Source organism: Marseilla massiliensis, from assembly GCF_016899955.1.
Classification (GTDB): domain Bacteria; phylum Bacteroidota; class Bacteroidia; order Bacteroidales; family Bacteroidaceae; genus Prevotella; species Prevotella intestinigallinarum.
On the sequence record NZ_JACJJL010000017.1, the window covers coordinates 1 to 94,243 of the forward strand.

62 protein-coding genes and 1 tRNA gene are annotated in these 94,243 nt (G+C 59.0%); 43 read left to right on the top strand and 20 right to left on the bottom strand.

All coding sequences use genetic code 11. From position 1 onward, the window contains the following. Nucleotides 1-100: 100 nt before the first annotated feature. From H6B30_RS10420 to H6B30_RS10475, 12 genes are all read left to right on the top strand, one after another. On the top strand, nt 101-1,246 hold the full coding sequence (locus H6B30_RS10420) for a leucine-rich repeat domain-containing protein (protein WP_205110343.1): 1,146 nt from the start codon (nt 101-103) through the stop codon (nt 1,244-1,246). A 40-nt stretch (nt 1,247-1,286) separates the two neighbouring features. Next, nucleotides 1,287-2,471, top strand: a complete 1,185-nt coding sequence (locus H6B30_RS10425) for a hypothetical protein (protein ID WP_205110345.1) — start codon at nt 1,287-1,289, stop codon at nt 2,469-2,471. Between the two features lie 255 nt (nt 2,472-2,726). Continuing rightward, nucleotides 2,727-3,602: a hypothetical protein gene (locus H6B30_RS10430; RefSeq protein ID WP_205110347.1), complete on the top strand. Its 876-nt coding sequence runs from the start codon at nt 2,727-2,729 to the stop codon at nt 3,600-3,602. Between the two features lie 602 nt (nt 3,603-4,204). Further along, the gene (locus H6B30_RS10435) at nt 4,205-5,608 is read left to right on the top strand and encodes a DUF6242 domain-containing protein (RefSeq protein ID WP_205110349.1); all 1,404 of its coding nucleotides are present in this window, start codon (nt 4,205-4,207) and stop codon (nt 5,606-5,608) included. Between the two features lie 12 nt (nt 5,609-5,620). Beyond that, nucleotides 5,621-6,304 (top strand): type IX secretion system protein PorG, encoded by a 684-nt coding sequence (gene porG / locus H6B30_RS10440; protein ID WP_205110351.1) that lies wholly within the window; start codon nt 5,621-5,623, stop codon nt 6,302-6,304. A 4-nt stretch (nt 6,305-6,308) separates the two neighbouring features. Then, a complete protein-coding gene (locus H6B30_RS10445; RefSeq protein WP_205110353.1) occupies nt 6,309-7,049 on the top strand; it encodes an isoprenyl transferase in 741 nt (246 codons plus the stop codon). A 28-nt stretch (nt 7,050-7,077) separates the two neighbouring features. Then, nucleotides 7,078-9,699 carry a BamA/OMP85 family outer membrane protein gene (locus tag H6B30_RS10450; RefSeq protein ID WP_205110355.1) on the top strand — a complete coding sequence of 874 codons (2,622 nt, stop codon included), beginning with the start codon at nt 7,078-7,080 and terminating at the stop codon, nt 9,697-9,699. 74 nt (nt 9,700-9,773) lie between these two features. Continuing rightward, entirely contained in the window at nt 9,774-10,286 is a 513-nt protein-coding gene (locus tag H6B30_RS10455) for an OmpH/Skp family outer membrane protein (protein WP_205110357.1), read from the top strand. Between the two features lie 127 nt (nt 10,287-10,413). Next, nucleotides 10,414-10,911: an OmpH/Skp family outer membrane protein gene (locus tag H6B30_RS10460; protein WP_205110359.1), complete on the top strand. Its 498-nt coding sequence runs from the start codon at nt 10,414-10,416 to the stop codon at nt 10,909-10,911. Between the two features lie 185 nt (nt 10,912-11,096). Further along, entirely contained in the window at nt 11,097-11,690 is a 594-nt protein-coding gene (locus H6B30_RS10465; RefSeq protein ID WP_205110361.1) for an OmpH family outer membrane protein, read from the top strand. 48 nt (nt 11,691-11,738) lie between these two features. After that, on the top strand, nt 11,739-12,578 hold the full coding sequence (gene murI, locus H6B30_RS10470; protein ID WP_205110363.1) for a glutamate racemase: 840 nt from the start codon (nt 11,739-11,741) through the stop codon (nt 12,576-12,578). Between the two features lie 245 nt (nt 12,579-12,823). Then, entirely contained in the window at nt 12,824-13,864 is a 1,041-nt protein-coding gene (locus H6B30_RS10475) for an alcohol dehydrogenase (protein ID WP_205110365.1), read from the top strand. Between the two features lie 234 nt (nt 13,865-14,098). Here the strand turns inward: H6B30_RS10475 and H6B30_RS10480 are convergent, their stop codons facing one another. Genes H6B30_RS10480 through rbfA form a run of 4 tightly spaced genes read right to left on the bottom strand, consistent with a single transcriptional unit; the run spans nt 14,099 to nt 17,898 of the window. Further along, nucleotides 14,099-15,031, bottom strand: coding sequence for an MBL fold metallo-hydrolase (locus H6B30_RS10480; RefSeq protein WP_205110367.1), 933 nt, complete (start codon nt 15,029-15,031; stop codon nt 14,099-14,101). 56 nt (nt 15,032-15,087) lie between these two features. After that, nucleotides 15,088-16,314 carry an FtsX-like permease family protein gene (locus H6B30_RS10485; RefSeq protein ID WP_205110369.1) on the bottom strand — a complete coding sequence of 409 codons (1,227 nt, stop codon included), beginning with the start codon at nt 16,312-16,314 and terminating at the stop codon, nt 15,088-15,090. A 55-nt stretch (nt 16,315-16,369) separates the two neighbouring features. Next, on the bottom strand, nt 16,370-17,566 hold the full coding sequence (locus H6B30_RS10490) for a DNA cytosine methyltransferase (protein WP_205110371.1): 1,197 nt from the start codon (nt 17,564-17,566) through the stop codon (nt 16,370-16,372). Further along, nucleotides 17,563-17,898, bottom strand: a complete 336-nt coding sequence (rbfA, locus tag H6B30_RS10495; RefSeq protein WP_205110373.1) for a 30S ribosome-binding factor RbfA — start codon at nt 17,896-17,898, stop codon at nt 17,563-17,565. Before rbfA ends, H6B30_RS10490 begins: the two co-directional genes overlap by 4 nt. Nucleotides 17,899-18,028: 130 nt before the next feature. Between rbfA and H6B30_RS10500 the strand changes: the two genes are divergently transcribed. From H6B30_RS10500 to H6B30_RS10525, 6 genes are all read left to right on the top strand, one after another. Further along, nucleotides 18,029-18,100, top strand: a tRNA-Arg gene (locus H6B30_RS10500). 237 nt (nt 18,101-18,337) lie between these two features. Continuing rightward, entirely contained in the window at nt 18,338-22,750 is a 4,413-nt protein-coding gene (locus tag H6B30_RS10505; RefSeq protein WP_205110375.1) for a choice-of-anchor J domain-containing protein, read from the top strand. Nucleotides 22,751-22,777: 27 nt separating this feature from the next. Further along, nucleotides 22,778-24,469: a hypothetical protein gene (locus H6B30_RS10510; protein WP_205110377.1), complete on the top strand. Its 1,692-nt coding sequence runs from the start codon at nt 22,778-22,780 to the stop codon at nt 24,467-24,469. 659 nt (nt 24,470-25,128) lie between these two features. Further along, nucleotides 25,129-25,317 (top strand): hypothetical protein, encoded by a 189-nt coding sequence (locus H6B30_RS10515; protein ID WP_205110379.1) that lies wholly within the window; start codon nt 25,129-25,131, stop codon nt 25,315-25,317. Nucleotides 25,318-25,552: 235 nt separating this feature from the next. Then, nucleotides 25,553-27,403: a 2-oxoacid:acceptor oxidoreductase subunit alpha gene (locus H6B30_RS10520; protein WP_205110381.1), complete on the top strand. Its 1,851-nt coding sequence runs from the start codon at nt 25,553-25,555 to the stop codon at nt 27,401-27,403. Between the two features lie 181 nt (nt 27,404-27,584). Further along, nucleotides 27,585-28,589 carry a 2-oxoacid:ferredoxin oxidoreductase subunit beta gene (locus H6B30_RS10525; RefSeq protein WP_205110383.1) on the top strand — a complete coding sequence of 335 codons (1,005 nt, stop codon included), beginning with the start codon at nt 27,585-27,587 and terminating at the stop codon, nt 28,587-28,589. A gap of 279 nt (nt 28,590-28,868) precedes the next feature. Here H6B30_RS10525 and H6B30_RS10530 read toward each other — a convergent pair whose 3' ends face one another. Together H6B30_RS10530 and H6B30_RS10535 are read right to left on the bottom strand one after the other, a co-directional pair. Continuing rightward, the gene (locus tag H6B30_RS10530; RefSeq protein ID WP_205110385.1) at nt 28,869-29,519 is read right to left on the bottom strand and encodes an MgtC/SapB family protein; all 651 of its coding nucleotides are present in this window, start codon (nt 29,517-29,519) and stop codon (nt 28,869-28,871) included. Nucleotides 29,520-29,925: 406 nt separating this feature from the next. Further along, nucleotides 29,926-30,636 carry a Sir2 family NAD-dependent protein deacetylase gene (locus H6B30_RS10535; RefSeq protein ID WP_205110460.1) on the bottom strand — a complete coding sequence of 237 codons (711 nt, stop codon included), beginning with the start codon at nt 30,634-30,636 and terminating at the stop codon, nt 29,926-29,928. A 186-nt stretch (nt 30,637-30,822) separates the two neighbouring features. Between H6B30_RS10535 and bamJ (H6B30_RS10540) the strand changes: the two genes are divergently transcribed. The 4 genes from bamJ (H6B30_RS10540) to H6B30_RS10555 all read left to right on the top strand — a co-directional run bounded on the left by bamJ (H6B30_RS10540) (nt 30,823) and on the right by H6B30_RS10555 (nt 36,614). After that, nucleotides 30,823-31,428 (top strand): BamJ family beta-barrel-assembly machinery protein, encoded by a 606-nt coding sequence (gene bamJ, locus H6B30_RS10540; RefSeq protein ID WP_205110387.1) that lies wholly within the window; start codon nt 30,823-30,825, stop codon nt 31,426-31,428. A gap of 40 nt (nt 31,429-31,468) precedes the next feature. Next, nucleotides 31,469-32,341 carry a BamJ family beta-barrel-assembly machinery protein gene (bamJ, locus tag H6B30_RS10545; RefSeq protein ID WP_205110389.1) on the top strand — a complete coding sequence of 291 codons (873 nt, stop codon included), beginning with the start codon at nt 31,469-31,471 and terminating at the stop codon, nt 32,339-32,341. A 66-nt stretch (nt 32,342-32,407) separates the two neighbouring features. After that, nucleotides 32,408-33,385: a BamJ family beta-barrel-assembly machinery protein gene (bamJ, locus tag H6B30_RS10550; protein ID WP_205110391.1), complete on the top strand. Its 978-nt coding sequence runs from the start codon at nt 32,408-32,410 to the stop codon at nt 33,383-33,385. Nucleotides 33,386-33,623: 238 nt separating this feature from the next. Then, nucleotides 33,624-36,614, top strand: a complete 2,991-nt coding sequence (locus H6B30_RS10555) for a glycosyl hydrolase 2 galactose-binding domain-containing protein (protein WP_205110393.1) — start codon at nt 33,624-33,626, stop codon at nt 36,612-36,614. Between the two features lie 288 nt (nt 36,615-36,902). On the opposite strand, the gene pelA is transcribed toward H6B30_RS10555, so the two are convergent. Then, nucleotides 36,903-38,021, bottom strand: a complete 1,119-nt coding sequence (gene pelA, locus H6B30_RS10560) for a pectate lyase (protein ID WP_205110395.1) — start codon at nt 38,019-38,021, stop codon at nt 36,903-36,905. A gap of 766 nt (nt 38,022-38,787) precedes the next feature. Between pelA and H6B30_RS10565 the strand changes: the two genes are divergently transcribed. The 4 genes from H6B30_RS10565 (at nt 38,788) to H6B30_RS10580 (ending at nt 49,287) form a co-directional block, all read left to right on the top strand. Further along, complete coding sequence (locus H6B30_RS10565; protein ID WP_205110397.1) at nt 38,788-40,683, top strand: Omp28-related outer membrane protein; 1,896 nt, start codon at nt 38,788-38,790, stop codon at nt 40,681-40,683. Nucleotides 40,684-40,773: 90 nt separating this feature from the next. After that, on the top strand, nt 40,774-44,028 hold the full coding sequence (locus H6B30_RS10570) for a T9SS type A sorting domain-containing protein (RefSeq protein ID WP_205110399.1): 3,255 nt from the start codon (nt 40,774-40,776) through the stop codon (nt 44,026-44,028). A gap of 152 nt (nt 44,029-44,180) precedes the next feature. Continuing rightward, nucleotides 44,181-46,034, top strand: coding sequence for a T9SS-dependent choice-of-anchor J family protein (locus H6B30_RS10575; protein ID WP_205110401.1), 1,854 nt, complete (start codon nt 44,181-44,183; stop codon nt 46,032-46,034). Between the two features lie 22 nt (nt 46,035-46,056). Next, nucleotides 46,057-49,287 carry a T9SS type A sorting domain-containing protein gene (locus tag H6B30_RS10580; RefSeq protein ID WP_205110403.1) on the top strand — a complete coding sequence of 1,077 codons (3,231 nt, stop codon included), beginning with the start codon at nt 46,057-46,059 and terminating at the stop codon, nt 49,285-49,287. Between the two features lie 100 nt (nt 49,288-49,387). Here the strand turns inward: H6B30_RS10580 and asnB are convergent, their stop codons facing one another. From asnB to H6B30_RS10595, 3 genes are all read right to left on the bottom strand, one after another. Continuing rightward, nucleotides 49,388-51,052, bottom strand: coding sequence for an asparagine synthase B (gene asnB / locus H6B30_RS10585; protein ID WP_205110405.1), 1,665 nt, complete (start codon nt 51,050-51,052; stop codon nt 49,388-49,390). Between the two features lie 168 nt (nt 51,053-51,220). Beyond that, nucleotides 51,221-52,513: an ammonium transporter gene (locus H6B30_RS10590; RefSeq protein ID WP_239483904.1), complete on the bottom strand. Its 1,293-nt coding sequence runs from the start codon at nt 52,511-52,513 to the stop codon at nt 51,221-51,223. Nucleotides 52,514-52,787: 274 nt separating this feature from the next. Further along, the gene (locus H6B30_RS10595) at nt 52,788-53,144 is read right to left on the bottom strand and encodes a P-II family nitrogen regulator (RefSeq protein ID WP_205110407.1); all 357 of its coding nucleotides are present in this window, start codon (nt 53,142-53,144) and stop codon (nt 52,788-52,790) included. Between the two features lie 334 nt (nt 53,145-53,478). On the opposite strand from H6B30_RS10595, the gene dapF reads away from it, so the two are divergent. The 4 genes from dapF to H6B30_RS10615 are packed head-to-tail and all read left to right on the top strand — an operon-like array spanning nt 53,479 to nt 58,624. After that, on the top strand, nt 53,479-54,336 hold the full coding sequence (gene dapF, locus H6B30_RS10600; protein ID WP_205110409.1) for a diaminopimelate epimerase: 858 nt from the start codon (nt 53,479-53,481) through the stop codon (nt 54,334-54,336). Between the two features lie 55 nt (nt 54,337-54,391). Then, complete coding sequence (locus H6B30_RS10605) at nt 54,392-55,621, top strand: LL-diaminopimelate aminotransferase (RefSeq protein ID WP_205110411.1); 1,230 nt, start codon at nt 54,392-54,394, stop codon at nt 55,619-55,621. Between the two features lie 46 nt (nt 55,622-55,667). Next, on the top strand, nt 55,668-56,390 hold the full coding sequence (locus tag H6B30_RS10610) for a TorF family putative porin (protein ID WP_205110413.1): 723 nt from the start codon (nt 55,668-55,670) through the stop codon (nt 56,388-56,390). A gap of 44 nt (nt 56,391-56,434) precedes the next feature. Continuing rightward, nucleotides 56,435-58,624: a glutamine synthetase III family protein gene (locus H6B30_RS10615; protein ID WP_205110415.1), complete on the top strand. Its 2,190-nt coding sequence runs from the start codon at nt 56,435-56,437 to the stop codon at nt 58,622-58,624. A 167-nt stretch (nt 58,625-58,791) separates the two neighbouring features. On the opposite strand, the gene H6B30_RS10620 is transcribed toward H6B30_RS10615, so the two are convergent. From H6B30_RS10620 to H6B30_RS10630, 3 genes are all read right to left on the bottom strand, one after another. After that, nucleotides 58,792-59,175 carry a winged helix-turn-helix transcriptional regulator gene (locus H6B30_RS10620; protein WP_205110417.1) on the bottom strand — a complete coding sequence of 128 codons (384 nt, stop codon included), beginning with the start codon at nt 59,173-59,175 and terminating at the stop codon, nt 58,792-58,794. Nucleotides 59,176-59,689: 514 nt separating this feature from the next. Next, nucleotides 59,690-62,170, bottom strand: coding sequence for a TonB-dependent receptor (locus H6B30_RS10625; RefSeq protein WP_205110419.1), 2,481 nt, complete (start codon nt 62,168-62,170; stop codon nt 59,690-59,692). A 550-nt stretch (nt 62,171-62,720) separates the two neighbouring features. Beyond that, nucleotides 62,721-63,647, bottom strand: coding sequence for a hydrogen peroxide-inducible genes activator (locus tag H6B30_RS10630; protein ID WP_205110421.1), 927 nt, complete (start codon nt 63,645-63,647; stop codon nt 62,721-62,723). A 317-nt stretch (nt 63,648-63,964) separates the two neighbouring features. Between H6B30_RS10630 and ahpC the strand changes: the two genes are divergently transcribed. Continuing rightward, nucleotides 63,965-64,531 (top strand): alkyl hydroperoxide reductase subunit C, encoded by a 567-nt coding sequence (gene ahpC / locus H6B30_RS10635; protein WP_205110423.1) that lies wholly within the window; start codon nt 63,965-63,967, stop codon nt 64,529-64,531. A 423-nt stretch (nt 64,532-64,954) separates the two neighbouring features. Then, nucleotides 64,955-66,520, top strand: coding sequence for an alkyl hydroperoxide reductase subunit F (gene ahpF, locus H6B30_RS10640; RefSeq protein ID WP_205110425.1), 1,566 nt, complete (start codon nt 64,955-64,957; stop codon nt 66,518-66,520). Nucleotides 66,521-66,818: 298 nt separating this feature from the next. On the opposite strand, the gene H6B30_RS10645 is transcribed toward ahpF, so the two are convergent. From H6B30_RS10645 to H6B30_RS10655, 3 genes are all read right to left on the bottom strand, one after another. Further along, on the bottom strand, nt 66,819-68,168 hold the full coding sequence (locus H6B30_RS10645) for a glutamate synthase subunit beta (protein WP_205110427.1): 1,350 nt from the start codon (nt 68,166-68,168) through the stop codon (nt 66,819-66,821). A 157-nt stretch (nt 68,169-68,325) separates the two neighbouring features. Then, on the bottom strand, nt 68,326-72,795 hold the full coding sequence (gltB, locus tag H6B30_RS10650) for a glutamate synthase large subunit (protein ID WP_205110429.1): 4,470 nt from the start codon (nt 72,793-72,795) through the stop codon (nt 68,326-68,328). A gap of 239 nt (nt 72,796-73,034) precedes the next feature. Next, nucleotides 73,035-73,322 carry a hypothetical protein gene (locus H6B30_RS10655; RefSeq protein ID WP_205110431.1) on the bottom strand — a complete coding sequence of 96 codons (288 nt, stop codon included), beginning with the start codon at nt 73,320-73,322 and terminating at the stop codon, nt 73,035-73,037. A gap of 364 nt (nt 73,323-73,686) precedes the next feature. Here H6B30_RS10655 and H6B30_RS10660 point away from each other — a divergent pair, with 364 nt between their 5' ends. The 7 genes from H6B30_RS10660 (at nt 73,687) to H6B30_RS10690 (ending at nt 83,910) form a co-directional block, all read left to right on the top strand. Then, nucleotides 73,687-77,472, top strand: a complete 3,786-nt coding sequence (locus H6B30_RS10660; RefSeq protein WP_205110433.1) for a coiled-coil domain-containing protein — start codon at nt 73,687-73,689, stop codon at nt 77,470-77,472. Nucleotides 77,473-77,585: 113 nt separating this feature from the next. Beyond that, nucleotides 77,586-78,065 (top strand): hypothetical protein, encoded by a 480-nt coding sequence (locus H6B30_RS10665; RefSeq protein WP_205110435.1) that lies wholly within the window; start codon nt 77,586-77,588, stop codon nt 78,063-78,065. Between the two features lie 20 nt (nt 78,066-78,085). Beyond that, a complete protein-coding gene (locus H6B30_RS10670) occupies nt 78,086-79,192 on the top strand; it encodes an OmpA family protein (RefSeq protein WP_205110436.1) in 1,107 nt (368 codons plus the stop codon). Nucleotides 79,193-79,949: 757 nt separating this feature from the next. Continuing rightward, nucleotides 79,950-81,767, top strand: coding sequence for an AMP-dependent synthetase/ligase (locus H6B30_RS10675; protein WP_205110438.1), 1,818 nt, complete (start codon nt 79,950-79,952; stop codon nt 81,765-81,767). Nucleotides 81,768-82,076: 309 nt separating this feature from the next. Then, nucleotides 82,077-83,198, top strand: a complete 1,122-nt coding sequence (gene prfB, locus H6B30_RS10680; RefSeq protein WP_205110440.1) for a peptide chain release factor 2 — start codon at nt 82,077-82,079, stop codon at nt 83,196-83,198. A 44-nt stretch (nt 83,199-83,242) separates the two neighbouring features. Further along, complete coding sequence (locus H6B30_RS10685) at nt 83,243-83,386, top strand: hypothetical protein (protein ID WP_205110442.1); 144 nt, start codon at nt 83,243-83,245, stop codon at nt 83,384-83,386. After that, entirely contained in the window at nt 83,386-83,910 is a 525-nt protein-coding gene (locus tag H6B30_RS10690) for a CYTH domain-containing protein (protein ID WP_205110444.1), read from the top strand. The genes H6B30_RS10685 and H6B30_RS10690 overlap by 1 nt, the downstream gene beginning before the upstream one ends. Here the strand turns inward: H6B30_RS10690 and H6B30_RS10695 are convergent. Continuing rightward, nucleotides 83,855-84,250: a VanZ family protein gene (locus tag H6B30_RS10695; RefSeq protein WP_205110446.1), complete on the bottom strand. Its 396-nt coding sequence runs from the start codon at nt 84,248-84,250 to the stop codon at nt 83,855-83,857. The genes H6B30_RS10690 and H6B30_RS10695 overlap by 56 nt on opposite strands. A gap of 75 nt (nt 84,251-84,325) precedes the next feature. Between H6B30_RS10695 and H6B30_RS10700 the strand changes: the two genes are divergently transcribed. From H6B30_RS10700 to H6B30_RS10710, 3 genes are read left to right on the top strand one after another with little or no spacing between them, the layout of a single operon-like run. Then, a complete protein-coding gene (locus H6B30_RS10700) occupies nt 84,326-85,690 on the top strand; it encodes a sodium-dependent transporter (protein WP_205110448.1) in 1,365 nt (454 codons plus the stop codon). Nucleotides 85,691-85,720: 30 nt separating this feature from the next. Continuing rightward, a complete protein-coding gene (locus tag H6B30_RS10705) occupies nt 85,721-86,611 on the top strand; it encodes a ComEA family DNA-binding protein (protein ID WP_205110450.1) in 891 nt (296 codons plus the stop codon). Between the two features lie 2 nt (nt 86,612-86,613). Beyond that, nucleotides 86,614-87,813: an anaerobic sulfatase-maturation protein gene (locus tag H6B30_RS10710; protein WP_205110452.1), complete on the top strand. Its 1,200-nt coding sequence runs from the start codon at nt 86,614-86,616 to the stop codon at nt 87,811-87,813. A 275-nt stretch (nt 87,814-88,088) separates the two neighbouring features. On the opposite strand, the gene H6B30_RS10715 is transcribed toward H6B30_RS10710, so the two are convergent. The 3 genes from H6B30_RS10715 to H6B30_RS10725 form a co-directional block, all read right to left on the bottom strand. Next, entirely contained in the window at nt 88,089-91,331 is a 3,243-nt protein-coding gene (locus H6B30_RS10715; protein ID WP_205110454.1) for an alpha/beta fold hydrolase, read from the bottom strand. Nucleotides 91,332-91,540: 209 nt separating this feature from the next. After that, on the bottom strand, nt 91,541-91,975 hold the full coding sequence (locus H6B30_RS10720; RefSeq protein ID WP_205110456.1) for a DUF4405 domain-containing protein: 435 nt from the start codon (nt 91,973-91,975) through the stop codon (nt 91,541-91,543). A gap of 207 nt (nt 91,976-92,182) precedes the next feature. After that, on the bottom strand, nt 92,183-92,767 hold the full coding sequence (locus tag H6B30_RS10725; RefSeq protein WP_239483902.1) for a Crp/Fnr family transcriptional regulator: 585 nt from the start codon (nt 92,765-92,767) through the stop codon (nt 92,183-92,185). 264 nt (nt 92,768-93,031) lie between these two features. On the opposite strand from H6B30_RS10725, the gene H6B30_RS10730 reads away from it, so the two are divergent. Beyond that, nucleotides 93,032-94,189, top strand: coding sequence for a site-specific integrase (locus H6B30_RS10730; RefSeq protein ID WP_205110458.1), 1,158 nt, complete (start codon nt 93,032-93,034; stop codon nt 94,187-94,189). Nucleotides 94,190-94,243 lie beyond the last annotated feature (54 nt).

The following is a 94,243-nucleotide window of genomic DNA, read 5'->3' on the forward strand; positions in this document are numbered from 1 at the left end:
ATGCTCGTGCGCATATACTTTGATGACGGAACGGGGCAAGTGGTGAAACTAAGTCGTTGATCGACTGTTTATAACCGAAAAGAGAAGAAAGGAACTGATTATGAAGAAGATGATTACATTTATAGCGTTGGCATTCATGGCGTTGTCCATGACGGCGCAGGAGTCGACCACCGTGACCGTTCACGTCGACGGCAGCCGCCTTGAAGACCTTCTCACCGACGAGCAGAAGGCTGGCGTCACCAATCTGAAGATAACCGGCAGTCTCGCCGAAGAAGACTATGCCTACCTGCGCAACTCGCTTTTCTTGCAGCTGGACACACTCGACCTGCTTGACGCCGACATAGACACGATACCAAGCAATGTTTTCAACTGGAATAGGACAGGTGTATATACTGCTGATTTCAGGGTGATACTTCCAAAAACATTGAAGCATCTGGCCGACTCTGCCTTTAGCATGGGGGATGCGGATCTCGTATTTGAGCTTGCTGGCCCGTTCCCCACGTTGGACAAGTATGTATATGGCGGGGCTGGTGAAAGTCGATGTAACATTGATCTATCTGAGAGCAATGAGTCTTGTGTGATGGATGGAGAGTTTTTGTGCTCTGCAGATGGCAGTGTGTTGTTTTTTGTAAACGATATGGAACGTGACGGGCTTGGCGGCAGTTTGCCCGCTGGCGTTAGTACTATATACTCCAGTGCGTTTGCAAATTGTGTTATAGGCGATAAGTTGGTTATACCAGCCTCTGTTGATTCTATTGGTGACATGGCATTCTTGAATGCAGAACTTGCAATTCCTATCTCATTCCATTATTCTCACCATTTGCCCGGCCTGTTGTTTGAGGCCACAGTACCGCCGAGGTTGGGAGATGATGTTTTTATGGATGGTTCAGGGTATGGGGGTATTGACTGTGTCTATGTGCCCGAAGAGAGCATTGAGCTTTATGAGCAGGCTGAAGGCTGGAAAGATATTGGTATATTATCAATGGAAAATTATCTTAGTATCAAGGCCATTGAAGGTGAGAATGGCAGTGTGGATGTGTCAGACGGCGGCGAGGCATACACCCTTCAATCTTCCAAGCCCATCTCCCGCGTCGTGTGCTACAGCGTGGGCGGGCAAATGCTGAGAGACGTGCCCGTGATGGCAGAAACAGCTGTAATCGCAAAGAGCGAAATCCCTGGCCCGTATATGCTCGTGCGCATATACTTTGATGACGGAACGGGGCAAGTGGTGAAACTAAGTCGTTGATCGACTGTTTATAACCGAAAAGAGAAGAAAGGAACTGATTATGAAGAAGATGATTACATTTATAGCGTTGGCATTCATGGCGTTGTCCATGACGGCGCAGGAGTCGACCACCGTGACCGTTCACGTTGACGGCAGCCGCCTTGAAGACCTTCTCACCGACGAGCAGAAGGCTGGCGTCACCAACCTGAAGATAACCGGCAGCCTCGCCGAAGAAGACTATGCCTACCTGCGCAACTCGCTTTTCGACCGTCTGGACACTCTCGACCTGCTTGACGCCGACATAGACACGCTTCCTGCGCACGCTTTCCACTGCACTTTGCATACCCCAAAGGAAAATGGGCGTCGTGTGCTGTTACCTAAAAAAATAAAGCATCTGTCAGACTATTCGCTAAGCGTTGAGTGTGTAGGACGTTACAATGTCACTGGTTTTGAGTGTATATTTGAGTTGGCTGGCAAGTACCCTACGCTTGGACGTTTTGTGTATAATGGCAGAGATTGGTATGTACAAAATGAGAGGGTAACTCGTGTGGTTCCATCAATTGGCAACAAATATTGCAAGTATGATGATGGCCGTGTGTATTCGAAAGATGGCACCGTGTTGTATTTTTCACCGATATCCTATTATGAGGCTGGTACATACTCATATTTGGCTAAGGATGGAACCCGTACAATTTATGCAAATTGTTATGAAGGGATGCTCATGTCTGGCAAGTTGATCATTCCTGAGTCTGTTGATTCAATTGGTGACAGGGCTTTTGCCTATATTAAGTGGAACCTGCCAACGAGATATAGTAGGGAGTGGTATGCGCCTGAACCATCCTTGGTGTGTATGGCGTCAGTACCTCCGCGATTGGGAGACGATGTGTTCTTGACTGATGGCGACCCTCAGGCAGTCTATGTTCCCCTGGAGAGTATCGGTCTTTACGAGCAGGCTGAGGGTTGGAAGGAGCTTTCAATAAATCAAATAATATATGCAGATATTAAAGACTTGCAAGGTGATCCAGGTGATTTGTCTGTTGTTGACGGTGGCGAGGCATACACCCTTCAATCTTCCAAGCCCATCTCCCGCGTCGTGTGCTACAGTGTGGGCGGGCAAATGCTGCGAGACGTGCCCGTGATGGCAGAAACAGTTGTAATCGCAAAGAGTGAAATCCCTGGCCCGTACATGCTCGTGCGCATATACTTTGATGACGGAAAGGGGCAAGTGGTGAAACTAAGTCGTTGAACGACAGTATGGATGTTGCCCACAGGCGATTTATGTGATGAAATAATAGATGAAATAATAGCTGAATGTAAAACTTAAACTAATTTGTTTATGAAAACCAGACACTTAGTGCGAATTGTGGCTGTTGCACTATTCGCAAGTTTATTTACCGCTTGCAGCAATGACGATGCTGTCAGGGGAGTGGTAGAGATCGGAAAAATGGATGGAGTGGATTTAAGCTAGTCACAGTGCCGAACGACATTAAACGGCGAGGAGGTGGCAATAAAAGGCGTGGAATTTGCCTGCGACGGCGCCGGTGGGGCGGTGACCATGACAATAAGCGGGCTCACTGCCGAATTGGCGAAGAGTTTCACCGTAGACATCGATGCCGTGCCCGGCGAAAGGACTGTCGGCTTCACCGGCAAGAGCGATGCGCCGGGATACGAGATGACCGTGAGAGGCACATACACCCCCGCCGAGAAATATGTGACCGACGGCTATGTGGTCTTGGACATTGCCTATGCGCCGAAAGGCATTGAGACGGGCCGTACATTTGTGTTCAAGACGGGCGATGGATTTCTCAACGTGACCAAAGACATCTTGGGAACTACAAAGTATGACGGTATTGTTTACCCCAACGAGATGACCATAAGAAACGCATTGGTAAGCATAGGCAAATATCTTGGAACCAAGCACGACGAGATAGGCATGAGGTTTAACGAAGACCTCACGCTCGACATCTGGATAAAGCCCGCCGGCGGCGATGAACCGGCGCATTGGATGACAACGAGATACTGGTTTACGGAAAATGACGGCGAGCTGATACTGGAACTTACCGGCGAGCAATGCGACGCCTTCTGCGAGGCGTGGACGGGCATACCGCAAGGGCCTTATACCCCGATATTCATCTTTGGCCTCGACGACCGCGTGCCGTTGGCCATGTTTTATGAAATGGACGGCGGGCGATTGAGCATAGGCATTGCAAACACGCAGAATGCGGCTGCGCTCTCAATGTTTGCCGACGGCTTTGGGAGGACATGGCCCGAAAGCCAGGCCAAGACCGAGCTTATGGTGGCCAGGGACGCCATGTGGAATGCCATACGCGACGGGCAGCAAGTGGAGATAGCCATGACATCCGAGCCCGGAGATTGACGTGGGTTGCCGGCCCTATTGGCGTTAGTCAAGGCCGATTGCCTCCCCTTGGCGCAGACTGTGGCGCAGGCAGCCGTGCATCCGATTTTTGCGTTGATTTAAATCAATAAATTACGAGGGCGTCGAAAAAACATGCCCCGCAATTTTGTTTTCCCTTATATATATTGTATCTTTGCGCTACCATTGCGACAATGGTACTGTTATTCATTAGGTTAGTAGTTAATAGATTTAAGGTAAAGATTATGTTATTAGATTTTCATGACGACGGTTGTGCCTTTGTGGGCATTGATATTCAATGACTTCAACGGCATCCGTCCGAGGGAATAGCGCGGGGTGAGTGATTCATACCGCGCTGTTTCATTATGGGCTCGCCCCGCGCCGGCATGCGTTTGCCGTAACGATGCGGAGCACAGCCTTTTGCCGCTCTGCCTGCGGGTCGGCAAGGGGCCTTGGCCGGTACGTCGGCATAAAACGGCTATTTTGAACTAACAGAACTTAAAATGCCCCGTTTTAGTATGTTTTTTATTTAATAAAGACAGAAAGATGCCGCTATTTACGGAAATGTGATTAAATTTGCAGCTAAAAATAAAAATAAATACCGAATGAGTAAGAACATTGGTCATCTGTGCCTGCTGTTCGCGGCGGCAACATTACTTGTGTCGTGCTTAGACACCGACTATACCGATGATGTGACGCTTTATGATGATATTGCCATTACCCAGTTTCAGATAACAAGCGCTAAGATAACCAAGCACACCACTTCCTCGACGGGGGAGGACTCCACGTATGTGGTCGACGACCAGAGCGTGGCCGACTATCCGTTTTACATCGACCAGCTCAAGGGCGAGATTTACAATGTAGACTCGCTGCCCGTGGGGGTCGACGCCACCAAGCTGCTCTGCGGCGTTTATACCAAGAACAACGCCATGGTGTATATCGAGAACGCCGCCCGCGACTCGATGAAGTCGCTCTCGTCGACCGACAGCACCGACTTCAGCAAGCCCCGCTACCTGAGGGCATACGCCTCTGACGCCCGCTCGTACCGCCTGTACAAGGTGACGGTGAACATTCACCGCGAGGTGGCCGACGAGTTCCGCTGGACGCGTATGGCCGACAACGCCTCGCTCGCAGCCATGGGCGGCATGCGCCTTGTGGGGCTTGGCGGCAGGATGGTGCTCTTCGGGCTTGAGGGCGGCTCGACGGTGGTATACACCACAGAGGCCTCCGACGGCAACACGTGGACTGCTACGGGGGCGGCCTTCGGTCCCGACGCTTATAATAATGTGGCGGTGAAGGGCGACACGCTCTTCGTGCTCGACGGCGGCACGCTGCGCCGCACCACCGACGGCACTGCCTTCGAGGCAGTGGCGGCACAGGGGGCACCGCAGCGGCTCGTGGGGGCCAGCACTACAGAGCTCTATGGCATCGAAGCCAGCGGCGCGATGGTGGTGTCGGCCGACGGTGGGCGCTCATGGCGCAACGACGCCACCGACGCTCCCGGCACGCTGCTGCCCGCGCAAGACATGACATCGTGCACGGCGCCCTACGGCTATGTCGACAGCACCGACTACGTGATGCTCGCCGGCAACCGCTCGATAGAGGCCTACCCCGACGACTCTACGGCCGTGGTTTGGCGTAAGATAGTGGAATACTCGAATGGCAGCGAGCAGGGCAAGTGGGTGTACATGGACCAGGACAGCCGCAACAACTACCTGCTGCCGAGGCTCGCCGGCCTCACCGTCATTGCCTACGGCGACAGCGAGCTGGCCTTTGGCGGCGCCGGCATAGGCGGGTGCAAGGAGCAGCCGTTCTCGCGGATATACGAGAGCCGCGACGGTGGCATCACATGGAAGGCAAACTCTTCGTATGCCTACCCCGATGCGTTTGACGCCTCGGCCACGGCCTTTGCCGCGGCAACCGACGCCGACGGGCATATATGGATAGTGTGCGCAGGCACCGGCCAGGTGTGGCGCGGACGGCTCAACAGCATGGGCTGGCAGCAGTGACGGGAGGGGCCGATGAAGAAGCTGCTCGTCATAGCCATGGCCATGGCCGCCGCCATCACGGCGGGGGCGCAGACCGACCCCGAATACAGGGCCGAGATAGGCGGCGGGGTGGGGCTGCTATCTTACCAGGGCGACTTCAACGGCAGCATCCTGGCCAACAACCAAGTGGCCGGCGACCTGGTGGCCAAATATCGGTTCAACCCGCGCATGGCCCTGGGGCTCGACATTACATACGGCAAACTGAAGGGCTCGTCGGCCGATGTGAGCACGTGGTATCCTGGGCTGCAAGACTCGGTGGTGTCGTTCAGCAACACGCTGGTCGACGCCGGGCTGCGGTTTGAATACAACTTCTGGCCCTACGGCACCGGCCGCGAATACTTCGGGGCAAAGCGGCTCACGCCATACGTGGCCATAGGCCTCGGGCTGACATACGCCAAGACACCGTCGGGAAGCGTGGTGACGGGCAACCTGCCAATAGGCGTTGGCGTTAAGTACAAGGTGGCCACAAGGCTCAACCTGGCCCTGGAATGGGCCATACACTTCTCGCTGAGCGACAAGCTCGACGGCACCGACGACCCCTACGGCATCGACAGCAGCGGGATGTTCAAGAATACCGACAGCTACAGCATGTTGCGGCTATCGCTCACCTACGACGTGTGGGCAAAATGCCGGACATGCCATAACGATAGATTTTGACTCTATGACAGAACAATTGGATATGAAACGCATACCACGCCACATTGCCATCATCATGGACGGCAATGGGCGGTGGGCCTCGGAACGGGGGCGCCAGCGCAGCTACGGCCACCAGGCCGGGGTGGAGTCGGTGCGCCGCATAACGTCGGAGTGTGTGCGGCTCGGCGTTGAATACCTCACGCTTTACACCTTCTCGACCGAGAACTGGAACCGTCCTGCCGACGAGGTGGCGGCCCTGATGGGGCTGGTGCTGTCGTCGCTCGAAGACGAGATATTCATGAAGAACAACGTACGCTTCCGCGTCATAGGCGACATCGGGCGGCTGCCGCAGGAGGTGCAGGACAAGCTCAGGCAGACCGAGGAGCACACGGCGGCCAACACGGCCATGACCATGGTGGTGGCGCTGAGCTACTCGGCACGGTGGGAGCTGACCAAGGCCGCACGGCAGATTGCCGTCGACGCCATCGAGGGGCGCATAGATCCGGCGAGCATCACCGACACCGACATAGAGGCGAGGCTCGAGACGCGTTTCATGCCCGACCCCGACCTGCTGATACGCACAGGGGGCGAGTTGCGCATATCCAACTTCCTGCTGTGGCAGATTGCATATTCAGAACTGTATTTCTGCGATACCTACTGGCCCGACTTCGACGAGGCGGCCCTGCGCCAGGCCATTGCCAGTTACCAGGGACGGCAGCGCCGGTTCGGCAAGACCGAGGCTCAGGTTGAAGGGGATGAACATTGAACGAAACTCATACATTATCATATTTGGGATGGAATATATGAAGAGGATGCTTGGGCTGCTTGCCGCGGCTTTGTTGGCTGGGTTATACGCCACGGCACAGGACAAGATTGTCAAACCGGAGATATCGTACGCCGGCACACCGCGCTCGTGCGAGATAGGAGGGCTCACCGTCAAGGGGGTAGAGGGCTACGAGGACTATGTCCTCACGGGCATCTCGGGCCTGTCTGTGGGCCAGCGCGTGACAGTGCCCGGCTCGGAGATAACTGAGGCGGTGAAGCGCTATTGGAGGCACGGCCTGTTCTCGGATGTTTCCGTCACGGTCGACTCCATTGTGGGCTCCAAGGTCTACCTGTGCTTCAATCTGTCGGTCAGGCCCAGGGTGAGCACCATCAACTACAACGGCTTGAAGAAGTCGGAGCGCGAAGACCTCGAGGCACGGCTGGGCATCATGCCCGGAAGCCAGATCACGCCTAACGTGATAGACAGGGCTAAGATACTGGCCAAGAAGTATTTCGACGAGAAGGGATACAAGAACGCCGAGATAGACATACAGCAGCGCGACGACGTTGCTGCCAAGAACCAGGTGATACTCGACATCAATGTCGACAAGAAAGACAAGATGAAGGTGCGCCACATCTACCTCGTGGGCAACAAGAACCTGTCGGACAAGAAGATAAAGGGCAGCCTCTTCACCAAGGGTGCCTTCGCCAAGACGCACGAGGCAGGCAAGCTGTCGTCGTTCCTCAAGTCGAAGAAGTTTACCGAAGAGCGCTACGAGGCCGACAAGCAGAACCTGATCGACAAGTACAACGAGCTGGGATACCGCGACATGGTCATCGTCAAGGACAGCGTGTGGAACCACGACCACAACCATGTAAACATCTACGTCGAGATTGACGAGGGGCAGAAATACTACATACGCAACATAACATGGGTGGGCAACACCGTGGTGTCTACCGACAACCTCAACATGCTGCTCGGCATGAAGAAGGGCGATGTGTACAACCAGAAGCGCCTGAAGAAGCGCCTCGAGGAAGACGAAGACGCCGTGGGCAACTACTATTGGAACAACGGCTACCTGTTCTATCAGCTCACGCCGACCGAGGTCAATGTGGTGGGCGACTCCATCGACCTCGAGATGAGGATATCCGAGGGGCAGCAGGCCCACATCAGCAGCGTGCGCATATTCGGCAACGACCGCCTCTACGAGGAAGTGGTGCGCCGCGAGCTGCGCACAAAGCCCGGCGACCTGTTCTCGAAAGACGCCCTGATGCGTTCGGCGCGAGAGATTGCATCTATGGGATTCTTTGACCCGGAGAAGGTCAACCCCGACATAAAGCCCAACATCGAAGACGGTACGGTGGACATCAACTGGGAGCTCGAGCAGAAGTCTAACGACCAGGTGGAGTTCTCGCTGGGATGGGGACAGACGGGTGTGATAGGCCGTGTGTCGCTCAAGCTCAACAACTTCTCGATGCGCAACCTCTTCGGCAAGAACAAGATGCACCGTGGTATCATGCCGATAGGCGACGGCGAGCAGCTGGCGCTCAGCGCACAGACCAACGGTACTTACTACCAGTCGTACAGCATAAGCTATTCGGCGCCGTGGTTCGGGGGCAAGCGCCCCAACGCGTTCAACGTGGGAGCGTTCTACTCGAAGCAGACCGACGTGAACAGCAACTACTACAACAACAGCTGGATGAACTATTACAACTACTACGGCAGCTACAACAACTATTATTACAACAACTACGAGAGCTACCTCGACGACGACAAGTATGTGCAGCTGGTGGGCTTCTCGGTGGGATGGGGCAAGCGCCTGCGCTGGCCCGACGACTACTTCCAGCTGTCGGTGTCGCTGGCATACCAGCGCTACATGCTCAAGGACTGGCAGTACTTCATCATTACCAACGGCAACTGCAACAACATCAACCTCGGCGTGACCCTGTCGCGAACGAGCACCGACAACCAGCTCTTCCCGCGCCGCGGGTCGGAGTTCCTGGCCTCGGTGACGCTCACGCCGCCATGGTCGCTGTGGGACGGCAAAGACTATGAGCACCTGGCCACCGACGCCAACTCGGCCACGTTCCAGAGCGAGCAGGAAGACAAGTACAGGTGGATTGAGTACCACAAGTGGAAGTTCAAGTTCCGCAACTATACGGCCCTCACCAGCGGCCAGAAGTGCTTCGTGCTCATGTCGCGCGTTGAGTTCGGATTGCTCGGGTCGTACAACCGCTTCAAGAAGTCGCCGTTCGAGACCTTCTACATGGGAGGCGACGGCATGAGCGGATACTCGTCGGGATATGCACAGGAGACCATAGGCCTGCGTGGTTACGAGAACGGTTCGCTCACGCCATACTCGGCGCCGGGCTACGCATACGACCGCTTCACGCTCGAGCTGCGCTACCCGTTCATGCTCGGCAACACCACTATCTACGGACTGGCGTTCCTCGAGGGTGGCAATGCTTGGTACGACACCAAGAAGTTCAACCCGTTTGACATGAAGCGCTCGGCAGGCGCCGGCGTGCGCATCTTCCTGCCGATGGTCGGCCTGATGGGCATCGACTGGGCTTACGGCTTCGACGAGGCCCTGTCTACCGGCACCAAGGGCGGCAGCCAGTTCCACTTCGTGCTCGGCCAGGAGTTTTGACGCACGGGGCCTCGCGCCCCTTGGCTACAGCATATATCATAACAGCAAAAAGAAATGGAGGAAAGGAGATTCTTATGAGGAAAGTATTGGTGATGATGGCCATGGTGCTATCGGCCGTGGCCGCGAGCGCGCAGAAGTTCGCGCTTGTCGACATGGAATACATACTTAAGAACATACCTGCCTACGAGCGCGCCAACGAGCAGCTCAACCAGGTGTCGAAGAAGTGGCAGGCAGAGGTCGAGGCACTGTCGACCGAGGCGCAGACCATGTACAAGAACTACCAGAACGAGGTGGTGTTCCTCTCGCAGGAGCAGAAAAAGGAGCGGCAGGATGCCATCATGGAAAAAGAGAAGCAGGCAGCCGAGCTCAAGCGCAAATACTTCGGCCCCGACGGCGAGCTGTTCAAGAAGCGCACGAGCCTCATGACGCCCATACAGGAGGAGGTATACAATGCGGTGAAAGACATTGCCGACCTGCGCGGCTACCAGCTCGTGCTCGACAGGGCAAGCGACACGGGCATCATCTTTGGCAGCCCGAAGATAGACATAAGCAACGAGGTGCTGCAGAAGTTGGGCTATTCATACTGATGCGGCCCACGTTTGCAGCAGGCCTGTCGACGGCCGTCCCGAACGCCCTGTGGCGGCGTCCGGGGCGACCGGTTACGGCATTTGCACGGACAAACATAATTAACAACAATAAAAAGGACAAAGAACAATGAAAAAGTTATTCTTGGCGCTCATGATGTTTGCGCCATTGGCTTCATTCGCACAGAAGTTCGGACACGTTAACTCACAGGAGATAATACAGGCGATGCCCGAGTACAACAAGGCCAAGACAGAGGTAGACGCCCTGCAGAAGCAGTATGAGGACGACCTGAAGAGCATGCAGGACGAGCTCACCCGCAAGTCGCAGGCTTACGACTCCACACGCACCACGCTGCCCGAGAACATCCGCCAGCGCCGTGAGATGGAGTTGCAGGAGATGTACCAGAAGATACAGCAGAGCTACCAGGACAACCAGCAGGCTCTGGCCAAGGCTTCGCAGGAGAAGATGCAGGTAATCACCACCAAGGTGGTCGACGCCATCAAGCAGGTGGGCCAGGCCGGTGGATATGTCTACATCATGGACGTTGCCGGCGGCATACCTTACATCAGCACCACGCTGAGCACCGACGTCACTGCCGACGTGAAGGCCAAGCTCGGCCTGAAGTGACGCTGCCACGGCCGGCCCTCGCCCTTGCGGCAGACTGCCGGCAGCGGCCAGGCGCCCCGGTGCCCGGCCATGTGGCAGCCATCAGCCCCTTGGCGTGGCGCCACATATTATTTTCTGACAACTATGGGATAGCGCAACGCCCTCAGCGGCTGTTGCGCGCCCTTGTTTAAAAAGCGTAGTGACACATGACGATTATTTTCAAGACTGCATTGCGGTCGGCGCTTATGGCGCTGTTGGCAGCCCTGCCGCTCTGTGCGGGCGCCCAGGTAGAGGTAGACACGCTGGCCGTCGACTCAATGGTAGTGGTGACCGACGAGGGCCACGAGCCCCGGCCGGTGCTGCGCTTCGGCTACGTGAGCTATGAGACGGCCCTCAAGGCCATGCCCGACTATGCCACGGCAAGCAAGCGGCTGGCCGAGCTCAAGGCTAAGTACGACGATGAGGCCCGGCGCGTGGCCGACGAGTTCAACGCCAAGTACGAGGAGTTCCTCGACGGCCAGGCGGGCTATCCGGCCACCATCCTGCACAAGAGGCAGGGCGAGCTGCAGGAGCTGCTCGAGCGCAACGTGGCGTTCAGGCAGGAGAGCCGCCGTCTCATCGAGTCGGCCGAGAAAGACATCTTCGCCCCGCTCCACCGGCGGCTGCGCGCGGCCATACGCACCGTGGGGCGCCAAAACGGCTACGCCTTCGTAATCAACATCGATGGCAACGCCTGTCCCTTCATCGACAGCTCCATGGGTGACAACGTGACCCTGATGGTGATAGATATGCTAAAGTGAGCCCTTGGCGCGCATGAGCCGCGCCCGGGGCATGGAGGACCCACAGACATGGACAAACTGAATGCCGCCCCCGGCCCCATAGGCATATTCGACTCGGGCTACGGCGGGCTTACCATATTGCACGGAATACGCAAGCTGCTGCCGTGCTACGACTATCTTTACCTTGGCGACAATGCGCGCGCGCCATACGGGCCGCGCTCGTTCGACGTCGTCTACGAGTTCACGCGCCAGGCCGTGGTAAGGCTGTTTGAGCTCGGGTGCCACCTCGTCATACTGGGATGCAACACGGCATCGGCCAAGGCGCTGCGCACAATACAGCAGAACGACCTGCCTGGCATAGACCCCGACAGGCGCGTGCTGGGCATCATCAGGCCCACGGCCGAGGTCATTGGCTCGCTCACCGAGACGCGCCACGTGGGCATACTGGCCACCGAGGGCACCATCAAGAGCCACAGCTACGACCTCGAGATACACAAGCTCTTCCCAGACATCAGTGTGTCGGGCGTGGCCTGCCCCTTCTGGGTGCCGCTCGTGGAGTACAACGAGGCCGACAGCCCGGGCGCCGACTATTTCGTAAAGAAGCGCATCGACCAGCTCATGGCGCTCGATGCCGACATCGATGCCGTCATACTCGGATGCACCCATTACCCCCTGCTCATGCCAAAGATTGTGAAATACGTGAACCCCGGGGTGCGCATAGTGGCCCAGGGCGAGTATGTGGCCTCGAGCCTGCGCGACTATTTCGTGCGCCATCCCGAGATGGAGCGCAAGTGTACGAGAAACGGCAGCGTCCACTACCTCACCACCGAGAACGCCGACAAGTTCCGCGATTCGGCCCGGGTGTTCCTGCACGAGCATGTCGACGTAGAGACAATAGTGCTGCCTTAGGCCCCCGGTGGCCGCAGGCAGCGCGGATGTGTAGCTGTTCAAAATTAACCGATACAATATACCTTGCAGGTGTCCTCTATATCTTTGCCACCATCTTGTGTGCTCTTTCGGGCCGCATACCAAAGTCTCATCGGTCGCGTAGCCCGCTACGCTCTCTCTTCGGACTTTGGCATGCATCTCCGAAATAGCGCACAATTTGATGGCAATTAATTTTGAACACCTACTTATCCATAAATGTTACTGATATGTTAGCATATACTTATGTAGACAAGGGGCGTTTCGAGCTTCTCGATAAGCCGCGCCCCACCATCGCCGACGACCGCGACGCCATAGTCCGAGTCACCCTGGCCAGCATTTGCACGAGCGACCTGCACATAAAGCATGGCAGCTTGCCGCGTGCCGTGCCTGGCATAACCGTGGGCCACGAGATGGTGGGTGTGGTCGAAGAGGTGGGCACGGGCGTCTCGTCTGTTGACCCCGGCGACCGCGTGGTGGTCAATGTCGAGACGTTTTGCGGCCATTGCTATTTCTGCCGCCACGGCTATGTGAACAACTGCACCGACCCCAACGGGGGGTGGGCCTTGGGCTGCCGCATCGACGGAGGGCAGGCCGGGTATGTCAGGGTGCCTTATGCCGACTGCGGGCTTACGCCCATACCGCCGTCGGTGACCGACGAGCAGGCCCTGTTCGTGGGCGACGTGCTGGCCACAGGCTTTTGGGCTGTGCGCATATCCGAGCTGCGGCCGTTAGACACGGTGCTCATAATCGGTGCCGGGCCCACGGGCATTTGCACTCTGCTGTGCGCCCTGCTGAAGGGCCCGAGGCGCATAGTGGTGTGCGAGAACGATCCTGTGCGCCGCCGTTTTGTGGCTTCGCGGTGGCCCCATGTGGTGGTCACCGACTCTGCCTCGTGCCAAGCTTGCGTGCTGGCAGAGAGCGAGCATGGCGGTGCCGACGTGGTGTTTGAGGTGGCAGGCGGCGCCGACACGTTCCGGCTGGCCTGGCAGTGTGCCCGGCCCAACGCCGTGGTCACTGTCGTGGCGCTTTACGACGGGCCGCAGGTGCTGCCCCTGCCCGAGATGTACGGCAAGAACCTCACGTTCAAGACGGGTGGCGTCGACGGCTGCGACTGTGCCGAGATACTGCGTCTCATTGCCGAAGGGCAGCTCGATGCCACGCCGCTTATCACCCACCGCTTTGCGCTGAGCGACATAGGGCGGGCCTACAGCCTGTTTGAGAGCCATGCCGACGGGGTGATGAAGGTGGCCGTCGACTGTTCGCGCTGAGTGCCGCCATTAGGTCGCACCAGGCGACTGGCTTTTGGCCTGTCGGCGTCGGCCTGTGCCATACGGGCCATCCTGGCTTCCCGAATGGCCCGTGCTATTAACCGTTGCGCCCCGTTTCGCAATGCGAAACGGGGCGCAACGGTTTTTCTTTTCCCGCCTGCTGGGCTTGTGCCTGGGTGGCGCGGCGGTTCGGGCGAGCTATTGTCTGCCGTATGCAGCGCCAGGCTATGGCTGTCATCTTTTTGGCAAGTTGTGTTCGAAAGATTTGAGCTCCATGTCTCTCTCGTTCATCTTGAAGTCAACCATCCCTGTGCCGAAGAAGTGCATCCCGGCCGCCATCATTCCGTTGTGTACTGCCATTAAGGTGTATTTATTGCGCGACTCGATGGCCTTGGTGCGGTCCATGTCGTAGTCGGCGCACAGGTTGAGGTCTTGTATCTGCAGTGGCAGTCCGTGGAACAGGTCGCCCATTATCATTACCCTCCCTGCAATGTAGACAGTGTGGCCCGGCGTGTGTCCCGGTGCTGCCATGGGCTTGACACCGAGCGGCAGCTTGTCGCCGTAGCCGAAGCGGTGGAGCCTGTTCCCGTAGGCCCCTACGGCCTTAATGGCCGTGCTGCCTTTGCCGCCGGCCCCGGCCCAGTAGGCATATTCGGCCTCGGGCACGTAGAGCTGCGCCCGGCTGAATGCAGCCTTGCCGTTGTCGGTAAGGCCCCCTGTGTGGTCGTTGTGGAAGTGGGTTATGAATATGTAGTCTATGCTTTCCGGCTTTATTCCCAGGCTTTTCAGCCTATCCATGAGCACCCCTCCGTTGGCCTTGCCCACGCCGGTGTCGAAGAGAGCCCTCTTGCCTTGCGTCTCTATGATGAAGCAGCTCACCGACGACGGCACGCTGCCCTCGGGCGACAGTTTTTCAACCTCGGCCGAGTCGCCCTTGCCGTAGAACAGCCTGTTGGGCATTTTCTTCTCCGTGGCATTGTCGCGTATTGACACCAGGGCCATGGTCGAGTCGATGTTGATGCGTACGAAAGGCGACATCACCGCAGTCTGCCGACTGCTGTCGCCACTGTTGCCTCCGTCGCCCTTTTGGTGGTTGCCGCAAGCGGCCATTATTGCGGCCACGGCCGCTGCAGCGATTAGTCTGATGGTTGTGGTTGTCTTGCTCATGAGTTGTTGTTGTTTTATGTTGTCGGTTGGTGTGCCATGCCCGTGGGTGGCGGCGCTCACAGCAGTCTGCGGGCGAAGTAGTGCACCGGGTACCACACGGCGATGAAGCCCACGGCGAGCACGGTGACGAATATCAGCGCCACGTCTTCCGGATGTACGCTCACGGGGTAGGCGTCGATGATGAACGAGCCGCTCGAGCGGCCCAGCCCCACCAGTCCGTAGGTTTGCTGCAGCCAGCACAGCAGCAGTCCGACGGCAATGCCGAGCACTGCCCCTATGGCCGAAATCATTCGGCCCTCGAATAGGAATATGCGCACAATCTGCTTGTCGGATGCCCCGAGGTTGCGCAGCGTGGCCACGTCGGCCTTCTTGTCGATGATGAGCATCGACAGGCTCCCGATGATGTTGAAGCACGCCACGGCCAGTATGAACGTGAGGAAGATGTAGGCAATGAGCTTCTCAATCTTCATTATCCTGAACGTGTCTTCCTGTTGCTCGAATCGGTCTTTCACCGTATACTTGCCTCCGGCCATCTGCCTTATCTTCTCCTTTGCGGCATCGAAGTCGGTGCCGGGCTTGAGCCTTAGCTCGAGGGCCGACACCATTCCCTGCTGCCCGAACAGGTTGCGGGCAAAGCCTATCGACGTAACTATGTAGCTCTTGTCATACTTGGCTTGCTTTACGCTGAAGAGCACCCCCGGCGAGTAAAGCTCGTCTTCCACAAACCCGTCGGTGGGGTTGGCCATGTTGAGCTGCCCCTCGCGCTTCGGGGCGTAAATCTTGAGCGGCCGGTCGTAGCGGTATCCCGTGCCCAGCGCCTCGGCCAGGCGTATGCCCGGTATGCCGTAGTTCAGGCCGGCGGCGTGCAGCTCATACTCGCCCTCGCCCACAAGTATCTCGCGTATGTGTGTCAGGCTGTCGAAGTTGTCGTCAACCCCCTTTATTGTCACCATGGCCTGGCGGTCGCCGTAGATGGCCAGTGCCATGTCTTCAACGGTCTCCGTGGCCACCTCCACCTCGGGCAGGTGCCTTATCCGGGTTAGCACGGGGTCGTCGGCAGGGGCCGTCTTGCCCACTGCGGGCGTCACCTTAAGCTGCGGGTCGAAGGCCGTGAACAGCGATGCCACCAGGTCGTGGAAGCCGTTGAACACGCTCAGCGTCACCACCAGGGCCATCGTGGCCACGGCCACGCCCACCACGCTCACCCCGCTTATCACGTTGATGGCGTGGGTGCTTTTCTTCGAGAACAGGTATCGGCGCGCTATGTAGAATGGGAAATTCATTGTTGCTTTGTTCCAGAATTAAACTTGATTATGTCGCTCCATCTTATTGTACCGTCTACAGTGTTTTCGTGAGATTGTATGTTCGTTGTCCAAACATAATTGCAAAATCCCTGTATTTTGTGTTCTTGTACCTTGAATGAGGTATATTGTTGCGGGCTTCTTCGTTTGCGCTGGTCTGTCCGTTGATGAATCTCATTATCTGTTGCCCTACGGCCTGGCCCAATCCCACGTGCACGGCGTTGCCAATCTGTTTGTATATGGTTTCCAGGCGCCCATTGAAAGTCCATGAGTCGGGAAATTGCTGTATCCTTGCATATTCTTCTATCGACAGCGGCCTTAGCTGTGTGGGGTGGCACAGCAGTGTGGCGGGCATGGTCGGACTGGTGACAAGTGTTGGCGATGGCTCGTCGAATTTGAGCTGCCTTAGAAAGCCTGTCTTGCCCCCGGACAGGAAGTATGCCTTGCCCATGGCCTGCATGGCCATGTCTTCAGGCTGGTTGCGCCAGTTTTGGCCTTCTTTCAGTATTTTCATGTACGGCCGGCTCCGTTTGCGCAGCTCGGTGTAGTGCAGGTCTGTGCGGTGTTCCATGTCGCCGATGCAGCTGCGCAGCGTGTTCCACTTCTTTGTGCCTAACTCACCGTTTTCCGAGTGCGTGGGGCTCGGTATGGGCACTCTTTCGCCCCGGTGCCCTATCACCACTATTCGCTCGCGCTTTTCCGGCACACCGTAGTTTGCGGCGTTGAGCAGCGCGTGGCTTATGCTGTAGCCCAGTTTCCTGAATTCGGCTACCATAAAGTGGAACGCACTGCCTTTGACATCCTTTATCGGCTCGTATTCGGCATATTCTGCAGGCACGCTGTTGAGTTTGGCCGACTGCAGCCCCCTGACGTTTTCCATTATGAAAAACTCTGGCAAGATGTCTCTAACCACACGCAGGTATTGCAGCATCACGTTGCCCCTGAAGTCGGCAAATCCCTTTTGCTTGCCCGCTGTCGAGAATGTCTGGCATGGCGGGCCGCCGATTACGAGCGTCACGTCTTGCCTGCCAATGCCGGCAGCAGCCAGTATCTCGTCGGTGTGCACGTCGTTGATGTCTCGTTCTATTACGGGTATGCTTGTGTTGGCCCTTATTGTCTGGGCGGCCCATTTGTCTTTCTCCACGCACACCCGTATTTTGAACCCGGCCTTTTCAATGCCGAGGTCGAGCCCCATGGCCCCCGAAAACAGCGATATGGTGTTGTAGGCCGTCATTTCTTGAGCAGCTCGTCGATGTGTTCGATGTAGTCGAGCGAGTCGTCGAGGAAGAAGCGCAGCTCGGGCACAATGCGCAGCTGGTGGCGCATGCGTGTGCCGAGCTCATAGCGTATGGTTTTCTCGTTTGAGCGTATGTTGGCCAGGATTTCCTCGCCGTGCTCGCTCGGGAATATGCTTACGTAAGCCGTGCATACGCTGAGGTCGGGCGAAATCCTTGCCCGTGTCACCGATACCATCACGCCGTGGGTGGCCCGTGTCTGTTGCTGGAATATGAGGCTGAGCTCTTTTTGCAGTAGCCGGGCCACTTTGTTTTGTCTTGTCTCTTGCATATTATGTTATGTCTTGTTGCGTAGTTTAGACTACAAAGTTACACCAAATAGGGCGAAACACAAAAATAAACTCCCTTTTTTTTGTTATTTCGGCATATTTGCTGTATCTTTGCAAGCTGAAAAACAGATTGCCCTGATAGTTCAATGGATAGAACAACTCTCTCCTAAAGAGTAGATCCGAGTTCGATTCTCGGTCGGGGTACTCTTGTTTTCGTCTCCCAACAGCTTTTTCGACTCCGTGCCCCGGGTGCCCCCGCATTCGGGTAGGGAAGGTTGTTGCCTTGCCCCAGGGCTTGGCCTGTAGTGCCGATGTATTCGCAGTTTTTGCGGCAATCATCTTTTCGGCAAGCTTTTTCTTTTGGTTTTTCTTGCCTGTTTAATATTTATGTATATATTTGCAAGACCTAAATCCTTTTGTTCCATCAATATAAGAGTGCTTATGATCAAAACATTTACCCATTCGTGGACGTCGTTCCACAGTCGGGCCATCTTGCTTTTTCTGGCATCGGTTCTATCCCTGTCGGCATCGGCGCAGAGCCGGCAGCAGAAAAAAGCCATCAAAGCCCAGTCGCGCTTAGTGCTCTTGCAGCGAACACAGCAGCTTGTCACGCCAAGCGAGGAGCAGCGCAAGCTCATCCGCCGGCGTGCCCAACGCCTGAAACTCCCCCTCGACACGGTGGTCGCAGGGCGCAGCGTCAGGCTCGACGGCTTTTGGCCCGATGGGCGTCCGCGCTATCTTGCCACCTTTTCCCGTGCTTCGGCGCAACTAATGCACACTGCAGACCTCTGGCAAGGCAACAGTATATACGACCTCGAAGGCGAGGGCATTACGCTTTTCCAATGGGACGGCGGCATGCCCTTGGCAAGCCACAGGGAGTTTGGTGGCCGCGTCATGGCGATGGAGCCAAACATAGAGGCAATCGACCATAGCACATCTGTTGCTTCAACGATGGTGGCATCGGGCGTAGACCCACGAGCCCACGGCATGGCCCCGCGAGCCCTCCTCAAGGCCTACGACTGGGACAACGACCTGTACGAGATTGCCGGCGTAATGGCCGATGGCAACTTGCTTGCCAACGCTTCCTACGGGGCATTGTGCGGATGGGTATTTGGGGATTATGGCCCGGGCCCGGGATATTACTGGGTAGGCCTCGACAACCAAACGGAAGACCCTGCCTTTGGCGCCTATACGGACCGCGACCAGCTCTTCGACCAGCTCACACTCCTTTCGCCATATTACCTTCATGTGCTCGCCGCCGGCAATGCCAACGGCGACGGCCCAGGGCCGAGAGACGACCGCTACGTGTTCGACACGGTAAAGCAGCGGTGGGTGGCTTCAACCAAAGAGCGCAGCCGCAATGGCGGGGAGCATGGATTCGATTGCATACCGACGGGGTCGCTCTCGAAGAACGCCCTTGTCGTCGGGGCGGTGTCGAAAGAGGATGCCCTCGGGGGCACGTGGTCCCCGGCCGACTTCTCGAGTACCGGCCCCACCAACGACGGTCGCATAAAGCCAGATATCTCCGCCATAGGCACAAGCGTATTCATGGCCACGTCTTATGGCGACAAGGCGTATGGCTTCAACGGCGGAACCTCGTTTGCAGCCCCCATAGTGACCGGTTCGCTGGGTCTTCTTCAAGAGTTCTACAGCCGCCGGAATCAAGGACAGTTCATGCGTGCCGCCACGCTTCGCGCCCTTGTCATAGGTACCGCCGAGGAGGCCGGTGATGCAGCGGGGCCCGACTATAAGATGGGGTGGGGCATACTCAACACCCTCGCCGCAGCCAACGCAATTGCCGACGACCTGAAGCGTAGCCTTATCCTCGAGGAAACACTTGCCGAAGGGCAAGGCTTTGAAAAGAAAGTGACCGCACGCGGCGGCGAACCTCTCCGGGTGACCATTGCCTGGGCCGATGCCGCTTCAGACAAGCTGACCAGTCTTGGCGTGGTAAACGACCGTACGGCAATGCTCGTCAACGACCTCGACTTGCGCATCATTGCCCCCGACGGGGTGACGATGCTTCCATGGCATCTCGATGTCTGCAACCCGGCTGCACCTGCCACACGGGCCGACAACAACGTCGACAATGTAGAGCAAGTCGTTGTCGACAATCCCATCGCCGGCGGGCAATACACTATAAGGATTACTCACAAGGGGCAGCTGCAAACCTCGCAGATAGAGGAGGAGGGCGGCGACGGAGATGCATATCACGTATCCCTTGTTCCTGTCGAATCACAAGACTTCTCGCTCGTGGCAACGGGCATAGATGCCGTAGGCAGCGATGTCGGCATTGTGGCGTTGAAGCCCGGCGTCGACCCCGACGGCTTTACCGCGTCGACCCCTGTGACGGTCGAGGTGGCCAATATGGGGCATGAGGCTGTGGGGCAGGTAGTGGTCAACCTGACCGTCGAGGCCGAGGATGCCGACATTGCTGCGCAGACTCTGCGCAGTGAGGCCTTCGGGCTGGCTGTCGGCGAGAAGAAAACGCTGACTTTCATGGCCGACCTCAGCATGGGTTTCGTAAGATTCAAGCTCAAGGCTACCGTTGAGGCAGCAGCCGACGAGGTCGTTTCCAATAATTTCGCTGCCCTTACGACCATGGGGACGGCCGTAGACATGTGCCCCCCTGCTGCTGAGTGCCTTTTCGATTTTGAGAAACCGCTCGACCAAAGCGGCTGGACCGTCGTGGATGTCAATGGTGACAAGTCGACCTGGACAACAGAAAGCAATACCCTCATGGCCTACAACGGTGAGGGATATGCGCTCAACTACCCCAACTTCACGCGGGGAGCCAGCGACTGGCTCATCAGTTGCCCTGTACGTGTAAATCCCGGGCAGACCTACAGGCTGTCGTTCTGGTCACGCCGCTTCGACAAAGCTGCCGAGCAGCTCCTCGTTGCACTTGGCACAGAGGCCAAGCCTGCGTCTATGACCAAGCAACTGGCTAAGGTCAACGTAGAAAGCGACAAGAAATATGGCCGTACGGTAGTGGCCTTCACACCCGAGAGCAACCTCGTCTACATCGGGTTCAACCATGCCGACGGCGGAAGGGGAAAGGCGTTTGCAGTCGGTCTCGATGACATTCGCCTCGAACACGCCGCCTCAAAGCCCGACCCGGCTTTTGAGACGAATGATAGGAAAGTCTCCCGATATGACGATGTGCACCTCGTCAACACCACTTACTCAGACCCGTCACACCCCGTGACGCGATGGGAGTGGAGCTTCTCGCCCTCAACTGTGACGTTTGTCGATGGGAATGCCGGGAGCATGTCGCCGACAGTGCGTTTTACAGCCGACGGGAAATACTCGATAACCCTCGTCGCAACCAACGACATGGGGTTGAGAACATTCACCCGGACAGACTATTGCGAGGCTTATACACAGCCGATAAAGGCCGATTTTGAGGCTGCAGCGCGCGTCATCACGGCCGGCGAAGCGGTTTCGCTTAAAAACACTACCACAGGATTCCCGGCCGCCGACACTTACGCTTGGACAGTCACGCCAGCAGACGGTGTTGCTTTCGAGAACGGTGGCGCCACCGTGCGCGATCCTTTGATACGCTTCAGCCTTCCGGGCAAGTATACCATCGCGATGACAGCAACCGGCCGCAGCGGGTCGAATACTGTGACAAAGCAAGACTTCATCACCGTCAACGATAACCACGCGATGGTGCGCAACCTCACCGGAAGCCTTGATGCCGAGACAGGGATGGTCACGCTCTCATGGGTGAAACCCCTACTTCAGCCTATCTACAAGGAAGATTTCGAGGGATATGGCGCAGCCGGCTTCCCGGCAGACATACGCGTCATAGACGCCAACAACGACGGGAACACCTTCAAGATAAATACTCAGCAAGCTTATGAGGGTAGGGCTGCACTGTGTTGTTACAACTATGATTTCAACGCAAGGGAAGCCGTCGACATGGATGATTGGGCGGTGTTGCCGAAGATGCCAGCCGGTGCTGAAGAGCTGAAGCTGGCGATGAAGAAAGGCTACGAACGCTTCGATGTCTATGTGGTAGAGGCAGACGGCGACAGGCAACCCACGGCAGGTGACTTGGAGAAAGGCCACAAGATTTTGTCGGGCGACGGCGACGATACATCATGGGACTGGTCAAGCCAGACAATCGACCTCGCGCCATACACAAGCAAAGATTTCTATATCGCCTTCCATCATAGGTCGACAGCAAAAGACGCCTATGCGCTGGGCTTTATGGTTGACGACGTCACCATTGGCTATCGTGACGAATTGGCTGTCGCTTCTTCAGCAAAAGCGGGCAGACATGGAAACCATGCCGCCATTCCAACTACGCTGTCGGAGAAACTCATCTTCCACATGGAGAAGGCAAGAGGCCACGGCGCCACGGCGCAGCGCTTTGAAAAGGCCGCCGTGAAGGCGGTGCGGAGCATGGCGGATAATCCTGTGCTTATCGGCTATGACGTCAAGCATGGCGGTTCGACGATATTCACTACCAACGATATCCATGCAACCCGCTATCAGGTAACCCACAGCGGAGAAGACGGCCGCTATTATGTCGCTGCGCTTTATGCCGACGGCCACCGCTCCGAAGCGGCCATGGTCGATGTAGTGGCTACCGGTATGGCGGCCTTGCCCGAGAAGAGCGCCCTCAGATGGGAGCAGACAGGCAGCCGCAAGTATCGTGTGTCGGTGGAAGGCCGCGTCATCGAGAAGCTGGAAATATGGAATCCAGAAGGGCAAAAGGTATGTCAGCTATCTCCCGGGGCCGAAGTGGCGCAGGCAGACTTGACAGCCCTTGCGTCAGGGGTCTATGTCATACGTATTACTACAGATCAAGGGGCAGCCATTGTCTTCAAGCAGACTGTCCGTTAATATTCCTTTCCTAAAACCAATTTAGTTATGAAGCATTTTATCAAGAAAACAGTTCTTATGCTGCTGGGCACTATGATGGCCGTAGTGGCATCGGCGCAAGACTTCTCTAAGCGCGAAGCTTCGCTCTCGAGCTTGGTAAGCCTTTCAGTCACACGGAGTGACGTTGGTGACAACCAGACAGCCTTCCCCGTGGCGAGTGATGAAATCATCAGCGAAGAGAATCCTCCTGCCGGCACCGTCGTTGACAACCTCACGCGCTCTGGTTTTGGACTTTATTCGGATGGGTTGAGCATCAAGCCCAATTTCCAGGAGGCAAAGAAGGCTGAGATTATTCTCGGAGAAGACGGCAACATCTACATCAAGCGTTTCTTCTCTAAAATATTCACCTTCTCATATCTGAAGCTGACACACCTTGAAGGCGACCGCTATGTGGCGCATACGCCGCAGCTGATGTATGTCAAATACGATGGCACGAAGCTGTATGCATCGCGGCTTGTCCTCACGCCTGTCAATAATAATCTTACGTGGGCGCTCGAATACAGCGACGATGGGAAAACTGTCAATGGCGACGTGTTCTTTACATACAAGGACGGTGTGCTGACTATGGAGGGTGAAGGGGAATACCCTAACACTGTGTTGCCCAAGATGATCATTGGCGAGGTGGAACAGACGGGCGATTGGGACGGCTACGGTGATACCGATCTCGTATTTGAGCCATTCGACGAAGAAAAGACCGTTCTGCCAGAAGGCGTGGAGCCCCAGAAATTCATACTCACCTATCAAAACCAATTGATGGAAAACCGTGCGGTCAACATCAAGGCTTATCTGACCGACAAGGATTTCTATTTCATCAATCCCTTCTGGGAAAGCGTCAAAAAGGAAAGAGATGAATCCCAGTGGATTCACGGAACGATAGAAAACGGGCGTGTCATCCTTAAGTCACAGTATGTAGGCTACAACCGGGACGATAATGCGTATACCTTTTTTGTTCCTTCCACGGTGACAGTTGAGACGGACGAGGATTCGGGAGAGAAATACTACAGGCATCGCGTAGCTCCACTCTTGGAAATGGAACTCGACCTCGCAAGTCAGAGGGTCTCGGCGACAACCAACGCCGGCTTTTCTATCAACGAGGGTAAAAGGCTTATCTACCCCTTCGAGCTCTACGCCGGGCCTGTTATCCAGGCCGTGCCCGATGTTGCGCTTACGCCAAAGGCCCCCGTTATCCATGAATCGGAATTTGACGAAGATTTTGGAATCGGCGTCATGTTTGATGTAGACATGAAGAGCGAAGAGGGTGAATTCATGGCACCCGAAAAGCTTTACTTCAATGTCTTGATGGGTGAGGGCAATACTCCTGTAGTCTTCACGGTAACAGATGACAATGGCGAAAACGAACAGCGCGTCATCGACGTTCCTTATGGAATGAACGACAGGGAGAATTTTTACTATAAAAACGAAATGCAAATCTTTTATGTAGAGGCCAGTGAGCCACAACGAGTAGGCATCCAAATGGTCTACAAGGGTGGAAACACATCTACTAAGTCGGCAATCACGTGGCTTGAAGACGCGGCGGGAATAGAATCGCTGACCAGTGACGGAAAGGCTGAATTCTTCGATCTCAACGGCAATGCTGTCAAGAATCCCAAGAAGGGTGTCTACCTGATGCGCTCCAAGGGTAAGGATGGAAAGACCGTGGTTAAGAAGGTTGTCCGTTGAGGAAAGGCTTTGCAGCGTCGTGATGGCGGGGATAAGCGTCGCCGCACGATAGACATGATGTAGCGCGATTGCCAGTAAGGTGTCATTACTTTACGGCAATCGCGCTTATTGTTGTTGCAGGCTCGTTTGCATAGGGCTCTTCATTGGGGGCGTTTCCCAGTGCAAGGGGGTAAGGGATCGTGGCGGGCAGCCCCTCAATTGTTTGCTCCGCTAATCTTGGAGCGTCGCTTTCTGTACTCAGTTGCATTCTTGCCAGTGTCGACGGCCTGGTTGACGCATTGTTGCCCGGCCCTGGGGCAGGCGCCGTTTGGCTTGCCGTTTTACGGCAACGATGCTTCCGGCGTGGCTTTGCAATTCGCAAGGGCGCCTTGCCGTAGCCCGAAGTGTCTCTGCCGGGCTTGTATGCCACATAGAGATACAGCCGAGTTACCTCATGGCGTATGCTGCCGTTTACGGTTTGGCAGGCATATTCCAAGGCGTTGTCGGCAGCCCCTTCTTCATAAGCCGCACAGGCAGCCCAGCAAGCCGCTTGGGTTAGAGGTGCGTCGTTTTTAGCGTGGCGGCGTCTCTTCCGGGTGTGGTGAGCTATGCAGGGTTGGCGTACAGCAGCGCAGGATGATATGCGCACCATGAAAAATAGAGCCATTTAGTTTGTTGGTATGAGAAATAAAGGCTATCTTTGCAAAATGCAAGCACACCGCAACCATGCTGTCACCCGAAGCCGGTTTGGCAGCGTTGAACAGTTCCTGGCACAGGGGCATGCAGCGGCGTTGCGCTTGCAGGGCTTATGTTTCAAAATGAAAGTGGTGTGGCGCGTATTTCGCTTCATCAATAACCTGTTGACTTAAAAATACATCAAGATGTAGTATTTATGGCTGTTTTATTGTCATTTTGCAATAATATGTGCATAAAAGGCCTCTTGTCCAACTTTTTTATTGGAAAACATTTTGCCGTTTCGCTAAAGTTTGCTTACTTTGCATTTTGATAACCGTGGCGCTTCGGCTTTCGTCGTGGCCCGATATGGTCACCGTCCGGCGATGCGCCTGCTTTGATATTGTTTATAACAAAAGATACGAAAGACTTATGGCAGAAAAATTGGAAGTAAAGGAACTCGACCAGGTGGTGGTGAGGTTCTCAGGTGATTCCGGCGACGGCATGCAGCTGGCCGGCAACATCTTCTCCACGGTGTCGGCCACTGTGGGCAACGGCATATCCACGTTTCCCGACTACCCGGCCGACATACGCGCCCCGCAAGGCTCGCTCACGGGCGTGTCGGGTTTTCAGGTGCACATCGGAGCGGGCCGTGTCTACACCCCGGGCGACAAGTGCGACGTGCTTGTGGCCATGAATGCCGCCGCCCTGAAGACACAGTATCGCTTTGCAAAGCCGCAGGCCACGATCATCATCGACACCGACAGCTTCGGCCCGAAAGACCTTGAGAAGGCCAAGTTTGCCACCGACGACTACCTCGGCGAGATGGGCATCGACCCCGACCGCGTGGTGGCCTGCCCGATGACGCAGATGGTTAAGACCTGCCTGGCCGACAGCGGCATGGACAACAAGAGCATGCTCAAGTGCCGCAACATGTTTGCCCTGGGCATAGTCTGCTGGCTGTTCAACCGCGACCTGAGCTTTGTCGAGGCTTTCCTGCGCGAGAAGTTCGACAAGAAGCCGCTCATTGCCGAGAGCAACGTCAAGGTGGTTAACGCCGGCTTCGACTACGCCGCCAACACCCACCAGAGCGTGCCGGCCACATATCGCATCGACTCCAGGCACAAGGTGCCGGGCCGCTACATGGACATCACAGGCAACAAGGCCACTGCCTACGGCCTCATTGCCGCCGCCGAGCGCGCGGGGCTGAAGCTCTTCCTGGGCTCTTACCCCATCACGCCTGCCACCGACATATTGCACGAGCTGGCCAAGCACAAGTCGTGCGGGGTCATCACCGTGCAGTGTGAAGACGAGATATCGGGCTGCGCCAGTGCCATCGGGGCTTCGTTTGCCGGAGCGCTGGCCGCCACTTCCACCTCGGGCCCGGGTATATGCCTCAAGTCGGAGGCCATGAACCTGGCCGTCATCGACGAGCTGCCGCTCGTGATTGTCGACGTGCAGCGCGGAGGCCCATCCACCGGACTGCCCACCAAGAGCGAGCAGACCGACCTGTTGCAGGTGCTCTTCGGCCGCAACGGCGAGAGCCCCATGCCGGTGATAGCGGCCACAAGCCCCACCAACTGCTTCGACGCTGCCTACGCCGCCGCCAAGATTGCCCTCGAGCACCTCACGCCCGTGGTGCTGCTCACCGACGCCTTCGTGGCCAACGGCTCCGGCGCATGGCGACTGCCCGACATCGCACAGCTGCCAGAGATACACCCCCACTACGCACCGGCCGAGCAGAAAGGCCACTACACCCCATACAGGCGCGACCCCGAGTCGGGCGTGCGCTACTGGGCCGTGCCTGGGCAGGAGGGATTTGAGCACATCCTCGGCGGACTGGAGAAGGACGGCGATACCGGTGCCATATCCACCGACCCCGAAAACCACGACAAGATGTGCCGCCTCAGGGCCATGAAGGTGTTCAAGATACCCGTGCCCGACGTAGAGGTGCAGGGCGACGCCGACGACGCCGAACTGCTCATCGTGGGCTTCGGTGGCACCTTCGGCCATCTATATTCGGCCATGGAGGAGCTCAGGGCCATGGGCAACAAGGTGGCGCTGGCACACTTCAGCTACATCAACCCGCTGCCGCGCAACACCGACGAGGTGCTCATGCGCTACAAGAAGGTGGTGGTGGCCGAGCAAAACCTCGGTCAGTTTGCCGCCTACCTGCGCATGAAGGTCGACAACTTCGTGCCCTACCAGTTCAACCAGGTCAAGGGCCAGCCGTTCGTCGTGGCCGAGCTTGTGAAGGCGTTCAGTAAGATAATTAAGAATTAAGAGTTAAAAATTAAGAGAATATGCATTGCGAAAATCTCATGGAAGACCGTAGCAACGCCTTTGCCTTGCGTATAGTCGAGGCTTATAAGATGAAATATGACGCGCATGGCTCTTAGCGGAGCTGTATTCTTCGATATTCATCTCTGATTTTTTTAATTTTTAATCTTTAACTTTTAACAATATGGAATATTTACCAAACGATTATAAGAAGGGGCAACCGAGGTGGTGTCCCGGTTGCGGCGACCATTTCTTCCTGGCTTCGCTGCACAAGGCAATGGCCGAGCTTGGCGTGCCGCCTTACGAGACTGCAGTGATATCTGGCATCGGGTGCTCAAGCCGACTGCCGTATTATGTCAACACCTATGCAATGCAGACCGTCCACGGGCGTGCCGCTGCCATTGCCACGGGGGCCAAGGTGGCCAACCAGAAGCTGGCCGTGTGGCAGGTGAGCGGCGACGGCGACGGCCTCGCCATCGGCGGCAACCACTTCATCCACGCCATGCGCCGCAATGTCGACATCAACATCATATTGCTCAACAACCGCATCTACGGCCTAACCAAGGGCCAGTATTCGCCCACGTCGCCGCGCGGGTTCGTGTCGAAGTCGAGCCCATACGGCACTGTGGAAGACCCGTTCCGCCCCGCCGAGCTGTGCTTCGGAGCCCGCGGCCATTTCTTCGCACGCTCCGTGGCCACCGATGCGCCCGAGACGGTGGACATACTCAAGGCGGCCTACCGCCACAAGGGAGCCGCAGTGTGCGAGATACTGCAAAACTGCGTCATCTTCAACAACGGCACGTTCGAGAGTGTCTACACCAAGGATGGCCGCAAGAAAAACGCCATCTACGTGCGCCACGGCCAACCGCTGCTATTCGGCGAGAACAATGAGTACGGCCTCATGCAGCAGGGCTTCGGCCTTAAGGTGGTGAAGCTCGGCGAGAACGGCGTGACAGAGAAAGACATCCTCGTGCACGACGCCCACTGCATGGACGACACGCTGCAGCTCAAGCTGGCCATGATGGACAACGAGCACGGCTTCCCCGTGGCCCTCGGCATCATACGCGACGTTGAGGCCCCGGCCTACGACGATGCCGTAAACCGGCAGATAGAGGAGGTGAGCGCCAAGAAGAAGTACCACAACTTCATGGAGCTGCTCGAGACCAACGACATCTGGGAGGTGAAGTGACACTACGCCTTCGCCCGGCGTGGGCCCTCAGCGTGGGGCGCCGTCGTGGCAAAAGGGGCTTTGGCGCCATTCAATACGGGCCGTTTCACATTGTGAGACGGCCCGTATCGTGTTTCTGTCTCGTTGCCGTGGCAAATGGCGGCGCACGATGGCGGTTGCCCTCGGTGACTTAGGGCGGGCCCGGGCTTTGCGGCCGGTGGCCTGCCGGTGGCTTCGGCCCGTTGCCGCAGGGCAGGCCTGGCCAGAAGGCCGTTGCGGGTTTTCGGCGTGCTGCCGGCGTCATTCAATGCTCGATATGGTCACGTCGTCAAACTCGTCCATGTAGTCTATGAGGCGTTCGTTGTGATTGCCGCGCTTCACCTTTATTTCGATGCTCGCCTCAAATATCTCGCCTTGCGACGTCCGTCGGTCGCGCAGCTCATAAGAGTAAAGTTCTATGCAGTCGTCCTTTATCTGGTCTACAACCCTCTTGACGCTTTCTTTGGTGGTAGCGGTGAATGTCAGTTGCACTGTGGTGGTGCCGACGGTCGGTATGAATGAGTTTATCACTTCCAGCCCGACAAGCACCAAGGCCGTGGCTATGGCGGCCGCAACATACATGCCTGTGCCACAGGCCAGCCCTATGGCCGCCGTCACCCATATCCCGGCAGCTGTGGTAAGGCCGCGCACCACGTTTTTTTGGAATATTATGGTTCCTGCCCCGAGGAATCCAATGCCTGATACCACCTGTGCCGCCACCCTTGACGAGTCTTTTGTGTCAATTCCAAATCCGTATTGCGACACTATGCAGAAGAGCGCACTGCCCAGCGCCACCAGGAAGTGCGTGCGGAACCCCGCCTCCTTTGAGCGGTATTCGCGTTCAATCCCGATTATTCCTCCCAGCAAAAGGGCTATGAAAAGCCTTAGCGTTATTTCCAATGTCATATCCATATTGTGTGTGTTTTGTTTGGTTTGTTGGGCTTTCTGTGCCCGGTTACCGTTGTTTGGCAATCCCTTTTTGGTGCAACGCACAATCAGGCTGTGGCATAGGTGGTATGTTCCCGTGCCATTTGCCATCGCGCTGCCGCCATCCGTTGTCGTCGGTCCTTGTCGGCAGTGTTGCCCGTCGTGTCGTTTTAAAGTGCTTAATGGGGTTGGCCCGTCTTGCCGACAGGCCAACCCCTGTTTGTCAAATCCCGTTTTGTCTGTTGCGCCGGGGCCGTTGTCCGTGTGCAGCGGCCGTCTTTCGACCCACGTTTGCGGCTAAAAGTCTTTTTGCCGGTGCCCCTTCCGGCTCATGTCCCCATGTTTGCGCCATGTCCCTCGGCTGGCGTCCTTGCCCCAGGCCGGTTGCGCCTCAGCCTTTGCCTTGGCGGGCAAGCTCAGCGGTCAGTTCCCTCATGCCCTCCGACGCTCCTTTCATTATGTGCATGAACCGTCGCCCGCCGCCCGCCATCACTGGCTTGGGGTCTATGAGGTAAATTGGCGCCGAGGGCCTGACATACTGCACCAGGCCTGCTGCGGGATATACGTTGAGCGACGTGCCGATGATGATGAATATGTCGGCCGCGGCCGCCTCCTTCGCCGCCGGCTCAATCATGGGCACCGCCTCGCCGAAGAACACTATGAACGGGCGCAGCAGCGAACCGTCGGCAGCCAGCGTGCCGGGCTTCACCTCGCAGTTGTCGGCCGTCAGCGTCTGTATGTATCGCGGGTCGTAGGGGTCGCGGCTGGAGCACACCTTCATCAGTTCGCCGTGCAGGTGGATTACCTTTGTCGAGCCCGCCTGCTCGTGCAGGTTGTCAACGTTCTGCGTCACCACCGTCACGTCGTAGTCGTTTTCCAGGGCGGCCACCAGCCTGTGGCCCTCGTTGGGCCTGGCGGCGGCGAGCTGCCTGCGCCGTTCGTTGTAGAATTTCGTCACCAGCGCCGGGTCGGCCTCCCAGCCCTCGTGCGACGCCACCTGCTGCACCGGATACTCCTCCCACAAGCCTCCGGCGTCGCGAAAAGTCTTCAGTCCGCTCTCGGCCGACATGCCGGCCCCTGTAAGCACCACAATCTTCTTCATGTCCATGTCGTTTTGTCGTTTGTCGCAGCGCGGCCGCGCATCGCCACCGATGGTAGGCTGTGGCTGCCTGCACTCCTTAACAATGCACAAAAATAGTAATTTTTCGCGAAATATGTCCATCGAATCGGATAAAATAAGTATCTTTGCACGCTTTCAAAAACATTGCACACATATAATAAGTATAAAATGGACAAACTAAGCTACGCTTTGGGCTTGGGCATAGGGCGCCAGTTGGCGCAGATGGGCGCAAGCAACATGAACATAGACGACTTCGCTGCGGCAATCAAGGACGTGATAGCCGGCGGCGACCTGAAGATGACCAACCGCGAGGCACAGGCCATCGTGCAGGACTACTTCGCCAAGCAAGAGGAGAAACTCAACGCCGAGCGCGCCGAGCAGGGCAAGGCCGCCAAGGCCGAAGGCGAGAACTACCTGGCCGACAACGCCAAGAAAGACGGCGTGGTGGTGCTGCCCAGCGGCCTTCAGTATATGGTCATAAAGGAGGGCACGGGCCGCAAGCCCAAGGCAACTGACAGCGTGAAGTGCCACTACGAGGGCTTCCTCACCGACGGCACCCTGTTCGACAGCAGCCTTCAGCGCGGCGAGCCGGCAGTGTTCGGCCTGCAGCAGGTGATAGCCGGATGGACCGAGGGCCTGCAGCTCATGCAGGAGGGCGCCAAGTACCGCTTCTTCATACCCTACAAGCTGGGCTACGGCGAGTCGGGGGCGGGCCAGTCCATACCGCCATACTCGGCCCTGGTGTTCGACGTAGAGCTCATCAAGGTGATGTAATCCCAATGTGGAAAGAAGAAAACGAAACAAACATAAATCAATGAAAAAGCTAACAGTTGTAGCCTCTATGGCTATCGCAGCCGCAATGTTGTCTTCTTGCGGCAACTCCACTCCTAAGGCCAGCCTTAAGAGTGACGTCGACTCCATGAGCTATGCCATCGGCGTTGGGCAGGCCCAGGGCCTGAAGGAGTATCTCGTTTACCGCATGGGTGTTGACACCACCTACATGGACGAGTTTGTAAAGGGCCTCAACGAGGGCGCCAGCGCAGGCGACGACAAGAAGAAGGCCGCCTACTATGCAGGCATACAGATTGGCCAGCAGATATCAACCCAGCTGGTTAAGGGCATCAACCACGAAGTGTTCGGCGACGACTCCACACAGACCGTATCCATGAAGAACCTCATGGCCGGTTTCATCGGCAGCGTCACGGGCAAGAAAGGCCTCATGACCGTCGAGCAGGCCCAGCAGGTTGCCAACATGAAGATACGCCAGATAAAGGCCAAGAGCATGGAGAAGATATACGGCGACAACAAGAAGAAGGGTGAGCAGTTCCTTGCCGCCAACGCCAAGAAGCCCGGTGTGAAGGTGCTTCCCAGCGGTGTGCAGTACAAGGTGATAAAGGAAGGCACGGGAGCCATGCCGGCCGACACATCAATGGTGAAGGTAAACTATGAGGGCCGCACCATCGACGGCAAGGTGTTCGACAGCTCCTACAAGCGCAACAAGCCCATCGAGCTGCGCTGCAACCAGACCATCAAGGGATGGACCGACGCCCTCGTGCACATGCCCGTAGGCTCCGTGTGGGAGGTTTACATACCCCAGGAACTGGCCTACGGCGAGCGTGAGCAGGTAGACATCAAGCCTTTCTCTGTCCTCGTCTTCAAGATTGAGCTGATATCAATAGGCAAGTAACTTTAATTTAAAATACAGTCAGAGGCGGGTGGTGCATCCGCCTCTGACCTTATTCCTACAAACCGTATGAAGAAAACACTTATGTTGGCGCTTGTCGTGCTGGCAAGCGCATCGTTCAATGTGGCCTATGCCGCAAAGAAAAAGAAGAAAAAGGCAGAAGAGACGGTGCAGCCGGTGCAGCTGGCCAGTCCGTCCGACTCGCTGAGCTATGTGGTGGGCATGGTCATGACCAACGGCCTCATACCCTACCTGCAGCAGGCCGAGGGCGTTGACACGGCCTACATGGCCGACTTCATCCGCGGCTTCAACGAGATGATCAAGTCGGGCGACGACCCCAAGGTAAAGGCCTACTCGGCCGGCATGGGCATAGCCGCACGCCTGAAGGGCCAGATGCTCGAAGGCATGAAGAAAGAGTTTACCGACACGCCCGACACCATCGTGGCCCCGCTCGTTTACCGTGGCTTCACCGATGCGCTGCAGGGCGACACCACGGTGATGAAGGCCGATGAGGCCGAGGCCGCGTTCAAGGCCAAGCGCGAGTACAACAAGGCTGCCAAGGACGAGAAGCTCTACGGCCCCAACCGCGAGGCCGGCAAGCAGTTCCTGGCCGAAAACGCCAAGAAAGACAGCGTGGTTACGCTGCCCAGCGGCCTGCAGTACAAGGTGCTGGTGAAGGGCACGGGCGATATTCCCGCCAAGAGCGACCGCGTGCAGGTAAACTATGAGGGCCGGCTCATCGACGGGACGGTGTTCGACAGCTCGTCGAAGCATGGCTCAAAGCCTGCCACCTTCCGTGCCGACCAGGTGATAAAGGGATGGACCGAGGCGCTGACCATGATGTCCGTCGGCAGCAAGTGGCAGCTGTTCATACCCCAGGAACTGGCCTACGGCGAGCGCCAGGCAGGCCAGATCAAGCCCTACAGCGCGCTCATCTTCACCGTCGAGCTGGTGGGCATCGACAAGCCCGAAGCCAAGTCGGGCACCAAGGCCGGTGTCGACGAGGGTGCCAAGGTGAAGAAGGTGGCTCCGAAGGCCAGGAAATGAGCTTTTTTTACGCCGGCCATGCCATATAGTGTGGCAGCGGCGTCAACAGGCAGTGTCGGCCGGTGGCCTCGCGGCAGAGCGATTTGCGGCGGGCCGCCACCGGCCGGCGGTTGTTTTTGTTCGGGCCATGGTGCCGTCGGCGGCCCCCTTTTCGTACGATTTTACCTTTTTCCGTACGATTAACGCCCCGTTTCCAGCCCCATTGTCAGTATATTTGCATGGAAAACGATAACAAGCAATGTATATGTCAAAGAGCAGAATGTTTACTATGGCGGCCGCGTTGCTCATGGCAGCCACGGCTACGGCGCGCGAAACCTACAACTTCAACGCCGGGTGGATGATGGGCGACAGCCGCACCAAGGTCACCCTGCCGCGGGCGTGGAACGAAGACGAGGCCTTCAGGGTGTCGGTATACCAGATGAGCGACTCTGTGGTGTGGTACCGCAAAGACTTCAGCCTGCCTGCCGATGCAGCAGGCAAGCGCGTGTTCATAGAGTTTGAGGGGGCCCGCCAGGCAGCCGAGGTGTGGCTCAACGGCCACAGGGTGGGGCTGTCTGAGAACGGCGTCATGGCCTTCGGCTTCGACCTCACGCCATATATTAGGAAAGGCAAAAACCGCATTGAGGTGCGCACCGACAACAGCTGGGACTACCGCGAGCAGGCCACGGGCAGCACGTTTCAGTGGAACGCCAAGTCGTTCAACGCCAACTATGGCGGGCTTACGCGCAATGTCAGGCTGCACATCGTGGGCGACGTCTACCAGACGCTGCCACTCTACAGCAGCCTGGGGACCACCGGCACCTACGTCTATGCCACGCAATACGACATACCCGGGCGCGAGGCCACCGTCAGCGCCGCCACCGAGGTGCGCAACGACGGCAGCACACCGGCCACGGTAGACTACACCGTGATTGTTGAAGAGATGGACGGCAGCGAGCTGGCGCGCTTCAGCGGCGGGCGCCACACGCTGGGCCCGCACTCCACCCGCACCCTCGTGGCCTCGCAACGGCTGTCGGGGCTGCACTTCTGGTCGTGGGGCTACGGCTACCTGTATCGCGTGAAGACCATCGTGGGCACAGACACCGTGGCCACCACCACGGGCTTCCGCAAGACCGAGTTTGCCCGCGGCATGATAATGCTCAACGACAGGGTGATGCAGGTTCACGGCTATGCGCAGCGCTCAACCAACGAGTGGCCCGGCGTGGGGTCGGCCGTCCCGGCGTGGCTCAGCGACTACTCCAACTCGCTGCTCGTTGAGAGCGGCGGCAACATGGTGCGCTGGATGCACGTCACGCCGTGGCGGCAGGACGTGGAGTCGTGCGACCGCGTGGGACTGCCTCAGGCCCTGCCGGCCGGCGACGCCGAGAAGACGCCTTCCGGGCGGTGGTGGGAGCAGCGCATGGAACTGATGCGCGACGCCATCATCTACAACCGCAACAGCCCCAGCGTGATGTTCTACGAGTGTGGCAACAGGCGCATCACCGCCGAGCAGATGGCGCTGATGAAGGCGCTGCGCAACGAGTACGACCCCTATGGAGGCCGCGCCATAGGCAGCCGCGAGATGCTCGACCAGCCCGAGGCCGAGTATGGCGGCGAGATGCTCTACGTCAACCGGAGCGACACCAAGCCCATGTGGTCGATGGAATACTGCCGCGACGAGGGTCACCGACTGTATTGGAACTCATGGTCGTACCCGTTCCACAAAGAGGGCGACGGGCCGTTGCACCGCGGCCATCCGGCGCGCGAGTACAACCGCAATGCCGACGAGTTTGCCGCCGAGATGGTGCGCCGGTGGTACGACTACTGGCGCGAGCGCCCCGGCCAAGGTACGAAGTCGAACGCCGGGGGCGTGAAGATAGTGTTCAGCGACACGCAGACCCACGGCCGCTCGGCCGACAACTACCGCGTGAGCGGCGTGGTCGACGCCATGCGCATACCCAAAGACGCGTTCTACGCCCACCAGGTGATGTGGGACTGCTGGGTCGACGACCTCAAGCCGCGCACCCACATAGTGGGCCATTGGAACTATGGCAGCGGGCAGGAGGTGCCCACCGTATATGTGGTGTCTAACGCAGCGCGCGTCGACCTGGTGCAGGGCGGCAAGGTGGTGGCGTCGGCCGATGCCCCCGAGAGCCGTTTTCTCTTCACCTTCAAGGGCGTGAGGCACACCGCCGACACGCTGACGGCCATGGGCTACGACGCCGACGGGCGCGAGGTGTCGCGCCACTCGCTCGTAAAGGCGGGCGCGCCGGCGCGGCTGAGGCTGACGCCCATTGTCAACCCCACTGGCTGGAAGGCCGACGGGGCCGACGTGGCCCTGGTGCAGGTAGAGGTGGTCGACGAGGCCGGCCGCCGCTGCCCGCTCGACAACCGCACGGTGAGCTTCAGAGTGAAGGGCCCCGCCGAGTGGCGCGGGGGCATAGCCATGAACAAGCCCTTCGGCACCGTGACCAACCAGCTGGCACTGAACACCAAGACCATCGACGACCAGGTGGGCAGCAGGGCCTGGGGCGACAAGTCGCTCTTGGGCCTTAACCACGTGCTGGCCGACACGCTGCCTGTGGAGTGCGGCGTCAACCGCGTCATGCTGCGCTCGCTGCCCAAGAGCGGCAGGGTGAGGCTTGTGGCGCGCGCCGAGGGCCTGCCCGAGGCCGTGATAGAGCTTGAGACCCAGGCGGTGGGCGTGGTCGGCGGACTGTCGAGGCAGATGCCGTCCGACGGGCTGATGCCTGTGCTCACGCGGGGCGAGACCCCGGCCACGCCGTCGTTCGTCCCGAGCCTGCGCGAGGTGGCCGTGATGAGCGCCAAGGCCGGCAGCAACAGTGCCGACGCCCGCCTCAGCTTCGACCGCAACGAAAACAGCAGCTGGAGCAGCAAGGCGCATGCCGACTCGGCCTGGATAAGCTACCGGCTGGTGGAGCAGGCAGCCATCGACCAGCTGTGCATGAAGATGAAGGGCTTCCGCACCACCTCTTACCCCATAGCCGTGTATGCCGGCGACTCGCTGGTGTGGCGGGGCGTCACGCCCAAGGGACTGGGCTACGTGCACATCCGGCTGCGCAATTGCCCGCCGGCGCAAACATACACCATACGCCTCACGGGCATGTCGGAGGCCAAGGACGCCTTTGCCGGTGTCACCGAGCTCGACAGCAGCAACGACGAGAAGACCGTGCGTGGCAGCCGCTCGCTGAAAATCATCGAGGCCGAGTTTCTGAAGAAGATTGAGTGAGAGCCGCCGCCGGCCCTTGGACGCAAGCCCGGGGCCGGCCGGCGGATATGCCCGGGGCCGGCCGTTGCCGCCAAAGCGGGAAGCCGCGAAAGGCGCCAAGGTGGCATCCACGGCCGTAGGGCGGCCGCTTTGGCAAAACGCCTATGAGCCGTAGGGCCGCGCAAGGGCGGCTTTACGGCTCATAGGCGGCTCATGGGGCGTAAACATGTGGCCCCCGCCTGTACCGCCGGCGCTTGTGAGCCGGTGGCAGGCGGGGGCCACACATTATTATATAATGCAGGTTGGCGGCTACCGGGCCGAGCCATGTTTCTCGGCCCACGTCTTGTAGCGCTTGTAAACGTCGAGCCCGTCGGAGTTATACCAGCTGTAGCCCGTGCGCCGCTCGTGGCCAATCTCGGCTATGTCGTAGCGCACCACCCCGTCGCGGTCGCTGAAGAAGGGGCGGTTGGTGTCTATGGTGTAGAAGCGGGCCCACAGCGGCGGGCAGTCGCTGCCATCGGCGCAGGGCACCATGCGGTAGTCGCGCTGCCCGTTGCCGTCTTTGTAGAACTCAAACGTCAGTCCGTGTATCTCGCTCTTGCGGAACCACGCCACGGCCGACTCGACGCACCTGACCACCTCGGCCGACGGGTTGGACAGCGACATGAGGAAGAGCACGATGTCGTCAGACTCCTGCCCGCTGAGCGACACCAGCTCGTAGGCCCGTGCCGGGGCGGGCTGCAGCGTGTGCTCGTCGTACTGCGCGCACCACACCGTAGGGCTGCCGTCCTGCACCACCTGCGTCTTCACTATGCACTCCACGCCCTTGTCGAGCGCCGCCTGCGCCTTGGCCTTGGTGCTGTCGGGCATGAAGGCATAGGGCTCCTTGCCCTTTGCCACGTCGCGCATTACCTTCAGCACGTTCACCATGGCGTCGTCGTTGTAGGTTATGTGGGTGTAGTAGCCTTTGGGGCGTGGGTAGAACTGCGGCCACCCCCCGTTGTCGTATTGCGCCTCAAACAAGTATTCCATGCCGCGCAGAGCCCCCTGGCGGAAGCGCTCCTCGCCCGTGGCGTTGTACAGCCGGCACAGGTATGTTATCTCGGTTGTGGTGGCCTTGTTGTCTATGGTGCTCTCGTTCACGTCGTCCTTGGCCGCCTTGACCTTCGACAGCGCTTCGCCTTCGAGCGGCAGCTGCATGTTTACGTTCTTGGGCCAGCCGCCCGTGGTCTGCTGGTATAGCAGCACGTTGTCGCCTATGCGCGTGGCCTCGGCGGTCTTAAAGAAACTGTCTTTCAGTTTCGGGGCCATCGACGTCCATTTCTTCACCTTTGCCTTTGGCGCCTTGCCTGCGCCGTCGGTCTGTGCCTGTGCAGTGGCGGTTGCCGCACATATCATGGCCAGGCAACCTAAAATGATTCTCTTCATGACATATAAACTTGTTGTCGGGGGGCGTGCCTGTCCCTCGGATTAGTTTTAGTTATGTGGTGTAAAGGTAGCCTTTTTTTTCATACGGTGTATGCAGCCGGGCCCGTTTTTGTCGTTTTTTAACCCCAAAGTGCCCTCTTGGCCCCGCAATCAGCTGCCCGGCTGCCCGGCCCTGTGCGGTGGCCGTGGCGTCGGCGCAGGGCTCCGGTTGCAGGCCGTTGCCCGGAGCGCTTTGCCGCGGCGGCCGTATTGCGTTCTGTTTCGGCCCGTATTGGCTTGCCAAACGTCCTGTTCCAGACCGCCAAACGGCCCATTCCACAATAGGCTGTGGCAACGGCCGCCCGGTGTCGGCGTCAGCTGTCGGCGCGAAGCCGGCATTTAGTGCCGTTCCGCCCACGGCAAGTGCCGCTGCCATGTAGCCGCCGCACAGGTTTCGGTTTTGCCCCGTTCTGTCAGGCAGCGGGCGCGCCCCGGCCGGAGGTTTGCTGGTGTTGTTTCTTAGCGGAATTGTTTTGGTCTCGACGTCTTATTTTAATTAAACGATTTTATGGTGTAATACGAACATTCAAAAAGGAGGTTTTTGTCAATAAAAAGTGCCTTTTTGATGCAAAAATGTGTTTTTTTTCGCCTTTTTTCTTTGATAAATCGGATATAATCACTACTTTTGTAGCGGGTTGATAATTTGTTTTGCCCGTTGCAACTATAGGGCACACTCATGATGTAATTATATAAAGAATATATAAATTTAGGATTAAAGAGTGACATAATGAAAAGAGTTTTACGCTACTTGCTTATCGGGTTTATCATGTTTCCTGTGTGTGCTTCGGCGCAGACACGGATTGGTTACACAAACGGCGATTTCAACCGTACCGACGGAGTGCGCCTGAGCAGCGGCACCACGCAGAGTGCCGCCATCAAGATTCCGGCATCCAAGCTGGCCAAGCTGGCCGGCGCCAAGGTCACCGGCATCAGGAGCGTGTTCGGCACGCGCAGCCTTGACAATGTGAAATTCTTTGTCAAGGCCGACCTCGACGGCGAGTCGCTCTACGAGCAGCAACTCAGCGGATTCTCTACACAGTGGAGAGACTACGACCTTACCACCCCCTTTGAGCTCACGGGCGAGCGCGACCTTTACTTCGGTTTCGAGATAACCTGTTCCGAGGCCTACTCGCCACTGGCTTTCGACCGTTGCTACACCGAGCCGGGCTGCATCTACGGATACCTTGCCGACGGCTGGGCCGACCTCTCGTCGAGCTCTTACGGCAACCTCAACATGCAGCTTCTGGTCGAGGGCGTGCCCTCGTTCACCGACGCAACCGTGCGCATGTTCAATGCCGACGGCTACTACAAGGCCGGCCAGGAGTATTCGTTCCAGGGCCAGCTGTTCAACTTCGGCACCGAGCCCATCACCAGCTTCGAGGTGACCAGCTCTGTGACGGGCGGCCAAGAGAACAGCAACACAGTGTCAGGCGTGAACATCGGCCCGGGCGAGGTGTACAACTTCGACCTCACGAGCATAACCTCGGATAGCGAGGGCTACAAGGACGTGAGCGTGACGGTGGGCAGCGTGAACGGCGCCGACGACGAACTGGCCGACGACAACACGCGCAGCGGCAAGATGTATTTCTACCCGGCCGACATGAAGCGCAGCTACCTTGTGGAGACATTCACCGGGCAGCAGTGCAGCAACTGCGCCGAAGGGCATGCTGTGCTCGAAGAGGCGCTCGAGGAGTCGGGCGAGAGCTTCGTTCAGCTGTCATACCACTCGGGCTACAGCCCCGACGACTTCACCATGCTCGAAGACTACTTTTACCAGCAGTTCTTTGGCGTAACGGGCGCCCCGTCGTTCATGGTCAACCGCTATGCCAACCCCAACATCAACCCCTTGACACCGGTGTTCTCGCTCATGTCGCCCACAACAGTCACCAAGGCCTACATACTCGAGAATGTCAGGGCGCAGTCGGAGCAGCAGCCATACGTGGGCGTTGACATCAACACATCGTACGACGAGGCCACGAGGCAGCTCACCGGCACGGTGACGGTCAAGGCATACCGCACCCCCGAAGTGTCTAACCCAAGCCTCATCGTGGGCATCATGCAAGACTCTATCGTGGCGTTCCAGATGCCGTCGTCGTCGGGCCTGGGAGGCGCCAACTATGTTCACCGCCACGCATTCCGCGGAGGGCTCAACGGACTCTTCGGCGAGAAGATGAACATAACCGAGGGCGAAGAGGTGGTGAAGGAAATATCCTATACGCTGCCCGAGTCGATAACGTCGACCTACGACAACGCGACGTCGATACCCACCGACCTGAAGAACATGCACATCGTGGCCATCGTGGCCAACTATGAGTCGGGCGACGTTACCGACTGCGTGGTGCTCAACTGCGCCGAAGCCAAGTTCGGCAGCAGCAGCACGGCGGCAGCCATAGGCGGAGTGACCGCCGCCGACGGCGCGAAGCCTGTGGCACGGCTCACGGGCACGGCCGACGCGCTCAGGGCCGAGGGCAACTTCGACTGCCTGTACATATACAACGTGGGCGGCCGCATGGTAAGGAAGTGCTCGGCCGGCGACACATTCGCACTCACACCGGGCGTATACGTGACACGCGCCGTCAAGGACGGGCAGACCGCAACGGCAAAAGCCGTGGTGGCACGCTGATGACACAAGAAACCGGGCGTTGCGCCGTGGGCATACAACACGGCGCAACGCAAACTATAAAACAAACTCACTAACTAAATACTTTCGCCTATGAACAAGCGATACGCAGCTGCCGTCATGGCGGCATTGGCAATGGCCGGGACTGTGCATGCACAGACTGCCGACCAAAAGTTACGGTCTTATGAGACCTGGGGAAGCGTCATGGGAGACTTCAACGGTGTCTCGGGCAAGGACGTGACTTATTTCGGGGCCAACGGGCAACCCGTGGCCGAGGTTAATTACGACGCATATCAGGATGGCACGTTCGAGCCGTCAGGATATACATACTATGGCTACGACGACAACGGACGCGTTGTCAAGGAGTGGTCGCAGGAGTACAAGATTGGCACGGGCAACGTGATGGAGTGGAAAGACAAAGACTCCATTGTCTACCAGTACAACGATGCTGGCTACCTCGTGTCGGAGCGCAACTACCTGCTGGGCGACTCCACTGCATACGAATACGACTCCGACGGCAACAAGGTGGCCATGGTGAAGTATCTGCCCGACTACCAGGGAGGCTACACCGAGCTGTCGCGCGAGACATACAGAAACTTCGCCGCCCCCAACTGCCCGCAGACCATCGTGGGCGACGGCGCCTATGCGTCGTACAAGTTTACGGCCAGCGCCACCTACGACGCCGACGGCAACATGCTGGAGAAGCTGACCTACAACGGCGAGACGCGCACGCTCGAGCAGAGGGAGGCCTGGACATACACCGACGGGCAGCTCAGCCTCTACCAGGCGTTCAGCGTCGACGAGGACGGGACGGAGACACCAACGCGCAAGATTGTGTACAAGGTGCTTGGAACCGACCCGTTGCGCATACAGGCAAACGACTCTACGTATTTTGACGGAGAGTGGGGAGAGAAGTCGCTGCCGTCGGTGAGCGAGTATTTCACGCCGCAGCCGGCCAGCGCCCCTGAGCTAAGCATAACGCTCTCTGACGAGAAGCCAAACACGGCCGTGCTCACATTCAACGCAACGACAATCGAAGGAGCGTCAAACGTGGCCTACGACGTGTTCCGCCACGGTATCAAGCTGGCGCGCATCATGGCCTCGGAGGCTGTCGACGGAATGATAACCTATGTCGACGAGGGCGTGAAGAACGGCACATACGACTATTTCGTGCAGGCCGTTGACGCCGACATCGAAGACGTGATAGGCGACGGCGAGGTAGGGGACGACCCGCTCAACTCTTACGGACACGGCATGAACTCGTCGCAGCGCATCCGCATGGTGTTCGCTACCGAGCTGCCTGCCCCGACCAACGTGAGGGCAACGAAGGTGGAATACGAGATGGGAGAGTGCTTCGTGACCGTTTCGTGGGACGAGCCCGCAGGCGACGGACAGTACGGCACGCCCACCTACAACCTCTATATCGACGGCATGAAACTGCCGGTGAACTCGGAGGCAAGCATGTCGGGCCCGGTAATCAACCCGATAACGGGCAACAGCTACCGCATGTCGCTCGGAACAGGGTCGGCTGCCAGTGACCTCTCTGAGAGCGTCTACGTCGAGGCTGTCTACGGCATTGGCTCGGCCAAGAGCGAGACGGTGACCGTGACCAACGACACCTACGACATGACCGGGCTCGTGGAGAAGGTCGTGGAGCAGTGGGGCAACGCCCTCGGCGATGTGCCCGAGACGAAGATATCTGCCAAGACCGTCAACTATTACAACGCCGACAACGAGGTGAGCTCGGTGGTGAGCTACGGCGCAAACCTGTCTACGGGCATCTACGAGCCTTCTTACTACGAGGGTGTGATATTCAACGAGAAGGGTCTGCCCGCCAAGAGGTTCCACCAGCAGTACGGACTGTACGACGATTACGACCTGGCGTACACCGAGGCCAACGACACCACATATTACAAGTATGACGAAAACGACCGCCTGATTGAGGAGAAGAGCACTCAGTCGCTCGACTCGATAGTATATGAGTATGACGCCGACGGCAACATGGTGTCGAAAATGAGGTATGTGCCCGACTCTTACGGCACGCATGGCGGTGTGCCATACGTGATGGAAGGCTACACCTACAGCGACTTCGTGGCCCCCAACTGCCCGCAGACCATCGTCGGCACGGGTGCCTACGCCTCGTACATGAACTCGTACAAGGTGTACTACGATGAAGATAACAACATCGTGAAGAAAGAGAAGTACGACGAGGGCGGCACGCTCAGGCAGGTGGAGCACTGGACATACGAGCTGGGCATACTCGCCAAGTATGAGATAAACACCGTCAAGTCGGCCAAAGGCGACGACGGCGAGGTGACATACACCGAGAACCCGAGCAAGAAGACCATCTATACCGTGGTGGGCACCAACCCGCTGCGCATCAAGGATGAGCAGATGACATACACTTACGGTGAGTGGTCCGGTTACACATACCACCATGTGACGGAATACTGCAAGCCCGACGCTACAACGGCGCCGAAGCTGGTTGTTGAGCCCGTGGCAGACGAACTCAACACCGTGATGCTGACGTTCGACGCAACAGACGTTGCAGGCGCTTCAAGCGTGGCATACGATGTTTACCGCCACGGCATAAAGGTGGCACGCGTGCCGGCGTCGGAGGCCGTCGACGGCATGGTGACCTATGTCGACAACAATGTGTACAACGGTTCCTACGACTACTTCGTGCAGGCCGTTGACGAGGCTGCCGACCAGAGCGGCGAAGACCCCCTCAACTCTTACGGCTACGGCGAGAGCGTGTCGAACACTGTGCGCGAGCTGTTCGACCTCGACCTGCCCGCACCGTCAAACGTTCGTGTGACAAGCGTGGAATACTCGCTCGACTCTTGTTACGTGACCCTCGAGTGGGACGAGTCGGCAGACAAAGACCTTTACATATTGGAGCAATACAACGTGTTCGTGGCCGGCGAGAAGTACCCGGTGAACTCTGTTGCCACCATGGCTGGGGTGGTTGTCAACCCGATAACCGAAAACAAGTACCGCATGTTCCTTGGCATTGGCAACGCGGCAAGCAAGCTGTCGGAAGACATCTACGTGCAGGCCGTATATAAGATGGGCAAGGCCAACAGCGACACCATAGCCGTGACCAACGACCCGAACAGCGGCATTGCCGACGTCGAGGGCGGTTCGTGCATACGCTTCAGCCACGGCGTGATCACAGCCGGCGAGGGCGTGACGTTCGATGTCTACTCTGCCGACGGCAAGGCCGTGGCAGTAGGCTGTGAGGGCTCGCTGTCGATAGGCAACCGTCCTTCGGGCGTCTATGTGGTGAGGAGCCACAGCAACGGCCGCACCACAACCCAGAAGGTGGTGCTCCGCGGCGCCAACTGATGGCAGTGGCCCCGCCGGAGGGACATGACAGACAAAGGAATAAGTGTGTGCCTGCAACGGGGCACACGCTTATTCCGGTTAATACAAAGAAATGAAAGCATGCGGGCTGGGCCCACCGCCGGGCATAGCCTGCTAAAAACAAGCAGTAACAGATGAATAAGATAACAACAGCAATAATGGCCCTGGCCGTGTCTTCGGCGGCCACGGCACAGCAAAAGGTTTACTTGTCCGACGATTTCGACAGTGGCATACCCTCGGGCTATACCACGCTCGACCGCGACGAGAACCCCATCGTGTCGGCCCTGTACAAGAACATCGGCACGTCGGGGAGCTGGGCGGCCAACGAAATAGAGCGCTCTGGCAACCGGGCCGCCTTCAGTTTCTCGCGCAGCACGTTTGAGTTTGCGCAGGACAATTGGCTCATAACGCCGGCCATCACCCTCGATGCCGACGCCGATGCCTACCTCACTTGGACGGCCAAGTCGGTGCATTCCGATTTCCGCGAAGACTACAAGGTGATGGTTTCTGAGGCAGGCACCGCCGTCGACGACTTCCACGAGGTGTATTCAGTCAAGCGGGAGGGCTATTCGTGGACAGACCATTCGGTGTCGCTGGCCGACTACGCGGGCAAGACCATCTACGTGGCTTTCGTCTGCACCACATCCAGCGGCTACATACTCGCTGTCGACGATGTGTTTGTGGGCGGGCTCGACGGCCACAGCTACGACGTCAGGAACACGTCGAGCAGGTTCTGCGGCAGCGTGGCCACGGCTCCCGTGAGCGGCGTCATACGCAATGTGGGGCGCAAGGCCGACATCGCTGCCGTCAACTGCATCTATGGCGGCGGCTCGCTGACCATGGAGCCGGGCCAGGCAGAGCTGGCGGCCGAGGGCACGCTGGGCTACAGCTTCGACATGCCTGTCGAGCCGCACAGCGTAAACCGATACTCTATAAGCCTCGACTACACCGACGGCACGAAAGACACTGTCTACACAGACAGCATCATCAGCTCTTACTACAAGCGCACGCTGCTGCTCGACGAGGGCACGGGCAACTGGTGCAACCAGTGCCCCGACATGATGCCTTACCTCACTAAGGTGAAAGAGAAGATGGGAAGCGACGTCATAGTGGTGTCGGCCCACATGGGCCACGACCCCCTCATCTGCAACGAATACGCCAATGGCATAGGCTACTGGCTGATCGGCTGGCCGTCGTTCATATACAACCGCGACCGCGACTTGATGTGCTCTGACAGGTACCACACCGACGGCTACCTTGAGGCGGCAATGCTTGAGCCTACCACGGCCATGGTCAACGCCACGGCAGAGATTGAGGACGGCAAGGTGAAGGTGGCCGCACAAGTGCAGTTTGCAGAAGACTGCGACAACTCGCTCGACGACTACCGCGTGGGCTTCGCCATCATCGACAATGAGTATTCGCAGGGCGACATAGCCCAGTCGAACAACTGCACCACCTTCGGGGGCGGCGAGTACATGTACTTGCCCGTGGCCATACCGGGCGAGCTCATGCGCTACCACGACATGCCAATAGAGGGCTCGACAGCCGCCAACGGCATCTCCGGCTGCCTGCCCGTTGATATCAAGGCCGGCACTACATACGATGTGAGCTGCGAGCTCACCATACCCGAAGACCGTGTCTACGGCGACGACAGCCTCAGTGTGCTGGCGTTTGTCATCAAGCACCCGCTGCGCACGGTGCTCAACGCCACCCGTTGCGACTTCGTGGTGTCGACAGGAGTGGCTGACGCCGTGGCCGACGGCAGCCAGGTAGGCGTCGAAGCGTCTGCAGATGGCGTTGTCAGCGTGACGCTGCCCGCCGGAAAGGCCGGCGCCACAGTGCGTGTCTACAGCCTCGACGGCCGCCTTGTCAAGTCGGCAGCCACAATGTCGGGCGCCGTGAGCATAGACTGCGGCTCGCTGAAGGGGTGTTATCTCGTCAACGTGGGCGTTGAAGGGAAGACCGTGGTTAAAAAGATTGTATTTTAAAACCTAACAGTGTTATTTATAAATGAAAAGAGTTTATTTTCCGATTTGCCTTTCCTTGCTTAGCATGAATGGCTTGGTGGCGGCGGCGCAGGACGCCCATCCCGCTACCAGAACGGTGGTAATGTACGGCGGGCCTAACCAGATTCTGACCAATGTGTCGTCCAACGGCAAGTGGGCCTGCGGCGCACAGACCGACGGGTCGAGCGACCCCATCGGATTCATCTGGAATCTCGAGTCGAACGAAATCACTACCCTTGGTGTCAACACGGCTGCCTACGCCGTGTCGGACAACGGTGTCGTAGTTGGAACATTCCTCGACTCTGAGGCTTCGGGCAACGGCGCGCCTGTCGAGGCTGCCGGATATTGGGTTGACGGACAGTGGCATCACCTCGAGAACTCCAACGACACGTTCACCGGCATCGGCTCGGGCAGCAGTGCCATGAGCATCAGCGCCGACGGCCGCTACATAGGCGGTGCCATCTACTCGGCCAGCGGAGTGATGACGCCGGTGGTGTGGAAAGACTACAAGCTCATGGGCGCGCTCGGCGACGGGCACACGGGCTCTGTGCAGGCCGTGGCCAACGACGGCTCTATGTTTGGCGGATGGGCGTATACAGCGCAGTATAGCGACACGCGCCAGCCGGTGCTTTGGGATGTCAACGGCATAAAGCAGATATTCCCCGGCAGCCAGATCAACCAGTACCAGGGCGTTTGGGACTTCTCGAGCGACTGCACCAAAGCCCTTTGGGTGGGCGTGATGGAAGACGGCGATAGGGAGGCCGCTGTCTGCATACATGACTTCGAGACAGGCACCAACATAAGGGTGAGGCCCCAGTCTGACCAGTATTTCGACTACGTGGTTTACGGAATGAGCGACAGTCTCACCGTGGTGGGCTACCAGCAGAACGACAACACGGCTGCATTCCCTATCTATTACAAGAACGGCGAGACGATAAAGCTCGAGGCTTACCTCATAGAGAATGGCGCCGACTTTGCCGCCGACGGCATAATTGCCGAGCGCACGGCCGACACCGAGGGCCTTTTCAACATCCTGCAGTGTGTGGATGTGTCGAAAGACGACAGCACTTTCCTGCTGCAGGCTGCCAGCAAAGACCAGTTTGAGATACCCGTCATCGTCAAGCTCAACGCCAATGCGGTCAACCCTACGCCGGCCGGTGTGAAGGCTACGGCCATGAGCGGCCTCAAGGTGGCAAAGGTTGAGTGGGGCTCTCCGCTGTTGAGCAGCGTGGCCGTGAAGGGCTATAATGTATACCGCGACGGCGAGAAGGTCAATACCGAGCTCGTTGACACCACGGTTTACTATGACAACACGGTGGCCGCAGGCACAGAGTACACCTACAGCGTCGAGGCCGAGTTTGAGGGCGGCCAGGTTTCTGCCAAGTCCGAAGGCGTTTCGGTGGCTGTGCCGTCAGACGCTGCCAACGCTCCCACCGACCTGTATGCCCGCATGAGGGGTGCCAACGACGTGCTCATGACTTGGAGCGCGCCCCAGACCAAGAATCCCGTGCTGAGATACTTCGACGACAGCCAGGAAATCAACGGCGGCTTCGGCGGCGGCAACGTTTCGTTCGAGGCTGCGGTTCGCTTCGACAAGAGCGACATGCAGCAGTATGCCGGCTACAACATCACGTCGGTCAGCTTCTGCCCGAAGGAAGAGGTTGAGTCGTTTGCCGTCAACATATATTCGGGCGAGACCCTTGTCTACACCCAGCCCGTAAGCCAGGAACTGCAGTACGGCCGTGTCAACAGCGTCAAGCTCGACAACCCGCTGGCTGTTCCGCAAGACGGCGACCTCTACATTGCCATCGAGGCCGACGTGGCAAGCACGGCTACCAGCAGCAACGTAGTAGGCATGATCTACGACAATTGCGTGCCAGGCTACAGCGACCTCATCCGCCGCGTCGACGAGGGCGTGTGGTTCTATTCGCTCAACGACGAGTCGGAGCAGAGCGGAGGCACCAGCTATCCGGTCATCTTCACCATCGGGGCCGAGTTCCAGAGCGCATCGGGCTCTGCCGACGTGAGCAACGTCAGCCAGTACAACGTCTACCGCGACGGCGCCCTGGTTGGTTCGTCAGATGGGCTAACCTATGTTGACAAGGCTGTGGCCGAAGGCGACCACTCTTACGAGGTCGAGGCTGTGTATGCCAATGGCGACGTGTCGGGCAAGACGGCCGTCGACTTCACTGCCGTGACCAACACCAGCGTGTTCCGTGCGATAGACAATGTGAACATCGACGTGAAGGATGTGGACACCAGGACAGTGCTTTTCAGCTGGGATGCACCGCTCGACAACGATGCAACCAACATACAGTACTGTGGCGAGACACCGCAGGGAGGCCTCACCGGTTCCGCCGACCAGCTTTACGGCTACCAGGCCCGCACCACCTACCTGCCCTCAAAGCTGCACAGCTATGGCGGCTACAGCGTGAAGGAGCTGCGCTTCTACCCGATGGCACAGGCCGAGTTTACGTTCTACGTGCTCAAGGACGGCCAGGAGATAGTAAGCCAGTTTGTTGAGGAAGTGGTGCCCAACAGGTGGAACACCGTGGTGCTTGACGAGCCCTTCGTGCTCGACGACAAGTCTACTTACGACATCATACTCGACTGCTTCGACGTTGAGGCCGAACAGCCCGCCCTTGCTTACGACAACAACCCGGCTTACAGCGGAGTGTCCGACCTCGTTTCCTACGACGAGGGCGATACCTTCCAGACCCTTGCCGCCAGCTACGGCACACTGTCTTCGCCGGGCAACTGGCTCATGGGCATGGTGGTCAGCGACTCTGAGGGCCAGCCGATGGCTGTCGACGGCTACCAGGTTCGCGTGAATGCGGCCAACGTTACTCCCGAGCCCGTCAGCGAAACGTCGTTCACCTATGAGATGGGCGCCAGCGTCGACCCGTCGTCGACATGCCGCGTCAACGTTGACGTGATTTACACCGTCGGCGGCAAGGTTGAGGGCACGGGCGTGTTCTTCACCATCAACGATGTGGCTGCCGGCATCGGCGAGAACGTGATCAACGACATCAAGATCACCCAGGATGGCGACAACTACGTGCGCGTAGAGGGCGATGGCATCCTCGGCATCGATGTCTACAGCCTCGGCGGCTCGCTCGTCGACAGCACCAACGGCAATGTTGTCAATGTGTCGGCCGTGCAGAGTGGCCTTTACATATTGAAGGTAAAGACCAACGATGGCACCAAGACCTACAAGGTACGTGTCAGCAGGTGACCTGATGCCGCTTGCGGCATGACAAAGGCGGGGGCGCATCCGGATGAGGATGCGCCCCCGCTTCGTGTTTGCCGCTTTGCGGCCCGGGTGGTCTCGGCTGTCAGTAAGCCTGGTCGTGCACCCCGCTCACGGCCCTGCCGCTGGGCTCGTTGAGCCCGGCGAAGGCAGCGTCCCATGCCAAGGCCTCGGGCGTGCTGCACGCCACGCTCGGCGAGCTGGGCACGGTGAGGGCGGCCGAGCGGCTGGGAAAGTGGCTCTCGAACATCTCTCTGTACATATACTCCTCCTTGCTGCGTGGCGGGTTGACGGCAAAGCGCTCTGCGGCCCGGCTCATCTGGCTGTCGGTCACGGCCGTCTCGGCCATGCCCCTCAGCGTGTCTATCCACGAGTAGCCCACGCCGTCGCTGAACTGTTCCTTCTGCCGCCACGCCACCTCGTCGGGCAGCAGGTCGGCGAAGGCCTCGCGCAGCACGCGCTTCTCTATCTGCCGGCCGGGGCACATCTTGGCCTTGGGGTTCAGCCGCATGGCCACGTCGAGGAACTCTTTGTCGAGGAAGGGCACGCGGCCCTCGACGCCCCACGCCGCCAGGCTCTTGTTGGCCCTGAGGCAGTCGTACTGGTGCAGCCTCGACAGCTTGCGCACGGTCTCCTCGTGGAATGCCCTTGGCGTGGGTGCCTTGTGGAAGTAGAGGTAGCCGCCGAACACCTCGTCGGCCCCTTCGCCCGAGAGCACCATCTTGATGCCCATCGACCGTATGAAGCGGGCCAGCAGGTACATGGGCGTCGATGCCCTCACCGTGGTCACGTCGTAGGTCTCGGTGAAGTATATCACGTCGCTCAGCGCGTCGATGCCCTCCTGCAGGGTGTAGTTTATCTCGTGGTGCACTGTGCCGATGTGGTCGGCCACGAGCCTTGCCTTGGCCAGGTCGGGCGCGCCCCTGAGGCCCACGGCAAACGAGTGGAGCCTGGGCCACCAGGCCTCGTCGCGGCCTCCGCTCTCCACCCTCGTGGCCGAGAACTTGCGGGCCACGGCGCTGATGACCGACGAGTCGAGCCCGCCCGACAGCAGCACGCCGTAGGGCACGTCGCTCATCAGCTGTCGGCGCACGGCCTGCTCGAGCGCCTGCCTCAGCTCTTCCGTGTCGGCTCCGTTGTCTTTCACGGCGTCGTAGTCGGCCCAGTCGCGCTTGTAGTATTGCTTGGCGTGGCCGTCGCGGCTGTAGTAATAGTGGCCCGGCGGGAAGGTCTCATACTGCTTGCAGAAGCCCTCAAGCGCCTTGAGCTCGCTCGCCACGTATACCGTGCCGTCGTCGTCGGTGCCCATGTAGAGTGGTATCACGCCAATGGGGTCGCGCGCAATCAGGAACTCGTCGGTCTGCTCGTCGTAGAGCGCGAAGGCGAAGATGCCGCTGAGCTCGTCGACGAGCGCCGGGCCCTTGTCGCGCCACAGCGCCAGTATCACCTCACAGTCGCTGCCTGTCATGAAGGCGTAGCGCCCGGCGTAGCGGCGGCGAATGTCGCGGTGGTTGTAAATCTCGCCGTTGACGGCCAGCGCCACCTTTCCGTCGGGGCTCATCAGCGGCTGCCGTCCCGACTCGGGGTCGACGATGGCCAGCCGTTCATGTGCCAGTATGGCCGACCCGCCGCAGTATATGCCGCTCCAGTCGGGTCCGCGGTGACGTATCTTCCTGCTCATCTGCAAGGCCTTCTGCCTCAGTTCCGCCGTCTGTTGGCGGATGTTGAAAATTGCTACTATTCCACACATATTGCTTTGTTTATGGTTTGGTATGAAGTCTGTTGCGGTGCCCGTAGGCTATGTTGCCGGGGCCGGCAGGCCCGCCCTGGCTTACTGGTGTAAGGTGGTGGCCTGCCGGCTCCGGCTTGGTGGGGCGGCTGGGCGTAGGCCCCGCCGCCCGGGGCTTGTCGCGTCTTGTCAGTTGTAGCACGACTCGCCGTGCTCGTATATGTCGAGCCCCTCTTCCTCCATTCGCTTGTCGGCCCTTATGCCTACAAGTGAGTCGACAATCTTGTAGAGAACATAGGTGACCACGGCGCTGAACACTATCGACACGAGCGTGGCCACAACCTGTACCCACAGCTGGTGCCAGTCGCCGTAGAGGGCGCCCTCGGCCCCGGCCTCGCCTGTGACGGCCCTGGTGGCGAACACGCCCGTGAGCAGCGAGCCCACTATGCCGCCTATGCCGTGTACGCCGAAGGCGTCGAGCGCGTCGTCATACTTGAAATATGGCTTCACCACGGCCACCATCATGAAGCATACCAGGGGCGTGATGACGCCTATGGCGATGGCCCCGCCCAGGCTCACCGAGCCGGCTGCCGGCGTTATGGCCACGAGCCCGGCCACGGCCCCGGTGCATGCGCCCACGGTGGTGGGCTTGTGGTTGACGGCCCAGTCGGCTGCCATCCAGGTCACGGCGGCCACGGCTGCGGCCACGTGGGTGACGAGCAGCGCGTTGGCGGCCAGCCCGTCGGCTGCCAGTCCGCTGCCGGCGTTGAAGCCGAACCATCCAATCCACAGGAACGACGTGCCCATGAACACAAACGTTATGTTGTGGGGCAGTATGGCGTGGCCCCGGCGGTAGTCATCGCGCGGGCCTATCATGAGCGCCATCACCAGCGCCGAGATGCCGGCGTTGATGTGCACCACGGTGCCCCCGGCAAAGTCGATGGCCCCCATCTGCTGCAGGAACCCTCCGCCCCACACCCAGTGGGCCATGGGGAAGTAGGCCAGTATCACCCACAGTACTATGAACACGGCATAGCCACTGAAGCGTATGCGCTCGGCGAAGGCGCCGAGGATGAGCGCCGGCGTTATCAGCGCAAACATGCACTGGAACATTGCGAACACCAGCTCGGGTATGCCGCTGGCCATGGTGGCCGACGTGCCCACGCCTGCCATGAATGCCTTGTCGAAGCCGCCCATCACGGCCCACAGCGGGTTGCCGCTCTCGCTGAAGCCTGTGCCGAAGGCCCACGAATAGCCGAAGGCCACCCACAGTATGCTCACCACGCCCACTATGAACAGTGTCTGCATTATCACGCTGAGCATGTTTTTCTGCCTTACCAGCCCGCCGTAGAACAGGGCTATGCCCGGTATGCTCATCAGCAGCACGAGTATGGTGGCCATTATCATCCAGGCCGTGTTGCCCGTGTCGGGCGTGGGCTCGGCGCCCGCGGCCTCGGCGGCTGCCGCCGCCGTGGCGCCCATGGTTGCCATGGCGGCTGTGGCCATGGCCCTTGCATGCGGTGCATGCGCTTTCATTATAGTTTTCATCGTTGTTTGTTTTTGTGTCTTGTCCTGAATATGTGTTTGCTCTTGTGGCCCGCCGCGCCGGCCGTGGCACGGCTGTCGGAGGCCGACGCCGCGCAGTGCCCGCCAAACGGGCCGTATTGCGGCCCGATACGGGTCGTTTCGCGCCCTGAAACGGGCCGTTTGGTGGTGCAGGACGGGCCGTTTGGCGCGCGCCCCCTGCCGCCGGGCGTCAGCTTTCCTGCTCGGCGTTGTACAGTGCCACGTCGCCGTGCTCGCCAGTGCGTATGCGTATGGCGTCTTCTACGGGATAGACGAATATGCGGCCGTCGCCAATCTCGCCCGTGCGGGCGGCGCTGAGTATGGCCTTGACGGTCTTGTCAACGTTTTTGTCTCTGACCACCAGCGATATCATGGTGCGCTCAATGGAGCTCGTGTCGTAGACCACGCCACGGTAAATCCTGCCCTGCCTTGACTTGCCTATGCCTCTCACGTCGTAGTACGACAGCCATTCGATGTCGGCGTCGAGCAGGGCAGCCTTCACGTCTTCAAACCGCGATTTCCTTATTATGGCTTCGATTTTTCTCATGTCTGGCTCTCCTTTTTATTTAATTGTTTTCTGTTTGAGTTTCACTTTGCAAAGTTCACGCTGCAAAATTACAACAAAATGTAACTTGACAAGTCTTAAATCGAGCAATATGTACTTCTATTTTGTATTGTGCTTACACTTAGCTTGCTATAGGCCGCGGTTGGTTTCAGATTGTAAACGCATAGCGGCAATATGATGGCAATTTAAAAGTTTCCTGTCTAAAGTAGATTTAAAACGTCATTTGTAGCAGTGGTTTCCTTCCGAAATATCGTATCTTTGCAGCGTGAAATGAGCCGCATGGTGTGGCCCGTAGATAAAAGAAAGGAAGCAAGCTATGGCAAAGACGGTCAGATTTACCAAGATGCAGGGCGCAGGCAACGACTATATATATGTAGACACCCTGCTCAACGACGTTGCCAACCCGGCCGCGGCCGCCGTGGCATGGAGCTCGCCCCACACGGGCATAGGGGCCGACGGGCTGGTGCTCATAGGCTGCTCCCGCGTGCCCGAGGCCGACTTCACCATGCGCATATTCAACGCCGACGGTTCCGAGGCGCTCATGTGCGGCAACGCCTCGCGCTGCGTGGGCAAGTACCTTTATGAGAAGGGCATCACCGACAGCACCACCATACGGCTGCTCACGCTCTCGGGCGTCAAGACACTCAGGCTGCACCTCAGGCACGACAACACCGTGGAGAGCGTCACCGTCGACATGGGGGCGCCCGTGCTTGCCGACGCCGGCCTGCTGTCGGCCCCGGGCGGGAGCATGGTCAACGGTAGCGTGGCGGCCGGCGGTCGCGAATTCTGCGGCACGTTCGTGTCGATGGGCAACCCCCATTTCGTGGTCTTCGCCGACTCGCTCGACGGCCTCGACCTGGCCCGCTGGGGCGCGCTGCTCGAGCGCTCGGCCCTGTTTCCGCAGCGGTGCAACATCGAGTTCGCACAGGTGCTGGCCGACGGGCTCATCAGGGCGCGCGTGTGGGAGCGGGGCAGCGGCGTGACCATGGCCTGCGGCACGGGAGCCTGCGCCACCGCGGTGGCCGCCTCGCTCACCGGCAGGGCCCCCAGGGCATCGCGCATTGTCATGGACGGCGGCGAGCTGGGCGTCGACTGGGCCGGTGACGACGGCCACGTCTACCTCACAGGACCCGCGGAGTTTGTCTTCGAGGGCGAGGTGCAGGTGGCCGGATGAGGGCCCGCGGCAATATCGATCACAACTTCAACAATCATAAAAAAAGACAGGACTTATGGCATTGGTAAACGAACATTTCCTCAAGTTGCCGAACAACTACTTGTTCGCCGACATTTCCAAGAAGGTGAACGCCTTCAAGGTGCAGCACCCCACGGCAGGCGTCATCAGCCTGGGCATAGGCGACGTCACGCGGCCGCTGTGCCCGGCGGTGGTCGAGGCCATACACAAGGCTGCCGACGAGATGGGCACCGAGGGCGGCTTCCACGGCTATGGGCCCGAGCAGGGCTACGCCTTCCTGCGCGAGGCCATAGTGAAGAACGACTTCCTGCCGCGCGGCATACACCTCGACCCGTCGGAGATATTCGTCAACGACGGCGCAAAGAGCGACACGGGCAACATACAGGAGCTGGTGAGGTGGGACAACAGCATCGGCGTGACCGACCCCATCTATCCCGTATACATAGACTCTAACGTGATGATAGGGCGCGCGGGGGTGGTCAACGACGGCCGGTGGAGCAACGTGGTGTACATGCCGTGCACGGCCGGCAACGGCTTCGTGCCGCAGTTGCCCGACCGACGCGTGGACATCATCTACCTCTGTTACCCCAACAACCCCACGGGCACCGTGCTGTCGAAAGACGAGCTGCGCAAGTGGGTGAACTACGCCCTGCGCAACGATACGCTCATTTTCTTCGACGCGGCCTACGAGGCTTACATACAGAACCCCGACATACCGCACTCCATCTACGAGATAAAGGGCGCGCGTAAGGTGGCCATCGAGTTCCACAGCTACTCAAAGACAGCCGGCTTCACCGGCGTGCGCTGCGGCTACACCGTGGTGCCCAAGGAGGTGACCGCGGCCACGCTCGAGGGCGAGCGCATCTCGCTGCACAAGCTGTGGTACAGGCGCCAGTGCACCAAGTTCAACGGGGCGAGCTACATAAGCCAGCGCGCGGCCGAGGCAACATACACGCCCGAGGGACGCGAGCAGGTGCGACAGACCATTGGCTACTACATGGAGAACGCAAGGCTGATGCGCAATGCGCTCACGGCACTGGGCCTGAGGGTCTACGGGGGCGAGGACGCGCCTTACCTGTGGGTGCAGACACCCGACGGCGAGGGCAGCTGGCGGTTCTTCGAGCAGATGCTCTACAACGCCCACGTGGTGTGCACCCCCGGCGTGGGATTCGGCCCGAGCGGCGAGGGCTACGTGCGACTGACGGCCTTCGGCGACCGCGACAGCTGCCTCGAGGCGCTCGACCGGATAGGCCGGTGGCTCGGATAGCAAACCAACACAACACAAGATAGCCAACACTTAAAACGAGACGACAATGAGAAAGGCAAGAAAAATGGGCATCGCGGCGGTCATGCTTACCGCCGGGGCCGCAGTGGCGAGTGCGCAAGACAGAGTGGAAGCCTCGGCTTCGGCCGACTTCGTGAGCCAGTATGTGTGGCGTGGTCAAGACCTTGACGGCATCAGTGTGCAGCCATCTCTGGGCCTTTCGTGGCGCGGGCTTTCGCTAACGGCATGGGGAAACGTGGGCTTCGACTCGGGCGACACCAAGGAGCTCGACCTCACCCTGGGCTACAGCGTGGGCGGATTCAACGTGGGAGTGACCGACTACTGGTTCAACAGCGGGCCCGACGAGCGCTATTTCTACTATGGGGCACACTCCACTGCCCATGTCTTCGAGGCCAACGTGGGCTACGACTTCGGGCCCTTGGCACTGCAGTGGTACACAAACTTTGCCGGAAACGACTACAAGCCGGGCGACGACGGCAGCCAGAAACATGCTTATTCGTCGTATGTCGAACTGTCGGCCCCGTTCCGCCTCGGGGGCATGGAGTGGCTGGCCGCCGTGGGGGCGGTGCCCTATGAGGCATCGGCAATCTACGCCGACGTCGACGGGTTTGCCGTGACCAACGTGTCGCTGCGGACCACCAAGGAGGTGGCGGTGACGCCGCGGTTCACCGTGCCGCTCTTCGCGTCGGTCAGCGCCAACCCCGCCACGCAGAAGGCTTACTTAGCCTGCGGTTTCACGCTGCGCCCCTGACGTGAGGCAGGCAACTAACGTATAACACAAAAAACATAATATCTATGGACAACCTCAGATTCCAAGTAGTTGCAGAGGCTTTCAAGAAGAAGCCCCTGGAAGTGAAAGCACCGGCTGAACGGCCCTATGAGTACTTCGGGAAATATGTGTTCAACCGGGAGAAAATGTACAAGTACCTGCCCAAGGACGTCTACGAGAAACTGACAGACGTCATTGACAACGGGGCCAGGCTCGACCGCTCGATAGCCGACGCCGTGGCCGCAGGCATCAAGCAGTGGGCCACCGAGATGGGCGTGACGCACTATACGCACTGGTTCCAGCCGCTGACTGAAGGCACGGCCGAGAAGCACGACTCGTTCATCGAGCACGATTTCAAGGGTGGCATGGTCGAGGAGTTCTCGGGAAAGCTGCTCGTGCAGCAGGAGCCCGACGCCAGTTCGTTTCCCAGCGGGGGCATTCGCAACACCTTCGAGGCGCGGGGCTACTCTGCATGGGACCCCACGTCGCCAGTCTTCATCATGGACGACACGCTCTGCATACCCACCATCTTCATATCCTACACGGGCGAGGCGCTCGACTACAAGGCCCCGCTGCTGCGCACGCTGCATGCCGTTAGCGTGGCCGCCACCGACGTTTGCCACTACTTCTACCCCGACGTCAAGAAGGTGCAGAGCAACCTCGGGTGGGAGCAGGAATACTTCCTGGTAGACGAGGGCCTTTACTCGGCGCGCCCCGACCTGCTGCTTACGGGGCGGACGCTAATGGGCCACGACTCGGCAAAGAACCAACAGATGGACGACCACTATTTCGGCGCCATACCGGACCGCGTGCAGGCCTTCATGAAAGACCTCGAGATACAGGCGCTCGAGCTCGGAATACCGTGCAAGACGCGCCACAACGAGGTGGCACCCAACCAGTTTGAGGTGGCGCCGATATTCGAGGAGACCAACCTGGCCGTAGACCACAACATGCTGCTCATGTCGCTCATGAAGAAGGTGGCGCGCAAGCACGGCTTCCGCGTGCTGCTCCACGAGAAGCCGTTTGCCGGCATCAACGGCTCGGGCAAGCATAACAACTGGAGCCTCTCGACCGACACCGGGGTGCTGCTGCACGCTCCCGGCAAGACACCGGTAGACAACTTGCGCTTCGTGGTGTTCATCGTCGAGACGCTGATGGGCGTCTACCGCCACAACGGACTTATCAAGGCGAGCATCATGAGCGCGGGCAATGCCCACCGGCTCGGGGCCAACGAGGCGCCGCCGGCCATCATCTCGTCGTTCCTCGGCACGCAGCTCAGCGAACTGCTCGACCACATCGAGATGTCTGACAAGGACGACCTCTTCGCCATGGCAGGCAAGCAGGGCATGAAGCTCGACATTCCCGAGATACCCGAGCTGCTCATAGACAACACCGACCGCAACCGCACGAGCCCCTTTGCCTTTACCGGCAACCGCTTTGAGTTCCGCGCCGTGGGCTCCGAGGCCAACTGTGCCAGCGCCATGATTGCCCTGAACTCGGCCGTGGCCGAGGCGCTGACAGACTTCAAGAGGCGTGTCGACGCGCTCGTGGAGGGCGGCGAGGAGCTGACAAGGGCCATCGTCGACGTGCTCAGGGAGGACATCAGGGCGTGCAAGCCCATACGCTTCGACGGCAACGGATACTCGGAAGAGTGGGTTGAGGAGGCTCGCCGCCGGGGCCTCGACACCGAGGGCAGCTGCCCGGTGATATTCGACCGCTACCTCGACGGGTCGAGCGTGGAGATGTTCGAGAGGCTCGGGGTGATGACGAAAAAGGAGCTTGAGGCGCGCAACGAGGTGAAGTGGGAGACTTACACCAAGAAAATACAGATCGAGGCGCGCGTTATGGGCGACCTGTCGATGAACCACATCATACCCGTGGCCACCCACTACCAGAGCCAGTTGCTCAAGAACGTGGCCAACATGCGCAGCGTGTTCGACGCCGGGAAGGCCGACAGCCTGTCTGTGCGCAACGTGAAGCTCATAGAAGAGATAGCCGAGCGCACCCAGGTGATAGAGCGGGGAGTAGACGAACTCATCAATGCGCGCAAGGTGGCAAACAAGATTGAGGATGCCAGGGCTAAGGCAGTGGCCTACCACGACACCGTGGCGCCCAAGATGGAGGCCATACGCTACCAGATAGACAAGCTCGAGCTGCTTGTGGAAGACGACCTCTGGACGCTGCCAAAATACCGCGAACTGTTGTTCATCAGGTGACGTGGCCCGTGCGGGCCTGCGTTTCCTGCCGATGATAATGCTGGCGTGAGGCCTGCCGCGGCCTGTTTGCGGCGGCCTGCCGGATGTGCGCAAGCAATCTATTTCTTTTTTGGTTGTTTGAAGTTTGTGACGGGAGACCATAGTGATATGGCCTCCCGTTTTCTGTGTCAAACGGCAGCGGGCTCACCGCCGGCGTGGCGTTTCCTGTCGCGCATGATGGCGGCCATGTTGCTGTGTGCCCAGTCTACCAGTTCGTCGAGTATGGGCAGCAGCGAGCGTGCGCGCTCCGTCAGCCCGTATTCCACGCGCGGAGGCACCTCGGCATACACCTGCCTGACTACCAGCCCGTCTTCTTCGAGCGTGCGCAGCGTGGCTGTGAGCATCTTCTGGGATATGTCGGGCATGGCGCGGCGCAGCGTGTTGAATCGCAGCGTGCCCCTTTGGCTGAGTGTAAACAGCACCAGCATGGGCCACTTGCAGCTTATTCGGAACAGTACGTTGCGTATGGGGCAGTCGGGAAACAGTTCTTCCCTTACTCTTGTATGTTGCATTTCTTGACTCGTTTTGTTTGGGCTACAAAAGTAACCAATATTCCCCGATGCACCAAAGGTGCATAGTTAAATGAAGTTGAGAAGACAAATGCATTGGGAGTTAGAAGGAGTTAGGGGAAGTTAGCTCCCTGCGCTCGCTGGAGTTAGAAGACAAATGCATTGTGAAATGGGAGGTGTTGGAAATTAAATTTTGCCGCCTTTGTTGGCAGTGTGTAAGCCCGCTGCATCCAACGGGCTTTGGTATACCGTAAAAGCTCGCGTTGCTTGCTCTCAATGGCAAGGCTTTTTATTGCTGCATTCACGTAACATTCGTCCTCTACCTCTCCCTAACTCCATATACCTCCCAATGCATATGTCCTCTAACTCCAGCGAGCGCAGGGAGCTACCACCCCCTAACTCCATATACCTCCCAATGCATTTGTCTTCTAACTCCAGCGAGCGCAGGGAGCTACCTCTTCCTAACTCCCTCTACCTCCTTGATACATTAGTAATTAAAACTTGCCCGAGCCTGCTTCTACTCCCCATATCCGCCGAAGCCGGTTGCCTCGGTGTCGCTGCCGCCCATGGCGTTTTCGGACCGTTTTTTCTCGCCGTTCATGTTGCCGAAGTTCCATGTCAGGGTGACGTTGACGCGCGGGTCGCGCCAGTTTTCCTGGTATCTCTCGAAGCTGTCGTTGCCGGTGTGGTTTTTCCATCGGCGCGTTCCGAGCACGTCGCGCCAGTTTACCGACAGCGCCAGTGCCTTGTTTAGGAACGTCTTGCGCACGCCCAGGTCGAGGCTTGCGTTGGGTTCGCGGTAGCCTTGCGTTATCACCCGTCGTGAGTTGTAGCGCCCGGTGGCCTGTAGCGATATGTCGTAGGGCAGGATGACGCTGGCCAGCAGGCGTGCGTCCCACGAGAAATTCTCGTCGGCCTCGCCCGTGACGGTCTGGTTGTCTATGACATAGCTGAACCCGTCGAGCTTGTAGTAGTAGGCGTTGACGGTCGTGGTGAGGTCGAGGATGCGGAAGAGCTTGTTTTTGACAATGAGCTCAACGCCGGCGCTCTGGCTCTTCGCCACGTTCTCGTTGGTAGAGTATATCGTGTCGTTGTGGTTGTAGGTGACACGCTGTATCACGTCGGTCGTCGGCCTGTAGTAAGCGCTCACGCTCAGCGTGTGGTCTTGCCACGTCTTGAGGAAGTTGAGGGAGAACGAGTTGGTGTACTCCGGTGTCAGTTGTGGGTTGCCAAACGATATCATCGAGGCGTCGCGCGTGTTGCGGAAACTGTTGAGCTGCCCGCCCCAGGGTCGCCTGAGCCGTCGCGTGTAGTTGAGCTGCAGCTGCGCCGTCTCGTTGAAGTGGTAGCTCAGGAAGAGGCTCGGGAAGAGCTGGAAATAGTCTTTCTTGAACGGCGTGTCGCGCATCGAGGGGTCGTGTTCCTGCCAGTAGTCATAGCTTTCGGTGTTCACCCGCCAGTATTCGCCGCGCAGTCCGGCCATCACCCCCACCGGGCCGAGCTTGGTGGTTAGGGTGGCGTAGAGCGCGTGGACGTCGATGTCGTAGATGAATCGGTTGAAGTATTCGCGGTCTTCGGCCACGTTCTGGCCCGTCCAGCTGGTCTCGTCGATCCACGACTCCTGCGGCGAGTTCTCGCGCGAGAAGCGCCCGTCGTAGCCCGCTTCCACCTTGAGGTCTTCCGTCACCTGGTTTTCGTAGTCCACCTTTGCCTCCCACGAGCGGTTGTTCATGTGCATGGGGCGGTACTGGTAAGAGTATTCCGTGGGCTGCGAGCCGTCGTTCCACGTGGTGCTGTCCTGGTAGTAGTTGTCTTGGTCGCTCTTCCAGCGGTCGAACGACAGGTTGAAGTCAATCTTGTGCTTCTCGCCGAAGTTGTGCACATAGTCCAGTTCGGCGTGGTACATCCTCATGTCGCCGCTGCCGGAGTTGCGCCTGAACATTACATACGAGTCGGCCTGGGCCCCCAGCATGCCGTAGTGGTAGGGCGTGAGGCTGGTGTTGTCGTTGTCGCCGAGCATCGTCATGCCCGATATCGACAGCTCGTCGGCTGCCGTGGGGTGCCATGTCAGCCCCGCCCTTGCAAAGAGGTTGCCTCCCCTGTTCTCGCTGTCGGTCTCGTAGTTCTGGTATTGCCGGCTCTGCGTATATGTCTGCTCGCTCCTGGCCCCGCCCGTGCTCTTGCGCCTGCGGTAGCCTATGTTGGCAAAGGCGTCGAGCTTTCCGCTCGAGTAGTTGATGCTTCCGCTGGTGTTCCATCCGCCCCGCGTGTCGGCCCCGGCCCGCAGCGAGCCGTAGTAGCCGGCCTTGCGGTCGCGCTTGAGCACAATGTTGATGATGCCGGCCGAGCCCTCGGGGCTGTACTTGGCGCTCGGGTTGTCTATCACCTCCACCCGCTCTATGCTCTCGGCCGGTATCTGTTGCAGTATCTCGGCGCGGTTGTCGGTGGTCAGCCCGCTGGCCTTGCCGTTTATCCATACCTCGACGCTGGTGTTGCCGCGCAGCGAAATCTCGCCGTCGGTGTCAATCTCTACCGAAGGTATGTTCTCGAGCAGGTCGCTGGCCGAGCCACCCGCGGCTGCCAGCACCTGGTCGACGGTGAACGTCTTGCGGTCTACCTCGAGCTTCATCTGCGAGCGTTGGCCCGTCACCTGCACCTCCTTGAGCACCTGGCTGTCTTCGCCGAGGTAGATAAACGGGAAGTTCGACTGCCTGTGGCCGGCCGAGATGGTAAACTTGCGCGTGGCCGGCTTGTAGCCGATGTACGACGCCTCGAGCACGTAGTCGCCGTCGGCCAGGCCCGTTATGTTGAATGCCCCGCCGCCGTCGGTCACGCTTCCCTTCACCATCTTGCCCGTCTTGGCCTGGTTTACCTTGATGTTGACAAACTGCAACGCCTCGTTGCTCTGCCTGTCTATTATCTTTCCTTTCACCGAGCCTTGCGCGGCCGCTATCAGCGACGACATTGCCACAAGGCACAACATGATTATCCTGTACATAGTATTTATTAGACGCAGAATGCGGGGGGATAGTATGTGGGCGCTTATACACTTAAGTTTATTTAACCCTAATCGCCCTTCAGACCGCCGTCCGCGCGCTTTGTTTTCCTTCTCCCGGCTTCCCAAGCGCTTTTGTCCTGTTGCCGGCATCTTGCCGTCCGCTTTGCCTCGTCGTAGCCCGCTACGCCTTCGGCAAATGCGTCAGCCAATCTTCCTGCAACAAAACAAAATCTCTTTGGCCTCTGCAGAGCGATTAGGGTTAACCCGTAATCGCCCTTCAGACCGCCGTCCGTGCGCTTTGTTTTCCTTCTCCCGGCTTCCCAGGCGCTTGTTGGTCAGGCTTTTTTGCATGCCATTCTTTCGGCGTCTTGCTCAGGCATGCGCCCGATGCATGGCGGCGGCGGTAGGTAGTTGCGGCTTGTCTGGGCCGTTCGGCATTGCCGAACGGCCCGTATTGCAATGCCGGACGGCCCGTTTCAGATGGCAAAACGGGCCGTTTTGTAATTCGCTGAGGCTCAATGCGTCCGGCCGGCGCCGGCGCGTGGGCCTGTCAGACGCGCTGCTCGGTGTTGTTCATGCTGAGCATGCGCGGCGGCACGGCGGCCCTCACGTAGTCGGCCAGCAGGCTCCTCATGGCCTCGCGCACAAACGTGCGGGTGGTGAGCAGCACTATGCGGCGCGTGGGTATGGGCAGGGCGAAGGGCCTGACAAGGCGTCGCTGGGCCTCCGAGAGCTGGTCGAGGGCCAGCTCGGGGATGAAGGTGGTGCCGCGCCCGCCCTCGACCATGCGCATGAATGTCTCGATGCTGCCCAGCGAATAGACGTTCTTCGACGTCTGTCCGTCTTTCAGTCCGCAGAACTTCACTATCTGGTCGCGGAAGCAATGGCCCTCGTCGAGCAGCCAAAGGAAGCTGTCGGCAAGGTCGGCCGAGCGCACCGAGGCAGCCGCCGACAGGGCGTCGCCCTTGGCCACGTAGGCCACAAACTGCTCGAAGTAAAGCTCGGTCATGTCGAAGTGGTCGAGCCCGTCGACGTCGGCCACTATGGCGGCGTCTATCTCGCCCCTGGCCAGGGCCTGCTTTATGGCCTCTGTCTTCATCTCGGCCACGCGGATGTCGGTCTCGGGGTGGTCGGCCAGCAGCCGCGGGAAGAACCTCGGCAGCAGGTAGGGGGCTATGGTGGGCAGAATGCCCACCTTGAAGACCCCCCGCACCGACCGCTTGGCCTCGGCCACGATGTCTTTTATCTTGTTGGCGCGCACCAGCACGCGCCACGCCTGCTCAACCACCAGGCGCCCGGCCGGCGTCGGCGCCACGGGCTGGGCGGTGCGGTCGAAGATGCGCAGGCCCAGTTCGTCTTCCAGTTTCTGTATCATCGAGCTCAGCGTGGGCTGCGTCACGCCACATTGTTCGGCGGCCTTGGCGAAGTGGCGCAGGCGGTAGACGGCCACGATGTATTCCATTTGTTGCAGTGTCATGGTCTCTGTGGTTTGTTGGTTTGCGTACTGCAAACTTACTCATTCTGCGCGACAATCGTGTAACATCGGGCGTTTTTCGTCGGCAAATCATCATTTTTGGGTATTTATTTGTCTCAAGCAAACCTTGTTTCGGGCCTCCGGCGGCATCTACCGACCTGGAATACAGCGTGTTGTCTGCCGCCGATAGATGCCGTCTATCGGCCGATAGGCATTGTCTGTTTGCTTTGCGTGGCCATTGTGGCTATCTTTGCAGTGTCAAAAAGACAAAGCGACAACAATAGATAAACGTAACAACATACAATTAAAAACAAGACGACATGGAATCAATAATCAACGCACAGATGCCTGAGTTCAAGGTACAGGCATTCCAGAATGGAGAGTTCAAGACAGTGAGCAGCGAAGACCTGAAGGGCAAGTGGGCCCTGTTCTTCTTCTACCCGGCCGACTTCACCTTCGTTTGCCCCACCGAACTGGTGGACCTGGCCGAGAAATACGACCGCCTGAAGGAGATGGGCGTCGAGGTGTTCTCGGTGAGCACAGACACCCACTTCGTGCACAAGGCATGGCACGACGCCTCGGACAGCATAAAGAAAATAAAGTATGCGATGCTTGCCGACCCCACCGGCGTGCTCAGCCGCGGCTTCGGCGTGATGAAGGAAGACGAGGGAGTGGCCTACCGCGGAACGTTCCTGGTTAACCCCGATGGCCTGGTAAAGGTGGCCGAGGTGCAGGACAACAGCATCGGCCGCAACGCCGACGAGCTGCTGCGCAAGGTTGAGGCCGCCCAGTTTGTGGCCACCCACAGCGGCGAGGTTTGCCCAGCCAAGTGGAAGGCCGGCAGCGAGACGCTCAAGCCGAGCATCGACCTCGTGGGCAAGTTGTGATTTAATCGCCGCCAGCGGCCCCGCCCTCTGCGGCCGGGGCCGCCCGTGGCGGCGGCTTGCGCGGCGTGGCAGCCATGCCCCGCAGCCCTTGCGGCAGTCCCGGCCCTGCCTTTCGTGGCCGGAGTGCAGTTTGTTTTTATACCCAGACTGGTTGTTGGAGCCCTGCAGGCTCCATCCTGTTGCCCGGCCCGTCGGCCTGTGCCATTGCTCTGTGCGCCCCGTGCGGCGCCGCGGCGGGGCTGCAGCCAAGGTGCCGGCAATAGGGTGGCGGCGGCTTGGCTGCATGGCGTGAGTGCCGTGGCAGGCTTCGGCCGCATATCAACAGGTCTGGGCTTTGTTTCAACCATCGCCCCTTTGCCCCTGGTGCACAGCGTGCACCTCCCCTCGCGGGATGCCGGGACAGGGGCTTAATTATATGACATTATGCTTGACAGAGATATATTGGAGCAGGTGAAAACCCTGCTCGCAGGGCTCAAGTCGCACTATGTGCTCCGTGCGGTTTTGTCGCCCGGGCATGAGAAGGCGGGCGAGCTGGAGGGCTTCCTCACAGACTTCTGCTCGTGCTCGCCTATGCTCGAGCTGCAGACCGATGCCGCCGATGGCGGCAGGCTCGAGTTTGCCATAGTGAAAGACGGAGCCCCCACCGGCATCACCTTCCGCGGAATACCCGGCGGCCACGAGTTTACCTCGCTGCTGCTGGCGCTGCTCAACGCCGACGGGACAGGCAAGAACCTGCCCGACGGGGCTGTGGCGGCGCGCATACGGGCCCTGAAAGGCCCGGTGAGGCTGCGCACTTACATGTCGCTATCGTGCACCAACTGCCCCGACGTGGTGCAGGCCCTCAACGTTGTGACGCTGCTGGGCACCGACGTGGAGCACGAGATTGTTGACGGAGGGCTGTGGCAAGACGAGGTGGCGGCGCTCGGCATACAGGGCGTGCCGTCGGTCTTTGCCGACGGAGAGCTGCTGCATGTGGGCCGCGGCGACCTCGGGGTGCTGCTCGACGAGCTCGAGGCCAAGTACGGGTCGGAGGGCGCTGCCCAGGCCGAACCGGTTGAGCGGCGCTTCGACGTGGTGGTGGTCGGCGGAGGGCCGGCCGGTGCCTCGGCTGCCATATACTCGGCTCGCAAGGGCCTCAGCGTGGCCGTGGTGGCCGGCAGGATAGGCGGCCAGGTCAACGACACGGTGGGCATAGAGAACCTTATCTCGGTGCCGGCAACGACGGGAGCGTCGCTTGCCGCCGCGCTGCAGGAGCACATAGGGGCTTACCCCATCGAGGTGTTTGCCAACAGGAGCGTCGAGGGAGCCGACTTCAGCCAGCCGCTGAAGAGCGTCAAGGCCAAGGGCGGCGAGACGTTTGTGGCCCCTGCCGTGATCATTGCCACCGGGGCGTCGTGGCGCAGGCTCGGCGTCGAGGGCGAGTCGGAGTACATTGGGCGCGGCGTGGCGTTCTGCCCCCACTGCGACGGGCCTTTCTACAAGGGGCGCCACGTGGCCGTCATAGGCGGAGGCAACTCGGGCATAGAGGCCGCCATCGACCTTGCCGGCATCTGCAGCCGCGTCACAGTGCTTGAGTTTGCGGCCGAGCTGCGCGCCGACACCGTGCTGCAAGACAAGGCCCGCAGCCTTGGCAATGTTGAGATACTGACCTCGAGGCAGACGGTGCGAGTGGTTGGCGACGGCAAAAAGGTCACGGCCATCGATGTGCGCGACCTCAACACGGGCGAGGTGAGCACGCTGCCGCTCGACGGGGTGTTCGTACAGATAGGGCTTGTGCCGGCCTCCGGGCCTTTCGCCGGGCTTGTCGACATAAACCGCCGCGGCGAGATAGTGACCGACGGTGCCGGGCGCTCGTCGGTGCCGGGCGTGTATGCCGCAGGCGACGTGGCCGACGTGCCGTTCAAGCAGATAGTCATTGCCATGGGCGATGGCGCCACGGCGGCCCTGTCGGCGTTCGACGACCGCGTGCGCGGCGTGCTCGGCAGCTGACCGTCGCGGCCGTCGAGGGTTGCATGGCGTGACGCATGGCAGTGCGATATTGGCCGTTTCGGCCTGCTGTGCGGGCTGTCTTGCACTGTGAGGCCCCGTAGGCCGCAACCTGCCTGCTGCCAGCCTGCCGCAAGGCTTGGGCCAGGGTGCAGGGCGGCCACGGCGGCATGATGCTGTGGTTTTAGGGATGCCCGCTCCCGCCGCGGGCCCGGCCTGGGGCCGTTGGCGGGGCGGATGAAAAGCAAAGGGTGGTGCGCCGCATGGTCGCACCACCCTTTTTGCTTGCCACCGGCTGCCGTCAGCGGGCGCCCCTCAGCATGTTGTCTATCTTGGCGGCGGCGTCGCGCCCCGATGCCATGGCCCTGACCACGAGCGAGGCACCGCTCGCCGCGTCGCCGGCAAACACCACGTTGTCGGCCACCTTGGGCAGCTCGGGCTTAAGGAATCCCATGGCCAGCAGGGCCATGTCGGCCTTGATTACCTCGGGCTTGCCTGCCGGCACCATCAGCGGGCGGCCGCCTTCGGGGTTGGGCTTCCACTCAATCTCCTGCACCTTCACACCCGTCAGCCGGCCGTCCTTGCCAAGGAACTCCAGAGTGTTGACGTTCCAGCGCCGCGTGCAGCCCTCTTCGTGGCTCGAAGTGGTCTTCAGTGTGCGCGGGAAAGCGGGCCAGGGGTTCTGCGGGTCGTCGGGGCCTGCCGGCGGCATTGGCATGATTTCTATCTGTGTGACGCTGCGGCAGCCCTGACGGTGGGCCGTGCCTATGCAGTCGCTGCCGGTGTCGCCGCCGCCAATCACGAGCACATCCTTGCCCCGGGCGCTCACCGCCTGGTCTTTGTTGAACTCCATTCCGGCCAGCACTCGGTTTTGCTGGGCCAGCATGTCGAGCGCGAAATATACGCCGCGCAGTTCGCGCCCCGGCACCTTGAGGTCGCGGGCGGTAGGCGTGCCGGTGGCTATCACGTAGGCGTCGAAGCCGTCGGGCAGCTTGTTGACGTCTATCTCAACCCCGCACCTGAACTCAACGCCCTCGCCGTGCATCACCTCCAGCCGCCTGTCTATTATGGCCTTGTTGAGCTTGAAGTTGGGAATGCCGTAGCGCAGCAGCCCGCCGGCGGCCTCGTTGCGGTCGAACACGGTGACAGAGTAGCCCGCCAGGTTGAGCCTGTTGGCCGCCACCAGCCCTGCCGGGCCTGCCCCCACCACGCACACCCGCCGTCCGTTGCGCTCGGGATGCTCTGTTCGCACATAGTTTTCGTGGAAAGCCATCTCCGTGATGGCCGCCTCGTCCTCGCGGTTGGTGGTAGGCTCGTGTTCCACGAGGTTGAGCACACACGCCTTTTCGCACAGCGCGGGGCACACGCGGCCCGTAAACTCGGGGAAGTCGTTGGTCGAGTTGAGCAGTCGGTAGGCCAGTTCGTAGTCGCCCCTGCACAGCGCGTCGTTCCACTCGGGCGGCTTGTTGCCCAGCGGACAGGCCCAGTGGCAGAACGGCACGCCGCAGTCCATGCAGCGGCTTGCCTGCGTGCGTCGGTCGTTGGCGTTGAGAGTCTGCTCCACTTCGCCGAAGTCGTGTATTCGGTCGTGTATCGGTCGGTAACCGGCTTCCTGCCGGTGTATGGTTAGGAATGCTTTTGGGTTGCCCATGTTCTTGTTTGGTTATGAGCCCCTCGCTGCCACTCCACGCCGTGGGGGCGGCCCTGTTTGCGGCCGTTGCAGGTCGGGGCGTTGTTTGTTTTTTATGTTGATGGTTGTTGCGGGGCGCCCTTTCGCCACCCTGCAGTGCTGGGGTGGCGGCGGCGCCTCAGTAGTCTCGCTGCATGTCGGCAATCTTCTGTTGCAGCTTGCGCACCTGTTCTTCCTGCAGCACGCGCTTGTATTCAATCGGTATCACCTGTATGAAGTCGTCGGCATAGCGCCCCCAGTCGTCGAGCATCGTGCGCGCCAGCTTCGAGCCGGTGTACAGGTAGTGCTGCCGTATCAGTTCGTGCAGCTCCTTGCGGTGGGCGCTTTCCTCTACAAGGTTTATCTCAACCATGTCCATGTTGCAGTAGTAGTCGAAGTCGTGGCGGCGGTCCCACACATATGCCACGCCCCCGCTCATGCCTGCGGCGAAGTTCCTGCCGGTGTCGCCGAGCACCACCACGCGGCCTCCCGTCATGTATTCGCAGCAGTGGTCGCCCGCTCCCTCTACCACGGCGATGGCTCCCGAGTTGCGCACGGCGAAGCGCTCGCCCACCTTTCCGTTGACGTACAGCTCGCCGGAGGTGGCCCCGTAGAGCCCGGTGTTGCCGGCTATGATGTTGTCTTCGGCCGCGAAGCTGCTCCTGGTGGGCGGCAGTATGGCTATGCGCCCGCCGCTGAGGCCCTTGGCGAAGTAGTCGTTGGCCTCGCCCTCGAGCTTCACGTTGACGCCCTTGGCCAGGAAAGCCCCGAAGCTCTGGCCCGCCGAGCCCTTGAAGCGGATGTTTACCGTGCCGTCGGGCAGCCCCTGTTCGCCGTGCCTGGCAGCTATGGCACCGCTCAGCATGGCGCAGGCGGCACGGTCGGTGTTGCGTATGGCATAGTCGAGGTTTACCTCGTCCTGGTGGTCGATGGCCGCCGCGGCGGCGTGGATGATTCGCTTGTCGAGCACGTCGTCGAGGTCGTGGCGCTGCGATGCCGTGCAGTGCAGCGGGCCGTCGGCGCCGTCGCGTGCCAGCAGCCGGCTGAAGTCGAGCGTGGCCTCCTTCTCTGTCGCGGGCTTGCGTGCCGTTATCAGCTCAGTGTGGCCCACTATGTCGTCAAGCCGTGTGAAGCCCATCTCGGCCAGGTATTCGCGCACCTCTTCGGCCAGGAACATGAAGTAGTTGACCAAGTACTGGTATTTGCCCATGAAATGCTTGCGCAGCCGCGGGTCCTGGGTGGCCACTCCCATGGGGCAAGTGTTCAGGTTGCACTTGCGCATCATCACGCATCCCAGCACGATGAGGGCCGCCGTGCCGAATCCGAACTCCTCGGCGCCGAGCAGCGCCATGGCTATCACGTCGCGTCCGGTCTTGAGCTGTCCGTCGGCCTGCAGCCTGACGTAGCCCCTCAGCCCGTTTCTCACGAGCGTCTGCTGTGCCTCGGCCAGGCCAATCTCGGGCGGTATGCCGGCGAACCGCATGCTTGAGGCAGGGCTGGCACCCGTTCCGCCCTCGGCGCCGGAGATGACTATGAGGTCGGCCTTGGCCTTGGCCACGCCTGCGGCGATGGTTCCCACGCCGCTCTCGGCCACGAGTTTCACGCTGATGGCGGCCCTGGGATTGACGTTCTTGAGGTCGAAGATGAGCTGGGCCAGGTCTTCAATGGAGTATATGTCGTGGTGGGGCGGTGGCGAGATGAGCGATATGCCCGGTATAGAGTGGCGCGTCTTGGCAATGACCTCGTCGACCTTGAACCCCGGCAGCTGCCCGCCTTCGCCCGGCTTTGCCCCCTGTGCCACCTTTATCTGTATCTCCTCGGCGTTGACAAGGTAGGCGGCGTTGACCCCGAAGCGCCCCGAGGCCACCTGTTTCGTCTTCGACGACAGGCTGATGCCGTCGACCGACGCCGTGAACCGTGCGCTGTCTTCTCCGCCCTCGCCCGTGTTGCTGCGTGCCCCGAGCTTGTTCATTGCCAGGGCTATGGCCTCGTGGGCCTCTTTCGACAGCGCACCGAAGCTCATGGCGCCCGTCACGAAGTGCCTTACGATGCTTTCGGCGGGCTCGACGCGGTCGATGGGTATCGGGTTGCTGCGGAAGTCGAAGAAGTCGCGGATGAATATGGGCTCGTCTTTCTTGTCGGCCAGCCTTGTGAACTCCTTGAACTTGGCATAGCTGCCCGTGCGTGTGGCCTGTTGCAGCGTGGCTATCGTCTCGGGGTTCCAGGCGTGGCGGATGCCGTCGCGACGGTAGTGGAACTGCCCGTTGTTGGGCAGGAAGTCGGCCTTGGCCTGCTTGCCGAAGGCCATGTCGTGCATCTTCACCGCGTCGTCGGCGATGGTCTTCAGTCCGATGCCGCCTATTGTCGACGCCTCGGTGCCGAAGTATGCGCGCAGCAGGCTGTCGGACAGCCCTACGCTCTCGAATATCTTGGCGCCCCGGTAAGAGCGTATGGTGCTGATGCCCATCTTTGCCATTATCTTCATGAGGCCCTTCTTTACGGCCTTGACATAGTTTTTCTCGGCCGTCTCATAGTCTTCCTGTATCTTGTGGCGCCTCACGAGGTCGTCGAGTATTGCAAACACCATGTACGGGCATAGTGCCGACGCGCCGTAGCCCAGCAGCAGGGCGGCGTGCATGGTCTCCCGTATCTCGCCGCTCTCTATTATCAGAGCCGTCTGCACCCGCTTGCCCACGGATATCAGGTAGTGGTGCACGGCGCTCACGGCGAGCAGGCTCGGGATGGCGGCATGGTCGCGGTCGGCCCCGCGGTCGGTCAGAATGACGTAGTTGACGCCCTCGTCGACGCTGCGCTCCGCCTGCTTGCACAGGCTGTCGAGGGCCTCGCGGAGTCCCTCCTCGCCCTTGCCGCACTCGAAGGTGATGGGCAGCTTGACTGTGTTGAAGCCCTTGTAGCGTATGTTGCACAGTATGTCGAGCTGCGTGTTGTTCAGTATGGGGTGCGGCAGTCGCACCATCTTGCAGTTGGTCTCGTCGGGTTGCAGAATGCCCGTGCCCACGCGGCCAATGTATTCGGTGAGCGACATTACCAGGTTTTCGCGCAGCGGGTCGATGGCGGGGTTGGTAACCTGGGCGAACTGCTGCCTGAAGTAGTTGAACAGCGTCTGCGGCCGCTCGGTGAGTACGGCCAACGGAGTGTCGTTGCCCATCGAGGCGGTGGGCTCGCTGCCGCTTACTGCCATCGGAATGATGGTCGAGCTGATGTCTTCCTCGCCGTAGCCGAACATCAGTTCGCGGCCCATCAGGTCGGGCAGGCTGTTGTCCACGCGGCGCCCGCTCCTGAGTTTCTCGAGCTGTATGCGGTTGGTGGCCAGCCACTGGCGGTAGGGATGCGCCGCGGCCAGGCGCTCCTTGATTTCGCCGTCGTAGTAGATGCGGCCCTCCTGCGTGTCGATGAGCAGGATCTTGCCCGGCTGCAGGCGCCCCTTCTCGGCAATCTCGGTGGGGTCGAAGTCCATCACGCCCACCTCGCTGGCCACCACCATCATGTCATTCTTGGTGATGGTGTAGCGCGCCGGGCGCAGGCCGTTGCGGTCGAGCATGCCCCCGGCGAAGCGCCCGTCGCTGAAGAGCAGCGCCGCCGGGCCGTCCCACGGCTCCATCAGTATGGAGTGGTACTCGTAGAACGCCTTGAGGTCTTCCGAGATGGGGTTCTTGTCGTTGAAGCTCTCGGGCACCATCAGCGCCATGGCGTGGGGCAGCGAGAGCCCGCTCATGACGAAAAACTCGAGCACGTTGTCAAGGCTGGCCGAGTCGCTCATGCCCGGCTGCACTATGGGCGAGAGCTCTTGGATGTCGCCCAGCGCCTCGGAGCCGAGCACGCTCTCGCGGGCCTGCATCCACCCGCGGTTGCCCCTGATGGTGTTTATCTCGCCGTTGTGGGCCAGCAGGCGGAAGGGCTGCGCCAGGCTCCACGTCGGGAACGTGTTGGTAGAGAAGCGCGAGTGCACCAGCGCCAGCCCGCTCGTGAAGTAGCTGTTGGTTAGGTCGGGGAAGTAACGGCGCAGTTGCATGCTCGACAGCATGCCCTTGTATACAATGTTCTTGCTCGACAGCGAGCACACGTAGAAGTCGCTGTCGGCCACGCGGCGCTCTATGCGCTTGCGTATCTTGTAAAGCGTGCGCTCGAAGGTGGGCACGCGGTCGTCGGTGACGCCCGTTACGAACACCTGCCTTATGGCCGGCTCGGTCTGCAGGGCGGCCTCGCCAAGGCACTCGGGGCATGTGGGCACTGTGCGCAGGTGCATCAGCGAGAGCCCCTCGCGCTCAATCTCCTCGATCATCACCGACAGTATGGCTGCCTGTCGCTGCCCGTCCTTGGGCAGGAACACCAGCCCCGTGCCATACTTGCCCTTCTCGGGCACGGGTATGCCCTGCAGCAGTATGAACTCGTGGGGTATCTGCAGCATAATGCCAGCCCCGTCGCCAGTCTTGTTGTCTGCGCCCTCGGCACCGCGGTGGCGCATGTTCTCGAGCACCTTCAGGGCGTTGTCAACAAGCTCATGGCTTTTGTTGCCGTGTATGTTAACCACCATCCCCACGCCGCATGCGTCGTGCTCGTAGGCTGCATTATACAATCCTTTTTCCATATTTGGTTGCGTTTAGTTTGTTAAACCCTGATTTTGTTTTCGATTTGACTGCAAAATTACCTATTTTGGTGTCAATATGACATACAGACAGAGGCTTTTCAATCAACAAAATCGAACAAAATGTCAAATTGAAACGAAACAGAGTGAAACGCCTTACAAATAGTCTTTATATCGCGCTGAATTTGTTTTGATTGTAATCAACGCGCGCTTTGCGCAGAACTTTTGTTGCCGCCGGTTCGCTACGTAGGCAGCAGTGTCCGGCCAAACGGGCCGTACTGCATTTCAAAACGGGCCGTATGGCCGTTCAAAACGGCCCATTCGGCAACGCCAAACGGCCTGTTTTGCAATGTGCTGCCTGCCAGTGGGTTGCGCCGCTGGCACACCTGCGGCATGCCGGACATGCCAATGCGCATCCGGCAGAGGCGTAAATGCAAAAGAAAAAGGTGGGTGGTTGATGCGTATTGCTCAAAATCTCTTATGGAGAGATGGTATTTTCGGTGCAAAGATAAGGATAATCCAATAAACAAGCAAATATTTCGATGCCTTTTTTTCGCATAAAGGTCATTTTACTAAACATTTATTGAGCAAAACCATTTTCGGCCCGTTTGGCCGCCCGAGGCATGCTCCTAATATAAATATGTGGGGAATGATGGTGGCTCCAACATCAGGTGATGGCCCTGGAAACACACGGAAATGGGGTAAAAGTGTGCAGATTTCGTAAACAAATGGCAGGCCCGCCAACCGGCTGTGCGGCCCGCCCCGACACGGGCTCTGAGCCATGGCATCGGCCCGCCGAACCGCCGCGTGATTTTCTCTCCATAAGAGACGGACATTTTTCAGGCGTACGAACCATTGAGAATCGTTACAGTTTTTTAATTAATAATTTATCGTATGAGAAGAAAGTTTATTAGTGCACTGCTTTTTGGAGCCCTCGTTACGGCTTCGACAAGCACGTTTGTTTCTTGCAAGGACTACGATGACGACATCAACGGCCTGCAGGGACAAATTACGACTAATGCGTCTACTCTCGAGGAAATGGTCAACGAGAAGGTGAGCAACCTCACCACCGAGATCAACACCTTGAAAGACCAGGACGCTGCCCTCACGCAGGCTCTCGACCAGGCCAAGGCCGACCTGAACGCAGCCATAGAGGAGGCAAAGACCGCAGCCAGCGATGCTGAGGCTGCAGCCAAGGCTTATGCCGACGTGCAGGCTGAGGCTGCAAAGGTTGCCGCCATCGAGGCTGCAAAGCAGAGCATAGCCGATGCACAGGCACAACTGCAGGCCGGAATCGACGCTGCCACCCAGAAGCTCGAGGAAATCAGCGGCCAGGTGTCTACACACGAGACGCAGATTGCAGGCCTGCTCGATGCTGACAAGGAACTGCAGGACGCCATCACTGCCGCCAATGGCAAGATTGACGCTGCCCAGACAACGGCCAACGACGCCCTGGCTTCTGCACAGGAGGCCAACGACAAGCTGGCTCAGGTCGTAGAGAACCTCGCAACCGTGAAGGGCGAACTTGACAGCCAGATCTCGCTGCTCGGCGACAAGGTTGACCAGGCCGTGGCCGACATTGCAGCCAACAAGGCCGAGGTGGATGCCGACATAGCCGAGGCCAACTCGCTCATTAAGTCTAACGCCGATGCCATAGCCGCCCTTCAGAACAAGGATACGGAGCTCGGAAAGCTCATCGAGGCCAACACCCAGGAGCTGACCACGCTGAAAGGTCAGCTGGAGTCGCTCCAGTCGACACTTGACGCCAACCTCGAGTCGGCCAAAGCATACACCGACGCACAGATAGAAGGACTGAAGTCGGCACTGGGCATACCCGTTGAGGAAATCAAGACCAACTTCGAAGACATCCAAGAACGCCTCGGCAAGGCCGAGGAGCAGCTCGCAGAGATTGTCGAGGCTCTAAAGAGCGATGACGGTTCAATAGGCAGCATCAGCTCGAGCATTGCCTCGCTGCGCGAAGACCTCACCGAACTGACCGGACAGGTGGCAACCAACCTGGAGACCACCAACCAGAAGATTGGCGAGCTCAAGGGCGATATCGAGGAAATCAACGGCAAGCTCTCCACCAACTCATCAAATATTTCCGACCTCCAGGAGCGCGTGTCTACACTCGAGAGCCAGATAGGCCAGTGGGCTGAAGGCATCGGCACGGTGGCAGAGAACGTCAAGCTCATGCAGGACAACATTACCGCCCACAGCGACGAGCTGGCACGTCTGGCCGGTTTGAGCAAGCAACTCAAGAGCCTTGTTTTCTGCCCGACTACTTATGTCGATGGTATTGAGTGCATCAAGTTCGCTACCTTGAAGTATCAGGATTGGGGTCTTAACCCGAGCGACTGGGAGGCTAACAGCGCCAAGAGCGGCAACAAGTACTATGTGATTGACGACGCAGAGCAGTATGAGGAATACTTTGCCAACCCGCGCAATGTGCTCAAGAGCGACATCAAGAGCCTGGAGTTTGTGTCTAACGAGGCAACCAACACGCGTGCAGTGAGCAACGAGGCTCCTATTGCAATAGCAAGTTGGGATCTTGGAAACAACGACAACGGTGCTTATGTGATGAAGCTTAACCTCAAGAAGACCACCGACGCATCGTTCGGAACAGACAAGGATAAGTTCACAATCGTTGCCCTCAAGGCTACACTCGACGACAAGTACCTCACAGAAGAGGAGAAGAAGAACGGCGAAAAGGCTGAGGTTTACTCTGATTGGGCACGTTTGTATGAGACATCTGAGACTCCGCGCATACACAATGCCTTGATGGTTGACGCCAACGGCAAGCCTATCTCTGGCAAGAGCGGCTCACACTTCTGGACATACTCGGAGGTTTACGCAAACAAGACAAAGAACGACGCTCTCCCGACAAGGTACAACGCCCTGCACATAGCACAGAATGTGTATTATGAGGACGAGGTTGACTTGGATGAACTCATGATGGTTTGCGACGGTACAAATACCGAGAGCGGTACTATCTACGACGAGGAGAAGTACGGACTCGACTATGAGTACCACATCATGGACTACACTCTGGAGAACGAAGGCAGCACAACAGACGCCACAAACCAGAAGCACTTCGCTAAGCTGAAGGACGGTCACATCCTCGTTTCAACAGCACGCGACGGACAGACTGAGAAGAACCGTGACGCCATTGGCCGCCAGCCGATGATTCAGGTTGTGCTCAAAGACGTGCGCGACCCGCAGAACGTTAAGGTAATCGATGTGCGCTACTTCAAGATTAAGTGGGTTGACAAGACCATTGCCGACAACTACGGCGAGCTCGAAGACTTCACTGCTGACTACGTGTGTGGCGCTGCTGTCAAGGATCTCGTTGTGAAAGAGGAGGTGATGAACGGCATCTACACGAAGTATAACATGTCGCGCGATGAGTTCCACAATAGCTACAAGCTTGGCTCTTCGCTCTATGCAACCGCTGATGACGCAATGAATGTACAGAACCCGAAGGCAAACCTCGGTACGATAGTTGACCTTTCTGATGCCGGTGGCCACGGTCAGACGCACAACCTGCAGTGGAACATCAACACGACTCAGAACGCCGCAACGCAGGCCGAGTATGAGCAGGGCTACAAGGACATCACTGCTTACGGCTACTATCAGAGCACTTCCAATGAGAACAGCCGCATTGTGTTTGAAGTTTCGTTGAGGCTTAACATCGCACAGATGGCTTACGCCGACGGTGTGAACAAAGACCAGACCATGTGGAAGGACGGTGCGCGCAACGTGAACCCGCAGCTTGAGAGCGACGCCAACTTCGGAAACTCCAAGTATTCGACGACAATGATCTTCGGAAGTTTCCTGAAGGGCTACATCAACAACGGGCAGACACCGTCTAGCATTGACCAGCTCGTCAACTTCAACGACGACGTCAACTTCGTATTCGATGAGGACAAGCTCTCAGAGGTGGCTCAGGCTACAGGCACGAACGAATATGACTGGGCCGTGAAGAACAACGGCAAGGAGCTGCATTACAAGGGTCAGCAGGCCGCATTCATCAGTGGCAACGACCGCATACAGCTCTGGGAGAGCAACATTACTCTCGGCAACGTGAACAGCGTTCCGTCAGAAGGCGCCAAGCTTCTTGTCGGCAAGTCGGTTCCTGTGAAGCTTGTTGATGAGTGGTGTGACCTCACCGACATCATCGACGCTTACAATGTGAACTTCCTCACGCCGCTGAAATTCACTGAGTCTTACAAGAGCGTGACGCTGAAAGACATCACAGCAGGTGGCTCTTCGTCTTCTGCTCTTGCCGGAACGATAGAGATTACCGAGGCGTTCACCACCAACAAGCGTGTGGTATACGACAACAAGAAAACAGGCTCGAAGACTAACGCCGCACTGGTCAAGTGGTATGCAGTAGAGACTCCGGCCTATGGTGTGGCCCAGGCCAAGACCAACATCCAGACAAACGGTCAGATTGGTGAGAGCTGCAACACTCTGCTCACTGACATCAAGAATGCCGACGGCTCTGCAAAGTACGTTGTTGAGATAGTTGGGACGGGTGCAAACACTCAGGTTAAGTTCTACAACATGTCAGGAAACGCCATCGGTCAGGAGTTCAAGATTGAGATACCTGTTACTGTAGTGACCAAGTGGCAGACCATGCACGCAACACTTGCCATCACTGTTCAGCCCGCCATCTAAGCCGGACGGCAGATAATGGCAAGGCAAGCATAAAAGTCTAAAAGGTTGGAAAGGCATCTCTTCTTTAACAAAGGAGAGCATGCCTTTCTTTCCTAAAAATGTAATCAGACAAGATGAAGAATTATATTGTTATAGCATTGTTCATAGTGGCCGGGGCGATTGGCCTCCGGTCGTGTTCAGGTTGCTCCTCCGGCGACAAAGGAAAAGAAACTGATACGATTCCCACGTTTGTTAAAGCAGATACCACCGAGGTGCTCAGGCTCACCCAAGAGTATCTGGAATACGTGAAGAACAAAGAGTACGACAAGGCTACGGCCATGCTTCATACGATAGTCAACGATAGTGTCATGCCTCTCTCCGAGAAAGTCGAGACGCGCATCCGCGCCCAGCAGCGAACCTTCCCGGTTATTGCCTATCGCGTAGTCGACATGGAGTTTGTCAACAGGAACCGCGTAACTGTGACATACGCTATCGAATTCTTCGAGAAAGACCCTAGTGACAGCATACAGAACACCATCCGCCTGACATTCGCTCCGCAGCGTATCAACGCCGTGTGGTTTCTTGAGCTAGTTGATAAGTCGGTAATGAAGTAAATCAATTAAACATTGCTGTTATGAAAAAGAGACATTTTTTGGCATTGGCCGCAATTGCTGCCGGGCTTCCTGCTGCTGCCCAGCAGGATGCAGCGGATGATGTAGAGTTCTGCCCGCACGCCTACATACAGGCGCATGGCGGGGCGCAGTACACTCTGGGCGAGGCGCCCTTTGGCGACCTCGTCTCGCCTACGGCCCAGCTGGGTGTGGGCTACCGCTTCCTGCCGTGGATGGGAGCCCGCCTTGCCGTGGGCGCATGGCAGAGCAAGGGCGGCTTCAACGGCTACACCGCCGACGGGCCGTCGCGCAACGTAACTTACTCTTACAACTACGTGGCGCCGGCCCTCGACGTGGTGTTCGACCTCACGTCGGCCATAGGCGGCTTCAACCCCTCGCGCCTTGTCAGCGTGACGGCGTTCGTGGGTGGCGGCGTCAACATCGGCTTCGGCAACGACGAGGCTGGCGACATTGCCCGCCGCGGTTACAGGCTGGCCTATCTCTGGGACGGCACCAAGGTGCTACCGGTGGGCCGTGCGGGCCTTGGCGTTGACTTCCGCCTGTCGGATGCCGTGTCGTTAGGCATAGAGGGCAACGCCAACATCACATCCGACGAGTACAACTCGAAGGATGCGGCTCAGCCCGACTGGTACTTCAACGTGATGGCCGGCATAAAGGTCAACCTCGGAAAGACCCACCGCAAGCGCGTCGCCGAGGCTCCCGTGCGCCAGCCCGAGCCTGTGGAGCAGCCCGCCCCGCCGGTGAGCGAGGCCGAGCCCGCCCCGGCGCCCAAGCCCGAAGCCCCGGCCACGATGCGCCGCGACGTGTTCTTCCTAATCAACTCGGCCCGCATATCCGACGCCGAGGGTGCAAAGCTCGCTGAGCTGGCTGCCTTCCTCAAGGCAAACCCGAAGCTCAAGGTGAAGGTGACGGGCTATGCCGACGCCGACACCGGCACCGACGCCATCAACGACCGGCTGTCGCGCCAGCGCGCCGAGGCCGTGGCCAAGGCCCTCACCGGGGTGCATGGCATCGAGGCATCGCGCATCGAGGTCAACAGCAAGGGCGCGCGCGTGCAGCCGTTTGCCGAAAACGACAAGAACCGCGTCACCATCTGTGTGGCCGAGTGAGCCGTGGTGGCATGTTTACAGGCACCGCAAGCTGGCTTGGCCCAAGCCTGCCCGCCGTTTGCCGTGTGCAGCCTGCCTTGCTTGAAGATAAAGCGGGCGGGAGCAGAGCGGGCTTGCCGGCCGGCCTGTCTTTGCCGGTTGTCTTGTCAAGATATATGGAAATCTAAGGCATAATGCAAATGACGATGCTTAATAATAACTTTTTCGACCAATTGTATGATATAGTATGTAATCATTTGTGATATTTTCTGACAGGGTAACAGTTAAACATATAGAGTACATTAAGAGGTGATGGGGCCTCCGCCGGCGGGCGGGCAAGGGCCCCATTTTTGGCGTTCAGCCCCACGGCCGCAGTGGCCTGGCTGCCGTCTCCCGGCAGGCGGGCGTTGCTGCCGAGGCCGTTTTGCATCGACAAACGGCCCGTTTCTCACGCCCAAACGGCCTCCGTCGCATTGCAAAACGGCCCGTTTGGCAATGCCCTGAGCCACAGCGTGTTGCGCCGTGTGCCCATGCCGGGGCGTCGCCGTGGTTTGCTTTAGCCCGCGCCAGCCGCCGCCAAGGGGCGTGCCTGAGCGCCCTGTGGCCGCAGCCGCGGCGCGCCCGGGCCTGTTCGGTGCAGCGCCCAAGACGTCTTTTTTACCGATTTTCTTTGCTGTTTACAATATTTTCAGTATTTTTGCATTATCCAAATCCTATGGCGCAGCCCGCCCGAACCGCTCGGGGATGGCGGGAGGGGCTCAACATAACCGTAACACTTATGCAGACAAACAGCCACTTATCCGTGTTGATACACGACCAGGCCAAGAAGTATGGCGACCGCGAAGCCTTGATATACAGGAAGTTCGGTAGCAAGAAATGGGTGTCGTGCTCGTGGGCGGAGTTCTCGCGCACGGTCGACATCGCGTCAAACGCTCTGATGGCCCTCGGCGTTGAGGCGCAGGAGAATGTGGGTGTGTTCGCTCAGAACTGTGTCGAATACATGTATTGCGACTTCGGCGCGTGGGGCGTAAGGGCCGTCACTATACCGTTCTATGCCACGAGCAGCGAGCAGCAGATACAGTTTATGATCAACGACGCGCGCGTCAGGGTGCTCTTCGTTGGCGAGCAAGAGCAGTACGACAAGGCCCACCGGGTGTTTGCGCTCTGCCCCACGATGGAGCGCATAGTCATCTTCGACCGCTCCGTGCGCATCAGCACCCACGACCCCAACGCCCTTTACTTCGACGACTTCCTCAAGCTCGGCCAGGGCCTTCCGCACCAGGCCGAGGTCGAAGGCCGGCGGGCCGAGGCATCATACGGCGACGTTGCCAACATCCTATATACCAGCGGGACCACCGGCGACAGCAAGGGCGTGGTGCTTACCCACGGGCAGTATCATGCCGCGCTTGAGGCCAACGGCCGCTGTGTGGCCGTGGGCGAAGACGACCGGGTGATGAACTTCCTGCCCTACGCCCATATCTTCGAGAAGGGATGGACGCTGCTGAGCCTGTCGCAGGGCGCAAGGCTCATAGTCAACACCTATCCGCAGGAGGTGCAGGAGTCCATGCGCGAGACCCACCCAACCAGCATGAGCTCCGTGCCGCGCTTCTGGGAGAAAGTGTATGCGGGCGTCCAGGAGCAGATAGACCGCGCCAACCCCGTAAAGCGCAAGCTGTTCAAAAACGCACTGGCCGTGGGCCGGAAGCACAACATCGAATACCTGAGCCGCGGGCTCAGGCCGCCGTTGCAGCTGCGCATTGAGTACGAGATGGTCAACCGCACCATATTCAGCCTCGTGCGCCATGAGCTCGGCCTCGAGCACCCCAACATCTTCCCCACGGCAGGGGCCACGGTGTCGGAGCATGTCGAGGAGTTCGTGCATTCCATCGGGCTCAACATGATTGTAGGCTACGGCCTCACCGAGAGCCTGGCCACCGTGTCGTGCGACCGCCTGGGCGAGCCTTACACCGTGGGGTCGGTGGGACGGCCCATCGACGGGCTCGAGGTGAAGATAAGCGACGAGGGCGAGATTCTGCTCAAGGGGCCCACCATAACGGGCGGATACTACAACCGCCCAGACCTGACGCGCGACGCCTTCACCCACGACGGATATTTCCGCACGGGCGACTCGGGCTACATGAAAGACGGAGAGCTCTTTCTCAAGGAGCGCATAAAGGACCTCTTCAAGACCTCTAACGGCAAGTACATCGCCCCGCAGGCCATAGAGTCGAGGCTGCTCGTCGACAAGTTCATCGACCAGATTGCCATCATAGCCGACCAGCGCAAGTTTGTCTCGGCGCTCATCATACCCGAATACAGGCTCGTCGAGGAGTTTGCGCGCGCCAACGGCATTCCCTTTGAAAGCCGCGAAGACCTATGCGCCAACGCCAAGGTCAGGCAGATGATGATGGAGCGCATCAACACGCTGCAGCAGCAACTGGCCCACTACGAGCAGGTGAAGCGCATCACGCTGCTGCCCCACCACTTCAGCATGGAGCGTGGCGAGCTCACCAACACCCTGAAACTGAAGCGCCGGGTCATCAACGAGAACTACAAGGCCGAGATTGACAGAATGTACGAGGACGAGGGGAATTGAGAATTAAAAGTTAAAAGCTAAGAATTATGAATTAAAAATGGGCTGCGTGGTGTCAGCAGGATGCGAAGGCAAAGGCAAAAGTCCGTGCGAGTTAAGGATTGAAAATTAAGAATTAAGAATTAAAAGGGGGCTGCGCGGTGTCAGCGGAAGGTGAAGTCAAAGGCAAATGTCTGTACTCCTGTACTCCAGCACTCCCTGAATCTGGGACAAATGTCCGTACTCCAGTACTCCCGAACTCCGTTAATCAGAGGCAAATGTCTGTACTCCTGTACTCCAGCACCACTGCAACTACAAGAACATTATATATATATGATTACCGCAGAACAACTGAAAGACGTCATGGAGCGCGCCGACGCGCTCAACCGATACCTTGACATTGACAAGAAGCAGATGGAGTATGAGGAGGAAGACCTGCGCACACAGGCCCCCGACTTCTGGGACGACCCGAAGCGGGCCGAGGAGCAAATGAAGAAGGTCAAGGCCCTAAAGAGCTGGATCGACGGCTACAAGGAGGTGCGCACGTGCGCCGATGAGTTGCAGCTCGCGTTCGACTTCCACAAGGACGACATGGTCACCGAGGAGGAGGTCGATGCCGACTACGACCGCGCCATAAAGGCCATAGAGGCCCTCGAGCTCAAGAACATGCTGCGCCAGAAGGAAGACCCCATGGACTGCGTGATGAAGATAAACAGCGGCGCCGGCGGCACCGAGAGCCAGGACTGGGCACAGATGCTCATGAGGATGTACATGAGGTGGGCCGAAGCCCATGGCTACAAGGTCACGATAAGCAACCTGCAGGATGGCGACGAGGCCGGAATAAAGAGTGTTACCATGGAGATTGAGGGCGGCGAGTATGCCTACGGCTACCTCAAAAGCGAGAACGGGGTGCACCGACTGGTGCGCGTGTCGCCGTTCAACGCGCAGGGCAAGCGCATGACGAGCTTCGCCAGCGTGTTCGTGACGCCGCTCGTCGACGACACCATCGAGGTGTATGTAGACCCGGTACGCGTCAGCTGGGACCTCTTCCGGAGCGGAGGGGCCGGCGGACAGAACGTCAACAAGGTGGAGACGGGCGTGCGACTGCGCTATCAGTACGTCGACCCCGACACCGGCGAGGAAGAAGAGATACTCATAGAGAACACCGAGAGCCGCAAGCAATTGGAAAACCGGAACAACGCCATGCGCCTTTTGAAATCGCAACTCTACGACCGTGCCATGAAGAAACGCCTCGAGGCACAGGCCAAGATAGAGGCAGGCAAGAAGAAGATTGAATGGGGAAGCCAGATAAGGAGCTACGTGTTTGATGACCGGAGGGTGAAAGACCATCGCACAAACTACCAGACCACCGATGTCGACGGGGTGATGGACGGCAAGATCGACGGCTTCATCAAGGCCTATCTCATGGAGTTCCCCGTCAACGAAGAGGCCTGACCGGCACTGAAGACAATGATACCGACAACTAAAAACAACTGATTATGAGCGACAAAGGAAAGGCTCGCCGTGCGGCTTACGAAGCACAGCAGGAGAAGAAAGCAAAGAGAGTGGTCAACTGGATATTCGCCGCGCTGGTGCTGCTGGCGATATTGTACATCATCTACACGTTCGGCATAATGAGCTGATGGGCGCTGTCGGCAATGTGGAGATAGAGCGCAAGTTCCTCGTCGCGGGCGACGGCTACAAGCGCCTGGCCTGCGGCAGCAGCCGCATACGGCAGGGATACATCTGCAGCGAGCCCGGTCGCACGGTAAGGGTGCGCCTGCGCGGCGGCCGTGGTTACCTCACCATAAAGGGCCCTTCGGCCGATGGCGGCCTGAGCCGCTATGAGTTTGAGAGGGAAATCACGGCCGACGAGGCCAACGCCCTCTTCGACCTCTGCGAGCCGGGCGCCATCGACAAGACGCGCTGGATTGTAGAGTGGGGCGGCCATACGTTTGAGGTCGACGAGTTCCACGGCTGCAACGACGGGCTGACCGTGGCCGAGGTGGAGCTGGCCTCGCCCACAGAGCAGGTCGACCTGCCGCCGTTCGCAGGCCGCGAGGTCACCGGCGACCGCCGGTTTTACAATTCCAGCCTCACCAAACGGCCTTTCACCGACTGGAGCGACGCCGAGCGAGCAGAAGTGCTGCGCCCAGCGCAAGGCTGACGCCTATGGCGTTTGCCACCAGGTCGGCCAGGTCGCCGCTGCGCCGGCCCCCGGTGCAGTATGCCTGAAGCAGTTCGATGGCCCCGCTCATGGCCACGGGGGCAACCCAGCCTGCCGCCGCCACGCGTGGGGTAATGGTCTTGTGCTTGTTGCGCAGCAGGTATTCGGCCCAGAGAATGAGGCACGTTCCGCCGTACATGGCCACGTGAACCCACTTGTCAATGAACCTCACGTTGTCGAGTTCCGTGTGTGGCGGCGTGAAGAAAGACAGGTACCAGATGGCTGCCACGCATGCCGTCGTGAGCGGGTATTTTCTTATCAATCGATATGTCTGTTGCATATTTGCTTTCGTTTACGGTGCAAATTTACTGATTTTTTTATAATTTTGCACTATGAATAATGACAAAACAACTTTATGGCACAGTTAGAAAGAGCTAAATTCGGAAGCAAGCTGGGCGTCATCCTCGCCACGGCGGGCTCGGCGGTGGGGCTTGGCAACGTGTGGCGTTTCCCCTACCTGGCCGGCGAGAACGGCGGTGCGGCTTTCATGTTGGTATATATTGGTTGCGTGCTTTTGCTGGGCATGCCGTGCATGGTGTCCGAGTTCATAGTCGGGCGGCGCGCCCAGGCAAACGCGGCGCGTGCCTTCCGCATGCTCGGCGGGCGCACGCCGCTGGCCCTTGTAGGCTACATGGGCGTGATAACCGGCACGCTCATCACCGGCTACTACGCCGTGGTGTCGGGCTGGTGCCTCGAGTACATCTACGCATCGGCGGCAGGTCACTTTGCCGGGGCGGGCCCTGCTGAGGTGAGCCGCTACTTTGCCGACTTCGAGACCGACCCCGTGAGGCCCATTGTGTGGATGGTGCTGGTGTTCCTGGCCACCCATTGGGTGATAGTCCACGGCGTGCGCGACGGCATAGAACGGGCCTCGAAGCTGATGATGCCGGCCCTTTTCATACTGCTTCTCATTGTGGTGGTGGCCTCATGCCTGCTGCCCGGTGCGGTGAGGGGCATTGAGTTTCTGTTCAAGCCCGACTTCAGCAAGGTGACCGGAGGCGTGTTCCTGAGCGCCCTCGGCCAGGCTTTCTATTCGCTAAGCATAGGCATGGGCTGCATGTGCACATACGCCTCTTACTTCGGGCGGCAGACGCGCCTTGGCTCTTCGGCCATGCAGATAGGCGTGATAGTGATACTTGTGGCTGTGCTCTCGGGCCTGATGATATTCCCTGCGGCCTTCTCCGTGGGCATAAAGCCCGACAGCGGCCCGTCGCTCATATTCATAACGCTGCCCAATGTGTTCCGCGAGGCTTTCGGCTTTGCCCCTGTCCTGGGCTACGTGGTGGCCGTGTTGTTCTACGTGCTGCTCACCCTGGCCGCGCTGACGTCGCTCATCTCGCTCCATGAGGTGAGCACGGCGTTCCTCCACGAGGAGCTCCACATCACCCGCCGCCGTGCCGCCACTATAGTCACGGCCACGGGCATAGTGCTCGGCGGGCTCTGTTCGCTGTCGCTCGGAGGCCGTGAGTGGCTGACGCTGTTTGGCCGCCCGCTGTTCGAGCTGTGCGACTTTGTCACCGGCCAGATGCTCATGCCCTTCGGCGGCATACTCATCTGCCTGCTTGTGGGCTGGTATCTGCCCCACAAGCTCGTGCGCGACGAGTTTACCAACTGGGGCACGCTGCCCGGCCGCTACCTGCGTCTCTTTGTCTTCTGCGTGAAGTATGTGTGCCCTATATGCATAGTGCTGATATTCCTCAACCAGCTGGGGCTGCTCTGACGCAGCGACGGCCAAACCGAAGCATGAGCCATGAAGCACCGCCCTGACCTGTTTTACCAGCGCACCGACCGCCGTGCGGCCTTGGCCCTGGTTGGCTTGGCAGCCGTTTGCACCGCGCTCGTGGTGTGGCTGGGCGGCAGCCGCGGTGGCGGCGCCCCGGCCGTTGTCACCGACACGGTGTATGCCAGTGTGCCCGGTGGCGGCCCCGGTGGCCACGCCGACATGTATGTGGGGCCCGTCGAGGAGCGCCGCACGGAGCTGTTTGCCTTCGACCCCAACACTGCCGACAGTACCGCCCTGCTGCGCCTGGGGCTGCGGCCGTGGCAGGTGCGCGCCATATACAGGTACAGGGCCAGGGGCGGGGTGTACCGCCGTCCCGACGACTTTGCGCGGCTCTACGGGCTCACCGCGGGCGAGTTCAGGCGCTTGCGCCCGTACATTACCATATCGCCCGACTTCATGCCTGCCGCCACGCTCGTGGCCGACAGTGCCTTGGGGCGCGACACGCTGCGCTACCCGGTCAAGCTGAAGGCCGGCGAGAGCATAGTGCTCAACACCGCCGACACGGCCGAGCTGCGCCGCGTGCCGGGCATCGGGGCCTATTTCGCGCGAGCCATTGTGCGCTACGGCGAGCGGCTGGGCGGATATGTCAGCACCGCACAGCTCGACGAGATTGACGGTTTTCCCAAAGAGGCAAAGCCATATTTCACCATCAGCGACCCGCATCAGCGGCGTATGAACCTCAACACGCTGCCGATGAGTTCACTGCGGCGCCATCCTTACATCAGTTTCTACCAGGCCAAGGCCATCGTAGACTACCGCCGCCAGCACGGACGGCTGCAGAGTCTCGACGACCTGAGGCTGTGCCGCGACTTCACTCCCGAGGCCATCAGGCGGCTCGAACCTTACGTTGAATTTTGAGAATGAATGCCATATCACCTTTTGCGCGCCCGTTTTACGTCATGCTCAAGCCTGCCGGGCCGCGTTGCAACCTGCATTGCCGCTACTGTTACTACACCGAGAAGCAGTCGCTGTATGCCGGTGGCGGTGGCGAGGCCATCGACGACGCTATGCTCGAGAGCTTCACCCGGCAGTACATCGAGGCCCAGACGTCGCCCGACGTGCTCTTCACGTGGCACGGCGGCGAGCCCCTGCTGCGCCCGCTGTCGTTTTACCGCAGGGCGCTGGCGCTGCAGCGGCGCTATGCCGGCGGCCGCCACATAGACAACTGCCTGCAGACCAACGGCACGCTGCTCACCGACGAGTGGTGCCGTTTCTTCAGCGATGAGGGCTTCCTTGTAGGCATCAGCATCGACGGGCCGCGCGAGATGCACGACGCTTTGCGCGGGCCCACGTTCGACAGGGTGATGCGCGGCATCGAGTTGCTCGACCGTCACGGTGTGGAATGGAACGCCATGGCCACTGTCAACAGCGCCAACGTGGGCCACCCGCAGGAGTTCTACCGCTTCTTCCGCTCCATAGGCTGCCGTTACCTGCAGTTTACGCCGGTGGTAGAGCGCACCCGCGACGACGCGTCGCCGCTCTCGGTGCCCGGCTGGGAAGAGGGCGGCAGGCTCACGCCCGAGTCGGTGGACGCCGCCCGGTGGGGCGACTTTGCCTGCGGGGTGTTCGACGAGTGGGTCAGGGCCGACGTGGGCAGCGTGTTCGTACAGCTCTTCGACGCCACCCTGGCCAACTGGGCCGGAGTGGCTCCGGGCGTATGCTCGCTGGCCGGGGTGTGCGGACAGTCGCCGGCCATGGAGGCCGACGGCACGCTGTACTGTTGCGACCACTTTGTGTTTCCGCAATACAGCCTTGGCAACATGCGCCACAAAAGCATAACGGAGATGGCCTACGGGCAGCGGCTGCGCGACTTCGGGCTGCGCAAGCACACGGCGCTCACGCGCCAGTGCCGCGAGTGCAGGTGGCTGTTTGCCTGCAACGGCGAGTGCCCCCGCAACCGTTTTGTGCGCGACCGCTACGGCAACAGCGGCCACAACTATCTGTGCGAGGGCTATGCAAGGTATTTTTCGCACGTTGCCCCTTACATGGATTTCATGAAGGCCGAGCTTGATGCGGGCCGCGCCCCGGCCAACGTGATGGGCGCGCGCATAGGGGGCTGAGGCCGGCTTCGCCCCGCCGGTGTAGTGATATTTCGCCACTCGCCGAGCAAAACCGCATCCGTAGACAACCGCCTGGCGCACAGGTAGTTGGCAATACGCCCCGTTTCGCATTGCGAAACGGGGCGTATTGCGTTCCGATATGTGCCGTATTGCAACCCGATATGGCCCTTATGGCCCGGCCGTCAGGCCGTGGCCGCGGGGTGGGGCGGGCTTTGTCGGGTTTTTTCATGGCCGCCGCCGGGCGTGGCCTTGGCTGTGGCCGTGGTGGCGCGGCGTCAGCGTTCCACCACTATCGTCACCGGGCCGAGCAGGCCCGAGGGCAGCAACGGGTCGTCTTTCTCGAAAAACTTAAACGAGACTACAGCCTTGCGGCCCTGCTGCGGGCGCGGCAGCCCCTTGGCCAGCCACTCGGGCACGCTCTTCATCTGCCGCCCGATGACGGGGGTGCCCGGTGCGTATGAGTAGCGTATGGGTTCGCTCCACTCCATGTCGTTGGGCAGTTGCTCGTCGCCAATCATCCGGTTGGGCCACAGGTTGGTCACCTCTATCTCCACCTCATTGTCACCGCCGTCAATGAAGTCGGTGATGTCGCAGCGGTAGGGCTTCTTCCACAGGTGGGCACACTCGCGCCCGTTGACCGAAACGCGTGCCGTGTGCTTCACGTCGCCCAGGCAGAGCACGTAGCGCGCCCTGCGGTCTTTGCGCCCTATGTCGATGGTCTTGGTGTATGTGGCCGAGCCCGAGAAATAGCGTACGCCAGCGTCGGGGTGCTCGTTCCACGGCATCAGGCTGTCCAGCCTGACCTCGGCCGGTGCGCCCCATCCCTCGGCAAAGCGCAGCGTCCAGCCTCCACCTACGGCCAGGGTGTCGGCCTCATGCCGTCTGTGCGTGTTGTGTGCGGCAGGCAGGGCCGTGGCCGTTCGGCGCAAGACGATGAACAGGGCCTCGTGCTCGTCGAAGTCTATCTTCACCGTAGTGCCACTGCCGTTGTCGCTCCACGCCATGGCTGTGTGTCTGGTGCCGGTGTCCGGGTGCCATATCTCGGGCGTGCGTCCTGCCGACGCAATGCTGATGGTGGCCGAAAAGGCCGAGTCGAGTGTGTTGGCTATGAAGTAAATGTCGGTAGCCCCGTCGCGGCGGTGAGTCCACTGCAGGCTGCCGGCATCGGCCCGCAGCGACGGGTGCCTGCTCCTGTAGTCGTCGGCGTGGCGGCCGCGTTGCAGCAGCGCCTGGCAGCGGGCAAGATAGTCGAAGAGCAGTCGGGCCGCCCCGCTGCGCCACCACGTCTGCCCCGGTGTGCACCATGCCCCCCACTTGCCGAAAGTCATGCCCGGCACGGCGCCGGGCCACGGGTTTTGGGCGCCGGCGTGAATCATCAGGGCGTTCACCCCGAGGCAAAACGCCCTGTCGGCCATGCGCTTCATGTCTTCGGGGCTTTCACGCCAGGCGGCCGGGGCCCACGCCGTAAACCCCTCGGCATACACCCGCCGCAGCCCGTTGGCGTGGGCTACGGCAGTGTGGCGCGGCACGCTGGGCCACCCCCAGTTCTCGGGCTTGAGCCAAAACTCGGTGCAGAAGCAGTCGTCGGGCAGTTGGCGGGTGATGGCTTCGGTGCTTATGGGACTGAAAGGCTTGGCCCTGCCCGTGCCGTAGGGCTGGTAGAGCAGCCTGATGCCGCCGCTTTGGTGGGCCAGCTCGGCCATGTAGCCATAGTAGTTTTCGGCAAAGAGGGTCATCACCACCTTTTGGAAGTCGGTGTAGAAGCGCTTCGACTGCCCGGCGTCGCCCACGTTATGGCCTGCCATTACCGGCAGCCATGGCAACAGGTCGTAGCCCGTTCGGGCCTTGAACTCGCCTGGCATCAGTGGCGTCCAGTCTTGTCCGCCGGCCTCGTAGCTGTCTATCTCCAGCCGGCAGAAGGTTTGCCCGGCGTCGTCGCCGGCAATGTCGAGCAGCATTTCGGGGTAGCTCTCCCAATAGCGGCGCACGGCTTCGCGGCTCATCTTGTCGCATTCAAGCCCGAGGCCGCCGTAGGGGGCAGTGGCTTCGTTGGTCTTTCCGTTGGTGGTGTGGCCGAAGCGCATCAGCCGCCATGTACCCTTGGCCAGCTCCGGCCTGGCCTGCGACGTGGCCGCGTCGAACGTGGCGCTGATGTCAATCACGTCGGCAGGGCCGGCAATGGTGTCGGCGGGCATGGCCAGCACGGCAATGTCGCGGTAGAAATCATATCTCGGGTCGGTGGCAGGCCGGCGCAGCTCGATTGGCCCGGCGTGGCGGCCGATGGTCACCACGGTGTCGGTCCATACCAGTTTCTGCATGGAATACTCAGGCGTCACCGTGGGATAGGCGCTCGACGACCACCCCGGGCAGTTGTGGGTGCCAAACGTCAGGCCGAGCCTGCGGCACTCGCTGATGGCGTGGCGCATCAGCCTGCGCCAGTTGTCGGTGCCGATGGCGTTGGCCGTGTCGCGCGCGGCCACCTGCATGGGCCCCCCTACAATGAACTGCTGCACGCCACCTATGCCCGCGCTGCGGTAGGCTTCAAGGTCGGCAGTGATGCCCTCGGCCGTCACAATGCCGTCCATCCACTGCCATATCATCAGCGGGCGGGCTTCTTGCGGCGGGCAGTCGAAGGCCGAGTCGGGCGGCGTCAGAAAGGTCTTTATCCTGCCCATGGCCTCGGCCTGCTGCGTTTTGTCAAAGCCGTGGCCCGCGCCGAACACCACGTGCAGGCTGGCGTCGGCATAGGCCTTGGCAGCCCGGCGCGAGTATTCCAGCGGCACCACGTTGTCTTTGTCGCCATGCACTATCAGCACCGGGCCGCCATATCCGGCCATGGCGGCGCCAACGTCGATGGCCCTTGCCTCTTTGAAGAAGCGGCGGCCCAGCGGCACACCCCACACGCGGGTGGTGTCGGGTATGTCGGCCTCGCTCTTGTAAGCCTCGTTCCAGTTGTCGGGTATGCACAGTGCGGGATAAACCAGCACGAGGCGGCTCAACTGCGACCGCAGCCCGGCGGCCGCCATGACGGCAGCCAGTCCGCCCTGGCTCTCGCCGATAATCACGATGCCGGTAGTGTCGACATCGGGCAGCGTGCGCATGTGGGCCACGATGGCACTGAGGTCGGCTGCCTCGTCGGCCACCGACATGTTCATCGTGTTGGCGTCGCTGCGGCTTCGGGCCGACCCACAGGGGAAGTCGAAGGCGTAGCACTTGTAGCCCATGGCGCAGAGCGTGGCGAAATACGCCCGTCCCGAACTGTGGCTGCCGTTGAAGCCGTGGGCTATGATGGCCACGGGGCGGCGCCCGGCGTGGCCCACGGGTGTGGCCGTGATGCCGTAGATGCGGCGGTTGCCGTTGTTCACCCATGTCTCTTTCTCTGTGAATGTGGTGGCGGCCCGTGCCGTGGCCATGCCTGCGAGGGCGGCCAGCGATGCCAGCAGCATCGCGGTCCGTGCGGCGAGCTGTGGCAATGATGCTTTGCGTGTGATGAAAGTCAGTAGCGGTAACGATTGCATAAGAATAGGGTTTTAGTGGTGCAAAGATACAAATTTTTTCCGAATGTCGGGCCTTGATGCCGGTCAATTATGCTAACGGCCTGTTCCGCCTGCACTTTTGTGAGCCAATGGCCCGTCCGGGCCACGGCTTGGTTAATGTTGCATGCCGTCGGCCCCGTCGCTGACATTGCCTTATCAGCGGCGGGCCTCTCCGTGGCAAGGCAGTGGCGTCACGGTCGGCGCTTACTGCCGGATGCCTTGATGAGCGTGCCCATACGCCTTGCGGCATGGCAGGCAACGGCCACGCTCGCCGCCAGTCCGGCCCAATAGTGCCACAGTCCGGCGTGGGTGCCGGGCCCGTCGATGCCAAGCAGGGCCAGTCCCGACAGGGCGGTGGCGGCAAACATTGCCGTGACAACGGCCGTGGGCAGGGTTCGCCTGTTGGCCCCACTGGCCATTATCCGCCTGTACCATCGCCGGTGAAACCATATATGGGCTGCCACGGCTGCAGTGAAGGCCGCCGAGGCAACCACATGGCAGACTGCCATGTCGTGCCAGCAGTCGTGGTTGCCGGTGTGTGCGGCGGCGTGTAGAGCCATCCCCGTGGCAGTGATAAGCACAAAGGTGGGCACCAAGGCCCAGTCTGTTGCTAGTGATTTTTTCATCGTCATGTGGTTTATTTGGTGAAAACATAATGCAAGCGAGGGCAATGGGAGCTTGCTCACTGATTGCCGAGTGCAGCTTATCTTATGCAAAGATAATGCAAGCGAGGGCAATGCAAGCTTGCTTGAACATTGCCGAGTGCAGCTTATCTTATGCAAAGGTCGCAATAACGACCGTCACAGACGATAACAATTGTAAAGAAACGGGCCTCAGATTCTGTTTCTTATCCTCGATAGCGACACGGGCGTTATGCCAAGGTACGACGCAATGTAGTGCTGCGGCACGCGCCTCACGATGTCGGGGCGCGTGGCCAGCAGTTCCTCGTAGCGTTGTTGAGGCGTGTTCTTTATGCGCGATAGAAACAGCTGCTGGTAAGCGTGAAACCGCTCTATCAGCTTCTCTTCGTAGGCGGTGCGCAGTCCGGGCGTGCGCTCAATGAGGGCGTAGAAGTCGTCTTTCCTTATGGCATACGCCTCGGTCGGCTCAATGCTTTCAAGGTAGAACAGGCTGGGGCGTTGCTGGTGCATGCTTTCGAAAGAGGCCACGAAGTCGCCTTCAAAGAAAAACTGGAATGTGATGTCGCGCCCGTCTTTGTAGAAGAACAGGCGCAGGCACCCCTTCCTGATGAGATACAGCGTGTGGGCCACGCGGCCTTCGCGCAGCAGGATGGTTTTCGCGGGTATGGTGCGGGCCTCGGCCACTTGGCGCAGCTCGTCCATGTAGGGCAGTCGGGGCGTATCGCCGGCGGTCGCCATCTCTTCATGGCGGATGCTGTTGACAGGCTTTTTATACAAAATAATAGGATAAAACGCAGAATAAAGCAAATTTGAGTATTCTCGCTGACAGTCAGAGAGTTTGACTTTGGATGGAACAAATTGGCATAAGGTCGGGAAAACGGATTTAGGCAGATTGCAGAAATAGATGCACTTCCAAATCATTACCCGACACCTGATGCACATTTAACACTAAAGGTCTCTATTTCTGCGTTCTGCGTAGGTTTACATTCTGCCTTTACAACTCCCGTAAACTAATTTTGCACCAAACAAAAAGCAAGGATTATGAGGAGTACATTCAAGACCGTTTTTTATGTAAACGGAAGCAAAGAGAAGAACGGAATTGTCCCCATCATGGGACGGGTTACAATCAACGGGACTATCGCACAGTTCAGTTGCAAACAGAGCATCTCAAAAGAACTTTGGGATGCCAAAGGCAACAGGGCGAAAGGCAAGAGCCGAGAGGCGGTGGCGGTCAATTATGCCCTTGACAACATCAAGGCGCAGATAACGAAGCACTACCAGCGGCTTTCCGACCGTGAGGCGTTTGTCACGGCAGAAATGGTACGCAATGCCTATCAAGGTGTAGGCACGGAGTATGAAACATTGTTGCGTGCCTTTGATAAGGAGAACGAGGCATTCGCCAAACGGGTGGGCAAAGACCGTTCCAAACGCACATATCTGAAATATGTCATTGTCAGGAGATATGTTGCGGAGTTTATCAAGAAGAAATACAAGCGGACGGACATAGCGATGAACGAACTGACCGAGGACTTCATCCGTGACTACTGCCTGTACCTGCGCAACGAAGTCGGGCTGGAACAATCATCCGTGTGTGTATACTCCATACCGTTGAAACACATCGTCACCGCAGCCCACTATAACGGGAAGATAGCGAGAAACCCGTTTGCGATGTACCATCTTGACCCTGACCACAAGGAGCGTGGCTTTCTCACGGAGGATGAAATTCAGGCGTTGAGTGCAATCAAGCTGGACAATCCCAACTTTGCATTGGCAAGAGACCTGTTCCTGTTCGGTTGTTGGACGGGAATCTCGTTCACGGACATCAAGAACCTGACCACCGACAACATCATTGAAATGAATGGTGCATCGTGGATTGTGTCGAAACGCCAAAAGACGGGCGTACCGTTCCAAATCAAGTTGATGGACATCCCGATGCAGATTATCAAGCGGCATGAAGCGTTCAGGACTGACAAGCGGCTGTTCAATATCGGCTCGCTTGACATGGTGAACAAGCGCATCAAGAAAATAGCTAAAAGATGCGGTATAGAAAAGACGGTTTCATTCCATCTGAGCCGCCATTCATTCGCTGTTTTGGCATTGAATTACGGTATGCCGATAGAGAGCGTGAGCAAGATTTTAGGACATACCAATATCACCACCACGCAAATTTACGCGAGTGCGCCCAGATTGGTCGCTTGATAAATACTTCTGTAGCAAGAAGTTAGGATTGGGTTCAATATAATCCTATCGTCA

Coding starts and splice junctions, on each gene's coding strand:
- H6B30_RS10420 (WP_205110343.1), top strand. CDS start 101: ATGAAGAAGATGATTACATTTATAGCGTTGGCATTCATGGCGTTGTCC.
- H6B30_RS10425 (WP_205110345.1), top strand. CDS start 1,287: ATGAAGAAGATGATTACATTTATAGCGTTGGCATTCATGGCGTTGTCC.
- H6B30_RS10435 (WP_205110349.1), top strand. CDS start 4,205: ATGAGTAAGAACATTGGTCATCTGTGCCTGCTGTTCGCGGCGGCAACA.
- porG (WP_205110351.1), top strand. CDS start 5,621: ATGAAGAAGCTGCTCGTCATAGCCATGGCCATGGCCGCCGCCATCACG.
- H6B30_RS10445 (WP_205110353.1), top strand. CDS start 6,309: ATGACAGAACAATTGGATATGAAACGCATACCACGCCACATTGCCATC.
- H6B30_RS10450 (WP_205110355.1), top strand. CDS start 7,078: ATGGAATATATGAAGAGGATGCTTGGGCTGCTTGCCGCGGCTTTGTTG.
- H6B30_RS10455 (WP_205110357.1), top strand. CDS start 9,774: ATGAGGAAAGTATTGGTGATGATGGCCATGGTGCTATCGGCCGTGGCC.
- H6B30_RS10460 (WP_205110359.1), top strand. CDS start 10,414: ATGAAAAAGTTATTCTTGGCGCTCATGATGTTTGCGCCATTGGCTTCA.
- H6B30_RS10465 (WP_205110361.1), top strand. CDS start 11,097: ATGACGATTATTTTCAAGACTGCATTGCGGTCGGCGCTTATGGCGCTG.
- murI (WP_205110363.1), top strand. CDS start 11,739: ATGGACAAACTGAATGCCGCCCCCGGCCCCATAGGCATATTCGACTCG.
- H6B30_RS10475 (WP_205110365.1), top strand. CDS start 12,824: ATGTTAGCATATACTTATGTAGACAAGGGGCGTTTCGAGCTTCTCGAT.
- H6B30_RS10480 (WP_205110367.1), bottom strand. CDS start 15,031: ATGAGCAAGACAACCACAACCATCAGACTAATCGCTGCAGCGGCCGTG.
- H6B30_RS10485 (WP_205110369.1), bottom strand. CDS start 16,314: ATGAATTTCCCATTCTACATAGCGCGCCGATACCTGTTCTCGAAGAAA.
- H6B30_RS10490 (WP_205110371.1), bottom strand. CDS start 17,566: ATGACGGCCTACAACACCATATCGCTGTTTTCGGGGGCCATGGGGCTC.
- rbfA (WP_205110373.1), bottom strand. CDS start 17,898: ATGCAAGAGACAAGACAAAACAAAGTGGCCCGGCTACTGCAAAAAGAG.
- H6B30_RS10505 (WP_205110375.1), top strand. CDS start 18,338: ATGATCAAAACATTTACCCATTCGTGGACGTCGTTCCACAGTCGGGCC.
- H6B30_RS10510 (WP_205110377.1), top strand. CDS start 22,778: ATGAAGCATTTTATCAAGAAAACAGTTCTTATGCTGCTGGGCACTATG.
- H6B30_RS10515 (WP_205110379.1), top strand. CDS start 25,129: ATGAGAAATAAAGGCTATCTTTGCAAAATGCAAGCACACCGCAACCAT.
- H6B30_RS10520 (WP_205110381.1), top strand. CDS start 25,553: ATGGCAGAAAAATTGGAAGTAAAGGAACTCGACCAGGTGGTGGTGAGG.
- H6B30_RS10525 (WP_205110383.1), top strand. CDS start 27,585: ATGGAATATTTACCAAACGATTATAAGAAGGGGCAACCGAGGTGGTGT.
- H6B30_RS10530 (WP_205110385.1), bottom strand. CDS start 29,519: ATGGATATGACATTGGAAATAACGCTAAGGCTTTTCATAGCCCTTTTG.
- H6B30_RS10535 (WP_205110460.1), bottom strand. CDS start 30,636: ATGAAGAAGATTGTGGTGCTTACAGGGGCCGGCATGTCGGCCGAGAGC.
- bamJ (WP_205110387.1), top strand. CDS start 30,823: ATGGACAAACTAAGCTACGCTTTGGGCTTGGGCATAGGGCGCCAGTTG.
- bamJ (WP_205110389.1), top strand. CDS start 31,469: ATGAAAAAGCTAACAGTTGTAGCCTCTATGGCTATCGCAGCCGCAATG.
- bamJ (WP_205110391.1), top strand. CDS start 32,408: ATGAAGAAAACACTTATGTTGGCGCTTGTCGTGCTGGCAAGCGCATCG.
- H6B30_RS10555 (WP_205110393.1), top strand. CDS start 33,624: ATGTATATGTCAAAGAGCAGAATGTTTACTATGGCGGCCGCGTTGCTC.
- pelA (WP_205110395.1), bottom strand. CDS start 38,021: ATGAAGAGAATCATTTTAGGTTGCCTGGCCATGATATGTGCGGCAACC.
- H6B30_RS10565 (WP_205110397.1), top strand. CDS start 38,788: ATGAAAAGAGTTTTACGCTACTTGCTTATCGGGTTTATCATGTTTCCT.
- H6B30_RS10570 (WP_205110399.1), top strand. CDS start 40,774: ATGAACAAGCGATACGCAGCTGCCGTCATGGCGGCATTGGCAATGGCC.
- H6B30_RS10575 (WP_205110401.1), top strand. CDS start 44,181: ATGAATAAGATAACAACAGCAATAATGGCCCTGGCCGTGTCTTCGGCG.
- H6B30_RS10580 (WP_205110403.1), top strand. CDS start 46,057: ATGAAAAGAGTTTATTTTCCGATTTGCCTTTCCTTGCTTAGCATGAAT.
- asnB (WP_205110405.1), bottom strand. CDS start 51,052: ATGTGTGGAATAGTAGCAATTTTCAACATCCGCCAACAGACGGCGGAA.
- H6B30_RS10590 (WP_239483904.1), bottom strand. CDS start 52,513: ATGGGCGCCACGGCGGCGGCAGCCGCCGAGGCCGCGGGCGCCGAGCCC.
- H6B30_RS10595 (WP_205110407.1), bottom strand. CDS start 53,144: ATGAGAAAAATCGAAGCCATAATAAGGAAATCGCGGTTTGAAGACGTG.
- dapF (WP_205110409.1), top strand. CDS start 53,479: ATGGCAAAGACGGTCAGATTTACCAAGATGCAGGGCGCAGGCAACGAC.
- H6B30_RS10605 (WP_205110411.1), top strand. CDS start 54,392: ATGGCATTGGTAAACGAACATTTCCTCAAGTTGCCGAACAACTACTTG.
- H6B30_RS10610 (WP_205110413.1), top strand. CDS start 55,668: ATGAGAAAGGCAAGAAAAATGGGCATCGCGGCGGTCATGCTTACCGCC.
- H6B30_RS10615 (WP_205110415.1), top strand. CDS start 56,435: ATGGACAACCTCAGATTCCAAGTAGTTGCAGAGGCTTTCAAGAAGAAG.
- H6B30_RS10620 (WP_205110417.1), bottom strand. CDS start 59,175: ATGCAACATACAAGAGTAAGGGAAGAACTGTTTCCCGACTGCCCCATA.
- H6B30_RS10625 (WP_205110419.1), bottom strand. CDS start 62,170: ATGTACAGGATAATCATGTTGTGCCTTGTGGCAATGTCGTCGCTGATA.
- H6B30_RS10630 (WP_205110421.1), bottom strand. CDS start 63,647: ATGACACTGCAACAAATGGAATACATCGTGGCCGTCTACCGCCTGCGC.
- ahpC (WP_205110423.1), top strand. CDS start 63,965: ATGGAATCAATAATCAACGCACAGATGCCTGAGTTCAAGGTACAGGCA.
- ahpF (WP_205110425.1), top strand. CDS start 64,955: ATGCTTGACAGAGATATATTGGAGCAGGTGAAAACCCTGCTCGCAGGG.
- H6B30_RS10645 (WP_205110427.1), bottom strand. CDS start 68,168: ATGGGCAACCCAAAAGCATTCCTAACCATACACCGGCAGGAAGCCGGT.
- gltB (WP_205110429.1), bottom strand. CDS start 72,795: ATGGAAAAAGGATTGTATAATGCAGCCTACGAGCACGACGCATGCGGC.
- H6B30_RS10660 (WP_205110433.1), top strand. CDS start 73,687: ATGAGAAGAAAGTTTATTAGTGCACTGCTTTTTGGAGCCCTCGTTACG.
- H6B30_RS10665 (WP_205110435.1), top strand. CDS start 77,586: ATGAAGAATTATATTGTTATAGCATTGTTCATAGTGGCCGGGGCGATT.
- H6B30_RS10670 (WP_205110436.1), top strand. CDS start 78,086: ATGAAAAAGAGACATTTTTTGGCATTGGCCGCAATTGCTGCCGGGCTT.
- H6B30_RS10675 (WP_205110438.1), top strand. CDS start 79,950: ATGCAGACAAACAGCCACTTATCCGTGTTGATACACGACCAGGCCAAG.
- prfB (WP_205110440.1), top strand. CDS start 82,077: ATGATTACCGCAGAACAACTGAAAGACGTCATGGAGCGCGCCGACGCG.
- H6B30_RS10685 (WP_205110442.1), top strand. CDS start 83,243: ATGAGCGACAAAGGAAAGGCTCGCCGTGCGGCTTACGAAGCACAGCAG.
- H6B30_RS10690 (WP_205110444.1), top strand. CDS start 83,386: ATGGGCGCTGTCGGCAATGTGGAGATAGAGCGCAAGTTCCTCGTCGCG.
- H6B30_RS10695 (WP_205110446.1), bottom strand. CDS start 84,250: ATGCAACAGACATATCGATTGATAAGAAAATACCCGCTCACGACGGCA.
- H6B30_RS10700 (WP_205110448.1), top strand. CDS start 84,326: ATGGCACAGTTAGAAAGAGCTAAATTCGGAAGCAAGCTGGGCGTCATC.
- H6B30_RS10705 (WP_205110450.1), top strand. CDS start 85,721: ATGAAGCACCGCCCTGACCTGTTTTACCAGCGCACCGACCGCCGTGCG.
- H6B30_RS10710 (WP_205110452.1), top strand. CDS start 86,614: ATGAATGCCATATCACCTTTTGCGCGCCCGTTTTACGTCATGCTCAAG.
- H6B30_RS10715 (WP_205110454.1), bottom strand. CDS start 91,331: ATGCAATCGTTACCGCTACTGACTTTCATCACACGCAAAGCATCATTG.
- H6B30_RS10720 (WP_205110456.1), bottom strand. CDS start 91,975: ATGAAAAAATCACTAGCAACAGACTGGGCCTTGGTGCCCACCTTTGTG.
- H6B30_RS10730 (WP_205110458.1), top strand. CDS start 93,032: ATGAGGAGTACATTCAAGACCGTTTTTTATGTAAACGGAAGCAAAGAG.